This window comes from Rhodovulum viride, assembly GCF_003265965.1.
GTDB classification, from domain to species: domain Bacteria; phylum Pseudomonadota; class Alphaproteobacteria; order Rhodobacterales; family Rhodobacteraceae; genus Rhodovulum; species Rhodovulum kholense.
On the sequence record NZ_MUAV01000004.1, the window covers coordinates 164,853 to 256,285 of the forward strand.

The window sequence follows — 91,433 nt, forward strand, 5'->3', positions numbered from 1 at the left end:
ATGCGCCGGTCGCGCTTTTGATCCTCGTCTATGCGCTGGCTCTGGCCCGCCGCCTGCCGGAGGTCGCGGCCGGGCTGGGACTTGGCGTCGGCCTGCTGACGGTCTCGCTGACCTTCCGCACCATCGACATGCCGGTTTGCGCGGTGTTGCCGCTGGGAACGCATTTTCTGTGGCACCTTCTCAACGCGGCGATGCTGGGCTGGATGATCGAGGTTTACCGGCGGCATGTGCAGCGCGTTTCCATGGACGCCGCGCCGGGATGAGACCTCGGACCCTGCCGATCTGCCCGCGTCCGGCATAGATCGAGTTCCTGCCCGCCGATCCGGACAGGCCCGCGGGCGCCCGGTCAGTTCCGGCGGCGCCATCGCCCCGTCAGGTCGGATCTGTCGAGATGCCGGGCAATCCGGCATTCCTGCAGAAATGTCAGCGCGCCCGAGCCCTTGAGCGCCGCCGCGATGTCGGCTTCGGGAACGTCGGCCTCGATTGCAAGAATGGCAAGAGGGATACGCGTTCCCCTGATACGCTCCAGCACATCCATGCCCGACATCTCCTCCAACGCGGGTTCAAGGCAGCATGGTACATTCTTCAGTAGAATTAAAACATGCGATTTTAAGGGGCAGACATCCAAAGGCGTGGCCTCCTTTTAATGTGGTATAAAATAACGCGCTATCACATTGTGCAAGTCTGGCATTCCGGAATGAAAAGCGGGTGGCTTGGCGAAACGCCGCAAAATGCGAAAAGGTAAAAAGGAATTGTTGGACAAATTCCCCTTTCTTCGGAAAGGGGGCCTGGGGTCAGCGCCCTGGCCGATGCGCCGGAGGGAGGGGGCCTCCGGCGAATCGCCATCTCCGGCCTCAGCCGGGCATGAAGACGACAGTCTTGTGACCGTTCAGCAGGACCCGGCGTTGCAGATGCAGCCGCACCGCCCGCGCCAGCACCCGGCTTTCGATGTCGCGCCCGACCGCCACATAGTCCTCGGCCGAGAAGGCATGGTTCACGCGCTCGGTCTCCTGCTCGATGATCGGCCCCTCGTCGAGATCGGCGGTCACGAAATGCGCCGTCGCCCCGATCAGCTTGACCCCGCGCTCATGCGCCTGGTGATAGGGTTTCGCGCCCTTGAACGAGGGCAGGAAGGAATGGTGGATGTTGATCACCCGCCCCGACAGCGCGCGGCTGAGCTTGTCCGAGAGCACCTGCATGTAGCGCGCCAGAACCACCAGCTCGGCGCCGGTCTCGGCCACCAGGTCGATCAGCTTCTGTTCCTGCTGGGCCTTGGTCTCTTTCGTCACCGGCCAGCAGTAATAGGGAATGCCCGCCGCCTCGGCCGTGGCGCGGCTGTCTTCGTGGTTCGAGACCACGGCGACCACGTCGGCCTCCATCCAGCCGACCCGGATCTGATAGAGAATATGCAGCAGCGCATGGTCGAATTTCGACACCATCAGGATGATCTTCGGACGCCGCTCGGCATCGACCACCTCGGCATCCATGCCGTAGCCGTTGATGGCGGGGGCCAGCCGGGCGCGGATCGCCTCGGCCTCGGACGGGGCCTGCGTGTGGAACGCGACCCGCATGAAGAACCGGTTGCTTTCGGGATCGCGGAACTGGGCGCTGTCCTGGATGTTGCCGCCGAGCGCGGTGACCGCATTCGCGACGGTGGCGACGATCCCGGGCTGGTCGTCGCAGGTGAGCGTCAGGATGAAATGTGTCGAGGCCATCGGCGGAATCCTTGCCTGAATGTCTTGAACGCGCGTTTCGGCGCCTTGCGTTATGGAGAAAGGCCCGGCGCGAGTGCAAGCGCCATTCCCCCGACGCCGCTTTGCGTCCCGCCCGCGACATTGCCTGTCGCCTTGCGGGGCTGGGGGGCTCGGCCCCCGGGCGCGCTCTTGCAGCATGCGCGGCAGACGGCTAAACGCGGGGACGAATTTCACGAGCACGGAAAGGCGGCCCCATGTCCATCGACATCGACACCGCGCGGCGGGTGGCGCACCTCGCCCGGATCGCCGTTCAGGAAGACGACCTGCCGGCGCTGGCGCAGGAGCTGTCGGGCATCCTGACCTTCATGGAACAATTGAACGAGGTCGACGTGACCGGCATCGAGCCGATGACCGGCGTCACCCCGATGCGGCTGAAACGCCGTGAGGATGTGGTGACCGACGGCGAGATGCAGGACCGGATCCTGGCCAACGCGCCCGACGCGCGCGAGGGCTTTTTCGCGGTTCCCAAGGTGGTGGAGTAACGCCATGAGCGATCTGACCCGGCTGACCATTGCCGAGGCGCGCGATGCGCTGCGCAAGGGCGAGACCACTTCGGTCGCCCTGACCGAAGCTTATCTTTCGGCCATCGACGGCGCGGGCGCGCTGAACGCCTTCGTCCACAAGACCCCCGAGATCGCGCTGGACCAGGCCAGGGCCGCCGACGCGCGGATCGCGGCGGGCGAGGCGCCCGCGCTTTGCGGCATGCCTCTGGGGATCAAGGATCTTTTCTGCACCAGGGGCGTGGCCTCGCAGGCCGCCTCGAAGATCCTCGACGGCTTCAAGCCCGAATATGAATCGACCGTGACCCAGAACCTTTGGGACGCGGGCGCGGTCATGCTGGGCAAGCTGAACATGGACGAATTCGCCATGGGCTCGTCGAACGAGACCAGCACCTATGGCAATGCGGTCAACCCCTGGCGGCGCGGCAACGAGGACACGGCGCTGACCCCGGGCGGCTCTTCGGGCGGGTCGGCCTCGGCGGTGGCCGCCGATCTGTGCATGGCCGCGACCGGCACCGATACCGGCGGCTCGATCCGCCAGCCCGCAGCCTTCACCGGCATCGTCGGCATCAAGCCGACCTACGGGCGCTGCTCGCGCTGGGGGATCGTGGCCTTTGCCTCGTCGCTGGATCAGGCCGGGCCGATGACCAGGACGGTGCGCGACGCCGCTATCATGCTGGGCGCGATGTCGGGCCATGACCCGAAGGATTCGACCAGCGCCGACATTCCGGTCCCGGATTTCGAGGCGATGCTGACGGGCGACATTCGCGGCAAGACCATCGGTATCCCGAAGGAATACCGCATGGAGGGCATGCCCGCCGAGATCGAGAAGCTCTGGGCCGACGGCAGTGCGATGCTGAAGGATGCAGGCGCCGAGATCGTCGAGATCAGCCTGCCGCACACGAAATACGCGCTGCCCGCCTATTACGTGATCGCGCCCGCCGAGGCGTCCTCGAACCTCGCGCGCTATGACGGCGTGCGCTATGGCCACCGGGCAAAGCTGGGGCAGGGCGACGGCATCGTGCAGATGTACGAAAAGACCCGCGCCGAGGGCTTCGGCAAGGAGGTCCAGCGCCGGGTGATGATCGGCACCTATGTGCTGTCGGCGGGCTTCTACGACGCCTATTACAACCGCGCCCGCAAGGTCCGCGCGCTGATCAAGCGCGACTTCGACGAGGTGTTCGCCGGCGGCGTCGATGCGATCCTGACGCCCGCGACGCCCTCGGCCGCCTTCGGTCTGGGCGAGATGGCCGATGCCGATCCGGTGGCGATGTATCTCAACGACGTCTTCACCGTGACCGTGAACCTCGCCGGTCTGCCGGGCATTTCGGTGCCCGCGGGGCTTGACGCGCAGGGCCTGCCGCTGGGGCTTCAGCTGATCGGTCAGCCCTGGGGCGAGGGCGATCTGCTGAACACCGCACATGTTCTTGAACGCGCCGCAGGATTTGTTTCCAAGCCCGCGAAATGGTGGTAAGGCGCGCCGGATCACTGGGATCGAAACCACGAGCAGGATGGACGCGATGCGTGCCGTGACCTCCGCGATGGCGCTTCTGGCGCTGGCCGCGTGCAATACGCAACTGCCCGATTCCGCGGCCGGAGTCGGGTTCGACAACTACGCCGATTACAGCGCCCATCGCGAGGGTGTGCTGCAGGGCACGGTCTCGGCCCAACCGCTTGATGCGGCGCCCGCGCAGGGCGTCGTGACCGAGATCACCGGCGGGCCAATTTCGGCGGTCGAGAGTTCCGATGCCACCGCCATGCCCGGCGCGCAGGCTGAAAACCATGCCGGGATCTCGGACGAACAGAGCTTCGCCGCCGTCAGCGCCCGCGAGACCATCGCCAGCGACCGCGAGCGGCTGGAGCAGCAGCGCGAGCAATATACCTTCATCCAGCCCGAGCCGCTGCCGCCCCGTCCGGGCGGCGATGGTGCCGGCATCATCGAATATGCGCTGAGCACCACCAATCCGCTCGGCCAGCAGGTCTACAAGCGCGGCCGCGCCGTTGCGCCCGAAACCCTGGCCCGGCGCTGCGCCAAGTACGGCTCGGACGATCACGCTCAGGAAGCCTTCCTCAAGAATGGCGGGCCCGAGCGCGACCGGCTGGGGATCGACCCCGATGGCGACGGCTTCGCCTGCTACTGGGACCCCTCGCCGTTCCGGCTTGCTGAAAGATAACCGCGTGACGCCGCTCTGGCGTCCCTCGCCCAATTGCGGCGCCCGGCGTGGCGGGGCGCGGCCCGACATGGTCGTGCTCCATTTCACCGCCATGGCCGACGCCGCGTCGGCACTCGACCGGCTCTGCGATCCGGCGGCCGAGGTGTCGGCGCATTACCTGATCGCCGCCGACGGACAGGTCGTCCAGCTGGTCGACGAGACGGCGCGGGCCTGGCATGCCGGGGCCGGATGCTGGGGCGGGGTGGAGGACGTCAATTCCCGCTCGATCGGGATCGAGCTCGACAATCCGGGCGACCGGCCGTTCCCGGCGCCGCTGATGGCCGCGCTCGAGGTGCTGTTGCCTGGCATCCTCGCGCGCTGGTCGATCCGGCCTGAACGGGTGATCGGCCATTCCGACATGGCGCCTGACCGCAAATGGGACCCGGGCCGGCGGTTCGACTGGCTGAGGCTCGCGCGGCAGGGGCTGGCGGTCTGGCCCGAACCGGTCGGTGCCATCGCCCCCGACGAGGCCGCCTTCCGCAAGGCCGCCACGGCCTTCGGCTATGGCGCGGGGTGGCAGACGGGCCACGTGCTCGACGCGCTGCGCCAGCGCTTCCGCCCCTGGGCCGAGGGGCCGCTTGCCGCCGCCGACATGTCTGTCATTGCCGATCTTGCCCGCCGCTTCCCCGTTGACCCGGACGGCGCGGGCGCCTAGATCGGGCCTCGCGCGGATGGCTGGATGGCCGCGGGGGTGCAAGCCCTCGAGGAAAGTCCGGACTCCACGAAGCAACGGTGCCGGGTAACGCCCGGCGGGGGAAACCCCAGGGAAAGCGCCACAGAGAACAGACCGCCTCCGGTTTCGGAGGTAAGGGTGAAACGGTGGGGTAAGAGCCCACCGCGGGACTGGCAACAGGACCGGCACGGCAAGCCCCACCGGGAGCAATGCCGAATAGGGACCCCGCGCAGGCTGGACCTGCAGGGCGGCTTCGGCCCAGGGGTCCGGGTTGGCAGCTTGAGCGTATCGGTAACGGTACGCCCAGAGGAATGGTCATCCAGGGGGCCTCGCGCCCCCGGACAGAATCCGGCTTACAGGTCATCCGCGCATATCTGGCCTGTCTCCCTTCGAAACGCTGCCCGGCCCTGGCCGGGACGGGCTGTTTTTGGTCTTGGCCGATGCCCGAAAGCGTCTAGGTTCCGAGGGTGGGAAGCGCGCTGCCCCGGACAGGGGATAGCAGAGGGACGGAAGACCGGATGAGTTTTGTCAGGACGATGGCCACCCTTGCCGTGGGCTTTGCGGCCGCCAAGGGGCTGGAGAAGTTCCAGAAGATGGGGGGCGGCGCCGGGATCGCCGATTCCGTGAAATCGGCGGCGACGCGGGCCGGGATCGGCAGCCAGATGGGGCCGCTGCTGGAGCGGATGCAGGTGCCGGGCGGCGCCGCGGCGCTGAAGGACAACGCCAAGTGGCTGGGCGCGAAGGCGCGCGAGACCGGCGATCACGCGATGGTCGGGCTTGGCGGGCTGATGGCAGCGTTGGGCGGGGCCGCCTGGGCGGGCTCGGTCAATGCGCGGGATATCCTGAACGCGATGGGCGAGGTCTCGCCGCCCGGCGTTACGATGGAGAAGAACGCGCGGCTGCTGATCCGCTCGATGATCATGGCGGCCAAGTCCGACGGCGAGATCGACGCGACCGAGCGCGCCGCGATCCTCGATGTGCTGGGCGATGCCACGGCCGAGGAACGCGCCTTCGTCGAGGCCGAGATGGGCAAACCCATCGACATCGACGCGCTGGCCGCCGAGACCGGCAACCACCAGCGCACGGCGGTCTATGCCGCGGCGGTGGTGACGACCAAGGTCGACAGCCCGCCCGAGATCGCCCATCTCGACCGGCTGGCCGAGGCGCTGCATCTGGGCCGCGCCGCGCGCCAGCGGATCCACAAGGCGATGCGGTTGCCGCAGGTGCTGGCCTGAGACACGCGCCCCCCGGGGCGGGCAGGGGCGGGCAGGGGCTGCACGGCCAGAACCCGCTTGACTCGGTGGCGCGGATCGCTAAAACGCGGGCTTCAAGGAATTCACGGGCGCAATGCCGCCCGCGCGACGGAGATGAGACATGGCGAAGCCGACAACCATCAAGATCCGCCTGAACTCGACCGCGGGCACCGGCCATTTCTACGTGACCAAGAAGAACGCCCGCACCATGACCGAGAAGATGGTGGTCAAGAAATACGACCCCGTCGTGCGTCAGCACGTCGAATACAAGGAAGGCAAGATCAAGTGATCTAGCCGCCTCCGGGGGTCATCCCCGGCAAGGGTCAGACCGGGGCCGCGCCGCAAGGGGCGGCCTTTCGTTTTGCGCGGGTCCGTTCCTGCAAGGTCTGTCCGCGCAATGCCCGTTTGCCCGGCTTCCTTTGCCCGGTTCCGTTCGTCAGGGGCCGTTCGTCAGGGACCGTCTGTGTCAGAGGGGCGGTTTGCGCGGGGGCCGTTTCCCGGGACGCCGGTCGCGTCAGGCGCTGGCCTGCATCCGGTGCCGCCCGAGTGGCAGCATCATCGGCTGGCCCGAGGTCGGGTCGGTCACGACCCGGCAGTCGAGCCCGAACACCGCCTTCACCGTTTCCGCCGTCAGCACCTCTTCGGGGCGGCCCTGCGCGTAAAGCCGCCCGCCCGCCAGCGCGACCAGATGATCGGCGTAGCGTGCCGCGAGATTGAGATCGTGCAGCACCATGACGATGGTCGTGCCGCGGCTGTGGTTCAGGTCGGTCAGCAGGTCCAGCACCTCGACCTGATGGGCGATGTCGAGAAAGGTCGTGGGCTCGTCGAGCAGAAGCAGCTCGGTCTCCTGCGCCAGCGCCATCGCGATCCAGACCCTCTGACGCTGGCCGCCCGACAGCTCGTCGACCGCGCGTTCGGCCAGATCGGCGGTGCCGGTGGCCTCAAGCGCCGCGGCCACGGCCTCGTGATCCTGCCGCGACCAGCGCGACAGCAGCCCGTGATGCGGATAACGCCCGCGCCCGACCAGATCGGCGACCGCGATGCCTTCGGGCGCGACCGGCGCTTGCGGCAAAAGCCCCATCCGGCGGGCGAGGGCACGCGGCGCCATGCGGTGGATCTCCTTGCCGTCCAGCAGCACCTGACCCCGGGCAGGTGCCAGCAGCCGGGCGATGCAGCGCAAGAGCGTGGACTTGCCGCAGGCATTGGCGCCGACGATGGCGGTGATCTGTCCGGGCGGCACGGCCAGGGTCAGCCCGTCGAGGATGGTGCGCTCGGCGTAGCCTGCCTGAAGATCGCGGACGAGCAGGGGTGGGGCGGTCACATCGAGCCTCCGCCGCGGTTCACGCGGATGATGAGATACAGAAGATAGGGCGCGCCCAGCACGCCGGTCACGACCCCGACCGGATAGCGCGAGGGCAGGAGGCTCTGGCCCGCGAAATCTCCGGCCAGCACCAGGCCCGCGCCGATCAGCGCGGCCGGGATCAGCACCGAGCGGTCGGGCCCGGCCAGACGCGCGGCAATCGGCCCCGAGAGGAAGGCCACGAAGGCGATCGGGCCGGTGACCGAGGTCGCGACGGCAATCAGCCCGACCGCCGCCAGCGTCACCAGAAGCCGGGTGCGGCCCAGCCGGACGCCCAGCGCCGCCGCCTTGTCATCGCCCAGCCGCAGCGCCTCGAGATCGCGCGACAGCGCCAGCAGCAGTCCGCCGAAGACAACAAGCGCGGCCAGAAGCGGCCCGGATTCGGCCAGTTGCACGCCGTTGAGGCTGCCCGCAAGCCAGCGCATCGCCTCCTGCAGGGTCCAGGTGGGGGCGATCGACAGGATATAGGCGATGGCGCTGTCCAGCATGGCCGAGATCGCGATGCCGATCAGGATCAGCCGCGCGCCCGCGACCCCGTTGCGCCAGGACAGAAGGTAGATCGCCAGGGCCGCGGCCAGCCCCATGGCCAGCGCGAAGACCGACACCTCGGGGCCGCGCCAGCCCAGCACGACGATGGCAAAGACCGCCGCAGCGCTGCCGCCTGCGGTGATGCCGACGATATCGGGGCTGGCCAGCGGATTGCGCAGCATGGTCTGGAAAGCCGCGCCGCCCAGCCCGAAGCTCATCCCGGCCAGCACCGCCAGCACCGCGCGGGGCAGGCGCAGCTCGCGCACGGCAAAGCTCGCGCCCGGCACGTCGCCGCCTGCGAGAACCCGCAGCACGTCCAGCAGCGGGGTCAGCGTCGGGCCCGAGATCAGGACCAGCGCCACGCCCGCGCAGAGCAGCACGCCAAGTCCCAGCGCGATGCGGGTCCGGCGGCGGGCTCTGGCGCGCCCGGCGGCGGCGATCCGGTTGGCGAGGGCCGCGGTCATAGCGCGGGCAACCGGCGGCGGCGGACGACCCAGATGAAGAAGGGCGCGCCCAGAAAGGCGGTGACGATGCCGACGTCAAGCTCGGATGGCCGGGCCAGCACCCGCCCCGCCACATCGGCAGACAGCAGCAGGATCGCGCCCGCAAGGGCGGCGAAGGGCAGCTGCCAGCGGTGATCGACCCCGACCAGCAGGCGGCAGACATGCGGCACCACCAGACCGACGAAGCCGATGGGGCCGCAGATCGCGGTGGTCGCGCCGCAGAGCAGCACCGCACCCAGCGCGGCGATGCCACGGGTCCGCGCCACCCGAAGGCCAAGCCCCGCGGCGGTGTCGTCGCCCAGCGCCAGCAGGTTCAGCCCGCGCGCCGACAGCAGCGACAGCGTCAGCCCGACGGCCAGCACCGGCAGCATCGGCAAGAGCGCCTCGAAGGTCGCACCGCCGACGCCGCCCACTTGCCAGGACCGGACGCCGCCCGCGATATCGGCACGGGGCAGGGTGACGGCCAGCGTCAGCGACGAGGCCGCAATCGAGGTCGCGGCTCCCGCCAGCGCCAGTTTCAGCGGCGTGGCGCCGCCCTGTCCCAGCGTGCCGATGGCATAGACCAAGCCCGCGGCAAGGCCCGCGCCCAGGATGGCAATCCAGATATAGGCCGACAGTGTCGCGATGCCGAACCAGGCGATGCCGATCACAACCGCCAGAGCGGCGCCAGCATTGACGCCCAGAATGCCCGGATCGGCCAGCGGATTGCGGGTCACGCCTTGCATCACGGCGCCCGCCAGCCCCAGCGCCGCGCCCGCCAGCGCCGCCAGGCAGGTGCGCGGCAGCCGCGCCGCCACCGCCGCCCCGCCGATGCTGTCGGCGCGCCCGCCGATCCCCGCGAGGATGTCGCCCCAGCCGACCGGCCGGGTGCCGACTGCGACTGACAGCGCGCCGGCCGCAAGGAAAAGCCCCAGCGCCGCGACCAGCCAGCCCAGCCGTGCGCGGTCCGCCCCGCCGATGCGGGACGGGCCTTCGGCGGATGCCGCGCTCATTCGGCGGCCCGCGCCGCCTCGGCCAGACGGTCGGCGTAGTCCCCCAGTACCCAGGGGATCGACAGCGGCGTCGGACTGGCGGCGGTGCCGACCGCATCATCGCCCAGCATCACCACCGCGCCCTTGGCGACGGCCGGCATGTGCGAGGTCAGCGGGTCGGCCTGCAATCGGTCCAGCAGCGCCTGTCCGCCATAGGTGACAAGGATGTCGACATCGTCGAAGGCGTCGATCCGCTCGGCGCTGAAGGCGCCTGCGAACTGGCCGTCGCCGCTGGCCTCCTCGACGCTGCGGGGCAGGTCAAGCCCAAGATCCTTAAGGTATTTCACCCGCGTGTCGGCGGCGGTGTAGAACCGCACCACGCTGAGATCGCGGGTGTCGAGATGGGTCACGAACATCGCCGACTTGCCCGCAAGTTCGGGATGCCGGTCGCGCGCCTCGGCGATCTCGCCCTCGATCCGGTCGATCAGCGCCTCGGCGGCCTCGGCGCGGCCAAGACCCGTGCCGTTCAGCCGGATCGTTTCGCGCCAGTCGCCGGACCAGGGCGCGTCGCGATAGGCCACGACCGGGGCGATCTTGCTGAGGATCTCGTAATCCGACCGGCTGAGCCCGGAATAGGCCGCCAGGATCACGTCGGGCCGGGTCGCGGCCACGGCCTCGAAGTCGATGCCGTCGCCCTCGTCGAACAGGACCGGGGTCTCGGCGCCCAGCTCCTTCAGCCGTGCCGCGACCCAGGGCAGCAGCCCGTCGCCGTCATCGTCGCCGAAATTGGCGCGGGCAAAGCCCACCGGCACCACCCCCAGCGCCAGCGGCACCTCGTGATTGGCCCAGGCCACGGTCGCCACGCGCACCGGCTGTGCCGTGAGGGTGGTGCTGCCGAAGGCGTGCCGGACGGTCAGCGGATAGTCATCGGCGGCCGCCGGGAGGGGATGCGCCGCCATCGCGACAAGGCCCAGGCAAAGACAAAGGCGGGGGAGGTTCGACATTTCGGAGGCCTGAAAGGTTGACAATTTTGGTCAACATTTCATCATCGCCCGGCAGGGTCAAGCCGCCGCGCCTCTCTGGCCGCCGGATCGCCGGAGGTCAAGGTGCCCGACAGAAAAACTCGGAAATGGCTGTACCTCGGCGGCACGAGCGTCTAGAGGCGGTCGGGATCGATAACGCGCCGTCATCCGGGGCCGGGGGCCCGCGGACAGGTTCGTTCCCTCGTCGCAAGGCAAGCGATCCGGAGGCCGCAGCGCGCCGGTAGCCAGCGAGAAAAAATCAATCTTGTGGAACAGACGATGCAGAATCAGACCAGAGACCCCAGGCCTGCCGCGGGCGGGCGCCGCTCTTCCATGGCGCGGCTGATGGGCTGCAGCGCGCTGGCGGCGCTTCTTCCGGGCCTTGCGCTGGCGCAGGCGGGACGCGCCCCGGCGGATGCCTACGACCTTGAACCCATCGTGATCGAGGCGCAGTCGGACGACGAGACCAGCATCGTTGCGACCGAAGTGACCGGCGGCAGCGGGATGGCGACCGATGTGCTGGACACGCCGGCGGCGGTGTCGGTCATCACCGCGCGGGAGATCCGCGAGCGGGGGGCTGCGAGCGTCGAGGAGGTCCTGCAATACACGCCCGGCGTGGTCACCGATTTCTACGGCTCGGACGACCGGTTCGACTTCTTCCGCATTCGCGGCTTCGACGCTTATACCTATCGCGACGGGCTGAGCCTCGGGTCGGCCTTCGGCAATGTCCGCGAGGAAGCCTATGCCTTCGAGCGGGTCGAGGTGGTCAAGGGCGCCAACTCGACCACCTTCGGCGTCTCGGACCCCGGCGGGTCGGTGAACTATGTCACCAAGCGCCCCCGGCAGGGCCGCTTCGGCGAGGTCTATGGCACACTCGGGTCCTTCGACAGTCGCGAGCTTGGGGTCGATTTCGGGGACGACCTGACCGGCGACGGCACGCTGTCCTTCCGGCTGACCGGCAAGCGCCGCGAGGCCGAGAAGGAATACGATCATTCGCAGGACGACGAAACCTTCCTGATGGGCGGTCTGACCTGGCGCCCGAGCGCGGCGACCGAGCTCAGCTTCGTTCTGGACTATCTCAAGCGCGACGACGTGCCGGGCAGCGGCGGCCATCCGGTCGGCACCGATCTGTCGCGCTCGGTCTTCCTGGGCGAGCCCGATTTCAACTATCGCGGTACCGAACGCAGCACAGCGACGCTGAGCCTCGATCACGATTTCGGCGGCGGCCTGACCCTGGGGTCGATCCTGCGCTACAGCGATACCGAAAGCGATTTCGGCTATGCCTATATCTCGGGCGCCTCGGCTGCGGGCGGGACCTGGGCCAGCCGGGATTTCTTTGCCAATGACAGCGACTCGCACGGTCTGGTGGCCGATGCGCATCTGCAATACGACACCTCCGTCGGATCGGTCGACAGCCGGACACTGGTTGGGGTCGAACTGTCGCAAAGCCGCGCGGCCTCGACCAACTGGTTCACGGCGGCGCCCGATATCGACTGGACGAACCCGGTCTATACCGGCGGCATCGATCTCGGCACGCTGGCCCCCTATCGCGACCTGCGCACCGACCGCGAGGGCAGGGCGATCTACCTGCAGCAGGAACTGACCTTCTCCGACCGGGTGATCGTGACCGCGGGCCTGCGCCATGACTGGCTCGATATCGACGAGACGAACCGGCTGACCGGCGTCACCTCCAGCGCCGATTACAGCGAGACGACGGCCCGGCTCGGCCTGACCTGGAAGATCACGCCCACGCTTTCGACCTATGCCTCCTATGCGGAATCGGTCGTTCCGGCCTCGATCGGGCTCGACCCCGAAAAGGGCGAGCAATACGAGCTGGGGGTCAAGTACCGCCCCGGCAACGGCCGGGCGCTGTTCACGGCCGCGATCTACGACCTCAGCAAGACCAACATCACCCGGACCAATCCCGCGACCGGCTTCGACGACACCATCGGCGAGGTCGAGGTGCGCGGGATCGACCTCGAGGCCAAGCTCGACATGACCCGCAATGTCAGCCTGACCGCTGCCTATTCCTATCTCGACTCCGAGATCGTCGAGAACGGCACCCGGGGCAACGAGGGCAACCAGCTGTCCTTCGTGCCGCGCAACATTGCCTCGCTCTGGGTCAACTACCGCCTGCCCGGCGCGGGGCGGCGGGGCGACATGACCTTCGGGCTCGGCGCGCGCCATACCGGGTCCTACTGGTTCGACGACGCCAACTCGATCTCGACCGGCAGCGCCACGGTCTTCGATGCGTCCTATACCTACGATCTGCGCAAGGACACGCAGCTGAGCCTCAATGTCTCGAACCTCTTCGACGAGAAGCATGTGGCCTATGGCGGGTTCGGGGCCGATTTCTACAACCCCGGCCGCAAGATCAGCGCCACGTTGCGCCGCAGCTGGTAGGCCGGGCCAGGCGGGGCGGCCAGGGTGTCGCCCCGTCCGGCCCTAGGGCAGGCCGTGCCCGTCCCAGACCCGCCAGTCCGTTTCGGACCCGCGAAAGACGTTGATATCGACCGGCCCGGCCACCCCGTCGATCCGCCCGGTCCCGGTGTATTGCCAGAAGGTCCAGGGCGTGCCAGGATAGGTCGTCGCGGGCGGCCCGGCGACCGAGCGCAACCAGAAGCCCGTGCCCGGCAGCCGGGTGATGCCGGTGTCGCGGGCGAAATCGACCGTGGTATAGATGACCGGCCGTCGGCCGTAGTGCCGTTCGACGATATCGAGGAAAGTCGTGGCCTCGGACCGCACGGTGGCGGCATCCGGCCTGACCCGGCAGGTCGGCGAAAACGGGTTCCATTCCATGTCCAGCATGTGCGGCAGCCCGTCGGCGCTTTTGGGCACATTGGCGATGAACCAGCGCGCCTGCCGCTCGGCCGGGGCGCAGAAGTAGAAATGGTGATAGGCGCCGCGCGTCACGCCGGCCCGGCCCGCACCCGTCCAGTGCTGGCCGAACATCGGGTCGCTGTCCTCCATCCCCTCGGTCGCCTTGACATAGACGAAGGACACGCCCGCCTTGCGCACCCTCGGCCAGTCGATGGCGCCCTGCCAGCGCGAGACGTCGATGCCGTGCACCGGAAAGGCGCGGGGTCCGGCGCCGGTCCAGTCATGCGGGTCGTGATCGTCGAAGCGCGGCCGCGCGGCCGCGGCCAGGCGCAAGGGGGCGGCGCGGTGCGGCTCGGCCGTCGCGGCGGGCGGGGGCTGGCGCCCCGGCGACGGGCCGCAGGACATCAGCGACAGGGCCAGAAGCAGAACGAGTGTCTTGTGCGGCATTGGTCCGGACGCTCAGGGGATGCCCTGCCATTTGGCCCCGAATCCGGTCCGCAGGCAACGGTTTCCGGCGGCTCCGGGCGGCCGGGGCAGGGCGGCCGCGCCGGGAGGGGGCTGCGGTCCAAGCGTAACCAGAACGTTTTAGTCAGGTATTGCGCCGGCCGCGCCGCTGTGGTTCTTTGCGCGCGATCGTTCCAGCCAGATGCGAGGACCAAGTCCCGCCGCCAGAGGACAGATTGACCGTTGGATCGCAGGGAATGGAACGCGCGATGGGCATATCTCACTTTGGAGCCGCTGCCGCGGCCTGTGTCTTCATGTTGGCGCAAGGCGCCCGGGCCGAGGAGGCCGGGCCGCATCTTGCGATCGAGCTGAACGCGGTCGCCCCCGCCGAGACCGGCTGCCTGATCAGCTTCATGGCCCGGAATGGGCATCCGGCCGCAATCGAGCGTGCGGTGTTCGAAACCGTGCTGATCGACCGCGCGGGACAGGTCGAGCGGCTGACCTTGTTCGATTTCGGCGAATTGCCCGCCGGGCGGCCGCGGGTGCGGCAATTCTCGATCCCGGGGCTCGCCTGCGACGATCTCGGGCAGATCCTGATCAACGGCACCAGCGCCTGCGAGGCGGGCGCGCTGGGCGAGGCGGCCTGCGCCGAGGGGCTCGATCTCAGTTCGCGCACCGATGTGGAGCTGATCGGATGATCGGGGCGGCGGTCGAGCTTTTGCGCCGGGTCGCCGATCTGGGCGGTCCGGTCGTGCTGATCCTGATCGGGGTCTCGGTGCTGACGGTGGCGGTGGTGATCTACAAGCTCTGGCAATTCGCGGCGGCAGGCGTCGGGCGGCACCGGGCGCTGACCGAGGCGGTGGCGGCCTGGGATGGCGGCGACCGGGGGCTGGCGCGCGCCGCGCTCGGGACCTCGCGCAGCTATCTGCGCCCGGTGATCGAGCTTGCCATGTCGGGCCAGACCGATCCCGAGCGGCTGGGCGCCGAGGCCGAGGCCTGCTTCGCCCGTCTGGAACGCGGCTTCCGCCTGCTTGATTCCGTGGCGCAGCTGTCGCCGCTGCTGGGTCTCTTCGGCACCGTTCTGGGCATGATCGCGGCGTTTCAGGCGCTGCAGGCGGCGGGCACGCAGGTCGATCCGTCGATCCTGGCGGGGGGCATCTGGGTGGCGTTGCTGACGACGGCGGTGGGGCTTGCGGTCGCGATGCCGACCGCACTGATCCTGAGCTGGTTCGAAAGCCGGATGGAGGCCGAGCGGGTGCTGGCCGAAACCGCGATCCATACCGTGCTGGCCCCGTCCCGGCCGCACGGCATGCCGCGTGCGGGCGGGGCGTCGGCGGGTCCGGTCCATGCGTAGGCGACGGCGGCCCCTGTCGCTGACGCCGCTTGTCGACGTGATCTTCCTGCTGCTGCTCTTCTTCATGCTCAGTTCGACCTTCACCCGCTTTGCCGAGATCGACCTGTCGGCCGCGGCGCCGGGCGGGGCTGCGGCCACGCCCGACACGAAACCGCTTTTCCTGCAGCTCGCCCCCGAAGGGCTGCGGCTGAACGGCCGCGACATGCCGCTTGAGGCTCTGGCCGACACCCTTGCCTTGGCTCCGGCCGAGGGTATGGCCGCGGACGCGCAGCCGGTGCTGGTGGCGCTGCGCGGCGCGGTCAGCGCCCAGCGGCTGACTGACCTGCTGGTGGTTCTGCGGGCGGTGCCCGGGATCCGTGTCACCGTTCTGGGGGCGTCATGACCGCGAAATCCCGCCGCGCCCCGCGCGAACCGACCATCGCGCTGATCAACATCGTGTTTCTTCTGCTGATCTTCTTTCTGGTCGCGGGCACGCTGGCCGCACCGCTCGATGCGACGCTGAAACTCGTCGATACCGAAGGGCTGGAGGGCGCGGCCCCGGCCGATGCGCTGGTGCTGCATGCCGACGGCCGGATCACCCGGCAGGGCGCCGAGATCACCCCCGAGGCCTTTGTCGAGGCGCTCGACCCCGATGCCGGGACCGATACGGGCGCGACGGTGCGGGTTATCCCGGATCGTGAGGCGCCCGCCGCCGATCTGGTGGCGCTGGCGCGCGCGCTGCGCGCGGCCGGAGCCGGGCGGGTCGTGATCGTGACCGAACGGGGGCTGCGATGATCCCGTCCTCCCGCGCGGGCAAGGTTCTGGCGCTGGGCCTCGCGCTTGGTGCCCATGGGGCGCTGGCTTTGGTGCTGGTGCCGCAGACCGAAACCCGGATGGAAGGCCGCGCGGGTGCTGTCGAGGCGGCGGTCGGTGCCAGTTTCGCCGACATGGCGGCGGGGCGGCTGACCGCCGAAAACGCCGAAACCGTGCTTGAGGCCACGGCGCCGCCCGAGCCGGTCGCCGCCAGGCCGCCCGACCCGGTCGAGGCGGTGCAACCCGCGCCCGCCGAAGCCCTGCGCCCGCTGCCCGAGGCCGCGCCGCAGCCGCAGCACCCTGCACCTCAGGCCGCCGAGCAGCCCCCGCCGAAGGCCGCCGAACCGCCGCCGCCCGAGACGGTGAAGGCTGAGCCCGACCGCCAGCCTCGGGCCGCGCCCCGGGGCAATGCCGACCGCAATGCCCGCGCCGGTCAGGCGGCGGGCACCGACCGGGCACAGGCCGCCACCAGCGGCAGTGGCGGGGCGACCGCCGAGTCCGGCAATGCCGCAGCCTCGAAATATCCGGGCCTGGTGATGCGGGCGCTGTCGCGGGTGCCGAAACCCCGCATCCGCGCGCGTGGCGCTGCCGTGGTGGCCTTCCGCCTCGGGGCCGATGGCAGCCTTGCCTCGGCCTCGGTGGTCCGCAGCTCGAGTTCGGCCGCGCTCGATCAGGCGGCGCTCCGGATCGTCCAGCGCGCGGCCCCCTTCCCGCCGCCGCCCCCGGGCGCCCAGCGCAGCTTTTCGATCCGGATCGAGGGGCGGTAGGACGGGCGGTGTCTGCCCCGATTCAGAGGGTCACGACCAGCTGCCTCCCGCGATGGGGGACGATCTCGAATCGGGTGTCGAAGACCTCTTCGAGGATCTCGGCGCGCAGCACCTCGGCGGCCCCGGCCGCGGCGATCACCCGGCCATCTTTCATTGCCACCACCCGGTCGGCCCAAAGCGCCGCCGCGTTGATGTCATGCAGAACGACCACCACCGCGCGGCCCTCGGGGCCGGGGCGCGAAAGATCGTGCAGCCGGGCCATCAGGTCGCGCGCATGGCGCGGATCGAGCGCGTTCAGCGGCTCGTCAAGCAGCAGCCAGGGCGTCGCCTGGGCATAGGCCATGGCCACCATCGCGCGCTGGCGCTGGCCGCCCGACAGGGTGTCGAGAGGCCGTTCGGCCAGTGCGTCGAGCTCGAAGGCGGTCAGCGCCTCGGCGACGACGCGGGCATCCTCGGGGCCGGGCCGCCCGGCATGATGCGGCCAGCGGCCGAAGCCCACCAGCTCGGCCACCCGCAACCGGCTGGCGACCGTGGGCGATTGCTGGAGCAGCGCCACCTGCCGCGCCCGCCGTCGGTCGGGAACCGCGAAAGGGTCGAGCCCGTCGATCCGCACCGTGCCTGCGCCGGGGCGCGCAAGCCCCGCGATGCAGTGCAGCAAGCTCGACTTGCCCGCACCGTTCGGTCCGATCAGCGCGGTGATGCCGCGCGGCGCGAGGTCCAGCGCGACCTCGTGCAGGATCGGCGTGGCACCTGCCGCGTAGGACAGCGATCGGACCTCGATCATGCGGATCTCCTGTTCAGGACGAGGGCGAGGAACAGCAGCCCGCCGAAGAATTCCACCAGCACGGCCAGCGTCGAGTGCAGGCCCAGAAGCCGCTCGAACACGAATTGCCCGGCGACGAGGATTGCCGCGCCCGAGAGCCCGGCCGCGGGCAGCAGGACCGCATGGCGGTAGGTGCCCGCCAGCACCCGGCCCAGCGCTGCGGCGATGAGGCCCAGAAAGGTCACCGGCCCGACCAGCGCGGTCGAGACCGCGACCATCGCCGCAACAAGCATCAGCGCCGCGATGGCCAGCCGGTCATGGGCAAGGCCAAGCCCCCGCGCCGTCGGCCGGCCCAGCGCCGCGACGTCCAGTGCGGGCGACAGGACCATCGCGATCGCGGCCGCCCCGACCAGAACGACGGCGGCCATCCAGAGCGCGCCGGAGGGCACCGAGCCGAAGCTGGCAAACATCGCCTGCTGGACCACGGCGAATTCGGACGGGTCCAGCATCCGCTGGGAAAGCTCGGCCAGACCGCGCAGCAGGACACCGAGGATCACCCCGGTCAGGATCATCCGCGTCACGTCGCCCGCGCCCCGCCGCAGCAACAGGCCGAACAGCGCGGCCGCGGCCAGCGTCAGCAGCGCGGTTTCGGCCAGGAACCGGCCGAACTCGGGCAAGAGCGCATAGCCAAGCCCGCCCAGCGTCGCCACCAGCGCGGTCTGCAGGAAGATGAACAGGGCGTCGATCCCGACGATCCCGGGGGTCAGAAGCCGGTTCGCGGCCACGGTCTGGAACAGCACCGTCGCCATGCCGGTGGCGGCGCCCACAAGGATCAGCGCGGCGAGCCGGGTCGCGCGCAGCGACAGGATGAACCCGGTCGGGCCGCGCAAGTGCCAGAACAGGAAGACCAGCGACAGCGCCGCCAGCAGCCCGGTCAGTGCCCAGAGCCTCAGGGCGGGGCGCAAAGGCGGCAGCGCAGTCTCAGCCATTACGCGCCGGTCCCGGAGCGGCATAAAGCAGCCAGAGGAAGACGCCCGCGCCGAAGACGCCGAAGACGGTGGCCGCCGGGATCTCGTAAGGCGCCCGCAGCACCCGGCCGAGGATGTCGGCGGCCAGAACCATGGCCGCCCCCCCGGCCGCGACCAGCGGCAGGTTGGCGCGCAGGTTGTCGCCGCGCCAGCGCGACACGAGGTTCGGGGCCACCAGCCCGACGAAGGGCAGGGCGCCCACCGTCACGATCACCAGCGCGGTGATCGCCGCGACGGCGACCAGGCCCAGGGTGCGGGTCTGGGCATAGTTCAGCCCGAGGCTGCGCGCCTGGGTCTCGCCCAGACCCAGAAGGGTGATCCGGTCGGCGGCCGCATAGACCAGCAGCGCCAGCGCCGCGATGCCCCAAAGCAGCTCGTAGCGGCCCTGCACCACGCCCGAGAACTCACCGAGCCGCCAGATCCCCAGATACTGGACAAGATCGGTCGTCCAGGCCAGCCACAGCCCGGCGGCGCCGAGGATGCCGCCATAGATCAGCCCGACCAGCGGCAAGAGCATCGGGTCCTGGCGCGGGATGCGGCGGGCGAGCGCCAGAAACCCCGCCGTTCCGATCAGCGCCGAAGCCGTCGCGGCCGCCATCTTCCAGACGGGCGCGGCGCCCGGCGCGATCAGGGTGATGCCCAGAAGACCCAGCATCGCCGCCTCGGGCGTGCCGGTCAGGGCGGGCTCGACCAGCCGGTTCTGCACTGTCTGCTGGATCACCACGCCCGCCAGCGCCAGCCCCATCCCGGCCAGAAGCGCTGCCGCCGTGCGCGGGAAGCGGCTGACCGCGATCAGCCAGCCGGTGCCGAGATCGCCCGAGAAAAGAGAGGCCGCGCCGATGCAGAGGCTCAGCCCCGCCAGCGCCGCCAGCGCGGTGCCGAGCCCCAGCCAGAGCCGCAGCCCGGCCGTCATGGGCGGTCGGCGGAAAAGGCCGCGACGATTTCGTCGAGCGTGTGCATCATCGACTGCACCCCGCCGCCCGCGATATAAAGCGGCCCGCTGTCGAGGTAGACGATCTGGCCTGCTTGCGCTGCTTCGGTGCCTCGGACCAGCGGGTTGTCAAGCGTCGCCGCGGCCGCCTCGCCGCTGGCGCCGATGGCCGCGCCGCGGTCGATGGCGAGGATCCAGTCGGGGTCGGTCTCGGCCACGAACTCGAACGAGATCGCCTCGCCATGGGTGGCGGCGCCCAGATCGGGATGCGCCTCGGGCAGACCCAAGGCGGTGTGCAGCCAGCCGAAGCGGCTGTCGCGGCCATAGGCCGAGATCTTGCCGCCATTGGTCAAGAGGATCAGCGCGTTGCCCTTGTCCGCGACGGCCGCGCGGGCGGCGGCGATCCGGGCATCCAGCGCGGCCTCGAGCGTTGCGGCCTCGGTCTCGCGCCCGAAGAGGCGGCCATAGGCCTGCAGCCGGGCGCGGGTCTCGGCCAGCATGTCCTGCCCGGTCACGGTCATGTCGATGGTCGGCGCGATCCGCGCCAGCGCGGCGGCCTGGCCCGAGGACCGGCTGCCGACCACGATCAGCCCGGGATCGAGGATCGCGAGCGCCTCGAAATCGGGCTCGAAAAGCGTCCCGATGCTGGTCGCGCGCCCGGCTGCGGCGTCGAGATAGGCCAGGTAATGCGGCTCGGGCACGCCCGCGACGTCGATCCCCAGCGCGTCCAGCGTGTCGAGAGCGGCGATGTCCATCACCGCCACCCGGGGCGGGTCGGCGGTCAGCTCGGCCGGGCCGGCGGCGGTGTCGAGCGTGACGGTACGGGCGGCTGCCGGCAGGCCGAGGCAAAGCGCCAGGGCCAGCGAAGCCAGACTGCGGCTCAGCATGATGCGTCCTTTCCTGCGATGGGGGCGGCCACGGACTGGCGGTGCGCTGGCGGTGCGCTGGCGACGTCCGGGGATCTTGCCGGGTAGCGGTGCTGTGATCGGTCAGGCCCGGATAGCGCCTTGCCCGCGGCCGGGGCAAGACCTAAATCGACAAAAAAAGTCAGGAATGCATCATGACCCTTCTTCACGACACCGGCGTCTTTTCCACCCCCAAGGCGAGCAGCTATCTTCAGCAGCTTTGCAAACATTTCGCCCACAAGGTCGCGGTCGAGTACGACGCGGACCACGGCCGCGTCGCGCTGCCTCCGGGCGAGGCCAGCCTTTCGGCGGAGGACGGCGTTCTGACCGTGACGGTCAGCGCGGTCGATCCCGCGGCGCTGGAACTGGCCCGCAACATCGTCGACAGCCATCTGGCCCGCTTCGCCTTCCGCGAGGGTTTCGAGAAGATGGGCTGGCGCGGCGCCTAGGCCGCACCGCCCGCCGGTGCGGGGCAGAGCAGGGGCCAGGGAAAGGCACATGCCCGCCCCGTCCGGTCTCAGAACCGCCAGCGGGCACTGACCCCGAAGGTCCGGCCCGGCTCGTTCAGCGCGACGACGCGGCTGTAGTTCAGCCCGTCCGAGCTGCGGCTGGCATAGGTCTCGTCCAGCAGGTTGCGCACGTCGAACCGGATCTCGACCCCGTTCAGCCGGGCGGGGGCATAGGTCGCATGCAGGTTCAGCACCTCGTAGCCCGACAGGTCGGTCGGCGTGTCGGTGTTCTTCAGCGCGATTTCCGCCGATCCGCCCAGCCGCCAGGCGGGCGTCAGGTCCAGCCCGCCTTCAAGCGCGATGATATGCCCGACCGGACGGCCATAGTAATAGGACGTGGTACCGACGGTGTCGCCATCGAGTTTGACATCGGCATAGGTGTAGTTCAGCCGGGCGAAGCCGTCGCTGCCCTGCCAGCCGATCGACCCCTCGACCCCGCGCGAGGTGACATCGGCCAGTGCGCCACGGTCAGCGCCTGTGGGCAGCACCGCGTTGAGATCGTCGATTCCGGTGTAGAAAACCGCGCCGCTGACCGACCAGGGGCCGGTCTCGTAGCGCAGGCCCAGGCGGCTTGCGGTGCTGCGCGAGGTGGTGAAGCCGTCATAGGTCCAGTCGCCGCCGAAATTGACCAGCGCTGCCTCGCCCAGCTCGTAGCCGCCCCAGGTCGAGGCGATCCCGGCATTGAGCGTCAGCCGTTCGGTCAGCACCACATCGACCGAGGCATTGGCGCTGAGCCCGCTGCCGTCGAACTCCTGTCCGTCAGCGGCGTCGAACTCCTGCGTGTCGTAGCGCAGCCCGTAGGAAACCGAGACCCTGTCGGTCAGGTCCTGCCGCGCCTGGGCGAAGAGGCCGACATTGGTCATGCTCTCCTTGCCGCGGCTGTCATAGGGGGCGGTGCCGCGCCCGCGCCCCTTGGCGGTCTCGTCGAAGAAGTCGAGCCCGGCGGTCAGGGTGCCGGTGCCGATCTGCCATTCGTTGCTGGCGCTGCCGCTGAGGCTGGTATTGAGCCCCCAGGCGCCGACGACGTCGACCTCCTGCTCGTTATAGGACAGTTGCAGCTTGGGCGCGAACCAGCCTTCGGGGGCCTCGTCGGTATAGCCCAACGTGAACGAGCTGCGCCGGGCATAGCCGTCGACCAGCACGCTGTCGCCCGAGGTCAGCCCGGCGAAGTCGGGCCGGATGAAGTAAAGCCCGTTGCCGCCCAGCTGCGCCGCCCGGCGGCCCTCGTCCTCTGTTTCCGAGGCGCTGAAGGTCAGCCGCTTGCCCGATGGCGTGGTGAAGCCAAGCTTGGCGGTATACGAGCTCAGGTCGGGCTCGGTCCCCCTCATGGTGGTGCCGTCGCCGTCCTCGTACTCGCCGCCGATCTCGCGCGTGCCGCTCAGCAGGTAGTCAAGCCCGCCCTGCTGGCCGAAGACCGTCAACGCGCTGCGCAGGTCGGTGCCGTTGGTCGAGGTGCCGATGCTGGCGATCCCGCCGAAGCTCTTGCCGGGCTCCAGCAGGTCGCGGGCATCCTTGGTCTCGTAGGCGATGGACCCGGCCAGACCGCCCGGGCCGGCATCGGCCGGGGCAAGGCCCTTGGTCACCTCGACCCGCTTCAGCAGTTCCGGGTCGATCAGCACGTTGCCGGTGTGGTGGAAGGCGCCCTTGTTCTGGCGCGCGCCGTCGATGGTGACCGACAGCAGGCTTTCCTCTATCCCGTTCACGAAGACCTTCTGCGCAATCGCCGCGCCGCCGCCCACCGTGACCGAGGCCTCGCCCTGGAACACGTCCTTCACGCTGGACGGGTTGCGGTTTTCAAGGTCCTCTGTGGTGACTTCGGTATTGCCCAGAAGGTCCTGGGCTTCTGCCCCCTCGATCCGCAGGGTGCCGAGATAGGTCTGGTTGGTATCCTGGCCGAAAGCGGCGCTGCCTGCCCAGCAGGCGCCCAGAAGCAGCAGGCCTCGAGAGGTCCGGTTCATGCGTTGTCCCCATTCTGCGTGTCACATGGCTGGACAGCGCGTCCGGGGACGGGCGATCTGGCTTTTGCTGTTCGCCGGGCAGAACAGCGGCGTATATCTGACGGTTTTAGTCGTTCTTCGCGTAGATACGAATTTGCGCCGCACATGCAAGAACGGAATCGGCGGTCGCCCTCTACGACCTGCCAGGACGTCGCCCCGCAGCGCGCGGGTGGCGCGGTTTTGGGCATTTCGATCTGTCGGACGCGCCGTTGCGTGGCGAAAGGTCGCGCCGCGCGGCCCGATCCTCGGGTCGGCATTGCGCGGCCCGGGATGCGCTATGTAGCTTAAATGCAGAACGCTATCCGCGAGAGGCAAGGATGACCGACACCAGCGACGACGCCCCGTTCCGGATCGCCGCGATCCCGCTTTTGGAAGATCTGGCCATCGACGCGCTGCTGGCGGAGGTCGTGGCGGCCCTGCGCGCCGAGGGCGCCCGTGTCGCCGGGTTCCGTCAGGGCCGCGGCCCGAATGGCGGCATGGCGGTCGAGGACCTGACCGGCGGCGGCGTCTTTTCGATCTCGCAGGATCTGGGGCCGGGGTCGCAGGGCTGCAAGCTCGACCCGCAGGGGCTGGCCGAGGCGGCCTGCGCCGCGCTGGCCGCACTCGAGACCGCGCCCGACATGCTGATCCTGCCGCGCTTCGGCAAGGCCGAGGTCGAGGGGCACGGGTTCCGCTCGGTGATCGAGCGCGCCTGCGAGCGGCAGGTGCCGGTGCTGGTCGCGGTCAAGGCCGATTGCACCGAGGCCTGGGACGACTTCACCGGCGGGGTGGCCGACCGGCTCGTGCCCGACCGGGCGGCGGTGCTGGACTGGTGCCGGGCCGGGACCTGCGCCCGGGTCTGACGGTCTTAGGTCCGATCTGCGTCACAAGCGACCGGCCTGCCGGGCCCACGGGGACCTAGGGCAGGGCCAGGATCACATGGCTCGACTTGATCAGCGCGGTTGCGGCGTCGCCCGGGGCCAGCGCCAGCGCCTCGGCGCTTTCGCGGGTGATCGTCGCGACCAGCGTCTTGTCGCTTCCGAGATCCAGCACGATCTCGCTGTTCACCGGCCCGTCGGTGCGCCCGGTGACGGTGCCGGTCAGCCGGTTGCGGACCGACATCGGCCCAAGCTCGTGCCCCTTCGCGAGGATCACGAAGCTCGACTTGACCAGCGCGAAGACCTCGATGCCGGGGGCAAGCCCCATCTCGGCGGCGCTGTGGCCGGTGATGACCGAGGCCAGCGTCTGGCCGCCGCCGATATCCATCTGCACCTCGGCGCTGACCGGGCTTTCGGTCACCGAGGTCACGGTGGCGCGGTAGGTGTTGCGGGCCGAGGTCTTCATCATCAGGCTCCAGAGAATGTCGCCGGGGTCGAGGTCGATCTGGCTGTCGAGCGAGGCGACCACCCGTTCCAACCCCTCCTGGATCGCGGTGAAGGCGGCGATGATCTTCTCGCCCGCGGGGGTCAGCGCCGCGCCGCCGCCCGCGCGCCCGCCGGGGGCGGCGCTGACCAGGGGGCTTGCGAAGATGTTGTTCATCGCCTGCACCCCGTCCCAGGCGGCCTTGTAGGACAGCCCCACCTCGCGCGCAGCCGCCGAGATCGACCCGGTCCGGCCGACCGCGGCCAGAAGCGCCACCCGGTCGGCGCCCATCCGCGCCCCGGGCCGTTCCAGCGTCAGCGCACTGCGCACTCCAACCGGCATCGCCGTCTCGCTCCTTTCGCAGACATCGCCCCGTCTTAGCGCGAAGGCGCCCGGCCCGCCACCGCTGAGTGGCATGCCACCGGGCGGGGTGTCGCTGATCTTGGGAACAGGCGCGCCTTTGCGCGCATCCCGCCACCGGGACGCCTTCGATGGCGCCGCTTTTACGGGCATTCTGCCCGGTCGGACAGCGACCCCGCACCAGAGAGATCGCCGCGGCGGGGCGGCCTCTTGCCAGCCGTTATATAAGTGGTGAACATAGCGAAAATCCCCTTCGCCGCCAGTGCGCGGCCAGACGCGAAAGGAAGACGCATGGAAAAGGTCATGGCCGAGATCCGGGCGGGCGAGGTCTGCGCCCCGCTGCCGCAGACCGGCGATGCGACAGTGTGGTTCGTCGGGCGGCTCAGGACCCCCTGGACGTCGCCGCGCGATTGCCCGCGCCAGGGCGACCGCACCGCTGGCCCGGTCTGCCGGATCGAGATCGACCCGCGCTGGCGCGAGGCGCTGGCCGGGATCGAGCGCAAGGAAAACCTGCTGCTTCTGTACTGGATGGACGGGGCGCGGCGCGATCTGGTGCGCCAGAGCCCGCGCAATGACGGCGAGACCGTCGGCACCTTCGCGCTGCGCTCGCCCAACCGGCCCAATCCGGTGGCCTGTTCGGTGGTCACGCTTCTGGGGCGCGAGGGCGATGTGCTGCTGGTGCGGGGGCTCGATTGCGTCGACGGGACGCCGCTGATCGACCTCAAGCCCGACTATGGCGGGCGGCCCTGCCCAGAACACTGAGCCCGGAACACTGAGCCCGGAACACTGATCCGCGGGTTTCCCCCGGCGGGGGCGGGCAGGAGGGCAGGCAAGGGGCAGGGGAGGCAGGCTCGGGCCCGCCCCCCGGGACGGAAGGATCAGTCCTTGCCGACCAGAACGTCGCTCGACTTGATGATGGCGCTGGCCTTGTCGCCGACCTTCAGGTTCAGGTCGGTGGCGGCCTCGTTGGTGATCGAAGCGGTGACGATGGCGCCGCCGCCCACGTCGATCTTGACATGGGTCGTGACGGTTCCGGTCTCGACCGCGGTGACGGTCCCGGCGAGGATGTTGCGTGCGCTGAGTTTCATCTTGTCATTCCTTTCCCGATGGGCCGACCCGTCGGGCCGGCACGTCCGGCCTGCTGCCGGTCTCTCTTGTTCGGACGGGGCAAGGCCTTTTGCAATATAAGAAAAATCTACATAACGACCCGCTGGTCGAACGGCGCGGCGCGCGCGACCGGGCGCGATGAACCGCTGCGCCCGACCGGCCCTTTCTCGGCCGGCCGGGCGCGGCTTGCGGGCTCAGCCCCGGACCTCTTCGGGCGCCGGGCGGGACGACGGACGCAGCCGGGCGACGGCGGTCAGAACGGCAACGTAGAAGACCGGCACCATCACGATGCCGAACAGCGCCGAGAAGACGATGCCGCCCAGCATGCCGATGCCGATCGAGTTCTGCGCATTGGCCCCGGCGCCGCTGGCCAGCGCCAGCGGCAGGATGCCGAAGCCGAAGGCAAGCGAGGTCATCAGGATCGGCCGCAGCCTCTGCCGGGCGGCGGTGACCGTCGCCTCGACCAGGGCCTCGCCCTGCCGCCGGAGGGTTTCGGCGAATTCGACGATCAGGATCGCGTTCCGCGCCGCCAGACCGATGGTCGTCAGCAGGCCGACCTTGAAATAGACGTCGTTCGACTGACCCAGCAGCCAGGTCGCCAAGAGCGCCCCCAAAATCCCGACCGGCACCGACAGCATCACCGCGAAGGGCACCGCCCAGCTTTCGTAAAGGGCAGCGAGTGCCAGGAACACGACCAGCGCCGACAGCGAATAAAGCAGGGGTTCCTGATTGCCCGACAGCCGTTCCTGATAGGACAGGCCGGTCCAGGCGACGCCATAGCCGCCATCCGCGCGTGAGACGAGCTCTTCCATCACCTCCATGGCGTCGCCCGAGCTGATCCCCTGCGCGGGAGCCCCCGAGATTTCCATCGCGCGGGTGCCGCCATAGCGGTCGAGCGAGGGCGTCACCTCATCCCAGACCCGGGTCACGAAGGCCGAAAGCGGCACCATTTCGCCCCCCGAATTGCGCACATACCAGGCGTCGATATCCTCGGGCTGCATCCGCCAGCGCGCATCGCCCTGCACGATCACCTCGCGCAGGTCGTTGCCCAGCGGGAAATCGTTGACATAGGTTCCGGCAAAGACCGTGGCCAGCATCCCGTTGACGTCGGACAGCGACACGCCCAGCGCCTCGGCCTTCTGCTGGTCGATATCGAGCCGGAGCGAGGGCTTGGTGGCGTCGTCATTGCCGCGCAGGTTGGTGACGCGGCCATCGGCGGTCGCGTCGGCCACCAGCCGGTCGGCGGCCGCCTTCAGCGCCTCTTGCCCGGTTGCCGCCTGATCGACCAGATACATGGTAAAACCGGACGAGGTGCCCATGCCTGGGATCGCGGGCGGTTGCATGACGTAGATCTGCCCAAACCGGTTCTGGAAGAAGGCGCCGTTGGTCCGGGTGCTCAGGGTCTCGGCGTCAAGCCCGGGCCGGTCGGCATAATCGCGAAGCTTGACGAACATCATCGCGGTGTTCTGCCCGCTGCCGCCGAAGCTGAAGCCGACCGCCGAGAAGACCGAGTCGACCGCGCCGTCAGTGGCGGTCAGCATGTAGTCTTCCAGCGCCGCGACCGCCTCTTCGGTCTGGGCGGTGGTGGCGTGCTGGGGCAGCTCGATGGTCGCCATCAGCACCCCCTGATCCTCCGTCGGCAGGAAGGACGAGGGCACCTCGCGATAGACGAGCCCGGCACCGACCCCGACCGCGGCCAGCACGATCAGCATCCGGAACGGCCGCCGGGAAAACCGCGCCACGCTGCCGCCATAGCCGCCGGTCAGCCGGTCGAGCCCGGCATTGAACCAGCGCAGCGGCGCCAGCTGCGCATGGCCGTCTCCGGGCCGCAGCAGGGTCGCGCACATGGCGGGCGTCAGGATCAGCGCGACCAGCAGCGACAGCACCATCGCCGAGATGATCGTCACCGAGAACTGCCGGTAGATCACCCCGGTCGAGCCCGACATGAAGGCCATCGGCAGGAACACCGCCGACAGCACCACGACGATGCCAACGAGCGCGCCGGAAATCTCGCCCATGCTCTTTTCGGTGGCCTCGCGGGGCCCGAGCCCTTCTTCGGCCATCACCCGCTCGACATTCTCGACCACCACGATGGCGTCGTCGACCAGAAGCCCGATCGCCAGCACCAGCGCGAACATGCTGAGCGTGTTGATCGACATGCCCAGCGCCGCCAGCACCCCGAAGGTGCCCAGCAGCACGACCGGCACCGCGATGGTCGGCACCAGCGTCGCGCGCCAGCTTTGCAGGAAGAGCAGGATCACCAGAAAGACCAGGACGATGGCCTCGCCGAGGGTGTGATAGACCTGCTCGATCGACTGCTCGACGAAGGGCGAGGTGTCATAGGGGTACTCGACCGCCACGCCCTCGGGCAGCGATCCCGCCAGCCCGTCGATGGTGGCACGGACCCGGCTTGCGGTCTCGACCGCATTGGCCCCGGTCGCGAGGTTGACCCCGAAGCCCGCCGCGGGCTTGCCGTTGAAGCGGCTGGAGCTGCCATAGCTTTCCTCGGCCAGCTCGATCCGCGCGACATCGGCCAGATAGACGCTGGACCCGTCGGGTTCGGTCTTCAGCAGGATGCGCTGGAAATCCTCGACCGAGCTCAGCTGCGACTGGGCCGACAGCGATACCGTAATCTGCTGGCCCGCGACCACGGGCTGCGCGCCCAGCGCGCCGACGGTGACGTTGGTGTTCTGTGCCGCGACGGCAGCGGTCACGTCGGCGGGCGTCAGCTGGTACTGGAAAAGCCGGTCGGGATCGAGCCAGATGCGCATCGCATATTGCGTGCCGAAGACGTTGATCGACCCCACGCCCTCGGTCCGCTGCACCGCGTCCTCGATCGTCGAACTCAGCAGATCGCCCAGCTGGACCGAACTGAGGCTGCCATCCTCGGACACGAGCGCGCCCACCATCAGGATCGAGCTGGTCGAGCGGGTCACCGCCACGCCCTGCTGGGTGACGCTGCCGGGCAGCTTCGATTGCACCAGCTGCAGCTTGTTCTGCACCTGCACCTGCGCCATGTCGGGATCGACCGTGTCGTCGAAGGTCAGCGACACGCTGGCCGACCCCTCGGACGAGGTCGAGGTCATGTAGGTCAGCCCGTCGAGCCCGGTCATGCCGTCCTCGATCACGGTGGTCACCGAATTCTCGACGGTTTCGGCCGAGGCGCCGGTATATGTGGCCGAGATCCGCACGGTGGTCGGCGCGATGTCGGGATATTGCGAGATCGGCAGAGTGGCGAGGCCGAAGACGCCCACCAGCATGGTGACGATGGCCAGCACCCAGGCAAAGACCGGGCGTCGGATGAAGAACGCGGCCATGGTCTAGTCCTCCGCGCCGGGCGTCGCGGGGGCGGCGGGCGCTGCGGGCGCGCCGGGCGTCGCAGGGGCGGCGTCCCGCACCAGCCCGTTTTCATCAAGCGTGGCGGGCACCGCTTGCACCTTCTGGCCGTCGGTCAGAGATTTCAGCCCGTCGACGATCAGCCGGTCGCCGGGCTCGATCCCGTCCTCGACGATCCAGCTGTTCTGGTGGCTGCCGATCTCGGTCAGCGCTGTCTTGTGCGCGGTGCCGTCGGCCCCCGCCACGAAGGCGGTCAGCGTGCCCGAGCCGTCGCGCTCGGCGGCGCGCTGCGGCACCAGGAAGGCCTCGACCGTGCCGACCGAGACCTCGCCCCGGACGAACATGCCTGGCAGGATCAGCCGCCGCGGATTGTCGAAGCGGAACCGCACGCTCATGGTGCCCGTCGATGTCGCGACGCTGGTTCCCGGCGTGACCAGCTGGCCCTCGCCCTCGTAGGTCCGGCCGTTTTCCAGCACCAGCCGGGCCCTGAGACGGTCGTTCAGCTTCAGCGTGCCGGCCTCGATCTGGCCGCGCACGGACAGCACCCGGGCGCTGGTCTCGATCATGTCGACATAGATCGGGTCAAGCCGGGTGACGGTGGTCAGCGCATCGCCTTGCGCCGCCGTGACCAGGTCGCCGACCGACACCGCCGAGACATCGGGCACGCCCTCGATCGGGCTGCGGATCGTGGTCCAGGACAGCTGGGTCCGCGAATAGTCGAGCGCGGCCTGGGCCGCGTCGAGCGTGGCCCTCGCCTCTTCCAGTTCGGCCCGGGCGGCGTCGACCTGGGCGGCGGAATAGTTGTTGCCCTCGAGCTTGAGCGCCCGCTCATAGGCGGATTGCACGACCGGCAGATTGGCCTCGGCCTTGGCCAGATCGGCCTCGTCACCGGCGACCGCGGCGCGATAGGCCGCATCGTCGATCCGGTAGAGCGGATCGCCCACCTTCAGCGGGCGGCCGGGTTTGTAGACCACCTCTTCGACGACGCCGTCGACCCGGGGCCGGATCTCGACATCCTCGAAGGCCACGGCCCGGCCGGGCAGGGTGACGGTGCGCGGCACCTCCTGGCGCTGCATCTCGATCACGCCCACCTGCATCGGGGGCGCGCCGCCGGTCGCGGGCTCCTGGGCGAGGGCGGCGGGGGTCAGCCAGACAAGCGCGGCCAGCACCGCAAGGCAATCGAGCGGGGACCGGAACGGCAGCGACCGGGTCAAGGAGATGAGTGACATGCAATATCCGTAAGAGGCTCAAGGGGAGCGGAACCTGCCCGGTGCTACGCAACACACGCCGAAGGGGCAACGATACCGACCATAACGGTTGTGTTACGGCGCTGGCGAGAAATTCCGTTGGTGACGGCGCCAATCCGGCCGGGAGGGGGCGCTGGAGGACGGCGCCGGTCCGGCCTCAGCCGCGCCTCTTGCGAACGTAAAGCTCCATCCGGTGATGGACGATTTCATAACCCAGTTCGGTGGCGATGCGGGCCTGCAGCTCTTCGATGCGGTCCGAGCGGAATTCGACCACCTCGCCGGTCTCGACGTCGATCATGTGGTCGTGATGGGCGGTCTCGGCGCGTTCGAAACAGGCGGGCGCGCCCTCGAACTGGTGGCGCTGGATCACGCCCTGTTCCTCAAGCGCGCTGAGCGTGCGGTAGACCGTGGACAGCGACAGGCCCGGCACCCGGGGCACGGCCCGGCGGTGCAGCTCGACCGCATCGGGATGGTCCTCGGTCTCGGCCAGCACGTCGAGCAGGGCGGCACGCTGACGGGTGATGCGCACCCCCGCCGCGCGCAGCGCCCGGGTCAGCCTGTCGGTTCGGTCCTGCATGGCCGTCTTCCTTTCGGTCGGTGCGCGCCCCGGCGCTCAGCCCGCGATGCCCGCGCGTCGCGAGGCGGCCCGGGTCAGGTGCAGACGCCGTCCGAAGGCCGCCGCGAAAAAGGCCGTCAGCACGAGGATGATCGTCGCCGCCGGGGCGCTGTCGAGATAAAAGCTGGCATAGGTTCCGCCCAGCATGGCCGCAAGGCAGACGGCGACCGAGACGACCAGCATCCGCCCGAAACTCCGAACCAGCAGGAAGGCGATGGCACCGGGGGCGATCAGCAGGCCAACGGCCAGGATCAGCCCGGTCGCCGACAGTGTCGCCACGATGGTCAGCGACAGCGCCGTCAGAAGCCCGTAATGCAGCACTCCCAGCCGCAGACCCGAGGCCCTGGCCTGGGCCGGGTCGAAGGCGTGCAGCATCAGGTCCCTCCATTTCGCGGCCAGCGCCAGCGTCACGCCCAGCGAGATCAGCCCCGCGGTCCACAGGTCCCGCGGCCCGACGCCCAGCATGTTGCCGAAAAGGATATGGTCGAGATGGGCGTTGGAGGGGAAGGCGGTAAAGAGGATGACCCCCAGCGCGAACATCCCCGAAAAGACGACGCCCATCACCGTGTCGCGCTTGATCCGGCTGTTTTCGGCCAGATACCCGGTCAGAAGCGCGCTGGTCATGCCCGCCGCGAAGGCGCCGAGGATCAGCGGCGCGCCCGCGATATGGGCCAGAACGATCCCGGGCAGCGTCGCATGGCTGACCGCGTCCCCCATCAGCGCCCAACCCTTCAGCACGAGAAACGAGGACAAAAGCGCGGTCGGCACGGCCACCAGCAGGCAGATCAGGAAAGCGTTCTGCATGAACGGGAATTGAAACGGCATCAGCAGGCTGTCGATCACGACGCGGCCTCCCATCCGTCCGGCCCGCGTCTCAGCGCCGCGGCCGCCTTGCGCCGCGCGGCCAGCACCCCGTGTTTCGGGGCGAAGACGAAGGCGGTCAGGAAGATCAGCGTCTGCATCAGCACGATCACCCCGCCGGTCGCGCCGTCGAGGAAATAGCTGGCATAGGCGCCCAGAAACCCGGTTCCGGCGCCAATGGCGACGGCCGCGGCAATCAGCCGCGGAAACCGGTCGCAGAGAAGATAGGCGGTGGCGCCGGGCGTCACCACCATCGCGATCACCAGAAACGCGCCGACCGTCTGCATCGCCGCCACGACCGAGGCCGACAGCAGGGTGAAGAACACGGCTTTCAGCAGTTGCGGCCTCAGCCCGATGGACCGGGCATGGGCCTCGTCGAAGAAGGTCACCATCAGGTCCTTCCACCTGGCCAGCAGGATGCCCAGAGAGACGAACCCGATGATCGCCAGTTGCAGCGTGTCGCCGGGCGTGATCGCAAGGACATTGCCCATGATGATCGACTGCACCGAGACCGAGACCGGGCTGACCGAGATCATGAAGAGCCCGAGCCCGAAGAACGAGGTGAAGATCAGCCCGATCACCACATCGGTCTTCAGCCCCGAGCGGTCCGACAGGACCAGCATCGCGCCTGCCGCAAGCCCGCCTGCAAGGAACGCCCCCAGCGCGAAGGGCAGGCCCAGCATGTAGGCGCCCGCGACCCCCGGGACGACGGAATGGGACAGCGCGTCGCCGATCAGCGACCAGCCCTTCAGCATCAGATAGGCCGACAGGAAGGCGCAAACCGCCCCCACCAGCGCCGAGACCCACATGGCGTTGGTCATGTAGCCATAGGCGAAGGGCTCGAGCAGGCTCATTGCGCGCCCTCGCGGTCCTGGGTGCGGTCGCCATATTGCACCAGCGGGCGCTCGTCGTCGGTCAGGATCGAAATCTGGCGCGGGTCGTCGTCATCGTGCAGCTTGGGGCCGCCCAAGGTGAACTGGCGCAGCACGCCGCCGAAGGCGCGTGCGAGGTTGGCGCGGGTGAAGGTGGTCGCGGTCGGCCCCGCCGCCAGCACCGTGCCCCGCACCAGCACCGTCCGGTCGCAGAATTCGGGCACCGAGCCCAGATTGTGGGTCGAGACCAGCATCACCCGGCCCTCGTCCCGCAGCGCGCGCAGCAGCGCCACGATCTGCTCCTCGGTCTTGACATCGACGCCGGTGAAGGGCTCGTCCAGCAGGATCACCCGGCCGTCCTGCGCCAGCGCGCGGGCCAGAAAGACCCGCTTTTTCTGGCCGCCCGACAGCTCGCCGATCTGGCGGTGGCGAAACGCCTCCATGCCGACGCGGCCCAGCGCGCGGTCGACCGCGGCCCGGTCCGCCGCGCGCGGACGCCGCAGAAAGCCCATATGGCCGTAGCGGCCCATCATCACCACATCCTCGACCAGCACCGGGAAGGACCAGTCGACCTCCTCGGCCTGCGGGACATAGGCCACCAGATTGCGCCTCAGCGCCTCGCGCACCTCCAGCCCCAGCAGCCGGATCTCGCCCGTCGCGACCGGCACGAAGCCCATGATCGCCTTGAAAAGCGTCGATTTCCCGGCGCCGTTCACGCCCACCAGCGCGGTGATCGTGCCGCGCGGGATGGCGAAGCTCACGTCATGCAGCGCGGTATGGCCGTTGCGGTAGGTCACGGTGACGCCGCGCGCGAGAATGCCGCTTTCGGGACCCGCGCCCGGATCGGTGCCCGGACCTGCCCCCGGACCTTTTCCCGGATCGGCATCGGTCGTCGTCGCGTCGTCGGCGGTCGGGCGGTGCAGCATTGTCGTCCTTTCCAAGGCCGCGCTGGGCGTCAGTTCGTGGCCGTCGCCTCGATCAGGCCGGTCGCCACGGTTTCCGAAGTCACGCGCAAGAGGTCCAGATAGGTTGGCACCGGCCCCGTCGGATCGCTGAGACTGTCGACATAGAGCACCCCGCCGAAGGCCGCCCCGGTCTCGCGCGCTACCTGCGTCGCGGGATCGGCATTCACCGTGCTTTCGCAGAAGACCACCGGAATGTCGTGCGCCCGGACCCCGTCGATCACCGCGCGCACCTGCTGCGGCGTGCCCATCTGGTCGGCGTTCATCGGCCAGAGATACAGTTCCCGGAGGCCGAAATCGCGCGCCAGGTAGCTGAACGCGCCCTCGCAGGTCACCAGCCAGCGCTTGTCCTCGGGGATGCGGGCGATCTCGGCTTTCAGGGGCTCAATGGTGGCGCGCAGGCGGTCCTTGTAGGCCGCCGCATTCGCGGCATAGGTCGCGGCATTGTCCGGGTCGCGGGCGGCCAGCGCCCCGGCGATGTTGTCGACATAGACCAGCGCGGTTTCAAGCCCCATCCAGGCATGCGGATTGGGGTTGCCCTCATAGGCGCCTGCGGCAATCGGGATCGTGTCGATCCCCGCGCTCAGCGTGGCCGAGGGCACATCGCCCAGATTGGCCAGGAACTGTTCGAACCAGAGTTCCAGGTTCAGCCCGTTCCACAGGATCAGATCGGCATCCGAGGCGCGCACGATGTCGCGCGGCGTGGGTTCATAGCCGTGGATCTCGGCCCCGGGCTTGGTGATCGAGACGACCTCGGCCGCCTCGCCCGCCACGTTCTGCGCCATGTCGGCCAGTACCGTGAAACTGGTGACGACCTTCAGCTTTTCCGCCGCCAGGGCCGCGCTGGAACTCAGACCTGCGGCCGCACAGGCGGTCAGCAGGCAAGCGGTGATCGGTCTCATCGTCGGCTCCGCGTGTCGGGTCGCTGATCTCTGATCTATGCAGTTGCAAGTCATTTGCAACAAAAATCTCGATGCCGTTCAGGGGCGGTGGTGCAGAAAGCCGTTTTGAGGCGCATGGGCGCCTTTCCCCCTCCATCTCGCCCATGGCTTGCATGTGTCTGGCGCCACGGTCAGGGGTGCTGTCCGACGATCGGCCCGGTGACAGGCACCTTGCCCGCCGCCGATCCGGATCGGACGATCCGCGCGATCATTGCCGCGGCCGGCAGGACTGGCCCGGAGAGGAGCATGCGTTCAGGCAGTTCAGCCGCAATTGCTCCGACCCGGACCGGGGCAAGGATTGGGGGGCGGGGGACACGCCGCGCCTTGAGGGGCGGCTGCCGGGCCTGTCCATCCGGGGAGGTGGGTTGCCCGAAATCCGAGACGCGATACGTCAGCCGCGAGCCTCACGAAAAGGCTCGCGACATCGCCCGCGAATGCCGAAGGACCCGGGCCTGCAAGCTGTCCCGCGACAAGCGAAAAGGCAGGAGATGCGCGTCGCCGACCTGAAACGGAGCCTCGGGTTGATCCGACGTCGCTGGCGTGGGCCGGATGATGCGACGGACGGGTCGCTGTTCGCTGCCCTCGTCTGAAACCTCCGGAACCTCTGAAAGCTCGAAGAGCCACCGCCCCTCCACGCCGCGCGGGACCCCTCGGCAGGCTCTGGGGCGCAACCATGTCCGGTCGTTTTTACGCCCCGCAGATCTGCCCGGTCAGCGCCACCAGATCCCGCTCTTCCGCGGCGGTATGCACCAGCCCGTAGGCCCTGGCGATCCGCCGGAACCGCAGGACATACTGGCATTGGAAGCCGGGATCGGGCGGCAGCCATTCCAGCGGCCCCCGCGCGCCCTTCGAACGGTTCGCCGAGGCGGTGACGGGCAGCAGGTTGGCGGGATCCAGGGCGAAGCGGGCGCGTTTCTCGGCCGACCAGCTGGCGGCACCATGCCCCCACGCATAGCGCAGCGGCACGATGTGATCGATGTCGAGATCCCCGGCCTCGGTCACCACCTGGCCGGTATAGGGCGCGATCCAGCGGCCGTGGCGCACCGAGCATCCCGACGGCGCCAGGGTCACCGGCACGGTGGAGAGGTCCGCCAGCAGCTCGGCCCGGGTGTCGAGGCAATCGCCATCCGGATCTGCCCAGCCCGGGCCGAAGGCCGCGCGGCTATAGGATGCGGCCGGAGGCTCGGGGGCCGGCGCGACCGGCGTGCAGGTGAGGAGCGTGAGGCTCAGCAACAGCAGGGGCAGAAGTCGGTGCATCCGGGGCGAACCTTTTACTCAGCCCCCCGAAATCCGGATGAATGCCGCATCGGCCGGGGGAACTCATACGAGCTCCGTCATGGCCTCGCGGCTTGCGATGTTCAACTCCTGCGCGGCTCCTTTTGCCCGCGCCGGTAATACGCCTCTCATGGTTGCGGCAGATGCCGGTGAGGCCTCGAATTGGGGCCGGTCGTCGATCCTCTGTGCGACCGCGCTCCGGAGCGCGCCGACCCGTTCGAACCGGGCGCGCGCTCGTCGCCTCTCGGCGCCCGACGGTGGCACCAAGACGAGAGCGCCCGTTCTTGCCATGGCCTCTACGAATGTTCCTGCGATCACTCACGGGCTTCGACAGGGCGGCTGCCAAGACGTGCTTTGGTCGTTTCGTTTCCGACAACCAACTGACCGCAAGCCAGAGCACCGTCCTGGACTTAATCATCGACAGCCTCTGCAAGAACGGCCTCATCGATCCCGGCGCCTTCTGCGAAAGCCCCTTCACCGACATCCACGAGATCGGGATCGCAGGGCTTTTCGGGCCTGATCAGGCAGCAGAGATCATCAAGATCGTAAAAGACGTGAACAGGTCTGCCGCCGCGCAATCCAGTGAGCTTGCAGCGCTGGAGGTCCGATGCAAGCAAAACGACCAACGAAACCGAGGGTGGTCAAATCGATGCTTTCATCTGGGACGCAGACCCCGCCCTTTGGTGGAAGCTATCCTTCCCTTTACAGCACGCGCCGTGCCGACGACGGGTCAGGCTTCCAGTTCGGCGTCCCAGTAGAGGAAGTCGAGCCAGCTGTCATGCAGGTAGTTCGGAGGAAACTTACGGCCGACATCGCGCAGCTCGGTGGCCTGGGGACGGCGCGGGGCGCGGCGAAGCGCCATGCCCGCCTGGCGCAGGCTTTTCGAGCCTTTCCGGAGGTTGCAGCGCGAACAGGCGGCGACGACGTTTTCCCAGCTGGTGATGCCGCCCCGGGCGCGGGGCACCACATGGTCGAAGGTCAGATCGCCCTTGCAGCCGCAATACTGGCAGCTGAATTCGTCCCTCAGAAAAAGATTGAAGCGCGTGAAGGCCACGCGCTTCTGCGGTTTGACGAAATCTTTCAGGACGACAACAGAGGGTATTCGGATCGTCCGGGTCGGACTTCGGACGACCTTGTCGTATTCGGCCACGATGTCGACCCGGTCGAGGAAGGCCGCCTTGACCGCTTCCTGCCAGGGCCAGAGCGACAGCGGATAGTAGGACAGCGGGCGGTAATCGGCGTTCAGGACCAGCGCCGGATGATGCTTGAGAGAGCCTGGCTCCCGCACGAACGAAGTTCTGAAATCGCCATCCATGGTGAGACTCAGCCTCTGCCCCGTCTGCCTGCCCGGCCCCGAGACGGGACGTGCCCGCCCCTTACCTTGCGTTTGACTATATATGGCGTTTGCCACCTGACAAGCCCCGCAGATGCGGTGGCCCTTGGGGCGGTGACTAAAGGCTTTGCGTAACGGCGTTGTGACGCCGGACCGCGCGATGCCACCGGGATGTGCCTGCGAATTGTGCAAAGCGCCCGGTGTCTCGTGCCTTGGGGCCCCAAAGCCCTGCCGCGCGCGGGGTGCGAACCGGGGCGTCACCCCCGGGAATCGCCCATGTCGGCGGGAAGAGACCCGGCCGCGGTCGAGGGCTGGGGGCGACCCGGGGGCCGGAGGTCGCAGTTGGTCCCGGCCGTCGTGGCGGCGGACCGCAAGGGCGCTTCGATGTCGGGGGCCGCGTCGATCAGCCTCCGGGCAAAGGCGGTGCGGGGAGCGTCGAAGATCTGCGCGGCCGGTCCTTCCTCGACCAGACGTCCCTGACGGATCAGCGCGATCCGGTCGCAGAGGTAACGCACCACGGCCAGATCGTGGCTGATGAAGAGATAGCCGAGCCCCAGCCGGTCCTGCAGCTCGATCAGCAGGTTCAGCACCTGTGCCTGCGCCGAGACATCGAGCGCCGAGGTGGGCTCGTCCAGCAGCAACAGCTCGGGCCCCGCCGCCAGCGCGCGGGCGATGCCGATCCGCTGGTTCTGGCCGCCGGAAAGCTCGTGGGGAAACCGGCGCAGGTGATCGGGCCTCAGCCCGACCGTCTCGATCAGCTCGGCCACCCGCGCGCGCCGTCCGCGCCGGTCGAGCCCGACGGTGTCGCGATGCACCAGCATCGGCTCGGTCACGATCTCTTCGGCGGTCATGCGCGGGTTCAGCGCGGCCTGCGGGTCCTGAAAAACGATCTGAACCCGGGCGCGGAAGGCGCGCAGCGCGCCCGGCCCGAACCGGGCCACATCGGCGCCGCGATAGAGGATCTGGCCCGCATCGGGGCGCTCGAGCCGCAGGATGACGCGGGTCAGGGTGGACTTGCCCGCACCGCTTTCGCCGACGATCCCGAGGCTTTCGCCCCGGGCGATCCGCAGGTTGACGCCATCGAGTGCCACCACCTCGGGGCTGCGGGCCAGCAGGCTGCGGCGCGGCCGGTAGAGGCGCGAGACGCCGCGCAGCTCCAGAAGCGGCGGATCAGCCATGGGTGGGCCCGTCCGCATGGGCGCAGGCGACGGCATGGCCCGCGCCAAGGGGGCGCAGCGGGGGCCGGGCGGCGCGGCAGGCGGGGGTCGCCCTCGGGCAGCGGGGCGCGAAGCGACAGCCGGGAGGCGGGGCCAGGAGGTCGGGCACGGTGCCGGGCAGGGCGTTCAGCGTGCCGCGCGGGGTGTGCCGCCCCGGAACTGCGGCCATCAGCGCGCGGGTATAGGGATGGGCCGGGCGGTCCAGCACCTCGACGACCGGCCCGGTCTCGACGATGCTGCCCGCATACATCACCGCGACATGGCTGCAGGCCCGGGCCGCCACGCCCATGCTGTGGGTGATCAGGATCATGCCGAGGCCGCGATCGGCCGCCATGCCCTGCATCAGCGCGAGGATCTGCGCCTGAACGGGCAGGTCGAGCGCCGATGTGGGCTCGTCGGCGATCAGCAGGTCGGGCGCGCCGATCAGCGCCATGGCGATCAGCACCCGCTGCCGCATCCCGCCCGAGAATTCGTGCGGCCAGGCGCTCAGCCTCTGGCGCGCCGAGGCGATCCCGACCCGGTCGAGCATCGTGGCCGCCAGCGCCCGGGCGGCCGTCCGGGCGGGGCCGGGGCCCAGCAGCGCGGGATCGTGGCGGGCCGCGGCCAGCGCCACGTCCGCCAGCTGTTCGCCGATCCGCATCGTCGGGTTCAGGCTGGTGGCGGGGTCCTGCAGGATCATCCCGATCCGGCGGCCGCGCAGCGCGCGCATCCGGCGTTCGGACAGCGCCATCAGGTCCTCGCCGTCCAGCCGCACCTCGCCCGCCGGATACTGCGCGGGCGGGCAGGGCACCAGGCGCGCGACGGACAGCCCGGTCAGCGTCTTGCCGCAGCCGGATTCGCCCACCAGACCCCAGATCTCGCCCCGCGCGATCCGGAGGGCGACGCCGTTCAGCACCTGCACCGGGCCGTCGCGGGTCGCCATCGTCAGATGCAGGTCGCGGATTTCCAGAAGCGGGGGCATCAGCGGCCTCCGCGCGGATCGAGGCTGTCGCGCAGCCCGTCGCCCAGGAGGTTGAAGCCGAAGACCGCGACGAAGATCGCAAGGCCCGGGGCCATCGCCACCCACCACATGTCGGGCATGTAGGCCCGCGCCGTGGCCAGCATCGTGCCCCATTCCGGCACCGGCGGCCGCACCCCGATGCCGATGAAGCCAAGCCCGGCCACCATCAGGATCGCAAAGCCCATGTCGAGCGACATCTTGACGATCACCGGCGAGACGCAATTGGGCAGGATGTGGCGGACCAGCACCCGCGCTTGCGAGGCGCCCATCGCGCGGGCGGCGGTGACATGGGGGCGCTCGCGCGCGGCCAGCACCTCGCCACGCAGGAGCCGCGCGTAGCCCGGCCACCAGCCCAGCGCCAGCGCCAGCACCATGTTCTGGAACCCCGGCCCCAGCACGGCCGCGACGGTCATGGCAAGGATCAGGTTCGGAACGATCAGCATGAGGTCGGTCAGCCGCATCAGGATCTCGTCGATCCAGCCGCCGAGAAATCCGGCGATGCCGCCGATCAGAATGCCGGTGGTGCCGCCGATCAGCACCACGGAAAAGCCTGCCAGCACCGAGGCCCGGGCGCCCGCAAGCGTCAGCGACAGCACGTCCTGGCCCAGCTCGTTGGTGCCGAAGGGATGGGCGGCCGAGGGCGGCTGAAACCGGGCGGCGGTGTCGATGCCGCCCGCGACATGGGCGGGATAGGGCGCGAGAAGCGGGCCGAAAAGGGCGAGCGCCAGCACCAGCGCCACGAGCCCCGCGCCCAGCAGCGACAGCCGGTTCCGCCCGAAGCGGCGCAGGGCGCGCGGGCGGCGGGCGGCGGGCCTCGGCGGGCGGGTCCCGGCCGTCATTCGTAGCGCACCCGGGGGTCGATCAGCCCGTAGGCCAGGTCGACCGCCAGATTGACCGCAACGAAGATCAGCCCGGTGACCAGCGCCACCCCGATCGCCGGCATCATGTCCTGGCTGAGGATGGCGCGGGTGGCGTAAAGCCCGAGCCCGGGCCAGTCGAAGACCGTCTCGACCAGCACGGTGCCGCCCAGCAGCCAGCCGAAATAGAGCCCGATCACCGTCAGCGTGGCCGAGACCGCGTTGCGGCCGATGGTCTTGATCAGGATCTTGCGGCGCGGCAGGCCCAGCGCGCGGGCGGCGGTCACATAATCCTGCGCCATGACCTCGATCGCCGAGGCGCGCATCATCCGCAGGATCGCCGCCAGCGGCGACAGCGACAGCGCCAGCGCGGGCAGCGCGAGATGGCGGCAGGCGGCCCCCAGCGTGGCCCAGTCGCCCGCCAGCGCCGCGTCGAGGGTGACGAGCCCCGTCACCCGGGGCGGCGGCAGGGTCACGACGGGCAATTGCCCGCCCAGCGGCAGCCACATCAGCCAGATCGCGAAGACCAGTTGCAGCAGCAGCCCCAGAAAGAACCGCGGCATCGAGATCGCGCCGATGGCCAGCACCTGGCCAAGCCGGTCGGGCCAGCGGTTCTGCCAGAGCGCGGTCAGAAGCCCCAGCGGCAGCCCCAGCGCTATGGCCAGCGCCATCGCCGCCAGCACCAGTTCCAGCGTCGCGGGCAGATAGATGGCGATGTCTTCGGCGACCGGGCGCCGGGTCATCAGCGAGCGCCCCAGATCGCCCCGGGCCAGCCCCTCGACATAGCTCAGGTACTGGTCCCAGACCGGCCGGTCGAGCCCGAATTCCTGCGCCAGTGCCGCGCGTTCGGCCAGCGTCGCGTTGGGGCCCGCGGCCAGCCCCACCGGGTCGCCGGGCAGCAGCCGGGCAATGACGAACATGATCGCCGTCAGCCCGACCAGCACCGGACCCAGCATCAGAAGGCGGCGAAGAAGAAAGCGAAGCATTCAGCGGTTCTCGGGGCAAAGAGGCCGTCGGCGGACCCCGGTCGCCAGATGCGCCCGGGGCGGGGGGGCCGGGCGCGTCCGGGCTCAGACCAGCGACAGCGGCCAGCACTCGATGGCATTCGCGGCGACCGGTGTGAAGACATGGCCCTGCACCGCGTCGCGGAAGCCGAGCTTGCGCCGCTCCTGCACCCCGAAGAGATCGGGCGCATCGGCGACCACCTTGCGCTGGAAGTCGCCATAGATCGCCTTGCGGGCCTCGATGTCGGTTTCGGTGCGGCCCGCCTCGATCAGCCGGTCGACTTCGGGGTCGGCAAAGACCGGGTTCTGCCAGTTGCCGTTCGAGGCCGAATGATAGGCGGCATAGGCGAAATTGTCCGGGTCGCCGTAATTCGCGGTCTGATAGACCGGGAAGAAGTCCGGCAGCGTATCGGGGCTGGCGCAGGCGGCGACCATTTCGGGCCAGCGCATCGGCTGGATTTCAAGCGTGATGTTCAGCGCCCTGAGGCTGTCCAGCAGCACCAGCGCATAGCGCCGTTGCTGTTCGAGATTGGCGGAATAGACGATCTTCAGCGAGATCCCGCCCTCGGGCGTCGCGGTCCGCGCCAGATGGGCACGGGCGGCGTCGGGGTCGTGGCGGGGCACCGCCAGGTCCGGGTCGTGCCCCAGGATGCCCAGGGGCAACGGGCCGACCATCAGATCGGCATACCCGGCGGTATCGCGCAGCGCGTCGTAATCGAGCGCATGGGAAATCGCGCGGCGCATGTTGATATCGGCCAGCGGGCCGCGGCGGGTGTTCATCTTGATCGTGAAGGTGCGGTATTCTGGTTCGATCACCCGCACCACGCCCGGCGCGCCTTCCAGCGCGTCCATGTCCTCCGAGGTCAGGTCCAGCGCGACATGGATCTCGCCCCGTTGCAGCAACAGCCGCTCGGTTGCACCCTCCCGGGCGATGCGCCAGATCACGCCGTCGAGATTGCCGCCGCCGCCCTGCCAGGCGGTCGGGGCCGGGACAAAGCGGTAAAGCGCGCCGGGCTGGGCCTGCTCCAGCGCGAAGGGACCCGAGCCCGCGGTCTGCGTCATCAGCCAGCTCTGGCCGTCATCCTCGCCCAGATGCGCCTCGACCGCGGCCTTCTCGACCACCGGGAACCAGGGCAGCACCTGCAGGAAGGCGGCGAAGGGCGCGGCCAGGGTGATCCGCACCGTCGCCGGGTCGACCGCCTCGAGCCCCTCGGGCGTGAGGATGCCCCGCAGCATCCAGGAATTGCCCTTGGCCAAACGCAGTGCCCTCGCGAAGGAATAGACCACGTCCTCGGCGGTCACCGGGGCGCCGGAGTGAAACCGCGCCGCCGGGTCCAGATGGAACTCATGCGTCATCCCGTCGGCCGAGCTGTCCCAGCTGCGGGCGAGTCCCGGCACCGGACGGGGCGGACTGCCCGAGACGCGCAGCAGCGGATCGTAGACATTGCGCATGAAGAAGGCGGGGGCATAGCCGGTTGCGGTGTGCGGGTCGAGATTGGGAAAATCCTGCCCCGAGGCGATCACCAGAACCCGGGGCGCCTGGGCGCGAAGGCGGCCTGGCAGGGCAGCCCCGGCAACCCCCGCTCCGGCCAGCAGGAACAGGTCGCGCCGGTTGAGCGCGCGAAACGGGTCGGTCATGATGTGGTCTCCGAGTTGAACGCGCCCGTTCCGGGTCTCGTTTTGCGACGTCGATCTTTCGCGGTCTGGATAGGCGACCGCTGCGTCACCTTCATCTCAAACGACACGGCAGATCGGCCGTGGCACGATGTCGCGGCGATCTCGGGCGCAACGCCGCATCGGGTCGGCGGGGCGCGTCCGCACTTCGGCGGGATCGTGCCGCGCCGCAGGATGAGGCCTTGAAAAAAACTGGTCAAAGCCCGGATGTCTGGCCGCCAGCTTACGCGGGAACCCTGCGTTCGGCCGCGCGGAACAGCGGATCGCCCACCGCTTCGGCGATGCCTCCGGCGCTGTCGAGCATCGCGTCGATCATGGTGTTGCGTTCGGCTTCCGAGACCAGATTATGCGGATAGACCAGGCAGAGGCTGACCGCCTCCGACGTCACCGGATCGCCCACCGCGACGGCCAGCCCGTCGACCCCGGGCGTGGTTTCCTGAGACGAGAAGGAATAGCCGGTGCGGCGGATCCTTTCGAGCTGGGACGCAAGCCGTTCGGCGACGGGGCCGTCGGGATAAAGCAGGGCAACCTCGGCCGGGGCCAGCCGCGCCAGCAGGCTGCGCCCGGTGGCACAACGCTCGGCCGCAAGCTTGTTGCCGACGCTGGCGCCGACGCGCAGCGCGTTCGTGCCCTCGAAATCGGCGATGGCCAGAACCTGGCGGCCGTCGCGGATCGACACATAGCCGGTATGGCCGAAGGCCTGGCTGAGTTCATGGACGGCGGCCCGGGCCCTCCCGATCACGCCCGAGGAATAGCGGAACGCGGCCGAGAGGTTCAGCATCATCCGGCCCGGCCGGTGGCGGCGGCTGCCGCCGATCTCTTCGAGCATCCCGGTCTCGCGCATCGACTTCAGCAGGCGCGAGGCCGAGGCCTTCGGCAACCCCAGCCGTTCGGACACCTCTGACACCGTCAGGTCGGTGCAGTTATTGCCGAAACAGCGCAGCACCAGTGCCGCATTCTCCAGTATCGTCATTCCACCAGTTCCAGAAAAGCGGAACAACCGTTCCATTATTCGAAACAATTATCGGCCTGACGCGGCGCGTCAATCGTGAAATGGGTCGCAAATATGACAACGTCGCGGCGTTTTCCCGGATACTTGCGGCGGGACGGGCGGAAATCCGCCCGCGCGACCATTGAACTCGGGTACGTTTGGCGTCATCCAGCCGACCTCGGGGTATACGAGCGCGCGGACGACCGACGCGCGACGGCCCGCTTCCCATCGGACCCTGCCTGCGATGACCGAAGACCCCCTTTCCGATGCATCGACCGCCCGCGACGGCCGGGTCGGTTCCCGCGATGCGGTCCCGCCCGCCGCTTCGCCCGCCGCTTCGTCTGCCGCTCCGGCTGCCGCGTCCGCGCGGCGGCCGGGCTTCCCGTCGAGCCCCGAGGCGCGGGCCTTCCGGCGCCGGGTCTTTCCCGAGGCGACCGCGGCCGAGTGGAGCGACTGGCGCTGGCAGCTGCGCGCCCGGATCCGGTCGCTTGACGGGCTCGAACGGGTGTTTCGCCTCTCCGGGGACGAACGCGCCGCGGTCGCCCGGCACAAGGGCGGGCTGCCGGTCGGGATCACACCCTATTATACCAGCCTGATGGGAGCCGACGACCCGGCCGAGCCGCTGCGGCGCACCCATATTCCGGTCGGGCAGGAATATCTGCGCCTGCCGGGCGAATCCGACGACCCGCTGGGCGAGGACCCGGCCAGCGCCGTGCCGGGGCTCGTGCACCGCTATCCCGACCGCGCCCTGTTTCTGGCCACCGGCACCTGTTCGACCTATTGCCGCTATTGCACGCGCTCGCGGATGGTCGGCCAGACCGGGGGCGAACAGCAGATCTCGGCCCGCCACTGGGAGCGCGCCTTCGCCTATATCGAGGCCACGCCGCAGATCCGCGACGTGCTGGTGTCGGGCGGCGATCCGCTGACGCTGTCGGATGACAAGCTGGACTATCTTCTGGGGCGGCTGCGCGCGATCCCGCATGTCGAGTTCATCCGGATCGGCACCAAGGTGCCTCTGGTGCTGCCGATGCGGATCACCCGGGCGCTGACGCGGATGCTGCGCAAGCACCATCCGCTGTGGATGTCGGTGCATTGCACCCATCCCGCCGAACTGACCCCCGAGGCGACCGAGGCGCTGACCCGGCTGGCCGATGCGGGCCTTCCGCTCGGCGCGCAGACCGTGCTGCTGAAGGGCATCAACGACAACGTCGAGACGCTGCGGACGCTTTACCGCGAGCTTCTGCGGCGACGGGTCCGGCCCTATTACCTGCTGCAATGCGACCCGATCACCGGCTCGGGCCAGTTCCGCACCCCGGTCGAGACCGGGCTGGACCTCATCGACGGGTTGCGCGGCCATCTGACCGGTTATGCGGTGCCGCAGTTCATCATCGACGCGCCCGGTGGCGGCGGCAAGGTGGCGCTGGTGCCCGACCATGTCGAGGGGCGCGCCGGCGACGACCTGCTGTTGCGCAATTTCGAGGGCCGGATCTACCGCTATCCCGATCCCGGCGGCCGGATCGGGACCGGAAAGCCGCACTCCTGAGCCGGCCGGCCGGCGCCGGGGCGCGATCCCGAAGAGGCCCAGAATTCGCGCATGCCGGGCGCAGGGTCAGGCAGAGTCGCGCAGGGCCGCCTGGGAAATGCCGTCACCGGCCCGGGTCGCTCGACGGCGGGTCAGAATCCGGCTATCCGGGACCGAGGGAGGCCACGCCGTGCCCCGCTGGGGACGGGCACGAAAGGGCTAGGATGGACAGCGAATACGCCATCATAGGCGGCGGAGTCGTCGGCCTTTCGGTCGCCTGGGGGCTCCTGCTTCGGGGCCGTCGTGTCACGGTGATCGACGGCGGCGACGCGGCGCTCAGTGCCAGCCGCGGCAATTTCGGCCTGATCTGGGTGCAGGGCAAGGGCCTGACCGAGCCGCGCTATGCCCGCTGGACGCAACGCTCGGCCGCGGCCTGGGGCGGATTCGCGGCCGATCTGGCCCTTGCGGCCGGTCGGTCGGTCTGGGTCGAGCAAAAAGGCGGCTACGACATCCAGTTTACCGAAGCGGGGCTCGAGACCACGGCCGCGCGCTACGAGACGCTGAGGGCCGCGCTTGGCGGCGACTATCCGTTCGAGATCCTCGACACTGCCGCGCTGCGACGGGAAGAACCCGCGATCGGGCCGCGCGTGGCCGGGGCGATCCTGCACCGCCAGGACGGCCATGCCGATCCGCTGGGACTGCTGGCCGCGCTGAGCGCGGCGGTTCGGCGCGCGGGCGGCAGGGTGCTGACCGGCCGGCAGGTGACCGGGGTCACCCGCAACGGGGCCTTCCGGCTGACCTGCGCCGACGGCACCGTCCTCGAGGCGGGCAAGGTGGTGCTGGCCGCCGGACTTGGCGCGGCGCGGCTGGGGCCTGCCTTCGGGTTTCGCGCCCCCGTGCGGCCGCAGCGCGGCCAGGTGCTGATCACCGAAAAGCTGCCCCGGCTTCTGAACCGGCCTTCGGTGATCGCCCGGCAGGTGCCCGAGGGCGGCATCCAGATCGGGGCCACCAACGAAGAGGTGGGCTTTGACGACGGCGTGACCCGGTCCGGTCTGGCCCGGCTGGCCGCCGATGCGGTGGCGGCCTTTCCCCCGCTGGCGCGGGTCCAGCTCTTGCGCAGCTGGGGCGCGCTTCGGGTGATGAGCCCGGACGGGCTGCCGATCTATCAGGAAAGCGCCGCGATGCCCGGGGCTTATCTTGTGACCTGTCATTCCGGCATCACGCTGGCGGCGGCCCATGCGCGGTTTCTGCCCGACTGGCTCGAGGGGACCGATGCGGCCCCCAATCTGGAGGTATTCCGTGAAGACCGTTTCAACCTTCCTGTCGCTTGAGGCACCCGGCCCGCGGGTGCGGGTCTGGCTGGACGGGGCGCCGCTGCACCTGCCGCGCGGCGCGAACCTGGCCGCGGCCCTGCTGGGGGCGGGCGTGAACACCTTCCGCGGCACCGCCTGTTCGGGGGCGCCGCGCGCGCCCTATTGCATGATGGGGGCGTGCTTCGACTGCATGATCGAGGTCGAGGGCGAAACCCGGCAGGCCTGCCTGCTGGAAGTGGCCGAGGGCATGCGCCTGACCCGGCCGGGGGCGCCCGGCGATGCATGAGACCGACCTTGCCGTCATCGGCTCGGGGCCGGCGGGCATGGCGGCGGCGGCCGAGGCGGCCGGGCTCGGGCTTCGGGTCGCGCTGTTCGACGACCAGCCGCGCCCGGGCGGGCAGGCCTATCGCGATGTCGACCGGGTCGGCCCGATGCGCGGCGCCGTTCTGGGACCCGATTTCGTCGAAGGGCGGCGCCTGACCGCAGCGCTGGACGATCCGCGCATCTCGCATCTGGGGGGCGCCGGGGTCTGGGCGATCGAGCCGGGCTTCACGATCTGCTATTCCCAGGCCGGGGAGGCGCGGCTGTTGCGGGCGCGGCGGGTGCTTCTGGCCACCGGTGCGCTGGAACGGCCGATGCCGGTGCCGGGCTGGACGCTGCCCGGTGTGATGACCGCCGGGGCCGGGCAGATCCTGCTGAAGCAGGCGGGGCTGGTGCCGCGCCGCTCGGTTCTGGTGGGGACCGGGCCGCTCTTGTACCTCTTCGCGGTGCAGATGGTGCGGGCCGGGATCAACCCAGCCGCGCTGATCGAGACCCAGACCCGCGGCGATCTGGCCCGCGCGCTGCGCCATATGGGCGGGCTTTTCGGCGGCTGGGGCTACATGACCGAGGGCTGGCGGCTGCTGCGGGTGTTGCAGCGCGCAGGCGTGCCGCGCATCGTCGGCGCGCATGAGATCGCCATCGAGGGCGAGGACCGGGCCGAGGCGGTCCGCTTTCGCCGCGGCGGTGCCCAGCACCGGCTGCCCTGCGACACCGTTTTCCTGCATCACGGCGTCGTGCCGAACCCGCAGGCGGCCCGCTCGCTGGGGCTCGACCATCGCTGGGAGCCGCGTCAGCAGTGCTTCGTGCCGGTCTGCGATGCCTGGGGCGAGGCGGCGTCGGCAGAGGGCGGGGTCGAGGGCGTTTTCGTGGCGGGGGACGGCGCCGGGATCGGCGGGGCCCGCGCGGCCGAGCTGCAGGGGCGGCTGGCCGCGCTTCGGATCGCCGCTGGCCTGGACCGGATCGGCAGCGAGGAGTGCGACGGCCGCGCGAAACCGCTGCGGCGGCAACTGCGGCGCGAACTGGCGGTGCGGCCGTTTCTGGATGCGGCCTATCCGCCCTTCGCCGAGGCGCTTCGGCCTGACGACACGACGATGGTCTGCCGCTGCGAAGAGGTGACGGCGGGCGAGATCCGCCGGGCGGCCGCGCAGGGTTGCCCCGGCCCGAACCGGCTGAAGGGCTTCCTTCGGGCCGGAATGGGGCCGTGTCAGGGGCGGGTCTGCGGGCTTGCGGTGACCCAGATCCTGGCCGAGGCGACGGGGCAGAGCCCGGACGAGACGGGCTATTTTCACATCCGCCCGCCGATCAAACCGCTGACGCTGGGCGCGCTGGCGGCGCTGGCCGAAACCGGCGAGGCGGCCGGGACCGACAAGACCGCTCCGGGGCAGGGCGACGCCGCCTGACCCCGTGCCCCCGGCGCAGAAAGGCCCGCCTCGAGGCGGGCCTTTCCGGTCTCACGCGTATGGCCGGAGAACCGGCCAGGGCGGTCCGGGCGCTCAGGCGGCGCGGCGGCGACGCTCCCAGGCCAGGAACACGATGGCGACCAGCGCGGCGATGGCGGCGGTGCCTTCGAGGGCGCTGATTTCCGGCACCGACGTCGTCGTCGGCGGGGTGAAATTCGAGGCGTGGCTTGCGGTCGCGACGATGCTGGCGGCAAGGGCGGTCAGAATGGTCTTCATGGAACGTCTCCCTCTCTTGGGCTCAGAAATGACAGGGCCGTCGGCGGTTGGCCGGGGCCTGCGGGTTGGGCGGAATGTCCCGCCGGTGTCGAAGGCCGGCTGCCCGGCCCTCGCCAGTCGTATCCCGGTTCAGCACAGGCAGTCGTTCTGGTCGAAGTCGAAGGCGACGATGAACGGTTGCGCGTTTTCCGGAGTGACAGGGTCCGGATCGACGATGAACGAGGCGATGTCGCCGTCTCCGGCAACGAAGCCCTCGCCATTGGCCAGCGCCTGCTGAACGAGGAAATCCACATCCGCGCTCTGACCGTAGGCGGGATCGAGCCCGAGCACGAAATCCGAAACGCTGTCGGTGCCCCAGACCCCGGGGTCGAGCGTGTCGGTCAGTTCCCAGATCGCCAACTGGACTTCCCAGCCAGAGAACTTGCCATCGACCGATCCGGCCGAATTGGCTTCGAAGTCCTGGGCGATGATCCAGTTGATCAGATCGAGATTGTCGGCCGCGGCCAACCCGTTGGCCAGTCCAACCTGGGTCGCGCCGAAGACGGACCCGTCCTCGCCGCTTTCGATATTCCCGGTCAGCTCGGGGGCGGTGGCGAAGCTGCCATCGGTTGCGACCGCCGTCTGGAAGCTGAGGCAATAGGCCTTCTCGAACACGATCCCGTCGAGCCGGTCGTCGCCGGTGCCGGTGATCAGCAGGTCATAGCCGTAATCCTGGATCGGCGAGACCTCGTTGCCCGCGATCACCTGATAGGTGGCCGTCTCGGGCAGGCTGTCGATCAGCGACTGCAGCGAGTTGGCATCGCCGCAATAGGTCATTTCGACATTGGCCGAGGCGGTGCCGCCATTGCCGTCCGAGACGGTGTAGCTGAAGCCCGCCGTCGCCTGTTCGCCGATGTCGAGCGCGGCGATGGCGGCGTTCGCGTTGCCCAGCACCTTCAGCACTCCGCCTTCGAGCGTCACGTCGCCCGCGGCGGTCGAGACGGTCTGACCCTCGGAAATCGCCTGCCCGTCGATTTCGGTGATGGTCAGCGTGTCGCCGTCGGGATCGCTGTCATCGCCCAGAACGTCGACGACGATCACGGTATCGGCGCAGCCGCGGCCGGCATCGTCTTCGGGCTCGGGGGTCCGGTTCTCCTCGATCAGGCCCGCGTCGATGGTCAGGTCGATCTCGCCCGCGCCAAGATCGATGATGTGGCTGAGCCCGGTCGCGGGGTCGGCATCGCTGTCGAGCGCGTCGTCGCCCGCGTCGGCAGTGGTGAAGTCGAAGCCAGCGACCTCGTCGAACTGCACCCGATACTGACCGGCCTCGAGCCCGTCGAAGAGGTACTTGCCATCGGCATCGGTCACGGTGGTGCGCCCGGTCGCGCTGCCATCGCCGTTCAGAAGCGTCACCAGAACGCCTGCCGCGCCCAGCTCGCCCGCGTCCTGGAGGCCGTCGCGGTCGGTGTCGTACCAGACCGTATCGCCCAGCGCGCCGAGCACCGGCTCTTCGTCCTGGCAGAGCTGGATCTTGTCGATCCGCACGAATTCGCCATCGTCGCCGCAGGCGTAGATCTCGATCTTGTCGCCGGCATGGACGGTGAGGTTCTCGATCTTGAAGGCGGTGAAGGTGCCGTTGTCGTCGCCTGCGCCGTCGGTATCGCCATCCAGAAGGATGGTGCCCACCTCCTGCCCGTTGATCCTGATCACGAGGGTCGACTGCCCGTCATTCTCGTCCTGCGCGAAGACGCGCAGATCGTAGGTGCCGTCGCAGCCCTTGAAGCTGGTCGAAAGCGCCCCCCAGGTCCCGCAAGCCAGCCGCACCAGCTCGCCGCCCGAGGCCTCGGCGCCGCGGACGGCGACGAAGTTGTAGGCGCACATGTCCTCTGCCTCGATCACCACGCAGGGCTCGCAGGCGGGCTGGCAGATCTCGATCTTGTCGATCCGGGCGAATTCACCGCAATCGCCATAGCCCTTGAGGGTGATCTTGTCGCCGGCCTTCAGCGACAGATCCTCGATGGTCACGCTGGACCAGGAGGAACTGCCGACGCCGCCGTCGCCGTCGCCGTTTTCATTGAGCCAGATCGTCTTGACCTTCGAGCCGTTCACATAGACGTCGATGGCGCCGCGGCCGTCGCTTTCATCCATGTAGGTCAGCGTAAGGTCGTAGCTTCCGGTGCCGCCGTGGAAGGTCGTCGTGGCATAGCCCGAGCCCGCGCACAGCATGATGCCCGCCCCGTCCGAGGCATCCGAGCGGCCCTCGACCTTGTAGCCGCACAGGCTCATGTCCTCGGCCTCGATCACCGTGCAGCTGCCCGAACCGCCCTCGGCGACGTCCTGGACGCAGACCTTCAGCAGCTTGACCTCTTCGCCGCCCTTGCCGTCCGAGACCCGCACCTGGACCTCATAGGTGTTGTCGCCGCCCGCATCGGCCGGGGCCTCGTAATCGGGCGGGGCGATGAAGCCGAGCTGGCCGGTCGCGGCGTCGATCTTGAAGAGCGCCGCATCGGCGCCGCCGATGACCGCGTAGCTCAGCGCATCGCCATCGGCGTCGGTCGCGTCGAGGTCGATGACGAAGGTGGTGTTTTCGTCGATGGTGATGCAGTTGCCGGGCGCGTTCGAGAAGGTCGGCGGCGTGTTGGGCGGTGCGACGCAGCCCGCGCCGAGGCAGGCATAGTCGATCATGCAGCCGCTGACATTGCAGGTCTGGACCACGGTCAGCGTCACCCCGGCGGGCGGCACCGCGCCATAGAAGGTGAAGAAGTCGTCGCCCTTGCCGGGCGCGTCATAGCCTTCGACCTCGATCTCGATCAGGTAATAGATCCGCCCGTCCGAGCCGCGCAGCACGTGATACTGTTCGGCATAAAGCTGGGCGCCGACGCGGCCGCCATTCACATAGGCGTCCTGGCCGCTCCAGTCGCTGGCGTTGTCGTCGCAATACTCGTCACCCGAGAGGATGCTGTCGTCGTCATAGGTCGCCATCGTCACCGTGGCGCAGGCGGGCATCTTGAAGCTGTCGCCGCAGGACAGGTTGGTGTCGTTCGAGGCCAGCAGATCGGCCTCGGTATAAGCGGTCCATTCGTAACGCTTCTGGTAGTGTCCATAATAATAGGTCATTGCTTCCGTCCCTCGCTGGCCCTGAAAAAACGGGCTCGTCAACCTGCGGCCCGGCGCGCGGCTTTTTCATCCGTCTGCGTCGAACGCGCTTCACACTGGCTGTGGTTTCGGCTGTGAAAAGCCGCTGCGGATCGAGGGAAACGGACTCAGGACAAAAAAAGACCGCCCGAACGAAAACGTCCGCCCCCTGCGGTTCCGGATCTTGGTCGAATTGCGCGAAAGAAACCCTGAAATCCGGGTCGCGTTTTCGCGCGGCATCCTTGAATCAAGCCGTCCCCCAACGGCACGCAGCGTATAAACCCCCCTACGACCACACGCTCGGGGACATGATACCGGTTTTTGTCGTCTTTTCGACGAATTTTTCCAATTCTCGCAAAAGCGCGTGAAGGGGTATGAAAGAAAAGAGGAATATCGCGGTCGCGCTGTCGGCTGGGCACGGCCGGTGCGCAGCCCGGGGACGCGACGTCACCGCTGCGGCGGAACGCGGAGATTCGGCGCTCAGCCGGCGGCGCGGAGCAGCGGCGGGACCTCGGAACCGGTTTTGTCCAGCGCGTCCGGGCAGGGTCCGGCCGGGCGAGAGCCGTCGGGCGCGATCGTTTCGGCGGTCTCGGGGAACGTGTCACCCAGAAGCTCGGCCAGGCGCTTGCGCGAGACCGGCTTGAGCGCGACCTCCTCCATTCCGGCCGCGCGGAACCGCGCCAGGTCGGCGGGCAGGGTATGCGCGGTCATGGCGACGATCCGGGTCTGGGGGCCGCCCGCGGCGCGGATGCGCCGGGCGGCCTCGACCCCGTCGAGGCGGGGCATGCTGATATCCATCAGGATGACGTCGTAGTGCCGGGCCGTGGCCGCCGCCACGCCGTCGATCCCGTCTCCGGCCTCGGTCACGCGATGGCCGAGCCCTTCCAGCAGGCGGCGGGCGACGAAGCGGTTCACGCGGTTGTCCTCGACCACCAGCACGTCGAGCGGCCGCGCCGGGCCCGAAGCGGCCGCCGGGGCGGCGGGCAGGGCGATCTCGGCCCGCGTCTCGGGAAGATCCAGCCGCAGCGTGAAGACGCTGCCCCGGCCCGGGCGGCTCTCGACCGCGATTTCGCCGCCCAGCAGCCGGACGTGGCGGGCGACGATGGCAAGCCCCAGCCCGGTGCCGCCGGCCTCGCGCCCGTAGGTGGCGTCGACGGTGAAGAACTCGTCGAAGATGTGCGGCAGATCCTCGGGCGCGATGCCGATCCCGGTATCGGCGACGCGGATCTCGACCCGGCCGTCGGCGGCCCGCGCGGCCGAGATCGTGACCGTGCCGTCGCGGGTGAACTTGACCGCGTTCGAGATCAGGTTGATCAGGATCTGGCGCAGCCGCAGCGCATCGCCGCGGACCTCTTCGAGGCCGGGGGCGATGTCCAGCACCAGCCGGGTGTCGCGCAGCCTGGCCAGCGACTGGTGGATGGCGACCACGTGCCTCAGCTTGGCGGGCAGGTCGAAGGCCTCGTTGCGGACCTCGGACCGCCCGGCATCCCGGCTCGAGGCTTCCAGCGCGTCCTCGACATGGTGCAGCAGGATCTCGCCCGAGCAGGCCATGACCTCCAGATACTGGCGCTGCTCGGCATCGAGCGGTGTGCGCTGCATCAGGTCCATGGTTCCAAGGAGCCCGTTCAGCGGCGTGCGCATCTCGTGGCTCATCACCGCGACCAGCCGGGACTTGGCCTTCTCGCCCGCGAGCGCCCGGTCGCGCGCCGCGGTCAGTTCGGCCTCGGCGGCCTTGCGGTCCGAAATGTCGCGCAGGAAGCTGACGGAAATCGGGCCGTCCTCGCTGGCGCCATGGGTGACCGAGAGCTCGGCGTCGAACCGCTCGCCGGTCTTGCGTTGCAAGGTCATCTCGAACCGGCCGCTCTGGACTTCGCCGCGCCGGTGCGCCTCCCGGTAGTATGCCCGGGTGGCCTTGTGGGCGTCGTGCATGTCGGGCGGGATCAACAGATCGGTGGCGCTGCGACCGATGACCTCGTCGCGGGCATAGCCGAAGGTCTGTTCGGCGGCGGCGTTGAATTCCAGCACGCGCCCGTCCTCATCGGTCACGATGACCGCATCGAGCGCGGTCATGACCACGGCATTGAGCCGGGAGGAGCTTGCCTGCAGCAACGCGCTGCGGGTGCGCATCTGCTGTGCGAGGCGCAGCAGCGCGCCGATGCCGGCCAGCAGGAGCGAGATCAGCGCTAGGGCGATCAGTGCCAGCGAGCTCTCGAGCCGGTCGATCAGGTCATGCGCCCGAAGGTGGATCTGCATCAGGAGATCTGCGCCCTGCGAGGACAGGTCGTGGACATGCGTTCGTATGGCATCGAGTTCGTCGATGAGGCCGGGCAGGCGGGGGCGCAACCCGGCATCGTCGGCTGCGGCCATCCGGGCCATGTGGCGGGTCGCCCGGTCGATGTGCCGGATCTGCTCGCCCAATCCGAAATCGCGCAAGAGGTCGGAATAGGGGGCGGTCCGGGTCACAAGGTCGGCCTGCCGGAGGTAAGCGGCGATGTGATGCCTGATCCGTTCGGGCGGAACCATGTCCTGCTGCGCCAGAAAAAGCACGTTCTGCAAGGCGCTGTATTCGGTCTCCAACCGGGCCAGGGCCGTTTGCGCCGCGCCCGAGGTCAGGTCGTGCAGCCGGTCCTCGCGGTCGCGGATCTCCAGTGTCATCGTGCCCATCAGCCCCATCAGCACCGCCATCGACACCGCCGCCGCCGCGATCTCGATCCGGCCGGAGCCGGAACGCAGAGCGCGCGCGCGCAGCCGCGCCATCAGTCTGGCGGCAAAACCCAAGGCGGTGCGGACGGGCAGGGGGGCGGCGGACATGACGGAAACCTCGGCGAAAGACGGTCGTGCCGGCCCGCGCGGCGCGCGCCAGCGCTAGCCAGATCAGCGCAACTTTGCGTCAATTTTAAGGAAACTCGCGCCAAAGCAGACTGAATGCCACGTCGGGCAGGCAGGTCGGGGCGCGGTGCGGCGACGCCCCCTTCCAGAACAGGGATCGTTTCCGCGCGCGGTGCGTTCCTGCCGGGCGGCGTCCTTGCCGATCAGATTGCGCGCAGGGCTTCGGCCGCGACCGGGTCGGGCGGCAACGGCCGCAGCGCGGGGATCGGGGCCAGCTCGCACTGCCCGGCGAAATAGGCCAGCGTGGCGCGCAGCCCCTCGTCCAGCCCGACCGTCGGCGCCCAGCCCAGCAGCCTGCGGGCGCGGGTGATGTCGGGCCGGCGCTGCACCGGGTCGTCGCAGGGCAGCGGGCGGAAAGCCAGCCCCGACCGCGACCCGGTCAGCCGCAGTACCGTTTCGGCGAGGTCGAGCACCCGCATCTCGGCCGGGTTGCCGAGGTTGAGCGGCCCGGTCAACTCGGGCGGTGTCGCCATGAAGGCAATCAGCGCCCGTATCATGTCCGAAACGAAGCAGAAAGACCGGGTCTGTTGGCCGTCGCCGTAGATGGTGACCGGCTCTCCCGAAAGCGCCTGCATCGCGAAGTTCGACACGACCCGCCCGTCACCGGGGCTCATGCCCGGGCCATAGACGTTGAAGAGACGCGCCACCTTGAGCGGCAGGCCGTACAGTCGGCGGAAGTCGAAGATCAGCGTCTCGGCGCAGCGCTTGCCCTCGTCATAGCAGGCGCGGGGGCCGATCGGATTGACATGGCCCCAGTAGTCCTCGGTCTGGGGATGCACGATCGGGTCGCCATAGACCTCGGAGGTCGAGGTCTGCAACAGCCGCGCCCCGGTGGTGCGGGCCAGTTCAAGCAGGTTGAGCGTGCCCAGAACCGACGTCTTGACGGTCTGCACCGGATCGCGGGCGTAATGGGCGGGCGAGGCCGGGCAGGCGAGGTTGTAGATCTCGTCCACCTCGATCTGCAGCGCCTGCGTCACGTCGCGGCAAAGCAGCGTGAAGGCCGGATCGCCCCGCAGATGCGCGATGTTGCTTTCGCGCCCGGTGCTGAAATTGTCGAGGCAGATGACCTGATGGCCCCTCGCCAGCAGCGCCTCGCACAGATGGGTGCCGATGAACCCGGCGCCGCCGGTCACGAGGCTGCGTATCGCGGTGTGCTTCAATGGAATGATGCCTGTGCTGTCGGTTGGCGTTTCAAAGCCTGTCGGCATGCGCGCCTCGGGCCTGGCTTGGTCGGGGCGGCGGGCGACAGGCCCGCCAGAGATTTGCCGACCCGTGCGGACCCCGCGCCGGTCGGTACTGACCCAGCGGCGCCCGGAACGGGGGCGCCGCATCGCAACCCACCCGGTCCCGGCTTCAGGCTGTGCGGGACGTCTCGCTGCAACCGCACAGAGTGTCGCACAGGTTCACTCAACTTCCAATTAAATTTTATCAATTAGATTCAACCAAGACGTGCATCTCGCCTCATCGCCATGATGGCCATTCCCGTCCCGGCGGCGGCGCGTATCGCCGTCAGGCGCCGGACCCGGCCGCGTGCAGGGACCGGACCCGGCATCGGGTCTCGTCACCATACCGGCCCCTGACGGCGTCTCCATCCCCCGCGACGGTCCGTGACGCCACGGCCCTCTGCGGCGCCGCGTCGCGCGCAGGGCCGGGACCGCAAGCGGGCGTCCGACGGGGGCCGAGTTCTCCGCTTCGGCCTCTGCCCGGAAAAGGGTCTGCCGCGCGCCGCTCTGGCGCGGAAGAGGGCATTTGCACGTCTTTGGAGAACTCGCGCTTGAAGCGGCGCCCCTTTTCCTTCCATATCGCGGCAGGACCGCAACCTGTCCAATCCCCTGATGGAGGCCTTCTCTTGACCGCCGCCGACCTGCGCGATGCCATCCTGCGTCACCTCGCCTACGAACTGGGCACCGATCCCGGCCATGCCACCCTTCACGACTGGCGGATCGCCCTGTCGCTGGCGGTGCGCGACCGGCTGGTCGACCGCTGGTTCGCCGCCAACAGCGCGACCCGTGCGGCGCAGCCCAAGCGCGTCTATTACCTGTCGATGGAATTCCTGATCGGCCGGTTGCTGGAAGACGCCATCGTCAACCTGCGGCTCGAGGATCAGGCCCGCGGCGCGCTGGCCGATCTGGGGCTCGAGCTTGACGCGGTGGTGCAGAACGAACCCGACGCGGCGCTGGGCAATGGCGGGCTCGGGCGGCTTGCGGCTTGTTTCATGGAATCGCTTGCCACCATCGGCTGCCCCGCCTTCGGCTACGGGATCCGCTATGAAAACGGGCTGTTCCGCCAGTCCTTCCAGGACGGCCGTCAGGTCGAGGAGCCCGAGGACTGGCTGAGCCAGTTCCATGCCTGGGAATTCGAACGCCGCGACGTCGCCCAGGAGATCCGCTTTGGCGGCGAGGTCACCGAGAAGGACGGCCGCGCGGTCTGGACCGGCGCCGAGGCGGTGATCGCGGCGGCCTTCGACACGCCGATCATCGGCTGGAAGGGGCGCTGGGCCAATACGCTCAGGCTGTGGTCGGCGCAGCCGCTCCACGGCTTCGATCTGGCGCGGTTCAACCGCGGCGAATATGCCGCCGCCGCCGAACCCGAGGCGACGGCGCGGACCATCAGCCGCGTACTTTATCCCGACGACACCACCGGGCAGGGCAAGGAATTGCGGCTGAAGCAGGAATACTTCTTCACCGCCGCGTCGCTGCGCGACATCCTGCGCCGGTTCGAGGAAGAGGGCGGCGCGCTGGCCGATCTGCCGAAGAAGGCCGCGATCCAGCTCAACGACACCCATCCGGCGATTGCCGGGCCGGAACTGGTGCGGCTCTTGCATGACGAACGCGGCATGGCGCTGGACGAGGCCATCGCCACCGCGCGGGGCTGCCTCAGCTATACCAACCACACCTTGATGCCCGAGGCGCTGGAACGCTGGTCCGAGGATCTGATGACCCGGCTCTTGCCGCGCCACATGCAGCTGATCGAACGGATCGACGAGGCCCATGCCGCCGAGATGCCGGGCCGCCGGGTCACGCTGCGCGAGCATGGCGAGGTCAAGATGGGCGAGATCGCCTTCACCATGGCGCACAAGGTCAACGGGGTCTCGGCGCTCCATACCGATCTGATGAAGGAAACCGTCTTCGCCGAGCTGCACCGGCTGCATCCCGACCGGATCGTCAACGAGACGAACGGCGTCACGCCGCGCCGCTGGGTGCTGTCGGCCAACCCGCGCCTCAGCCGGCTGATCACCGAGACCATCGGCGAGGGCTGGGTCGACGATCTGGAACAGCTTGAAAAGCTCGAGGCGTCGCTGTCCGATCCGGCCTTTCTCGACGCCTATGCCAAGGCCAAACGCGAGAACAAGGCAGACTTCGCCGACTGGCTGGCCGCAGAACAGGGCGTGCGGGTCGATCCCGAGGCGCTGTTCGACGTGCAGATCAAGCGCATCCACGAATACAAGCGCCAGCATCTGAACATCCTCGAGACCGTCGCGCTCTGGCGCGAGATCAAGGCCAATCCGGGCGCGGGCTGGGTGCCCAGGGTCAAGATCTTCGCCGGCAAGGCCGCGCCCGGCTATGTCTTTGCCAAGGAGATCATCCATCTGATCAATGACGTGGCCGAGGTGCTGAACGCCGATCCGGTCACCAGCCCCTATCTCAAGGTGCTGTTCCTGCCGAACTACAATGTCAGCCTCGCCGAGCGGCTGATCCCGGCCGCGGATCTGTCCGAACAGATCTCGACCGCCGGCAAGGAGGCTTCGGGCACCGGCAACATGAAATTCGCGCTGAACGGGGCGCCGACCATCGGCACGCTCGACGGCGCCAATGTCGAGATCCGCGAACGGGTGGGGGCGCGCAACTTCTTCCTGTTCGGCATGACCGCGGCCGAGGTCGAGGCGCGCCGGGCCGTGCCCGACCACGCCAAGCTGGCGATCCAGGCCGACCCGCGTCTGGGCGGCGCGCTGAAGGCGATCAGCCAGGGCGCGTTCTCGCCCAAGGACCGGCACCGCTATCGCGGGGTGGTCGCCAACCTGACCGGGCAGGACTATTTCCTCGTCTGTTCCGATTTCACCGCCTATTGGGACGCCCAGCGCCGGGCCGAGGCGGCCTATGCCGATCCGGACGTCTGGCACCGGATGGCCGCCTGCAACACCGCGCGGTCGGGCTGGTTCTCGTCGGACCGCACGATCCGGGGCTACATGGGCGACATCTGGGGCACCGTGCCTCTGGTCGCGGAATGACGAGACCGTTGCATTTGGGTCCGGCCGTCTTAGGCTTCGGGGTATGAGTTCCGCAAGATCCGCCTCGGCGAAAGACCCGTTTCCGGCCCGCGAGGATGCGCTCCGGCTGCAGGCGGGGCTGCATGACGATCCGTTTTCGGTGCTGGGGCCGCATATGGTCGGCCGCCGCCGGATCGTGGCGGCCTTCCTGCCCGGCGCCGCGACGCTCGAGGCGCTGGCCGAGGGCAAGGCCCATCCGCTGACCCGCCGGGCCGACGCGCCCGACCTGTTCACCGGCGCGGTGCCCGGCAAGGGCGGCTACCGCCTGCGCGCCAGCGACGGCACCGGCCAGACCTGGGAATTCGACGATCCCTACCGCTTCGGCCCGGTGATCGGCGAGCTGGACGAATACCTTCTGGGTGAGGGCACGCATCGCCGGATCTGGCAGGTGCTGGGCGCCCATGTCCGCAACCACGAGGGCGTCGCGGGTACCCATTTCGCGGTCTGGGCGCCGAATGCGCGGCGTGTCTCGGTGGTCGGGTCCTTCAACGCCTGGGACGGGCGCCGCGCGCCGATGCGGCGCCGGGGTACGACCGGGGTCTGGGAAATCTTCCTGCCGGGGATCGGCGAGGGCGACTGCTACAAGTACGAAATTCTCGGGGCCGACGGCACGGTCCAGCCGCTGAAGGCCGACCCGGTGGGCTTCGGGGCCGAGCATCCGCCGAAGACGGCCAGCGTCGTGCGCGACATCTCGGGCTATGGCTGGCGCGACGATGCCTGGATGACCTACCGCTCGGGCAACAATGCCCGCACCGCGCCGATCTCGGTCTACGAGGTGCATCTGGGCTCGTGGCGGCGCAAGGCGGACGAGGGCAACCGGCCGCTCTCCTACAAGGAGGCGGCCGAAGAGCTGGTCGATTACGCCGCCGACATGGGCTTCACCCATCTCGAATTCCTGCCGCTGTCGGAACACCCCTTCGACGGGTCCTGGGGCTATCAGCCGGTCGGGCTGTTCGCACCGACCGTGCGCCACGGGCCGCCGCACGAATTCCGCGATCTGGTCGATGCGGCGCACCGCAAGGGGCTGGGGGTCATCCTGGACTGGGTGCCCGCGCATTTCCCGTCTGACCCGCACGGGCTGGTGCAGTTCGACGGCACAGCGCTTTACGAACATGCCGATCCGCGCGAGGGGTTCCACCACGACTGGAACACCCTGATCTACAATTACGGCCGCAACGAGGTCGCGAATTTCCTTTATTCCAACGCGCTTTACTGGCTTGAGGAGTACCATGTCGACGGGCTCAGGGTCGATGCGGTGGCCTCGATGCTCTACCGTGACTATTCGCGGAAGGCGGGCGAATGGGTGCCAAACGTCCATGGCGGGCGCGAGAACCTGGAAGCCATCGCCATGCTGCAGCGGATGAACGAGGTCGCCTATGGCGAGGTGCCGGGCATCATGACCGTGGCCGAGGAAAGCACGTCGTTCCCGGGCGTGTCGCGGCCCGTCGACATGGGCGGGCTCGGCTTCGGTTACAAATGGAACATGGGCTGGATGAACGACACGCTCGATTACATCGCGCGCGAGCCGGTGCATCGGAAGTTCCATCACCACCAGCTGACCTTCGGGCTGCTTTACGCCTTTTCCGAGAATTTCATCCTGCCGATCAGCCATGACGAGGTGGTGCACGGCAAGGGCTCGATGCTGGCGAAGATGCCGGGCAACGACTGGGAGAAATTCGCCAATCTGCGCGCCTATTACGGCTTCATGTGGGGCCATCCGGGCAAGAAGCTCTTGTTCATGGGCCAGGAATTCGCGCAACGCGCCGAATGGGACCGGGCGGGCGAGCTGGACTGGGGCGTGCTGGGGGCCGACTGGCATCGCGGCATGCAGCGGCTGGTGCGCGATCTGAACACGCTTTACCGCGCGACGCCCGCGCTGCATGTGAAGGATTGCGAGGCCGACGGCTTCCGCTGGATCGAGGCCAATGCGGCCGAGATTTCGGTTTATGCCTGGCTGCGGCAGGGGCAGGAGGGCGATCCGCCGGTCGCGATCGTTTGCAACCTGACGCCCGTCGAACGCAGCGGCGTGCGGGTGGGGCTGCCCCGGGCCGGGTGCTGGCGCGAGGTGATGAATACCGATGCCGCGATCTATGGCGGCGGCAACCGGGGCAATCTGGGCGGCGTCGTCGCGGAAGAGGTGGCGCATCAGGGCCTGCCGGCCTCGGTCGAGCTGACGCTGCCCCCGCTGTCGGTGCTGTTTCTCATGCCCGGCGAGACCTGACGAGGAGGAGGACCGATGGAGACCCGTTACAGCAGGCTCGCGGGCCGCAGCATGGCCTTCGTGCTGGCGGGCGGCCGCGGCAGCCGCCTGAACGAGCTGACCGACATGCGGGCCAAGCCCGCGGTCTATTTCGGCGGCAAGACCCGGATCATCGACTTCGCGCTGTCGAACGCGCTGAATTCGGGCATCCGCAAGATGGCGGTCGCGACCCAGTACAAGGCGCATTCGCTGATCCGCCATTGCCAGCGCGGCTGGAACTTCTTCCGCGCCGAGCGCAACGAATATCTCGACATCCTTCCGGCCAGCCAGCGGGTTTCGGAAAGCCTGTGGTATCAGGGCACGGCCGATGCGGTGACCCAGAATATCGACATCGTCGACAGTTATGGCGTCGATTACGTGCTGATCCTCGCGGGCGACCACATCTACAAGATGGATTACGAGATCATGCTGCGTCACCATGTCGAGACGGGCGCCGACGTGACGGTGGGGTGTCTGACCGTGCCCCGCCAGGAGGGCTCGGCCTTCGGTGTGATGAAGGTGGACGAGGCCGACCGGATCGTCGAGTTCATCGAAAAGCCCAAGGACCCGCCGGGGATGCCCGGCGATCCCGATCAATGCCTGGTGTCGATGGGCATCTATGTCTTCGACTGGAAATTCCTGCGCGCGCTGCTGATCGAGGATGCCGATAACCCCGGCTCCAGCCACGATTTCGGCACCGACCTGATCCCCGGCATCGTCAAGGGCGGAAAGGCGATGGCGCATCGCTTCACCTCGTCCTGCGTCAAGGATCGCGCGGATTCGCCCGCCTACTGGCGCGATGTCGGCACCATCGACGCCTTCTGGAAGGCCAATATCGACCTGACCGATTTCACCCCCGATCTGAACCTCTGGGACAAGAGCTGGCCGATCTGGACCTATTCGGAATCCGTGCCGCCCGCCAAGTTCGTCCATGACGAGGAAGACCGGCGCGGGTCTGCGGTCTCCTCGATGATCTCGGGCGGCTGCGTCATCTCGGGCACCGAGGTGCGCAATTCGCTGCTGTTCACGATGGTCCACACCAATTCCTACGCGGTGCTCGACCATGCGGTGGTGCTGCCCTATGTCGAGGTCGGCCGGCGCGCGCGCCTGAAGAACGTGGTGATCGACCGCGGCGTCGTGATCCCGCAGGGGCTGGTCGTCGGCGAGGACCCGGAAGAGGATGCCAAATGGTTCCGCGTGACCGAGGGCGGGATCACCCTGATAACCCAGTCGATGCTGGACCGGAGGGCGCGCGCATGAGCCTGCGCGTCCTGTCGGTCGCGTCCGAATGCGTGCCCCTGGTCAAGACCGGGGGGCTTGCGGATGTGGCGGGGGCGCTGCCCGGGGCGCTGAAGGCCGAAGGGGTCGAGATGCGGGTGCTGATCCCCGGCTATCCGGCGGTGCTGGCCAGGACGGAGGCGGCCGAGACGGTCTGGGAAAGCCCTGATTTCTTCGGCGGTCCGGCGCGGCTTTACTTCGCGCGCCATGCCGGGCTCGAGCTTTACGTGCTGGAGGCCGCGCATCTTTTCGACCGTCCCGGCGGGCCGTATCTCGATGGCGGCGGCAGCGACTGGCCCGACAACGACATCCGTTTCGGCGCGCTTTCGTGGATGGGGGCGCAGATCGGCGCCGAGGGCGCGGGCGGCTGGCAGCCCGACCTGATCCAGTGCCACGACTGGCAGGCGGGTCTGGTGCCGCTGTACCTCAAGGCCCGCAGCGTCGATCTGCCGACCGTGATGACGGTCCATAACATCGCCTTTCACGGACTGATGCCCGCCGCGCGGATGGCCGCGCTGGGTCTGCCGGGCTGGGCCTTTCATCCGGGCGGCATGGAGTTCTACGGACAGGTGTCCGCGCTGAAGGCGGGGCTTGTCTATGCCTGGAAGGTGACGACCGTCAGCCCGACCTATGCGCGCGAGCTGCGGACGCCCGAATTCGGCGGCGGGCTCGACGGGGTGATCCGGGCGCGGGCGGGCGATGTGCTGGGTATCCTGAACGGCATCGACGAGGCCGACTGGGACCCCGCGACCGACCCCCATGCGGTGCGCTTCAGGCAGCCGCGCGGCAAGGCCAAGGCACGGGCGGCGCTGCTGGAGGAAATGGGCCTGAGCGACGGGCCGGGGCCGCTTTGCGTCGTGGTCTCGCGCCTGACCGGGCAGAAGGGGCTCGACCTGCTTCTGCAGGCGCTGCCGGATCTGGTGGCGCGCGGCGGGCGGCTGGCGCTTCTGGGCTCGGGCGAGCCGCCCTTGGAACAGGCCTGGCGCTCGGCCGCGGCCCGACACGAGGGCGTCGCGGTCCGGATCGGCTATGACGAGGCGCTGGCGCACCGGCTGATCGCGGGGGGCGACGCGATCCTCTTGCCCTCGCGCTTCGAACCCTGCGGGCTGACCCAGATGTACGGGCTGCGCTATGGCACCATCCCGGTCGTGGCCCGCACCGGCGGGCTGGCCGATACCGTGATCGACGCCAATCCGGCGGCGCTGGCGGCGGGTGTGGCGACCGGCATCCAGTTTGCCCCGGTGACCGCCGAGGCGCTGTCGGTCGCGCTCGACCGGCTTTGCGACCTCTATGCCGACACGGATCTTTTCGCGAAACTTCAGCGCAACGCCATGCGCGCGCCGGTCGGCTGGCAGGGCTCTGCCGCCGCCTATGCCCGCCTCTTCCGGGAGATCGTTCCCACCCCATGACGACATTGCCCACCACGATCACCGCCGGTTGTCCGAACGCGCTTGGCGCGCGATACGATGGCGAGGGCGTCAATTTCGCGATCTTCTCGGAACATGCCAGCCGGGTGTCGCTGTGCCTGTTCGACGAAACCGGCCGCACCGAGCTTGCCAATATCGACCTGCCCGAACGCACGCATCATGTCTGGCACGGCCGGATCGACGGGCTGCAGCCGGGCCAGCATTACGGCTATCGCATCTCGGGCCCGTACCATCCCGACCAGGGTCACCGATTCAACCCCAACAAGCTGCTGGTCGATCCCTATGCCAGGCGGATCTCGCGCCAGCCGCGCTGGCACGACGCGCTGATGGGATACGAGGTGGGTGCCGCACAGGCCGATCTCAGCTTCGACACGCGCGACAGCGCCCCCTATGCGCCGCGCTCGATCGTGGTGGCCCCCGATATCGACTGGGGCGACGATGCGCCGCCCGCGACGCCGATGTCGGAAACCGTGATCTACGAGGCCCATGTCAAGGGCCTGACCTGCCGCCACCCGCGGCTGCATGCCCCGGGCAAGTTCCGCGCGCTGGCCTCGGACCCGATGCTGGACCATCTGCGCCGGCTCGGCATCACCGCGATCGAGCTTTTGCCGGTGCAGGCCTTCCTCAACGACCGTTTCCTGGTCGAGAAGGGGCTGACGAACTACTGGGGCTACCAGACGCTCGCGTTCTTCGCCCCGGATCCCCGCTACATGGAGACCGGCGACATCGCCGAGTTCCAGCGCATGGTGGCGCGGCTGCATTCGGCGGGGATCGAGGTGCTGCTGGATGTGGTCTACAACCACACCTGCGAAGGCAACGAGATGGGGCCGACGCTGTCGTTCCGGGGCATCGACAATGCCAGCTATTACCGGCTGGCCGAGGACCGGCGCTATTACGTCAACGACACCGGCTGCGGCAACACGCTGAACACCGGCCATCCGATGGTCCTGCGGATGGTGATGGACAGCCTGCGCTACTGGGTCGAGACGATGCATGTGGACGGCTTCCGCTTCGATCTGGCGGCGACGCTTGGCCGGGGGCCGGACGGGTTCGACCCCAATGCGGCGATCTTTCAGGCGATGCGGCAGGACCCGGTGCTGGCCCGGGTCAAGCTGATCGCCGAACCCTGGGATATCGGCCCGGGCGGCTATCAGCTGGGCGCCTTCCCGCCGCCCTTTTCCGAATGGAACGACCGGTTCCGCGACGGGGTGCGGCGGTTCTGGCGCCGCGATCCGGGGCGGGTGCCGGATCTGGCGGCGCGGCTGATGGGCTCGGCCCCGCAATTCGATCATTCCGGCCGTCCGGCCAGTTCCAGCGTCAACCTGCTGACCGCCCATGACGGCTTCACGCTGATGGATGTGGTCAGCTACAACGACAAGCATAACGAGGCCAATGGCGAGGACAATCGCGACGGCCATTCGGCGAATTATTCCGACAATATGGGCGTCGAGGGGCCCAGCACCGATCCGGCCGTGACGGCGGCCCGGGCGCAGCGGCGGCGCAACATGATGGCGACGCTTTTCCTCAGCCAGGGTGTGCCGATGATCCTCGCGGGCGACGAGATCGGCCATACCCAGCACGGCAACAACAACGCCTATTGCCAGGACAACGCCACCGCCTGGGTCGACTGGCAGGGCGCCGACGACGCCTTTCTGGCCTTCACTGCGAAATGCATCGCCTTCCGCAAGGCCCACCCGATCCTGCGGCAAAAGCTGTTCCTGCATTCCCGCGAACGCGCGCTCGACGGGATCGAGGATCTTTTCTGGCGCCGCGCCGATGGCGAGCCGATGTGCCGGGCCGACTGGGAGGACCCCGAGCTGCGGCTTCTGGTGGTCGAGTTGCGCACCGCCTCGGGCACGCCGCCCTATGCCGCGCTGGAATATGCCATCGTCGCGGTCTTCAACGCGGGCGAGGCGGTCGAGGTCACGGTGCCCGACGCGCCCGAGGGCCAGGTCTGGAGCCTGCATCTGGACAGCTCGCGCCCCGATCTGGCGCCCGAGCCGGTCGAGGGCAGCTTCCAGATGCCTGCCGAGGCCGTGGCCGTTCTGGTGCTGGAAGAGGAGCAGCCGGTTTGACCGCTCTGGCCGTGCTGGCCCAGGCGGCCGGTCTGCTGCCGGTTTATCGCGACCTGACCGGCACCGAACGCGAGACCCTGCCGGAGACCGCGCAGGCCCTCCTGGCCGCGATGGGACTGCCCGCCGCGACCGAGGCCGAGGCGGCCGAAACGCTGGCCGCATTCGAGGCTATGCGGGCGGGTCGCGTTCTGCCCGACTGGCTGGTCGCGGCCGAGGGCGTGGCCCCCGAGCTGACCGTTCCGGCCGAGTGGCGGATCGAGCTTGAGAGCGGCGGGCTGATCGAAGGCCGTGCGGAGGACCCTTTGCCCGCGCTGCCCCTTGGCATTCATCGGCTGATCTCGGGCGGCCAGACGTCCACCTTGCTGGCGGCGCCCCCCGCTCTGCCGCTGCCCGAGCGCGGTTGGGGCGTCATGCTGCCACTGTACGGGCTGCGCGATGCCGCGACCGGCGGGCTGGGCGATTTCGACGATCTTCGGACCGCTCTGGCCGGGCTGGGCGGGCTTGGCGCAGGCTTTGTCGGGATCAACCCGATCCATGCGGGCTTTCCGACCGATCCCCTCGCGATCAGCCCCTATTCGCCCTCGAGCCGCCGCCGCTTCAACGTGGCCCATCTGGCGGTGCCCGGCGAGGGCACGCAGGCGGGCGGCGATCTGGTGGACTATCCCGGCGCCATCGCCGCGCGGATGGCGGCGCTGCGCGCGGCTTTTGCCGGTCTCGACGCAAAGGCGCTGGCCGCGCGTCGCAGGGCGGCTGACGGCGCCGATCTGGACCGCTTCGCGCTGCATCAGGCGCTGGCCGACCGGTTCGGTCCCTATTGGCCCGACTGGCCCGCCGAGTATCGCAGCCCCGACAGCCCGGCCACGCGTCGCTTCGCCGCCGAGAATGCCGAGGCGGTCGCCTTCCATCTCTGGCTGCAGCTTCAGGCCGAGGGCCAGCTCGACCGGGTCCGCGCCGCGGCGCAGGCGGCGGGGATGGCGCAGGGGCTGTATCTGGACCTTGCGGTCGGGACCCATCCGGGCGGGGCCGAGACCTGGGCCGATCCGGGGCTTTTCGCGCAGGGCGTCTCTCTGGGCGCGCCGCCCGATGCCTTCGCGCCGCAAGGCCAAAGCTGGGGCTTGGCGCCGATGGTGCCCGGCGCGCTGGCCGCGCGCGGCTTCCGCCCGCTGGCCGAGATCCTGCGCGCCCAGCTGCGCTTCGCCGGGCTCTTGCGGATCGACCATATCCTTGGCTTCGAACGCACCTTCTGGGTGCCCGAAGGGGGCGCGCCGGGGGGCTATGTGCGAATGCCGCGCGCGGCCCTTCTGGCGGTGGCACGGATCGAGGCGGCGCGGGCTGGGGCCGTGATCGTCGGCGAGGACCTCGGCAATGTGCCCGAGGGGCTGCGCGAGGATCTGGCGAGCTCGGGGCTTCTGGGCTGTCGGCTGGCGATGTTCGACACCGATCTTGAGATTTGGCCCGAGCCTGTGCTGGGCAGTTTCGGCAGCCACGATCTGCCGCCCTTCGCCGCCTGGGGCGCGGGGCGCGACATCGACTGGCATCTGACGCTTGGCCATATCCCGCCCGACCGCGCCGAGGCGCTTCGGGCCGAGCGCGCGGGTCAGGCCCAGGCGCTGAGCGTGCGGATCGGCGGGGTCGGGGTCGATGCGCTCCATGCGGCCCTGGCGGCAAGTCCGGCCCGGCTGGTGGCGTTGCAGGTCGAGGACATGCTTGGGGCCACCGAACAAGCGAACCTGCCCGGCACCGTCGACAGCCACCCCAACTGGCGCCGCCGGATCGGTCCGGTGGCCGCCGATCTGGCAGAGTGCGAGCCGGTCCAGCGCGCGGCCCAGATCATGGCTCGTGCCGGGCGTTGAGGCCCGTCGACGGCACGCGGTGGGCCGGTCACGTCGAGGCGCGACAAGGACGAAGCGGCACCGCGTGACGGACGGGGTCGGCATCGTCCCGGAGGGCGGATCAGGACCACGGCCGGGCTGGCAGGGGGCGACATCGCACCCCGCATCCCGCTCATCGACAAGGCCGGTCGGCCGGATGGCACCCGGACCCGAAGCGGGCGGCGAACGGGACCTGAAACCCGGCCGATGGATCCGTTCCGAAGGCATCAGGTCCGCCGCAACCTCTCCGGCCCGACCCGTGGCGCCGCCGAAGACGGCCCGGCGGCGGCGTATTGTGCCCTCACACCGTTCGGTCGGCTCTGCCCGTCGACCGGCCGGCATTCGCTCCGGAAGCCCGAGTTCCGCTCCACCAGCCCTCCAACGCGCAGACGATGTCTGGCGGGGCCATCCGGGGCCGCGGCGCGAAGTCCCCTGGAAGGCGGAGTGACGGCCTGTCCGCACGCGTCGGATTGTTTCAGCTAGTCGTCCGAAGTCACCAGCCGGAACTCGACCAGCTCTTGCCGGTCGAGGATGTAGATCTCGCCGGGCGGCGTGCGCATCGCGGGTTCCAGCAGGGCGGGGTCGACGCCCATGGCCCGCAGATGCGCCATGACCTCGGCCTGCCCGCGCTGGATGTCGTTGACGGCCATGAAGGCGGGCAGGAACGTGCTTTCGCCGAAATAGTGCTGATGCACGCCCAGACGGCCGCCTTGGGCCACCGTCCGCTCGACCCCGCCGGCGAAGATGTAGGGACAGGCCGAAAAGCAGATGGCGCCGTCGGCAACCTGGGTGTCGATCTCGCGCTCGCGCAGCTCGCGGCCGATGGCCAGCGCGTCGCGAACCGAACCGCCCGTGCTGTCGAGATTGACGACACGTACAGGCTCGCCAGCCTCAGAACGCCGGGACAGCTCCTGGACCATGCGCTCGGCGTCGCCCGGTGCGATCTGGCCCGAGACGTTCAGGCGGTCGCCGGTTCCATCGAAGGCAAGCCGGTCTGCCATGGGGCGTCCGCGCGGCGCATCGGGACCGGCTGGATGGCGATCTGGCACATAGGGGCGCACCGACGGACCCGCGGGCCCCGGAGCCGACGGAAGCCCCGGCCGTGGGATGGCCTGGAGAAGATCGATGGCGACAAGAAGGGCCGCGATGCCCGCCTGCACCGCAAGAACGGCCAGGATCGCCCGGCGCAGGCCGCGCGCGGAGAACGGCTGCGTGTCGTCCATGGCCTACTCCGCCCCCCTGACCGGAATGGGCTTCGGCCGTGTCAGGTCGCTGGCGCCGGGGACTGGCGCGGCCCGGTCGTCCAGACCCAGCGCGCGGGCGGCCTCGAGCGCGGCGCGCAACTCGGCCACCGTCATCGTGTCCTGCAGGGCGCTGACGCCCCGGCTGGTCCGGATGGCCTGATGCGTGACCATGAGGATGAAGACCAGAACGCCCGGCAACAGGTCGATGGCGATGGCGCCTGCCCAGGAGGGCACGAAATTCCCGGCATAGCGGATGACCGCGTCGGCGGCCGAGAGGGGGGTGTATTCGACCTCGGCCGGTTCCGGGCGGGTGGCGACCTCGGTGGCGGCGGCCTCCAGCGTGTCGGCACGGTCGCGAAGCGCCTGCAGCACCGAGGCGATGGTGGCCTCCTGCGACTGGCGCCCGAGCGCCGAGCCCGCATCGAGGGTGGGCAGGACGACCGAGTCGCGCAGATCGCCCGCCGCGCGCACGACCAGGGGGGCCGCGTTCAGCTGGCGCAGGCGCGCCACGATCCCCGAAAGCCGCACCGCCTCTTCCGAGAACATCAGCGACCGGTTCTCGACGGCACCCGCCTGAACGGTCAGCGCGCGCATCCGGCTGAGGATGGCATTGCCCTCGGCGAAGGCCTCTTCGACGGCACGGCCCTGGCCTGCGATCTGGTCCTCGAGCGCGGCCAGTTCCGCCGCCTTCTGGGTCAGGATGCGGAACACCGCGCCGCGCCCGGCAAGGCCCGACAGGTTGCCGCCCTCTTCCTGATCCGACAGGCTTTCGAAACTGGCCCGCACGCGGGCGACGTCCCGCGACAGGCTCTGGCCCGCGATGGTGTTGGCATGGGTTCGTTCCAGCGCGGCCTGATAGTCCTGCACCGTATGGGCCAGGTGCTGTTCCACCGCCGCCGCGCCCGCCAGCGCCGCCGCATTCAGCCAGGACGACATCGCGATGATTGCCACGCTGCCCAGGCCCATCGACAGCAGCAATCCCGTCCGCGACGCGGCACTTCGCATGGCGGGCAACAGGCGCATCATGTAGGTCCAGAAGACGAAGATCGCGACCGAGACCGCCAGCGAATAGGCAAGTGCCGCGAAGGTCGTCCAGGCGCCGCTGTCATCGAGCAGCGAGCGCACGCCGATATAGGTGTAGATCCCAGAGGCCGCCGCCAGAACGCCGAGCGCCACGCCGGTAAAGCTGTCGAGCCAGGCGAGGTGTCCGGTCAATTCGCGCGCATGCTGGGCCGTGTCGCGTGGGGGCTCTGCGGGGCCGGGGCCTGTGTCGAGGCCTGTGTTGAGGTCCGTGTCGGGCGAACGTGTCACAACGCAATCCTTTCAAGAGGCGACGCAGAGACCATATAGGGCGTAAACCGCTTAGCGCAGGATGCGAAAGCCGGGTTCGGCAGCGTCGGAGGCCGCATCGGCCGGTCCGGTCTCGACCGCGGCGACCCGCGCGGCGGCGGGGCCGTGGGCAAGCGCCTCGACCAGATCCGCCACCGCCCCGGCAGGCCCCGAGACCCACGCCTCGACGCTGCCATCGGCGGCATTGCGCACCCAGCCTTTGAGCCCCAGTTCCTCGGCGCGAGCTTGGGTCCAGGCGCGAAACCCCACGCCCTGAACCCGCCCGGTGACGCGAATGCGGATGGTGGTGTGCTCGGTCATGTCGGCCCTCCTGTCCTCGAAAGGAGTAGGGCGGGCAGGCGTCCTGCCCAGGGCTCAGGGAAGCTTCAGCTAGGCTTCGGCCGCGTCGATGACCGCGCGGATCTTGTCCTGATGCAAGACCAGATACCCCAGCCCGGCCGAAACGCCCTAGTCGATGGCTTTGTCGGTGGCCCGATCCAGCTTCCGTCCGCACCATTTCCCGATCTCTGCGAGGGCAAGGATCAGGGCATCGGTTGCCTTGCGCAGTCTGGCCGGATCGGGTGCTTGCTTTTCGGCCTCCTCCTTCAGCTCCTGAAGCGGCGCCCAGACGATCAGGAGCCCCGCGGGCAGTTGGCTGTCCCGATCGAGCGGTTCCGGCGGGTTGTTCCCGCCGAGGCCAAGGCGAGATGACGTTGTGCCCGTCAGGTCCTGTTCGAGGTCCTTGATGTTGCCTTGCAGATCACGCTTTGCGCGGAGCTTTTCGATGAGGCGCGCGACATGGGCCGGTCCCCTTTTCCAGTCCTCATCGGGAAGCAGCAGGACCTGCCGCAGGAAGTCCCAGTCGACGGGTCGGCCCGCCAGCATGTCCTCGTACCATTTCTGCCAGAAGTCCCAGACGGACGCGTCCTTCTGCCAGAAGGCGCGGAGTTTCTTGTACTCTCGCGCCAGCTTCTTGGGAAAAGCGCCGCCCGGCCAGAGCGGCGTGAGGAACACTGACGCCGGATCGCCATCGACGTTCGAGATGGCAGCGGCGTCATAATCTGTGGCGTAAAGGACGTGGGAGGCGGCGGCGTCGGAGGCGGCGGAGCGGATGACTTCAGGAGTTGGACATGTGCCCGCAACTCCCGAACTCAGGATAGCGCGCAGCAAAGGGAGCGCTATTCGGCGAACCGTCCGATCATTGGCGCGCCTGATTGCCGGCAACCCGCGCAACGCACAGCGTGCAGCAAAGACAGCCTGAACCTCGCGCGGCTGCACTTTCCCACGCCTCGGTATTCTCCAAGTCGGTAATCGCCATGACAAACCTCTCCGCCCGCTCCAGTTTGCTGGCGGCTCGGCCACCGATCAAGTGCGGGAAACGCGCTTGCGCGGAGGTGTCTGCAGAGCCCGGTTGGATGGGCGCGTGTGGTGGGGGCGGATCGTGCTATATCTGGCAGGCGAACCGCCCGTCGGGACCTCTTTGCAGGCCCTTTGAAACAGCCCATTGACCGGCTTCGAAATCCACCGCATATCCGCGCGCATGACCGAGCTCAGATACATCCGCAACTTCTCCATCGTGGCCCATATCGACCACGGGAAATCGACCCTTGCCGACCGGCTGATCCAGCTGACCGGCACCGTCGCCGAACGCGACATGAAGGAGCAGTTGCTCGACTCGATGGATATCGAGCGCGAGCGCGGCATCACCATCAAGGCCAACACCGTCCGGATCGAATATCCGGCGAAGGACGGCCAGATCTATGTGCTGAACCTGATCGACACGCCCGGCCATGTGGACTTCGCCTATGAGGTCAGCCGGTCGATGCGCGCGGTCGAGGGCTCGCTGCTGGTCGTCGATGCGACTCAGGGGGTCGAGGCGCAGACGCTGGCGAACGTCTATACCGCCATCGAGGCCGATCACGAGATCGTCCCGGTCCTGAACAAGATCGACCTTCCGGCGGCCGAGCCCGAGCGGGTGGCCGAACAGATCGAGGACGTGATCGGCATCGACGCCTCGAACGCGATCCGGATCTCGGCCAAGACCGGGCTTGGCATCCCGGACGTGCTGGAGGCCATCGTCACCCGCCTGCCGCCGCCCCATGAGGGCGACCGGACGAAACCCCTGAAGGCGCTGCTGGTCGACAGCTATTACGACGCCTATCTAGGTGTCGTGGTTCTGGTGCGGATCATGGACGGCGTGCTGAAGAAGGGCGACCGCATCCGCATGATGAAGACGGGCGGTGTCTATCCGGTCGACCGGATCGGCGTCTTCCGGCCCGCGATGCAGAACGTGGACGAGCTGGGCCCGGGCGAGATCGGCTTTCTGACCGCCTCGATCAAGCAGGTCCGCGACACCCGCGTCGGCGACACGGTGACGACCGAGAAGAAGGGCTGCGAGACGCCGCTTCCGGGGTTCAAGCCCAGCCAGCCGGTGGTCTTCTGCGGGCTGTTCCCGGTCGATACCAACGATTTTGACGATCTGCGCGACGCCATCGAGAAACTGGCGCTGAATGACGCCTCCTTCACCTATGAGATGGAGACTTCGGCGGCGCTGGGCTTTGGCTTCCGCTGCGGGTTCCTGGGGCTTTTGCACCTTGAGGTCGTGCGCGACCGGCTGGAGCGGGAATACGGGATCGACCTGATCACCACGGCGCCCTCGGTGATCTACAAGATCCACATGAAGGATGGCGAGGTGCGCGAGCTGCACAACCCCGCCGACATGCCCGACCTGACCTATGTCGATCATATCGAAGAGCCGCGGATCAAGGCCACGATCCTCGTGCCCGACGAGTTCCTGGGCGACGTGCTGAAGCTGTGCCAGGACCGCCGGGGCGAGCAGCTGGACCTGACCTATGCGGGGTCGCGCGCGATGGCGGTCTACGATCTGCCGCTGAACGAGGTGGTGTTCGACTTCTACGACCGGCTCAAGTCGGTGACCAAGGGCTATGCCAGCTTCGACTACCAGATCTCGGGCTATCGCGAGGATTACCTCGTGAAGATGCAGATCCTCGTCAATGACGAGCCGGTCGATGCGCTGTCGGTGATGGTCCACCGCGACCGCGCCGAAATGCGCGGCCGGGCGATGTGTGAGAAGCTGAAGGAGCTGATCCCGCGCCACATGTTCAAGATCCCGATTCAGGCGGCGATCGGCGGCCGGGTGATCGCGCGCGAGACCATCGCGGCGCTGCGCAAGGACGTGACCGCGAAATGCTATGGCGGCGATGCGACGCGAAAGCGCAAGCTTCTGGACAAGCAGAAGGCCGGCAAGAAGAAGATGCGCCAGTTCGGCAAGGTCGAGATCCCGCAGCAGGCCTTCATCAACGCGCTGAAGATGGACGACTGAGCCCGGGTGTCGACTGCGCCTCGCGCCCGGCCCTCTGGGACCGGACCGGAACCGGACAGGAACCGGACGCGCGCGCGAGGCGCGGTGCCGACTGCGTGAGGCCCGGCCCTGGCACTGGACCTCGGCCCCGACTTGGGCCATACCAATTCCAAACCGGTCAGGAGGAACGCATGGGCGTGGTCGACAGTTTTCTCAGCTACGTGACCTGGTGGAACGGGCAGACCGTGAACACCCGGATCTGGACTGCGCGCAACGGCCAGAAGGTCGGCGAGGACGGGCAGGGCAACGTCTTCTACCGCTCGAAGGACGGCAAGCGGCGCTGGGTGATCTATAACGGCGAGGTCGAGGCCAGCCGGATTTCCCCCGAATGGCATGGCTGGCTGCACCACACTTACGACGCGCCCCCGACCGAGGCGCCGCTGCCGCACAAGGCCTGGGAAAAGCCCCACAAGGAAAACCTGACAGGCACGCCCCTGGCCTATGCGCCCCCGGGCTCGATCCGCCGGCCCGAGCCCGAGCCGCGGCGCGATTACGAGGCCTGGCAACCGGAATAAACACGATATGGCAGAGAACAGCGCGACCGAAATCCTGACCGGCGCCGCCGTGCTGGCGGTGGCCGCAGGCTTTTTCGTCTATGCCTCGAATGCGACGGGCATGATCGGCAATGCCGCCCAGGACCATTACGAACTGACCGCCAGCTTCCGCTCGGCCGAGGGGGTGTCGGTGGGTACCGATGTGCGGCTGGCCGGGGTCAAGGTCGGCACCGTGACCGCACTTGACCTGAACCCGCAGACCTTCCGCGCCGATGCCCGGTTTTCGGTGAAGACCGGGATCGAGATCCCGGATGACAGCACCGCTGCGGTCGCGTCCGAAGGGCTTCTGGGCGGGACCTTCCTCGAACTGGTGCCGGGCGGCTCGCCCTTCAACCTGGAACCGGGCGCCGAGGTGATCGACACCCAGGGCGCGGTCGGGCTGATTTCGCTGCTGATGAAATTCGTCGGCGGCAGCGGCGGGTCGGATGCGGCCGATGCCGGAGACGACGCGGCCAGCACGGGCGGGGGTGCCGGGCAATGATCCGCGCGGCGCTGGCGGCCTCGCTTCTGACGCTGGCGGCGCTGCCCGCGCTGGCCCAGCAGCAGTGGAGCCCCGACGGCTGGACCCCGGATGGCTGGTCGGTCGAGCCGCTGGAGGACATGCCCCATGCCGACGAGATGATGGAGGGGCTCGGGCTCGATCAGACCCAGCTGGCGGGCCGCCCGCTGCCGCTGGTGAGCCGCCCCGACCCGCTGGTGATGCAGGAGCACCGGACCGAGACCCGGACCGCCGCGGTGACCGCGACCGCGCCCCATGGCGCGGTGCTGCGGGGGCTCGACAAGCTGTCGGGCGACACGGTCGACCTGACGCTGGCGCCGGGCGAGACCGGCCGGGTCTGGCGGCTGACCGTGAAACTGGACGAATGCCGCTTTCCGGCCGACAACCCGGCCTCGGACGCTTTCGCCTATCTCGACATTTCCGACCCGACCCGGAACAGCCACCTGTTTTCGGGCTGGATGATCGCGTCGAGCCCGGCGCTGAACCCTCTCGACAATTCGCGCTACGACGTCTGGGTGCTGCGCTGCAAAAGCAGCTGAGCCGCGGGAAGGGGCCCCGCCCGGTCGAAATTCGCGCCCAGGTTCACGGCGCGTTCCAGCCGTAGCAGATAGTCGTCGCGCTCGATCTCGATGGCGCCGAGGCTGGCCAGATGGTCGGTCAGGAACTGCGTGTCAAAGAGCGTGAACCCCCCGATCCTGAGCCGGTCGACCAGATAGGCCAGCGCCACCTTCGAGGCGTCGGTGCGGCGCGAGAACATGCTTTCGCCGAAGAAGGCCGCGCCCAGCGTGACGCCGTAAACCCCGCCCACCAGTTCCTCGTTCTGCCAGACCTCCATCGTATGGGCGTGGCCCAGCTCGAAAAGCTGCCGGTAGAGGCGGTAGATCTCGTCGTTGATCCAGGTCTCGGGGCGGCTGGCGCAGCCCTGCACCACGCCCTCGAAGGCGGTATCGGCGCGGATCTCGAACCGGCCCCGGCGGATCGTGCGGGCGAGGCTTTTCGAGATATGGAAGCCGTCGAGCGGGAAGATGCCGCGCTTGCGCGGATTGACCCAGAAGATGCGCGGGTCATGACGCGACTCGGCCATGGGGAAAATCCCCATGGCATAGGCCCTGAGCAGGGTCAGTGGCGTCAGGCGTTCGGCATCCATCATCGCTCCCGTGGCCGGGGGCGCGCCGGTCAGAGCTCGGGTCCGGACTCCAGCCAGCGTTCCAGCCAATGGATATTGTAAGCGCCGCGCTGGATGTCCGGTTCCATCAGCAGGGCCCGGAACAGCGGCGCCGTGGTCTCGACCCCGTCGACGATCAGCTCGCCCAGCGCGCGGTCGAGCCGGGCCAGAGCCTCGGTCCGGTCGCGGCCATGGACGATCAGCTTGCCGATCAGGCTGTCGTAATAGGGCGGGATCGAATAGCCGTCGTAAAGCGCCGAATCCATCCGCACGCCCAGCCCGCCCGGGGCGTGATAGGCGGTGATCTTGCCGGGGCAGGGCGCGAAGTTCGGCAGCCGTTCGGCATTGATCCGCACCTCGACCGCATGGCCGTTCAGCTGCAGATCGTCCTGGTCGAAGGACAGCGGCAGGCCTTCTGCCACGCGGATCTGTTCGCGCACCAGATCGACGCCGAAGATCGCCTCGGTGACCGGGTGTTCGACCTGAAGACGGGTGTTCATCTCGATGAAGTAGAACTCGCCATCCTCAAAGAGAAACTCGATGGTCCCGGCGCCGGAATAGCCGATCCGGGCCACGGCGTCGGCGCAGACCTTGCCGATGCGGGCGCGGGTCTCGGGGTCGATGACGGGGCCGGGGGCTTCTTCCAGAACTTTCTGGTGGCGGCGCTGAAGCGAGCAGTCGCGTTCCCCCAGATGGACCGCATTGCCCTTGCCATCGCCGAAAACCTGGATCTCGATATGGCGGGGCCGCCCGAGATATTTCTCGATATAGACCTCGTCATTGCCGAAGGCCGATTTCGCCTCGGCCCGCGCGGTCTGGAAGGCCTGTTCCAGATCCTCGGCGGTCTTGGCCAGCTTCATGCCGCGCCCGCCGCCGCCGGCGGTGGCCTTGATGATGACCGGATAGCCGATCTCGGCCGCGACCGTGCGGGCGCTCTCGAGATCGGGGACGCCGCCGTCCGACCCGGGCACGCAGGGCACGCCCAGCGCCTTCATGGTCTCCTTTGCGGTGATCTTGTCGCCCATCATCCGGATATGTTCGGCCGAGGGACCGATGAAGGTCAGGCCGTGATCCTCGACGATCTGCACGAAACGCGCGTTTTCGGACAGGAAGCCGTAGCCCGGGTGGATCGCCTGGGCGCCGGTGATTTCACAGGCCGAAATGATCGAGGGAATGGACAGATAGCTTTCGGTGCCGGGGGGCGGGCCGATGCAGACGCTTTCGTCGGCCATGCGCACATGCATGGCATCGGCATCGGCGGTCGAATGCACCGCGACCGAATGAATGCCCATCTCGCGGCAGGCCCGGATCACGCGGAGCGCGATCTCTCCGCGGTTGGCGATGAGGATCTTGTCGAACATGACCCGCGGCGTCCTACTCGATGATCATCAGCGGCGTGCCGAATTCGACCGGCGCTGAATCCTCGATCAGGATGCGCTTGACGGTCCCGGCGCGCGGGGCGGGGATGTGGTTCATCGTCTTCATGGCTTCGACGATCAGCAGGGTCTGGCCCTCGGTCACGGTCTCGCCGACCTTGACGAACGGGTCCGAGCCGGGCTCGGGCTGCAGATAGGCGGTGCCGACCATCGGCGAGGTGACGGCGCCCGGATGCTGCGCGGGGTCCTCGACGCTGACCTCGACGGTGGCGCCGGGGGCGGCCGCGGCGGGGGCCGGGGCGTAGGCCGGCATCGGCATCGCCGGGGCATGCGCGACGACCGGGGCCGGCTGCGAGCGCGATACCCGCACATCCAGCGAGTCGTCCTCGCCGTATTCGCGCTTGACCTGCAGTTCGGTCAGGTCGTGTTCGCGCAGAAGCTCGGCCAGCGCCTGGATGAAGGCGACGTCCGCCTCGTGGGAAGTCTTGGTCATGCCTGTCCTCGATCGGTCGCGCGGCCCCAGGCCCATGGGCGGGGCCGCGGTAAGAATTGGGGCGCTTATACGCGAGGGAAAACCCCATGGAAAGGCGGTGCGGCCGGTTTTCGCGGCCCGCCGCGCCGACATGCGAGCGCCCGGCCGTCAGACGCATCGGGCCGTTCGGCGGCCCCGCGACCCGCCCTGCGACAGTGCGTGCGGGACAAGGGGCGCCTTTTCCTTGGGCAGATGGACCCGCGCACGGCCCGGAATTGGGGCAAAACGGCAGGCTGAAAAATTTACCTTTTGATAAAATCCGGGGCTGTGGCAGGCTTGCCCGAAGACAAGAAGACAGGGAGGGCCGGAATGGCCAATTCGCCACTGACCCCGGGCGTCGTTCCCGGGCGTCTGCAGCCAGACGACTATACCCGGAACTTTGCCGACAAGGCGCCGCCGCTGACCGTGCATGAGGCCGCGGTTGCCGCGGATCGCTGTTATTTCTGCCATGATGCGCCTTGCGTCACGGCCTGTCCCACCGCTATCGACATCCCGCTGTTCATCCGCGAGATCGCGACCGGCGCGCCTGCCGCGGCGGCGCGGACGATCTTCGAACAGAACATCTTGGGCGGCATGTGCGCGCGGGTCTGTCCGACCGAACAGCTGTGCGAGGAGGCCTGCGTGCGGATGACCGCCGAGGCCCGCCCGGTCGAGATCGGGCGCTTGCAGCGCTTTGCCACCGACACGCTGATGACGCGCGAGGGTCACCCCTTCGTCCGCGCGGCGCCGACGGGGCGGCGGATCGCCGTGGTGGGGGCGGGGCCCGCGGGGCTGGCCTGCGCGCACCGGCTGGCGATGAAGGGCCATGAGGTGCAGCTATTCGACGCACGGCCCAAGGCGGGCGGGCTGAACGAATATGGCATCGCGGCCTACAAGACCGTCAACGACTATGCCCAGGCCGAGGTCGCCTGGCTGATGGGGATCGGCGGAATCTCTGTCACGAACGGCAAGGCGCTGGGCCGCGACATGACGCTGGACGAACTGCGCGCGGGCCATGACGCGGTCTTCCTCGCAATCGGGCTGGGCGGCGTCAACGCGCTTCGGGCCGAGGGCGAGGACAAGGCGCAGGTGGTGGATGCGGTCGATTTCATCGCCCGGCTGCGCCAGGCCGAGGATCTGTCGACCATTCCGGTCGGGCGCCATGTGGTGGTGATCGGCGGCGGCATGACGGCGGTCGACGCGGCGGTGCAGTCAAAGCTTCTGGGGGCGGAATCCGTCACCATGGTCTATCGGCGGGACCGCGCGGCGATGAGCGCCTCGGAAGAGGAACAGCATCTGGCCAGTTCCAAGGGCGTGCGGATCGTGACGGGCGCGGCGCCCTTGCGCCTGCTGGGCGAGGGCGCGGTCGAGGCAGTGGAATTCGCCTATACCCGCGAAACCGACACCGGGCTGGAACTGACGGACGAGACCTTCCGGATCCGGGCCGATCAGGTCTTCAAGGCCATCGGGCAGAAGCTTGAGGGCGCGCCCGAGGGGATCGCGCTTTCGGGCCGCAAGATCGCGGTGACCGGGCCGGGGCGGACGTCGTTGCCCTTGGTCTGGGCCGGGGGCGACTGCGCCACCGGGGGCGACGATCTGACGGTGACGGCGGTGGCCGAGGGCCGCGACGCCGCCGAGGACATTCACGCAACGCTGATGGCGGAGGGCTGATCCATGGCCGATCTTTCCTGCGATTTCGTGGGCATCAAAAGCCCGAACCCGTTCTGGCTGGCCTCGGCGCCGCCGACCGACAAGGAATACAATGTTCGCCGCGCCTATGAGGCGGGCTGGGGCGGCGTGGTCTGGAAGACGCTGGGCGAGGACGGCGCGCCGGTCGTGAACGTCAACGGCCCCCGCTATGGCGCGATCTACGGCGCCGACCGGCGGCTTCTGGGGTTGAACAATATCGAGCTGATCACCGACCGGCCACTGGAAGTGAACCTGCGCGAGATCACGACGGTCAAGCGCGACTATCCCGACCGGGCGCTGGTGGTGTCGCTGATGGTGCCCTGTGAGGAAGACGCCTGGAGGCACATCCTCGCGCGGGTCGAGGAAACCGGCGCCGACGGGGTCGAGCTGAACTTCGGCTGTCCGCACGGGATGAGCGAACGCGGCATGGGCTCGGCCGTGGGGCAGGTGCCCGAATATGTCGAGATGGTCACCCGCTGGTGCAAGCAGATGACCCGGATGCCGGTGATCGTGAAGCTCACGCCCAACATCACCGATATCCGCCTGGCCAGCCGCGCCGCCCACAAGGGGGGCGCCGATGCGGTCAGCCTGATCAACACCATCAACTCGATCACCTCGGTCGATCTGGACCTGATGGCGCCCGAGCCCACTATCGACGGCAAGGGCACCCATGGCGGCTATTGCGGCCCGGCGGTCAAACCCATCGCGCTGAACATGGTGTCGGAGATCGCCCGCGACCCGGCGACCCGGGGCCTGCCGATCTCCGGCATCGGCGGGGTGACCACCTGGAAGGATGCGGCCGAGTTCATGGCGCTGGGGGCGGGCAACGTGCAGGTGTGCACGGCGGCGATGACCTACGGCTTCCGGATCGTGCAGGAGATGATCGCGGGGCTGTCGGACTGGATGGATCGCAAGGGCCATGCGCGTCTGGACGATTTCGTCGGCATGGCGGTCCCGAACGTGACCGACTGGCAGTATCTGAACCTCAACTACATCGCCAAGGCGCAGATCGACGCCGAAACCTGCATCAAATGCGGTCGCTGTTATGCCGCCTGCGAGGATACCAGCCATCAGGCCATCGAGATGACGGCGGACCGGTCGTTCGTGGTGAAGGACGAAGAGTGCGTGGCCTGCAATCTTTGCATCGACGTCTGCCCGGTGGAGGGCTGCATCGAGATGCGTCAGCTGGCGCCGGGCGAAATAGACCCGCGCACCGGAACGGAAGTCCCGGCGAGTTATGCCAACTGGACGACCCACCCCAACAATCCCGGGCGAAAAAGCGCCGCGGAGCAGGGGTTGGAGTAGGTCAGACTTCTATGTCAAGCTGGCGCGGGGCCGGCTCGGACGTGTCCCCGGCCATCTCGACCCGCCAGAAGACGGAGGCTTCGTTCTGGCGCCGCTCGGCTTCAAGCTGAAGCGGCGTTGTATCGAAGGCGGGCGGCGGCCCGGCAGGGCGGTCGGGATCGGGCGCAGGAAATTCCTGACGCATCGGCGTCTGGCCGCGTTGGCCGGTTTCCGAACGTGTCTGGCTTGAACCGCCGCCAGATCCGGCAGCAGCCACCGGCGCCGTCGGCGCCGCAGGGGCGACAATGGTAGGCGCTACGTCATGCGCGCCTCCCACCGAAATGGGAGCGATAAATTGCATTTCACCCAAGCTCCAGCTCAGGCCCCCACCACCATCAGGAAATATGCACGAGACAGGGGGTCTTGAGAAGATCCCGGCGGAAGGTTTCTGATCTCAAGGTTAACGCCCGCCGCGCCTCGTCAGGGGGTCAGCAAGCGGCGGAACAGGGTCGCCAGATAGCGGTCGGCGCCGTCGAACGGATCGTCCTTGCCTGGGCCCAGAACCGCCCGCACCTGCACGTCGAAATCGGCGTAATGCTGGGTCAGCGCCCAGATCGAGAAGATCAGGTGATAGGGATCGACCGGCGCGATCCGGCCCTCGCGTGCCCAGCCGGAAATCACTGCGGCGGTCTGGTCGACCAGGGTCTTCAATTCACCTTCAAGCGTCGGCCGGATCCGCTCGGCCCCTTGCAGGATCTCGTTGGCGAAAAGCCGACTTTCGCGCGGAAAATCGCGACTGAGCAACAGTTTGCGGTGCACGTAGCCCAGGATTTCGTCGAGCGGCTCGCCGCCGGGGTCAAGCGCGCGCAGCGGCGCGAGCCAGGTGTCCATCAGCCCCGCCAGCAAGGCCTCGTGCATCGCCTCCTTGGAGGGGAAATAGTACAGCAGGTTCGGCTTCGACAGACCCGCGGCCTGCGCGATCTGATCCAGCGTCGCCCCGCGAAATCCGTGCTGCGAAAACACCTCCAGTGCCGCCCCGAGAATGGTCTCGCGATTCCGCTGCTGGATCCGGGTGCGGGGCGGGGTGTCGGTCATGCGCGCCACCGGAATTTGCCTGATCCGTTAATTCCACTTTCCATAGGTTGCGCAAAATCCCATCATTCCCGGGCGAAAATCGCCACTCGGTCGGACACTGAGAGAACGACTCGGGCCGGGGCCGGAGCCGTCCGCTTGACTGGTTCCCGACCTCTGCTAGCGTGCCCCTGACCGTTTGGTCAAATGTTTTGGGTCTTTCGCCTTTGCGCGGGCGAAGGGCCATAATTCAAGGGGGTCCCCCATGGCGCTCGATCGCAATTCCGGTCCCAACGACCTGTCGGCTTTCTGGATGCCGTTCACCGCGAACCGGCAATTCAAGACGGCGCCGCGGATGCTGGTGGGCGCAGAAGGCATGTATTACCGCACCGCCGACGGCCGCCAGGTGCTGGACGGCACGGCGGGGCTGTGGTGCTGCAACGCGGGCCATTGCCGGCCGAAGATCACCGAGGCAATCCAGAAGCAGGCGGCTGAGCTTGACTATGCGCCGGCCTTCCAGATGGGCCACCCCAAGGCGTTCGAGCTGGCCAGCGCGGTGCGCGACATGGCGCCGAAGGGCATGGATCACGTGTTCTTCACCAATTCCGGGTCGGAATCGGTCGAAACCGCTCTCAAGATGGCCATCGCCTATCACCGGGCGCGGGGCGACGGCGCGCGCACCCGCCTGATCGGGCGCGAGCGCGGCTATCACGGGGTGAACTTCGGCGGCATCTCGGTCGGCGGGATCGTCAGCAACCGCAAGATGTTCGGCAGCCTGCTGACCGGCGTCGACCACCTGCCGCATACCCATCTGCCGGAGCAGAACGCCTTTACCCGTGGCCAGCCCGAACATGGCGCCCATCTGGCGGACGAGCTGGAACGGATCGTGGCGCTGCATGGCGCCGAGACCATCGCCGCGGTGATCGTCGAGCCGATGTCGGGCTCGACCGGCGTGCTGCTGCCGCCCAAGGGCTATCTGGAAAAGCTGCGCGCGATCACGAAGAAACACGGCATCCTGCTGATCTTCGACGAGGTCATCACCGGGTTCGGGCGGCTTGGGTCGTCCTTCGCGGCCGAGCATTTCGGGGTGCTTCCCGACATGATGACCACCGCCAAGGGCCTGACCAACGGGGTGATCCCGATGGGCGCGGTGCTGACCACATCCGAGGTGCATGACGCCTTCATGCAGGGCCCCGAGCACATGATCGAGTTCTTCCATGGCTATACCTATTCCGGGAACCCGATCGCCTCGGCCGCGGGGCTGGCGACGCTTCAGACCTATCGCGAGGAAGGGTTGTTCGAGAATGCCGCAGCACTGGCGCCCTATTGGGAGGATGCGCTGCACGCGCTGAAAGGCTTGCCGCATGTGATCGACATCCGCAACATGGGCCTGATCGGCGCGGTCGAGCTGGAACCCATCGCGGGCGAACCGACGAAGAGGGCCTTCGCCGCGTTCCTCGATGCCTTCGAGAAGAACCTGATGATCCGCACCACCGGCGACATCATCGCCATGTCGCCGCCCCTGATGATCAACAAGGCCCAGATCGACGAACTTTTCGGCAAGCTGACCGATGTTCTCAAGGCGCTGGACTGAACCTTTCCAGCAGCGCGCCCGCCGGAGCGGACCGGCGGGCGCAAAGGCTGCAGCGGATGTCCCGGGTCGTCCGGGACCCGCTGCGGGCTTATTGGGCCGGGGCTTCGAGCGGCTCGGCCGGGGCCGGGGCCGCTTCGGCCGGCGCTTCGGCCTCTGCCGGAGCCGCGGTGTCGGCGGCGGGCGCCGCGACCGCGGCGACTTCGGCTTCGGTCCCGGCTTTCGGGCTGGGATCGGCCTTGTTCAGCTCGTAGCCGAGCCCGAACACGCCGATCAGGGCCACGAGGCCCAGCATCCATTTGAACTGGTCTTTCAGAATTTCCAAGGTCACGACCTCCCGAGGGGAATTGTGAATGCCGGGCCGAGGCCCGGCCAGATGAGGAAACGCCCCGCGGACGCGGGACGCCCGAATGTAACCGCCGGACAGACGAAGAATATTGTCCCTGACGCCGCACCTGCCCGTGTCGGGCAAGGCGGCGCTCCGAGGCACTGACGGCAAGACCGAATGACAGGTGAGGTAAGAACGATGACAGCCCCAGGTGAGAATCTGCGCATCAACGGCGACCGGCTCTGGGACAGCCTGATGGAGATGGCCAAGGTCGGCCCCGGCATCGCCGGCGGCAACAACCGCCAGACGCTGACCGATGCCGATGCCGAGGGCCGCGCCCTGTTCCAGAGCTGGTGTGAGGCGGCCGGCCTGACGATGGGCGTCGACCGGATGGGGACGATGTTCGCGACGCGCGCGGGCGCGGACCCGGACGCGCTGCCGGTCTATGTGGGCAGCCATCTCGACACCCAGCCCACGGGCGGAAAATATGACGGGGTGCTGGGGGTTCTGGGCGCGCTGGAGGCGGTGCGCACGATGAACGATCTCGGGATCCGGACGAAGCATCCCATCGTCGTCACCAACTGGGCCAACGAGGAAGGCGCGCGCTTTGCGCCCGCGATGCTGGCCTCGGGAGTTTTCGCCGGTGTGCACAGCCTCGACTATGCCTATGGCCGCAAGGATCTCGAGGGGCTGAGCTATGGCGACGAGCTGGCCCGGATCGGCTGGAAGGGCGAGGAAGAGGTCGGCGCCCGCAAGATGCATGCCTATTACGAGCTGCATATCGAGCAGGGCCCGATCCTCGAGGCCGAGGGCAAGGAAATCGGGGTCGTCACCCATTGCCAGGGGCTGTGGTGGCTGGAATTCACCCTGACGGGCCGCGAGGCGCATACCGGCTCGACGCCGATGGCGATGCGGGTGAATGCGGGGCTGGCGGCGGCGCGCATCTTCGAGATGGTGCAGGAGGTCGCGATGGCGGCCCAGCCCAATGCCGTGGGCGGCGTGGGGCAGATGCAGTTCTCGCCCAATTCGCGCAACGTGCTGCCGGGGTCCGTGGTCTTCACCGTCGACATCCGCACCCCCGATCAGGCCAAGCTCGACCGGATGCGGGCCGAGATCGAGACCCGCGCGGCGGCGATCTGCGAGGATCTGGGCGTCGGTTGTTCGGTCGAGCCGGTGGGCCATTTCGACCCCGTGACCTTCACCCCCGATCTGGTGAGCGCGGTCCGGAGCGCGGCCGAGAAGCTCGGTTATTCGCATATGGATATCGTTTCGGGGGCGGGGCACGATGCCTGCTGGGCCGCCAAGGTCGCGCCCACCACGATGATCATGTGCCCCTGCGTCGGCGGGCTGTCGCATAACGAGGCCGAAGAGATCTCGAAGGACTGGGCCGCCGCGGGGGCCGATGTGCTGTGCCACGCGGTGCTCGAAACGGCGGAGGTCGTCGGCTGAGCCAAGGCCGGGGGGCTCTGCCCCCCGGGACCCCCCGGGGTATTTTTCCAAGAAGAAATGGGCCGCAGAGCCCGACAGGGAGTTGAAGACATGAGCACGGTTATCAGGAACGGCACCATCGTGACCGCCGATCTGACCTATGAGGCGGATGTGCTGATCGAGGGCAGAAAGATCGCCGCGATCGGCCCCGATCTTTCCGGCGACGAGGTGCTGGATGCCTCCGGCTGCTATGTGATGCCGGGCGGGATCGACCCGCATACCCATCTGGAAATGCCCTTCATGGGCACCTATTCCTCGGACGATTTCGAATCCGGCACGCGCGCGGCTCTGGCGGGCGGCACGACCATGGTGGTCGATTTCGCGCTGCCCTCGCCGGGACAGGGTCTGCTGGATGCGCTGAAGATGTGGGACAACAAGTCGACGCGCGCCCATTGCGACTATTCCTTCCACATGGCGATCACCTGGTGGGACAAGCAGGTCTTCGACGAGATGGAAACGGTGGTGAAAGAGCGCGGCATCACCACCTTCAAGCATTTCATGGCCTACAAGGGCTCGCTGATGGTGAATGACGACGAGATGTTCGCCTCGTTCCGCCGCTGCGCCGAGCTGGGGGCCATTCCGCTGGTCCATGCCGAGAATGGCGATGTCGTGGCCGAGCTGTCGGCGAAGCTGCTGGCCGAGGGCAACAATGGCCCCGAGGCCCATGCCTATTCGCGCCCGCCCCAGGTCGAGGGTGAGGCGACCAACCGCGCGATCATGATTGCCGACATGGCGGGCGTGCCGCTTTACGTGGTGCATGTCTCTTGCGAGGAGAGCCATGAGGCGATCCGGCGCGCGCGGATGCAGGGCAAACGGGTCTGGGGCGAGCCGCTGATCCAGCATCTGACGCTGGACGAAAGCGAATATTTCAACGCCGACTGGGACCATGCCGCGCGCCGCGTGATGTCGCCGCCCTTCCGCAACCGCCAGCATCAGGACAGCCTGTGGGCGGGGCTCGCCTCGGGCTCGCTGTCTTGCGTCGCGACCGATCACTGCGCCTTTACCACCGATCAGAAACGCTATGGTGTTGGCGATTTCACGAAGATCCCGAACGGCACCGGCGGGCTTGAGGACCGGCTGCCGATGCTTTGGACCTATGGCGTCGGCACCGGGCGGATCACGCCCAACGAGTTCGTGGCGGTGACCTCGACCAATATCGCCAAGATCCTCAACGTCTATCCCCGGAAAGGCGCGGTGCTGGTCGGCGCGGATGCCGATCTGGTGGTCTGGGACCCCGAGAAGACCAAGACCATCGCCGCCGCATCCCAGCAATCGGCCATCGATTACAACGTCTTCGAGGACAAGGAGGTCAGGGGCCTGCCGCGCTATACGCTGACCCGCGGCCGCGTTGCCGTCGCCGATGGCGAGATGAAGCCGCAGGAAGGCTGGGGTGAATTCGTCAAGCGCCCGCCGAACGGCGCCGTCAACAAGGCGCTGTCCTCCTGGAAAGAGCTGACCGCGCCCCGCAGGATCGAGCGGGCGGGCATTCCGGCCAGCGGCGTCTGACGCCACGGTCCCCTTTGCGAGAGGGCGGGTGCGGGGGATCCTCGCGCCCGGATGTGAGGGGCGGGGCCGCGCGGGTGCGTGCGCCTTGCAGGCAAGGGACGTGACGTGAAGACACCGGTCATCAAGGCAGAAAACGTCGATCTGGTGTTCCAGACCGGCGACGGGTCCGTGCAGGCATTGAGCGATGTGTCGCTCGATGTGGGGCGCGGCGAGTTCGTGAGTTTCATCGGCCCCTCGGGCTGCGGCAAGACCACCTTCCTGCGCTGTGTGGCGGCGCTGGAACATCCGACCGGCGGCAGCCTCAGCGTCAACGGGATGAGCCCCGACAATGCCCGCAAGGAACGCAGCTATGGCTATGTCTTCCAGGCGGCGGGGCTTTACCCTTGGCGGACGATTGCGCGCAACATCCGGTTGCCGCTGGAAATCATGGGCTATCCGAAGGCCGAACAGGCGGCGCGGGTGCAGAAGGTGCTGGAGCTGGTCGACCTGGCGGGCTTCGGCAACAAGTTTCCCTGGCAGCTGTCGGGCGGCATGCAGCAGCGGGCCAGCATCGCGCGGGCGCTGGCCTTCGATGCCGATATCCTGCTGATGGACGAACCCTTCGGCGCGCTGGACGAAATCGTGCGCGACCATCTGAACGAACAGCTTCTGGCGCTTTGGGCCCGGACCGGCAAGACCTGCCTGTTCGTCACCCACTCGATCCCCGAGGCGGTCTATCTGTCCACGAAGATCGTGGTGATGAGCCCGCGCCCGGGGCGGATCGCCGATGTGATCGACAGCCCGCTGCCGAAAGAGCGGCCGCTCGACATTCGCGATACGCCGGAATTTCTTGAAATCGCCCATCGCGTCCGCGAAGGGCTGCGCGCGGGGCATGCCTATGACTAGGAAACAGCGTCTGACGGGGGCGGGGCTGGCGGGGCTGTGGCTGGCGGTTCTGCTGGTCTGGGTCTTCGCGCCTTCGGTGATGGCGGTGCCGGTGCTGGGCTGGGGGCTTTTCCTTCTGCTGCTGGCGCCCCTGGTCTGGGGCATGCATCTTCTGGCGCGGCGGCTGGCCCGCAAGGGGCGGCGCGATGCGTAGCGTTCTGCCGATCCTGACGGTGGTGCTGGCGATCCTTGCGCTCTGGTACGGGGCGGCGGTGGCACTGAATGCGCGTTGGACGCTCGATCAGGCGGCGCGCGCGGGGCAGGAGCTGACCGTCAGCCAGATCGTGTCCGACACGCTGCACCAGGAACGCCCGAAGCTGCCCGCGCCGCATCAGGTGGGGGCCGAGCTTTGGAAGACGACCGGGGCGATGGCGCTGGAGGGGCGCGCCTTTTCCAAGCGCAGCCTGATCTATCACGGCTGGGTCACGCTGTCGGCCACGTTGCTGGGCTTTGCCATCGGTGCGGGCGCGGGCATCCTGCTGGCGGTGGGCATCGTTCATAACCGCGCGATGGACCGCAGCGTGATGCCCTGGGCCATCGCCTCGCAGACCATCCCGATCCTCGCGATCGCGCCGATGATCATCGTGGTGCTGAATTCCATCGGCATCACCGGGCTGGTGCCCAAGGCCATCATCTCGGCGTACCTCTCGTTCTTCCCGGTCGCGGTCGGCATGGTGAAGGGGCTGCGCAGCCCCGATGCGATGGATCTCGACCTGATGAAGACCTGGGGCGCGCGTGCGGGCCAGGTGTTCTGGAAACTGCGCTGGCCCTCGTCGATGCCCTATCTCTTTACCTCGCTGAAGGTCGCGATGGCGGCAAGCCTCGTCGGCGCCATCGTGGGCGAGCTTCCCACGGGCGCGATCCGGGGCCTTGGCGCGCGGCTGCTGGCGGGCAGCTATTACGGCCAGACGGTGCAGATCTGGAGCGCGCTTTTCGGCGCCGCGATCCTCGCAGCTTTGCTGGTCGGGCTGGTGGGGCTCGCGCAGCGGATCACGCTGAAACGGATGGGGATGGCACGATGAGCTGGGTTCTCGGGGCGCTGGGCTTCTGGGCCGCCGCCTGGGCGCTGAATGTGCGGCTGGCGCGGCTGCGCAATACGCGCACGCTGGGCCTCTTGATGCCCGCGCTGTTCGGTCTGACCCTGCTGGTGGTCTGGGAGGGGCTTGTGCGCGGCCTGAACGTGCCGGGCGTGATCCTGCCGCCGCCCTCGGCCATCGGGGCGCGGATCGCGACCAGCCTGCCGGTGCTCTGGGCCGATTTCGTCCAGACCTTCGTCAAGGGCGCGCTGTCGGGCTATGTGCTGGGCTGCGGCGCGGGGGTGCTGAGCGCCATTGCCATCGACCGCTCGCCCTTCCTGCAACGCGGGCTGCTGCCGGTCGGCAATTTCATCGCGGCCCTGCCCATCGTCGGGACCGCGCCGATCCTCGTGATGTGGTTCGGCTTCGACTGGCAGTCGAAGGCGGCGGTGGTCGTCGCCATGGTCTTCTTCCCGGTGCTGGTGAACACCCTCCAGGGGCTTTCGGCGGCCGATGCCATGCAACGCGACCTGATGAAGACCTATTCCGCAAGCTACCTGCAGACGCTGACCAAGCTGAGGCTGCCCGCGGCCATGCCCTTCATCTTCAACGGGCTGAAGATCGCCACCACGCTGGCCCTGATCGGGGCCATCGTGGCCGAATTCTTCGGCAGCCCGATCCGGGGCATGGGCTTCCGGATCTCGACCGAGGTCGGGCGGCTCGCGCTCGACATGGTCTGGGCCGAGATCGCCGTGGCGGCCCTGGCCGGGTCCGCCTTTTACGGCGCGGTGGCGGCGTGCGAACGCGCCGTCACCTTCTGGCACCCGTCGCAACGGGGCCTTTGACAACAAGCAAGGGGCGAATGACCCCACAGGAGGTAAGGATGGACGTGAAACTGACGGGGGCGCTGGCCGCGCTTCTTCTGGGGACCGGGTCGGCGCAAGCTGCCGACGAGGTCACGCTGCAGCTCAAATGGGTGACCCAGGCCCAGTTCGCGGGCTATTACGTGGCGCTCGACAAGGGCTTCTACGACGAGGAAGACCTTGATGTGACCATCAAGCCCGGCGGGCCCGATATCGCGCCGAGCCAGGTGATCGCGGGCGGCGGGGCCGATGTGATGATCGACTGGATGCCCTCGGCGCTGGCCGCGCGCGAGAAGGGGCTGCCGATCGTCAACATCGCCCAGCCCTACAAGTCCTCGGGCATGATGCTGACCTGCCTGAAGGAAACTGGGGTCGAAAGCCCCGAGGATTTCCCGGGCCGCACGCTGGGGGTCTGGTTCTTCGGCAACGAATATCCCTTCCTCAGCTGGATGGCGCATCTTGGCATTCCGACCGACGGGTCCGAGGGCGGCGTGACCGTGCTGAAACAGGGCTTCAACGTCGATCCGTTGTTGCAGAAGCAGGCCGACTGCATCTCGACCATGACCTATAACGAATACTGGCAGGTGATCGACGCGGGGATCGCGCCCGAGGAACTGATCACGTTCAAATACGAGGATCAGGGCGTCGCCACGTTGGAAGACGGGTTGTACGTGCTGGAGGAAAAGCTGGACGATCCGGCCGAGGTCGACAAGCTGGTGCGCTTCGTGCGGGCCTCGATGAAGGGCTGGAAATGGGCCGAGGCCAATCCCGAAGAGGCCGCGATGATCGTGCTCGACCATGACGAGACCGGGGCGCAGACCGAAAAGCACCAGATCCGGATGATGGGCGAGGTCGCCAAGCTGACCGCGGGCTCTAATGGCGCGCTCGATCCCGAGGATTACCGGCGCACGGTCGATACGCTGCTGGCAGGCGGGTCGGACCCGGTCATCACAAGGGAACCCGAGGGCGCCTGGACCCATGTCGTCACCGATGCCGCGCTGCACTAGACGGCGCGGCCATATGCAGGCCGGGCGGGTCCCGGCGCGCCGCGATGACGCGGTGGCCGGGCCTCCGCCTGTCTTGATCGGAATCAAGGATGTGTTTTACTGAACGGTGTAGTTCAGTTTCGGCGGGTCGGGACACCCGCCAAGGAAGGGAGAGAGCAATGCGGAACATCACGAAGGTCAAGGGACTGCTGCTTGGGATCGGTCTGGTGGCGGTGCTTGCGGGCTGTGCCAAGGAGCCCGAGGAATGCGAACCGGGCGTGAGCACCATCAGCGACATGGCGACGGTCACGGCGCCCGGGTGCTGAAACGCCTTCCCGGCCGGAGGCCGGGGTGTCATTCGACAGTAAAAGGGCCGGTGGATGACCACCGGCCCTTTTCTTTCAAAACCTTCGGGGCGGATCAGTCCGTGTTCATCCTGTTATTGATCAGCTCGTCGACGACCGAAGGATCGGCGAGGGTCGAGATGTCTCCGAGCGAGCCGAAATCGTTCTCGGCGATCTTGCGCAGGATCCGGCGCATGATCTTGCCGGACC

85 protein-coding genes and 1 other RNA gene (1 of these 86 only partly in view) are annotated in these 91,433 nt (G+C 68.5%); 43 read left to right on the plus strand and 43 right to left on the minus strand.

The genetic code is table 11. From position 1 onward, the window contains the following. Nucleotides 1-263, plus strand: partial view of a ceramidase domain-containing protein gene (locus BYZ73_RS04830; protein ID WP_112315101.1) — the 3' end only. It extends 400 nt beyond the left edge of the window; 263 of the gene's 663 nt are visible here — the last part of the coding sequence; its start codon lies beyond the left edge, outside the window; the stop codon is at nt 261-263. A gap of 83 nt (nt 264-346) precedes the next feature. Here BYZ73_RS04830 and BYZ73_RS04835 read toward each other — a convergent pair whose 3' ends face one another. Together BYZ73_RS04835 and purU are read right to left on the minus strand one after the other, a co-directional pair. Then, complete coding sequence (locus tag BYZ73_RS04835) at nt 347-538, minus strand: hypothetical protein (protein WP_108026268.1); 192 nt, start codon at nt 536-538, stop codon at nt 347-349. Between the two features lie 316 nt (nt 539-854). Continuing rightward, nucleotides 855-1,715 (minus strand): formyltetrahydrofolate deformylase, encoded by an 861-nt coding sequence (purU, locus tag BYZ73_RS04840; protein ID WP_112315102.1) that lies wholly within the window; start codon nt 1,713-1,715, stop codon nt 855-857. Between the two features lie 233 nt (nt 1,716-1,948). Here purU and gatC point away from each other — a divergent pair, with 233 nt between their 5' ends. The 7 genes from gatC to rpmG all read left to right on the plus strand — a co-directional run bounded on the left by gatC (nt 1,949) and on the right by rpmG (nt 6,682). Then, nucleotides 1,949-2,236, plus strand: a complete 288-nt coding sequence (gatC, locus tag BYZ73_RS04845) for an Asp-tRNA(Asn)/Glu-tRNA(Gln) amidotransferase subunit GatC (protein WP_112315103.1) — start codon at nt 1,949-1,951, stop codon at nt 2,234-2,236. 4 nt (nt 2,237-2,240) lie between these two features. Continuing rightward, nucleotides 2,241-3,728: an Asp-tRNA(Asn)/Glu-tRNA(Gln) amidotransferase subunit GatA gene (gatA, locus tag BYZ73_RS04850; protein ID WP_112315104.1), complete on the plus strand. Its 1,488-nt coding sequence runs from the start codon at nt 2,241-2,243 to the stop codon at nt 3,726-3,728. A gap of 46 nt (nt 3,729-3,774) precedes the next feature. Next, nucleotides 3,775-4,428: a hypothetical protein gene (locus BYZ73_RS04855; protein ID WP_181497960.1), complete on the plus strand. Its 654-nt coding sequence runs from the start codon at nt 3,775-3,777 to the stop codon at nt 4,426-4,428. A 67-nt stretch (nt 4,429-4,495) separates the two neighbouring features. Further along, nucleotides 4,496-5,122, plus strand: a complete 627-nt coding sequence (locus BYZ73_RS04860; RefSeq protein ID WP_181497964.1) for an N-acetylmuramoyl-L-alanine amidase — start codon at nt 4,496-4,498, stop codon at nt 5,120-5,122. Between the two features lie 12 nt (nt 5,123-5,134). Beyond that, nucleotides 5,135-5,512, plus strand: an RNA gene (gene rnpB / locus BYZ73_RS04865) — RNase P RNA component class A. 146 nt (nt 5,513-5,658) lie between these two features. After that, nucleotides 5,659-6,375, plus strand: a complete 717-nt coding sequence (locus BYZ73_RS04870; protein WP_112315106.1) for a DUF533 domain-containing protein — start codon at nt 5,659-5,661, stop codon at nt 6,373-6,375. A 139-nt stretch (nt 6,376-6,514) separates the two neighbouring features. Beyond that, nucleotides 6,515-6,682, plus strand: coding sequence for a 50S ribosomal protein L33 (gene rpmG, locus BYZ73_RS04875; RefSeq protein WP_042459900.1), 168 nt, complete (start codon nt 6,515-6,517; stop codon nt 6,680-6,682). Nucleotides 6,683-6,907: 225 nt separating this feature from the next. Here rpmG and BYZ73_RS04880 read toward each other — a convergent pair whose 3' ends face one another. Genes BYZ73_RS04880 through BYZ73_RS04895 form a run of 4 tightly spaced genes read right to left on the minus strand, consistent with a single transcriptional unit; the run spans nt 6,908 to nt 10,759 of the window. Further along, complete coding sequence (locus BYZ73_RS04880; RefSeq protein ID WP_112315107.1) at nt 6,908-7,714, minus strand: ABC transporter ATP-binding protein; 807 nt, start codon at nt 7,712-7,714, stop codon at nt 6,908-6,910. Further along, the gene (locus BYZ73_RS04885; RefSeq protein ID WP_112315108.1) at nt 7,711-8,745 is read right to left on the minus strand and encodes a FecCD family ABC transporter permease; all 1,035 of its coding nucleotides are present in this window, start codon (nt 8,743-8,745) and stop codon (nt 7,711-7,713) included. The genes BYZ73_RS04880 and BYZ73_RS04885 overlap by 4 nt, the downstream gene beginning before the upstream one ends. Further along, complete coding sequence (locus BYZ73_RS04890) at nt 8,742-9,776, minus strand: FecCD family ABC transporter permease (protein WP_112315109.1); 1,035 nt, start codon at nt 9,774-9,776, stop codon at nt 8,742-8,744. Before BYZ73_RS04890 ends, BYZ73_RS04885 begins: the two co-directional genes overlap by 4 nt. Then, nucleotides 9,773-10,759, minus strand: a complete 987-nt coding sequence (locus BYZ73_RS04895; protein ID WP_112315110.1) for an iron-siderophore ABC transporter substrate-binding protein — start codon at nt 10,757-10,759, stop codon at nt 9,773-9,775. Before BYZ73_RS04895 ends, BYZ73_RS04890 begins: the two co-directional genes overlap by 4 nt. Nucleotides 10,760-11,056: 297 nt before the next feature. On the opposite strand from BYZ73_RS04895, the gene BYZ73_RS04900 reads away from it, so the two are divergent. Then, nucleotides 11,057-13,180: a TonB-dependent siderophore receptor gene (locus BYZ73_RS04900; RefSeq protein ID WP_112315169.1), complete on the plus strand. Its 2,124-nt coding sequence runs from the start codon at nt 11,057-11,059 to the stop codon at nt 13,178-13,180. Between the two features lie 42 nt (nt 13,181-13,222). Here BYZ73_RS04900 and BYZ73_RS04905 read toward each other — a convergent pair whose 3' ends face one another. Next, nucleotides 13,223-14,044, minus strand: coding sequence for a glycoside hydrolase family 25 protein (locus tag BYZ73_RS04905; RefSeq protein ID WP_112315111.1), 822 nt, complete (start codon nt 14,042-14,044; stop codon nt 13,223-13,225). A 311-nt stretch (nt 14,045-14,355) separates the two neighbouring features. Here BYZ73_RS04905 and BYZ73_RS04910 point away from each other — a divergent pair, with 311 nt between their 5' ends. Genes BYZ73_RS04910 through BYZ73_RS04930 form a run of 5 tightly spaced genes read left to right on the plus strand, consistent with a single transcriptional unit; the run spans nt 14,356 to nt 16,954 of the window. Next, the gene (locus BYZ73_RS04910; protein ID WP_112315170.1) at nt 14,356-14,739 is read left to right on the plus strand and encodes a hypothetical protein; all 384 of its coding nucleotides are present in this window, start codon (nt 14,356-14,358) and stop codon (nt 14,737-14,739) included. Continuing rightward, entirely contained in the window at nt 14,736-15,395 is a 660-nt protein-coding gene (locus tag BYZ73_RS04915) for a MotA/TolQ/ExbB proton channel family protein (RefSeq protein WP_112315112.1), read from the plus strand. The genes BYZ73_RS04910 and BYZ73_RS04915 overlap by 4 nt, the downstream gene beginning before the upstream one ends. Further along, complete coding sequence (locus BYZ73_RS04920; RefSeq protein ID WP_181497961.1) at nt 15,388-15,777, plus strand: biopolymer transporter ExbD; 390 nt, start codon at nt 15,388-15,390, stop codon at nt 15,775-15,777. The genes BYZ73_RS04915 and BYZ73_RS04920 overlap by 8 nt, the downstream gene beginning before the upstream one ends. Next, complete coding sequence (locus BYZ73_RS04925) at nt 15,774-16,169, plus strand: ExbD/TolR family protein (RefSeq protein ID WP_112315113.1); 396 nt, start codon at nt 15,774-15,776, stop codon at nt 16,167-16,169. Before BYZ73_RS04920 ends, BYZ73_RS04925 begins: the two co-directional genes overlap by 4 nt. Continuing rightward, nucleotides 16,166-16,954, plus strand: a complete 789-nt coding sequence (locus tag BYZ73_RS04930) for a TonB family protein (protein ID WP_112315114.1) — start codon at nt 16,166-16,168, stop codon at nt 16,952-16,954. The genes BYZ73_RS04925 and BYZ73_RS04930 overlap by 4 nt, the downstream gene beginning before the upstream one ends. A 22-nt stretch (nt 16,955-16,976) precedes the next feature. On the opposite strand, the gene BYZ73_RS04935 is transcribed toward BYZ73_RS04930, so the two are convergent. Genes BYZ73_RS04935 through BYZ73_RS04950 form a run of 4 tightly spaced genes read right to left on the minus strand, consistent with a single transcriptional unit; the run spans nt 16,977 to nt 20,563 of the window. After that, on the minus strand, nt 16,977-17,738 hold the full coding sequence (locus BYZ73_RS04935) for an ATP-binding cassette domain-containing protein (RefSeq protein ID WP_108026295.1): 762 nt from the start codon (nt 17,736-17,738) through the stop codon (nt 16,977-16,979). After that, nucleotides 17,735-18,706, minus strand: a complete 972-nt coding sequence (locus tag BYZ73_RS04940) for an iron chelate uptake ABC transporter family permease subunit (protein ID WP_108026297.1) — start codon at nt 18,704-18,706, stop codon at nt 17,735-17,737. The genes BYZ73_RS04935 and BYZ73_RS04940 overlap by 4 nt, the downstream gene beginning before the upstream one ends. Then, nucleotides 18,699-19,658, minus strand: a complete 960-nt coding sequence (locus tag BYZ73_RS04945) for an ABC transporter permease (protein WP_112315115.1) — start codon at nt 19,656-19,658, stop codon at nt 18,699-18,701. Before BYZ73_RS04945 ends, BYZ73_RS04940 begins: the two co-directional genes overlap by 8 nt. Then, on the minus strand, nt 19,655-20,563 hold the full coding sequence (locus tag BYZ73_RS04950; protein ID WP_112315116.1) for a siderophore ABC transporter substrate-binding protein: 909 nt from the start codon (nt 20,561-20,563) through the stop codon (nt 19,655-19,657). Before BYZ73_RS04950 ends, BYZ73_RS04945 begins: the two co-directional genes overlap by 4 nt. Before the next feature lie 173 nt (nt 20,564-20,736). Here BYZ73_RS04950 and BYZ73_RS04955 point away from each other — a divergent pair, with 173 nt between their 5' ends. Next, nucleotides 20,737-21,030 (plus strand): DUF2218 domain-containing protein, encoded by a 294-nt coding sequence (locus tag BYZ73_RS04955; RefSeq protein ID WP_112315117.1) that lies wholly within the window; start codon nt 20,737-20,739, stop codon nt 21,028-21,030. A 68-nt stretch (nt 21,031-21,098) separates the two neighbouring features. On the opposite strand, the gene BYZ73_RS04960 is transcribed toward BYZ73_RS04955, so the two are convergent. Continuing rightward, nucleotides 21,099-23,048 (minus strand): TonB-dependent receptor, encoded by a 1,950-nt coding sequence (locus tag BYZ73_RS04960; RefSeq protein WP_112315118.1) that lies wholly within the window; start codon nt 23,046-23,048, stop codon nt 21,099-21,101. Nucleotides 23,049-23,404: 356 nt separating this feature from the next. On the opposite strand from BYZ73_RS04960, the gene BYZ73_RS04965 reads away from it, so the two are divergent. Continuing rightward, nucleotides 23,405-23,929: a DUF2478 domain-containing protein gene (locus BYZ73_RS04965; protein ID WP_108026307.1), complete on the plus strand. Its 525-nt coding sequence runs from the start codon at nt 23,405-23,407 to the stop codon at nt 23,927-23,929. A gap of 55 nt (nt 23,930-23,984) precedes the next feature. On the opposite strand, the gene BYZ73_RS04970 is transcribed toward BYZ73_RS04965, so the two are convergent. Next, nucleotides 23,985-24,770, minus strand: coding sequence for a TOBE domain-containing protein (locus tag BYZ73_RS04970; RefSeq protein ID WP_108026309.1), 786 nt, complete (start codon nt 24,768-24,770; stop codon nt 23,985-23,987). Nucleotides 24,771-25,079: 309 nt separating this feature from the next. Here BYZ73_RS04970 and BYZ73_RS04975 point away from each other — a divergent pair, with 309 nt between their 5' ends. Beyond that, the gene (locus BYZ73_RS04975) at nt 25,080-25,550 is read left to right on the plus strand and encodes an SAM-dependent methyltransferase (RefSeq protein ID WP_108026310.1); all 471 of its coding nucleotides are present in this window, start codon (nt 25,080-25,082) and stop codon (nt 25,548-25,550) included. 116 nt (nt 25,551-25,666) lie between these two features. Here BYZ73_RS04975 and BYZ73_RS04980 read toward each other — a convergent pair whose 3' ends face one another. The 9 genes from BYZ73_RS04980 to BYZ73_RS05020 all read right to left on the minus strand — a co-directional run bounded on the left by BYZ73_RS04980 (nt 25,667) and on the right by BYZ73_RS05020 (nt 35,987). Then, nucleotides 25,667-25,876, minus strand: a complete 210-nt coding sequence (locus BYZ73_RS04980; protein ID WP_108026311.1) for a TOBE domain-containing protein — start codon at nt 25,874-25,876, stop codon at nt 25,667-25,669. 213 nt (nt 25,877-26,089) lie between these two features. Further along, nucleotides 26,090-29,212 (minus strand): efflux RND transporter permease subunit, encoded by a 3,123-nt coding sequence (locus tag BYZ73_RS04985; RefSeq protein WP_112315119.1) that lies wholly within the window; start codon nt 29,210-29,212, stop codon nt 26,090-26,092. Between the two features lie 3 nt (nt 29,213-29,215). Further along, complete coding sequence (locus BYZ73_RS04990; protein WP_112315120.1) at nt 29,216-30,460, minus strand: efflux RND transporter periplasmic adaptor subunit; 1,245 nt, start codon at nt 30,458-30,460, stop codon at nt 29,216-29,218. Nucleotides 30,461-30,635: 175 nt separating this feature from the next. Then, on the minus strand, nt 30,636-31,055 hold the full coding sequence (locus BYZ73_RS04995) for a Fur family transcriptional regulator (protein WP_112315121.1): 420 nt from the start codon (nt 31,053-31,055) through the stop codon (nt 30,636-30,638). A 36-nt stretch (nt 31,056-31,091) separates the two neighbouring features. Further along, on the minus strand, nt 31,092-31,937 hold the full coding sequence (locus BYZ73_RS05000) for a metal ABC transporter permease (protein ID WP_112315172.1): 846 nt from the start codon (nt 31,935-31,937) through the stop codon (nt 31,092-31,094). Further along, nucleotides 31,934-32,809 carry a metal ABC transporter permease gene (locus BYZ73_RS05005; RefSeq protein WP_112315122.1) on the minus strand — a complete coding sequence of 292 codons (876 nt, stop codon included), beginning with the start codon at nt 32,807-32,809 and terminating at the stop codon, nt 31,934-31,936. Before BYZ73_RS05005 ends, BYZ73_RS05000 begins: the two co-directional genes overlap by 4 nt. Further along, nucleotides 32,806-33,753, minus strand: coding sequence for a manganese/iron ABC transporter ATP-binding protein (locus BYZ73_RS05010; protein ID WP_112315123.1), 948 nt, complete (start codon nt 33,751-33,753; stop codon nt 32,806-32,808). Before BYZ73_RS05010 ends, BYZ73_RS05005 begins: the two co-directional genes overlap by 4 nt. 29 nt (nt 33,754-33,782) lie before the next feature. Further along, a complete protein-coding gene (locus BYZ73_RS05015) occupies nt 33,783-34,691 on the minus strand; it encodes a metal ABC transporter substrate-binding protein (RefSeq protein WP_112315124.1) in 909 nt (302 codons plus the stop codon). 726 nt (nt 34,692-35,417) lie between these two features. Continuing rightward, a complete protein-coding gene (locus BYZ73_RS05020) occupies nt 35,418-35,987 on the minus strand; it encodes an HNH endonuclease family protein (RefSeq protein WP_112315125.1) in 570 nt (189 codons plus the stop codon). Between the two features lie 320 nt (nt 35,988-36,307). Here BYZ73_RS05020 and BYZ73_RS22665 point away from each other — a divergent pair, with 320 nt between their 5' ends. Next, complete coding sequence (locus tag BYZ73_RS22665) at nt 36,308-36,763, plus strand: type I restriction-modification enzyme R subunit C-terminal domain-containing protein (RefSeq protein ID WP_181497962.1); 456 nt, start codon at nt 36,308-36,310, stop codon at nt 36,761-36,763. Here the strand turns inward: BYZ73_RS22665 and BYZ73_RS05030 are convergent. The 7 genes from BYZ73_RS05030 to BYZ73_RS05060 form a co-directional block, all read right to left on the minus strand. Next, nucleotides 36,736-37,320 carry an HNH endonuclease gene (locus BYZ73_RS05030; RefSeq protein ID WP_108026330.1) on the minus strand — a complete coding sequence of 195 codons (585 nt, stop codon included), beginning with the start codon at nt 37,318-37,320 and terminating at the stop codon, nt 36,736-36,738. The two genes, BYZ73_RS22665 and BYZ73_RS05030, sit on opposite strands and share 28 nt — an antisense overlap. A 275-nt stretch (nt 37,321-37,595) precedes the next feature. Next, entirely contained in the window at nt 37,596-38,516 is a 921-nt protein-coding gene (locus BYZ73_RS05035) for an ATP-binding cassette domain-containing protein (protein ID WP_112315127.1), read from the minus strand. After that, a complete protein-coding gene (locus tag BYZ73_RS05040) occupies nt 38,509-39,516 on the minus strand; it encodes an ABC transporter ATP-binding protein (protein ID WP_112315128.1) in 1,008 nt (335 codons plus the stop codon). Before BYZ73_RS05040 ends, BYZ73_RS05035 begins: the two co-directional genes overlap by 8 nt. Continuing rightward, on the minus strand, nt 39,516-40,394 hold the full coding sequence (locus BYZ73_RS05045; protein ID WP_112315129.1) for an ABC transporter permease: 879 nt from the start codon (nt 40,392-40,394) through the stop codon (nt 39,516-39,518). Before BYZ73_RS05045 ends, BYZ73_RS05040 begins: the two co-directional genes overlap by 1 nt. Next, nucleotides 40,391-41,398 carry an ABC transporter permease gene (locus BYZ73_RS05050; RefSeq protein ID WP_112315130.1) on the minus strand — a complete coding sequence of 336 codons (1,008 nt, stop codon included), beginning with the start codon at nt 41,396-41,398 and terminating at the stop codon, nt 40,391-40,393. Before BYZ73_RS05050 ends, BYZ73_RS05045 begins: the two co-directional genes overlap by 4 nt. 84 nt (nt 41,399-41,482) lie before the next feature. Continuing rightward, nucleotides 41,483-43,054, minus strand: a complete 1,572-nt coding sequence (locus BYZ73_RS05055; RefSeq protein WP_112315131.1) for an ABC transporter substrate-binding protein — start codon at nt 43,052-43,054, stop codon at nt 41,483-41,485. A 259-nt stretch (nt 43,055-43,313) separates the two neighbouring features. Beyond that, the gene (locus BYZ73_RS05060) at nt 43,314-44,063 is read right to left on the minus strand and encodes an IclR family transcriptional regulator (protein WP_112315132.1); all 750 of its coding nucleotides are present in this window, start codon (nt 44,061-44,063) and stop codon (nt 43,314-43,316) included. Nucleotides 44,064-44,325: 262 nt separating this feature from the next. Between BYZ73_RS05060 and BYZ73_RS05065 the strand changes: the two genes are divergently transcribed. From BYZ73_RS05065 to BYZ73_RS05080, 4 genes are all read left to right on the plus strand, one after another. Further along, the gene (locus BYZ73_RS05065) at nt 44,326-45,624 is read left to right on the plus strand and encodes a KamA family radical SAM protein (protein WP_112315133.1); all 1,299 of its coding nucleotides are present in this window, start codon (nt 44,326-44,328) and stop codon (nt 45,622-45,624) included. A gap of 203 nt (nt 45,625-45,827) precedes the next feature. Then, on the plus strand, nt 45,828-46,934 hold the full coding sequence (locus BYZ73_RS05070) for an NAD(P)/FAD-dependent oxidoreductase (protein ID WP_112315134.1): 1,107 nt from the start codon (nt 45,828-45,830) through the stop codon (nt 46,932-46,934). After that, the gene (locus BYZ73_RS05075) at nt 46,903-47,202 is read left to right on the plus strand and encodes a 2Fe-2S iron-sulfur cluster-binding protein (RefSeq protein ID WP_108026350.1); all 300 of its coding nucleotides are present in this window, start codon (nt 46,903-46,905) and stop codon (nt 47,200-47,202) included. The genes BYZ73_RS05070 and BYZ73_RS05075 overlap by 32 nt, the downstream gene beginning before the upstream one ends. Next, nucleotides 47,195-48,637, plus strand: a complete 1,443-nt coding sequence (locus BYZ73_RS05080) for an FAD/NAD(P)-dependent oxidoreductase (protein WP_112315135.1) — start codon at nt 47,195-47,197, stop codon at nt 48,635-48,637. The genes BYZ73_RS05075 and BYZ73_RS05080 overlap by 8 nt, the downstream gene beginning before the upstream one ends. Before the next feature lie 93 nt (nt 48,638-48,730). Here the strand turns inward: BYZ73_RS05080 and BYZ73_RS05085 are convergent, their stop codons facing one another. The 4 genes from BYZ73_RS05085 to BYZ73_RS05100 all read right to left on the minus strand — a co-directional run bounded on the left by BYZ73_RS05085 (nt 48,731) and on the right by BYZ73_RS05100 (nt 56,124). Continuing rightward, nucleotides 48,731-48,913, minus strand: a complete 183-nt coding sequence (locus tag BYZ73_RS05085; RefSeq protein ID WP_108026355.1) for a hypothetical protein — start codon at nt 48,911-48,913, stop codon at nt 48,731-48,733. A 129-nt stretch (nt 48,914-49,042) separates the two neighbouring features. Continuing rightward, nucleotides 49,043-52,009: an SdrD B-like domain-containing protein gene (locus BYZ73_RS05090; protein WP_112315136.1), complete on the minus strand. Its 2,967-nt coding sequence runs from the start codon at nt 52,007-52,009 to the stop codon at nt 49,043-49,045. 498 nt (nt 52,010-52,507) lie between these two features. Next, on the minus strand, nt 52,508-54,838 hold the full coding sequence (locus BYZ73_RS05095; protein ID WP_112315137.1) for a hybrid sensor histidine kinase/response regulator: 2,331 nt from the start codon (nt 54,836-54,838) through the stop codon (nt 52,508-52,510). A gap of 221 nt (nt 54,839-55,059) precedes the next feature. Beyond that, nucleotides 55,060-56,124 carry a UDP-glucuronic acid decarboxylase family protein gene (locus BYZ73_RS05100; protein ID WP_112315138.1) on the minus strand — a complete coding sequence of 355 codons (1,065 nt, stop codon included), beginning with the start codon at nt 56,122-56,124 and terminating at the stop codon, nt 55,060-55,062. Nucleotides 56,125-56,765: 641 nt separating this feature from the next. On the opposite strand from BYZ73_RS05100, the gene BYZ73_RS05105 reads away from it, so the two are divergent. The 6 genes from BYZ73_RS05105 to malQ are packed head-to-tail and all read left to right on the plus strand — an operon-like array spanning nt 56,766 to nt 68,055. Further along, complete coding sequence (locus BYZ73_RS05105; RefSeq protein WP_108026366.1) at nt 56,766-59,144, plus strand: glycogen/starch/alpha-glucan phosphorylase; 2,379 nt, start codon at nt 56,766-56,768, stop codon at nt 59,142-59,144. 43 nt (nt 59,145-59,187) lie between these two features. Then, a complete protein-coding gene (glgB, locus tag BYZ73_RS05110) occupies nt 59,188-61,404 on the plus strand; it encodes a 1,4-alpha-glucan branching protein GlgB (RefSeq protein WP_112315139.1) in 2,217 nt (738 codons plus the stop codon). A 15-nt stretch (nt 61,405-61,419) separates the two neighbouring features. Further along, nucleotides 61,420-62,682, plus strand: coding sequence for a glucose-1-phosphate adenylyltransferase (gene glgC / locus BYZ73_RS05115; protein ID WP_108026371.1), 1,263 nt, complete (start codon nt 61,420-61,422; stop codon nt 62,680-62,682). Continuing rightward, a complete protein-coding gene (gene glgA / locus BYZ73_RS05120) occupies nt 62,679-64,109 on the plus strand; it encodes a glycogen synthase GlgA (protein ID WP_112315140.1) in 1,431 nt (476 codons plus the stop codon). The genes glgC and glgA overlap by 4 nt, the downstream gene beginning before the upstream one ends. Then, the gene (gene glgX / locus BYZ73_RS05125; protein ID WP_112315141.1) at nt 64,106-66,202 is read left to right on the plus strand and encodes a glycogen debranching protein GlgX; all 2,097 of its coding nucleotides are present in this window, start codon (nt 64,106-64,108) and stop codon (nt 66,200-66,202) included. Before glgA ends, glgX begins: the two co-directional genes overlap by 4 nt. Continuing rightward, entirely contained in the window at nt 66,199-68,055 is a 1,857-nt protein-coding gene (gene malQ, locus BYZ73_RS05130; protein ID WP_245943052.1) for a 4-alpha-glucanotransferase, read from the plus strand. Before glgX ends, malQ begins: the two co-directional genes overlap by 4 nt. A gap of 497 nt (nt 68,056-68,552) precedes the next feature. Here malQ and BYZ73_RS05135 read toward each other — a convergent pair whose 3' ends face one another. The 4 genes from BYZ73_RS05135 to BYZ73_RS22355 form a co-directional block, all read right to left on the minus strand. Continuing rightward, on the minus strand, nt 68,553-69,296 hold the full coding sequence (locus tag BYZ73_RS05135) for a COG3904 family protein (RefSeq protein ID WP_112315142.1): 744 nt from the start codon (nt 69,294-69,296) through the stop codon (nt 68,553-68,555). Nucleotides 69,297-69,299: 3 nt separating this feature from the next. Further along, nucleotides 69,300-70,628, minus strand: a complete 1,329-nt coding sequence (locus BYZ73_RS05140) for a hypothetical protein (RefSeq protein ID WP_425451065.1) — start codon at nt 70,626-70,628, stop codon at nt 69,300-69,302. Nucleotides 70,629-70,679: 51 nt separating this feature from the next. After that, entirely contained in the window at nt 70,680-70,967 is a 288-nt protein-coding gene (locus BYZ73_RS05145; RefSeq protein ID WP_112315143.1) for an acylphosphatase, read from the minus strand. Nucleotides 70,968-71,114: 147 nt separating this feature from the next. Further along, entirely contained in the window at nt 71,115-71,924 is an 810-nt protein-coding gene (locus BYZ73_RS22355) for a hypothetical protein (protein WP_146746256.1), read from the minus strand. Between the two features lie 262 nt (nt 71,925-72,186). Here BYZ73_RS22355 and lepA point away from each other — a divergent pair, with 262 nt between their 5' ends. From lepA to BYZ73_RS23700, 4 genes are all read left to right on the plus strand, one after another. After that, the gene (gene lepA, locus BYZ73_RS05155; protein WP_112315174.1) at nt 72,187-73,989 is read left to right on the plus strand and encodes a translation elongation factor 4; all 1,803 of its coding nucleotides are present in this window, start codon (nt 72,187-72,189) and stop codon (nt 73,987-73,989) included. 170 nt (nt 73,990-74,159) lie between these two features. Further along, complete coding sequence (locus BYZ73_RS05160) at nt 74,160-74,543, plus strand: NADH:ubiquinone oxidoreductase subunit NDUFA12 (protein WP_112315145.1); 384 nt, start codon at nt 74,160-74,162, stop codon at nt 74,541-74,543. Nucleotides 74,544-74,550: 7 nt separating this feature from the next. Then, a complete protein-coding gene (mlaD, locus tag BYZ73_RS05165; RefSeq protein ID WP_112315146.1) occupies nt 74,551-75,063 on the plus strand; it encodes an outer membrane lipid asymmetry maintenance protein MlaD in 513 nt (170 codons plus the stop codon). Further along, nucleotides 75,060-75,620 carry a DUF2155 domain-containing protein gene (locus BYZ73_RS23700; protein ID WP_245895633.1) on the plus strand — a complete coding sequence of 187 codons (561 nt, stop codon included), beginning with the start codon at nt 75,060-75,062 and terminating at the stop codon, nt 75,618-75,620. Before mlaD ends, BYZ73_RS23700 begins: the two co-directional genes overlap by 4 nt. Here the strand turns inward: BYZ73_RS23700 and aat are convergent. From aat to accB, 3 genes are read right to left on the minus strand one after another with little or no spacing between them, the layout of a single operon-like run. Then, nucleotides 75,584-76,228, minus strand: a complete 645-nt coding sequence (gene aat, locus BYZ73_RS05175) for a leucyl/phenylalanyl-tRNA--protein transferase (protein ID WP_425451066.1) — start codon at nt 76,226-76,228, stop codon at nt 75,584-75,586. The two genes, BYZ73_RS23700 and aat, sit on opposite strands and share 37 nt — an antisense overlap. Nucleotides 76,229-76,257: 29 nt before the next feature. Continuing rightward, complete coding sequence (gene accC, locus BYZ73_RS05180; RefSeq protein ID WP_112315148.1) at nt 76,258-77,607, minus strand: acetyl-CoA carboxylase biotin carboxylase subunit; 1,350 nt, start codon at nt 77,605-77,607, stop codon at nt 76,258-76,260. Nucleotides 77,608-77,620: 13 nt separating this feature from the next. Then, nucleotides 77,621-78,115 carry an acetyl-CoA carboxylase biotin carboxyl carrier protein gene (gene accB, locus BYZ73_RS05185; protein WP_112315149.1) on the minus strand — a complete coding sequence of 165 codons (495 nt, stop codon included), beginning with the start codon at nt 78,113-78,115 and terminating at the stop codon, nt 77,621-77,623. A 348-nt stretch (nt 78,116-78,463) separates the two neighbouring features. Here accB and BYZ73_RS05190 point away from each other — a divergent pair, with 348 nt between their 5' ends. Then, entirely contained in the window at nt 78,464-79,804 is a 1,341-nt protein-coding gene (locus BYZ73_RS05190; RefSeq protein WP_112315150.1) for an NAD(P)-dependent oxidoreductase, read from the plus strand. 3 nt (nt 79,805-79,807) lie between these two features. Further along, a complete protein-coding gene (gene preA / locus BYZ73_RS05195) occupies nt 79,808-81,127 on the plus strand; it encodes an NAD-dependent dihydropyrimidine dehydrogenase subunit PreA (protein ID WP_112315151.1) in 1,320 nt (439 codons plus the stop codon). Nucleotide 81,128: 1 nt separating this feature from the next. Here the strand turns inward: preA and BYZ73_RS05200 are convergent, their stop codons facing one another. Further along, a complete protein-coding gene (locus BYZ73_RS05200; protein WP_108026410.1) occupies nt 81,129-81,311 on the minus strand; it encodes a hypothetical protein in 183 nt (60 codons plus the stop codon). 275 nt (nt 81,312-81,586) lie between these two features. Continuing rightward, a complete protein-coding gene (locus BYZ73_RS05205) occupies nt 81,587-82,201 on the minus strand; it encodes a TetR family transcriptional regulator C-terminal domain-containing protein (RefSeq protein WP_112315152.1) in 615 nt (204 codons plus the stop codon). A gap of 241 nt (nt 82,202-82,442) precedes the next feature. On the opposite strand from BYZ73_RS05205, the gene aptA reads away from it, so the two are divergent. After that, nucleotides 82,443-83,771 (plus strand): omega-aminotransferase AptA, encoded by a 1,329-nt coding sequence (gene aptA / locus BYZ73_RS05210; protein ID WP_112315153.1) that lies wholly within the window; start codon nt 82,443-82,445, stop codon nt 83,769-83,771. Between the two features lie 88 nt (nt 83,772-83,859). Here aptA and BYZ73_RS22670 read toward each other — a convergent pair whose 3' ends face one another. Next, entirely contained in the window at nt 83,860-84,093 is a 234-nt protein-coding gene (locus tag BYZ73_RS22670) for a hypothetical protein (protein WP_181497963.1), read from the minus strand. 201 nt (nt 84,094-84,294) lie between these two features. Between BYZ73_RS22670 and BYZ73_RS05220 the strand changes: the two genes are divergently transcribed. From BYZ73_RS05220 to BYZ73_RS22675, 8 genes are all read left to right on the plus strand, one after another. Beyond that, nucleotides 84,295-85,545 carry a Zn-dependent hydrolase gene (locus BYZ73_RS05220; RefSeq protein ID WP_112315154.1) on the plus strand — a complete coding sequence of 417 codons (1,251 nt, stop codon included), beginning with the start codon at nt 84,295-84,297 and terminating at the stop codon, nt 85,543-85,545. 90 nt (nt 85,546-85,635) lie between these two features. Then, complete coding sequence (gene hydA, locus BYZ73_RS05225; RefSeq protein WP_112315155.1) at nt 85,636-87,090, plus strand: dihydropyrimidinase; 1,455 nt, start codon at nt 85,636-85,638, stop codon at nt 87,088-87,090. 105 nt (nt 87,091-87,195) lie between these two features. Continuing rightward, on the plus strand, nt 87,196-87,975 hold the full coding sequence (locus BYZ73_RS05230) for an ABC transporter ATP-binding protein (protein ID WP_245895635.1): 780 nt from the start codon (nt 87,196-87,198) through the stop codon (nt 87,973-87,975). After that, complete coding sequence (locus tag BYZ73_RS05235) at nt 87,968-88,168, plus strand: hypothetical protein (RefSeq protein WP_112315156.1); 201 nt, start codon at nt 87,968-87,970, stop codon at nt 88,166-88,168. The genes BYZ73_RS05230 and BYZ73_RS05235 overlap by 8 nt, the downstream gene beginning before the upstream one ends. After that, entirely contained in the window at nt 88,161-89,036 is an 876-nt protein-coding gene (locus tag BYZ73_RS05240) for an ABC transporter permease (RefSeq protein WP_112315157.1), read from the plus strand. Before BYZ73_RS05235 ends, BYZ73_RS05240 begins: the two co-directional genes overlap by 8 nt. Then, entirely contained in the window at nt 89,033-89,875 is an 843-nt protein-coding gene (locus BYZ73_RS05245) for an ABC transporter permease (RefSeq protein ID WP_108026434.1), read from the plus strand. The genes BYZ73_RS05240 and BYZ73_RS05245 overlap by 4 nt, the downstream gene beginning before the upstream one ends. Before the next feature lie 38 nt (nt 89,876-89,913). Beyond that, nucleotides 89,914-90,900 carry an ABC transporter substrate-binding protein gene (locus BYZ73_RS05250; RefSeq protein ID WP_108026437.1) on the plus strand — a complete coding sequence of 329 codons (987 nt, stop codon included), beginning with the start codon at nt 89,914-89,916 and terminating at the stop codon, nt 90,898-90,900. Nucleotides 90,901-91,058: 158 nt separating this feature from the next. After that, nucleotides 91,059-91,205 carry a hypothetical protein gene (locus BYZ73_RS22675; RefSeq protein ID WP_158272331.1) on the plus strand — a complete coding sequence of 49 codons (147 nt, stop codon included), beginning with the start codon at nt 91,059-91,061 and terminating at the stop codon, nt 91,203-91,205. Nucleotides 91,206-91,433 lie beyond the last annotated feature (228 nt).

Coding starts and splice junctions, on each gene's coding strand:
- BYZ73_RS04835 (WP_108026268.1), bottom strand. CDS start 538: ATGGATGTGCTGGAGCGTATCAGGGGAACGCGTATCCCTCTTGCCATT.
- purU (WP_112315102.1), bottom strand. CDS start 1,715: ATGGCCTCGACACATTTCATCCTGACGCTCACCTGCGACGACCAGCCC.
- gatC (WP_112315103.1), top strand. CDS start 1,949: ATGTCCATCGACATCGACACCGCGCGGCGGGTGGCGCACCTCGCCCGG.
- gatA (WP_112315104.1), top strand. CDS start 2,241: ATGAGCGATCTGACCCGGCTGACCATTGCCGAGGCGCGCGATGCGCTG.
- BYZ73_RS04855 (WP_181497960.1), top strand. CDS start 3,775: ATGCGTGCCGTGACCTCCGCGATGGCGCTTCTGGCGCTGGCCGCGTGC.
- BYZ73_RS04860 (WP_181497964.1), top strand. CDS start 4,496: ATGGTCGTGCTCCATTTCACCGCCATGGCCGACGCCGCGTCGGCACTC.
- BYZ73_RS04870 (WP_112315106.1), top strand. CDS start 5,659: ATGAGTTTTGTCAGGACGATGGCCACCCTTGCCGTGGGCTTTGCGGCC.
- rpmG (WP_042459900.1), top strand. CDS start 6,515: ATGGCGAAGCCGACAACCATCAAGATCCGCCTGAACTCGACCGCGGGC.
- BYZ73_RS04885 (WP_112315108.1), bottom strand. CDS start 8,745: ATGACCGCGGCCCTCGCCAACCGGATCGCCGCCGCCGGGCGCGCCAGA.
- BYZ73_RS04890 (WP_112315109.1), bottom strand. CDS start 9,776: ATGAGCGCGGCATCCGCCGAAGGCCCGTCCCGCATCGGCGGGGCGGAC.
- BYZ73_RS04895 (WP_112315110.1), bottom strand. CDS start 10,759: ATGTCGAACCTCCCCCGCCTTTGTCTTTGCCTGGGCCTTGTCGCGATG.
- BYZ73_RS04900 (WP_112315169.1), top strand. CDS start 11,057: ATGCAGAATCAGACCAGAGACCCCAGGCCTGCCGCGGGCGGGCGCCGC.
- BYZ73_RS04905 (WP_112315111.1), bottom strand. CDS start 14,044: ATGCCGCACAAGACACTCGTTCTGCTTCTGGCCCTGTCGCTGATGTCC.
- BYZ73_RS04910 (WP_112315170.1), top strand. CDS start 14,356: ATGTTGGCGCAAGGCGCCCGGGCCGAGGAGGCCGGGCCGCATCTTGCG.
- BYZ73_RS04915 (WP_112315112.1), top strand. CDS start 14,736: ATGATCGGGGCGGCGGTCGAGCTTTTGCGCCGGGTCGCCGATCTGGGC.
- BYZ73_RS04920 (WP_181497961.1), top strand. CDS start 15,388: ATGCGTAGGCGACGGCGGCCCCTGTCGCTGACGCCGCTTGTCGACGTG.
- BYZ73_RS04925 (WP_112315113.1), top strand. CDS start 15,774: ATGACCGCGAAATCCCGCCGCGCCCCGCGCGAACCGACCATCGCGCTG.
- BYZ73_RS04930 (WP_112315114.1), top strand. CDS start 16,166: ATGATCCCGTCCTCCCGCGCGGGCAAGGTTCTGGCGCTGGGCCTCGCG.
- BYZ73_RS04935 (WP_108026295.1), bottom strand. CDS start 17,738: ATGATCGAGGTCCGATCGCTGTCCTACGCGGCAGGTGCCACGCCGATC.
- BYZ73_RS04940 (WP_108026297.1), bottom strand. CDS start 18,706: ATGGCTGAGACTGCGCTGCCGCCTTTGCGCCCCGCCCTGAGGCTCTGG.
- BYZ73_RS04945 (WP_112315115.1), bottom strand. CDS start 19,658: ATGACGGCCGGGCTGCGGCTCTGGCTGGGGCTCGGCACCGCGCTGGCG.
- BYZ73_RS04950 (WP_112315116.1), bottom strand. CDS start 20,563: ATGCTGAGCCGCAGTCTGGCTTCGCTGGCCCTGGCGCTTTGCCTCGGC.
- BYZ73_RS04955 (WP_112315117.1), top strand. CDS start 20,737: ATGACCCTTCTTCACGACACCGGCGTCTTTTCCACCCCCAAGGCGAGC.
- BYZ73_RS04960 (WP_112315118.1), bottom strand. CDS start 23,048: ATGAACCGGACCTCTCGAGGCCTGCTGCTTCTGGGCGCCTGCTGGGCA.
- BYZ73_RS04965 (WP_108026307.1), top strand. CDS start 23,405: ATGACCGACACCAGCGACGACGCCCCGTTCCGGATCGCCGCGATCCCG.
- BYZ73_RS04970 (WP_108026309.1), bottom strand. CDS start 24,770: ATGCCGGTTGGAGTGCGCAGTGCGCTGACGCTGGAACGGCCCGGGGCG.
- BYZ73_RS04975 (WP_108026310.1), top strand. CDS start 25,080: ATGGAAAAGGTCATGGCCGAGATCCGGGCGGGCGAGGTCTGCGCCCCG.
- BYZ73_RS04980 (WP_108026311.1), bottom strand. CDS start 25,876: ATGAAACTCAGCGCACGCAACATCCTCGCCGGGACCGTCACCGCGGTC.
- BYZ73_RS04985 (WP_112315119.1), bottom strand. CDS start 29,212: ATGGCCGCGTTCTTCATCCGACGCCCGGTCTTTGCCTGGGTGCTGGCC.
- BYZ73_RS04990 (WP_112315120.1), bottom strand. CDS start 30,460: ATGTCACTCATCTCCTTGACCCGGTCGCTGCCGTTCCGGTCCCCGCTC.
- BYZ73_RS04995 (WP_112315121.1), bottom strand. CDS start 31,055: ATGCAGGACCGAACCGACAGGCTGACCCGGGCGCTGCGCGCGGCGGGG.
- BYZ73_RS05005 (WP_112315122.1), bottom strand. CDS start 32,809: ATGAGCCTGCTCGAGCCCTTCGCCTATGGCTACATGACCAACGCCATG.
- BYZ73_RS05010 (WP_112315123.1), bottom strand. CDS start 33,753: ATGCTGCACCGCCCGACCGCCGACGACGCGACGACGACCGATGCCGAT.
- BYZ73_RS05015 (WP_112315124.1), bottom strand. CDS start 34,691: ATGAGACCGATCACCGCTTGCCTGCTGACCGCCTGTGCGGCCGCAGGT.
- BYZ73_RS05020 (WP_112315125.1), bottom strand. CDS start 35,987: ATGCACCGACTTCTGCCCCTGCTGTTGCTGAGCCTCACGCTCCTCACC.
- BYZ73_RS22665 (WP_181497962.1), top strand. CDS start 36,308: ATGTTCCTGCGATCACTCACGGGCTTCGACAGGGCGGCTGCCAAGACG.
- BYZ73_RS05030 (WP_108026330.1), bottom strand. CDS start 37,320: ATGGATGGCGATTTCAGAACTTCGTTCGTGCGGGAGCCAGGCTCTCTC.
- BYZ73_RS05035 (WP_112315127.1), bottom strand. CDS start 38,516: ATGGCTGATCCGCCGCTTCTGGAGCTGCGCGGCGTCTCGCGCCTCTAC.
- BYZ73_RS05040 (WP_112315128.1), bottom strand. CDS start 39,516: ATGCCCCCGCTTCTGGAAATCCGCGACCTGCATCTGACGATGGCGACC.
- BYZ73_RS05045 (WP_112315129.1), bottom strand. CDS start 40,394: ATGACGGCCGGGACCCGCCCGCCGAGGCCCGCCGCCCGCCGCCCGCGC.
- BYZ73_RS05050 (WP_112315130.1), bottom strand. CDS start 41,398: ATGCTTCGCTTTCTTCTTCGCCGCCTTCTGATGCTGGGTCCGGTGCTG.
- BYZ73_RS05055 (WP_112315131.1), bottom strand. CDS start 43,054: ATGACCGACCCGTTTCGCGCGCTCAACCGGCGCGACCTGTTCCTGCTG.
- BYZ73_RS05060 (WP_112315132.1), bottom strand. CDS start 44,063: ATGACGATACTGGAGAATGCGGCACTGGTGCTGCGCTGTTTCGGCAAT.
- BYZ73_RS05065 (WP_112315133.1), top strand. CDS start 44,326: ATGACCGAAGACCCCCTTTCCGATGCATCGACCGCCCGCGACGGCCGG.
- BYZ73_RS05070 (WP_112315134.1), top strand. CDS start 45,828: ATGGACAGCGAATACGCCATCATAGGCGGCGGAGTCGTCGGCCTTTCG.
- BYZ73_RS05080 (WP_112315135.1), top strand. CDS start 47,195: ATGCATGAGACCGACCTTGCCGTCATCGGCTCGGGGCCGGCGGGCATG.
- BYZ73_RS05085 (WP_108026355.1), bottom strand. CDS start 48,913: ATGAAGACCATTCTGACCGCCCTTGCCGCCAGCATCGTCGCGACCGCA.
- BYZ73_RS05090 (WP_112315136.1), bottom strand. CDS start 52,009: ATGACCTATTATTATGGACACTACCAGAAGCGTTACGAATGGACCGCT.
- BYZ73_RS05095 (WP_112315137.1), bottom strand. CDS start 54,838: ATGTCCGCCGCCCCCCTGCCCGTCCGCACCGCCTTGGGTTTTGCCGCC.
- BYZ73_RS05100 (WP_112315138.1), bottom strand. CDS start 56,124: ATGCCGACAGGCTTTGAAACGCCAACCGACAGCACAGGCATCATTCCA.
- glgB (WP_112315139.1), top strand. CDS start 59,188: ATGAGTTCCGCAAGATCCGCCTCGGCGAAAGACCCGTTTCCGGCCCGC.
- glgC (WP_108026371.1), top strand. CDS start 61,420: ATGGAGACCCGTTACAGCAGGCTCGCGGGCCGCAGCATGGCCTTCGTG.
- glgA (WP_112315140.1), top strand. CDS start 62,679: ATGAGCCTGCGCGTCCTGTCGGTCGCGTCCGAATGCGTGCCCCTGGTC.
- glgX (WP_112315141.1), top strand. CDS start 64,106: ATGACGACATTGCCCACCACGATCACCGCCGGTTGTCCGAACGCGCTT.
- BYZ73_RS05135 (WP_112315142.1), bottom strand. CDS start 69,296: ATGGACGACACGCAGCCGTTCTCCGCGCGCGGCCTGCGCCGGGCGATC.
- BYZ73_RS05145 (WP_112315143.1), bottom strand. CDS start 70,967: ATGACCGAGCACACCACCATCCGCATTCGCGTCACCGGGCGGGTTCAG.
- lepA (WP_112315174.1), top strand. CDS start 72,187: ATGACCGAGCTCAGATACATCCGCAACTTCTCCATCGTGGCCCATATC.
- BYZ73_RS05160 (WP_112315145.1), top strand. CDS start 74,160: ATGGGCGTGGTCGACAGTTTTCTCAGCTACGTGACCTGGTGGAACGGG.
- mlaD (WP_112315146.1), top strand. CDS start 74,551: ATGGCAGAGAACAGCGCGACCGAAATCCTGACCGGCGCCGCCGTGCTG.
- BYZ73_RS23700 (WP_245895633.1), top strand. CDS start 75,060: ATGATCCGCGCGGCGCTGGCGGCCTCGCTTCTGACGCTGGCGGCGCTG.
- aat (WP_425451066.1), bottom strand. CDS start 76,228: ATGGATGCCGAACGCCTGACGCCACTGACCCTGCTCAGGGCCTATGCC.
- accC (WP_112315148.1), bottom strand. CDS start 77,607: ATGTTCGACAAGATCCTCATCGCCAACCGCGGAGAGATCGCGCTCCGC.
- accB (WP_112315149.1), bottom strand. CDS start 78,115: ATGACCAAGACTTCCCACGAGGCGGACGTCGCCTTCATCCAGGCGCTG.
- BYZ73_RS05190 (WP_112315150.1), top strand. CDS start 78,464: ATGGCCAATTCGCCACTGACCCCGGGCGTCGTTCCCGGGCGTCTGCAG.
- preA (WP_112315151.1), top strand. CDS start 79,808: ATGGCCGATCTTTCCTGCGATTTCGTGGGCATCAAAAGCCCGAACCCG.
- BYZ73_RS05200 (WP_108026410.1), bottom strand. CDS start 81,311: ATGCGTCAGGAATTTCCTGCGCCCGATCCCGACCGCCCTGCCGGGCCG.
- BYZ73_RS05205 (WP_112315152.1), bottom strand. CDS start 82,201: ATGACCGACACCCCGCCCCGCACCCGGATCCAGCAGCGGAATCGCGAG.
- aptA (WP_112315153.1), top strand. CDS start 82,443: ATGGCGCTCGATCGCAATTCCGGTCCCAACGACCTGTCGGCTTTCTGG.
- BYZ73_RS05220 (WP_112315154.1), top strand. CDS start 84,295: ATGACAGCCCCAGGTGAGAATCTGCGCATCAACGGCGACCGGCTCTGG.
- hydA (WP_112315155.1), top strand. CDS start 85,636: ATGAGCACGGTTATCAGGAACGGCACCATCGTGACCGCCGATCTGACC.
- BYZ73_RS05235 (WP_112315156.1), top strand. CDS start 87,968: ATGACTAGGAAACAGCGTCTGACGGGGGCGGGGCTGGCGGGGCTGTGG.
- BYZ73_RS05240 (WP_112315157.1), top strand. CDS start 88,161: ATGCGTAGCGTTCTGCCGATCCTGACGGTGGTGCTGGCGATCCTTGCG.
- BYZ73_RS05245 (WP_108026434.1), top strand. CDS start 89,033: ATGAGCTGGGTTCTCGGGGCGCTGGGCTTCTGGGCCGCCGCCTGGGCG.
- BYZ73_RS05250 (WP_108026437.1), top strand. CDS start 89,914: ATGGACGTGAAACTGACGGGGGCGCTGGCCGCGCTTCTTCTGGGGACC.
- BYZ73_RS22675 (WP_158272331.1), top strand. CDS start 91,059: ATGCGGAACATCACGAAGGTCAAGGGACTGCTGCTTGGGATCGGTCTG.